We start from the raw sequence: 109,440 nt of genomic DNA on the forward strand, positions 1-109,440 counted from the left end.
CCGGGGCGTCGGTGCGGGGGGAACGGGTCAGACGACGCGCGGGTCGGACTCCTGGGTGTCGTCCTCGGGGATGTGGACGTCCTGGACGGTCACGTTGATCTCGGCGACCTCCATGCCGGCGATGTGCTGGATGGCGTCGGCGACGGCGGAGCGCACGTCCTCGGCGACCTTCTGCAGCGGCGCGGGGTACTCGGCGACGATGGTGATGTCGGCGGCGACCTGGCGCTCGCCGACCTCGACCTTGACGCCCTGGCCGCGGTCGTCGTTGCCGATCGCATTGCGGATGGCGCCGATCGCTCGGGCCGCTCCTCCGCCGAGGGCGTGGACGCCCGGGACCTCGCGCGCGGCGATGCCGGCGACCTTGGCGATGACGCCGTCCTCGATCACGGTGCGTCCGGATCCGGTGCTGGTCTGACGGGTGGTGGTCGCGGTGGTCTCGGCCATGGTCTCCTCTTTCGCTCGGGGCCCGATCGCTCGATCAGGCGGGGTATGCAGGTAGGACGCTCCGTCGACGCCGAACGTCACGGTCGGATCCGGCCCGCCCAGGCAACTGCCAGAGAGGCGGGCCGGGCCGGGCCGGTCCTCTCAGGAACGCGGTCGACGCCCGTCGATTCGCCCTCGGCCCGGTGCTGTGGTGGCATGGAGCCGTGACCGACTCGACCGCCCCGCAGGCGCCCCTTCCCGGTCGGACGGCCGAGCGCATGCGGCCGCGCGCCCTGCTCGTCCTGGCCCTGATCGGCGCGGTCGGCGGGACCCTGTCGGGCGCGTTCGGCGTCGGCGGCGGGATCGTGATGGTGCCGATGCTGATCGCCTGGGCCGGGATGGACCAGCGCCGCGCCTCCGCCACCTCGCTGCTCGCGATCGCTCCGACCTCGGTCGCCGGAGCGTTCGGCTACGCCCTCGCCGGCCAGGTCGCCTGGGTCCCGGCGGCGGTGATCGCGGCTGCGGCGATGCTCGGGGCGGTGGCCGGATCCTGGCTGCTCGCGCGGCTGCCTCTGGGCGTGCTGCGCTGGATGTTCGTGGCGCTGCTCGTGGCCGCGGCGGTGCGGATGGCCGTGTTCGGCTCGAACGACACCGGCGACGTCGCCGAGGGCTGGGGCGTATGGCCAGGATTCGCGGGGCTCGGCGTCGGGATGGGCGTCGCCTCCGGCCTCTTCGGCATCGGCGGCGGAGCGATCGCCGTGCCGGTCCTGGTCGGCGCCTTCGGGCTCGCGGACCTCCTGGCCAAGGGCACCTCGCTCGCCGCGATGATCCCCACGGCGGTCACCGGCTCGATCGCGAACGCCCGGCGCGGCCTGCTCGACGTGCGCGCGGGCCTCGTGGTCGGACTCACCGCCACGGCGTTCTCCTTCGCCGGAGTGGCGCTCTCCTTCCTCCTGCCGGCGCGCGTGTCCGGGATCCTCTTCGCGGTCCTCCTCCTGCTCGCGGCGGTGCAGCTCGCCCTCCGCGGGCGGCGCCGCTGAGCCCTGCACGACGCGGACCCCCGCCGTCAACGCCCTGTCCGATCCGTCGCAGACGCTCGTAGCGTCGTCGCGATCGGGCGCGGGCCCGGAGGGGCGGGAGCACGATGGAGCAGCAGCAGCGCGAGCAGCAGGGCCGGCAGCAGCGGCGAGGGGGCGGCGCGAGCCTGCACCGGGACGTCGCACCCGGGGTGCACCGGCTCGAGCACGCCTGGACGAACCTCTACCTGATCGAGGAGGCCGGCCGGCTGACCGTCGTCGACGCCGGACTCCCGAGGACGTGGCCGCACCTGGTCCGCGCGCTGGAGGTGCTCGGCCGCTCGCTCGGCGACATCGACGCCCTCGTGCTGACCCACGCGCACTTCGACCACCTCGGCGTCGCCCGCGGCCTCGTCCGGCGGGGCGTCCCCGTGCACCTGCACGCGGCCGACCAGCCGCTCGCCGCGCAGCCCTACTCCTACCGCCGCCAGCGCACGCCGTTCGTGTACCCGCTGCTGCACCCCTCCGCGATCCCGGTGCTCGGAGCGATGGCCCGTGCGGGCGCGCTCGCGGTGCCGCCCGTGCACGGGACCCTGCCGCTGACCGCCGGAGCGGTGCTCGACGTGCCCGGATCGCCCCGCGTGCTCGCGACTCCGGGGCACACCGACGGGCACGTCTCGCTGCACCTGCCCGAGCGCGACGCGGTGATCGGCGGAGACGCGCTGGTCACGCTCGACCCCTACTCCGCGCGCACCGGCCCGCACCTGGTCGCGCGCGCCGCGACCGCCGACACGGCGCAGTCCCTCGACTCGCTGCGGGTCCTCGCCGGGACCGGGGCGCGGACACTCCTGCCCGGCCACGGCGCGCCCTGGCGCCTGGGCGTCGCGGCGGCGGCCGAGCTCGCGGCGCGGACGCCGATCGCCTAGGGCAGGCTCCGCAGGCCGCTCGGACGCCGGTGGCCTGCCTCCCCGGCCGACCCGGTCCCGCAGCCGTGACACCATCGGAGGTGATGTCGATCTCCGGTCCCGCATGAGCGCGGTCAGCTACCAGGCCGCGTCGATCCCCCTCCGCCTGGCCGGCGCCGGCATGGTCGTCGCCCTCCCCGTCCTCGCCGTCGAGCGTCTCGGCGACGTCGCGCTCGGCGGCGCCCTGACCGGAGCGGCGCTCTTCCCCGCCGTGATCGCCGCGCCGCTCGTCGGCACGGTGCTCGACCGGGTCCGCCGCCCCCGCCGGCTCCTGGTCGGCGCCGCGCTCACGACCGCCGTCGCCTTCGCGGTCGCCGCCTTCCTCGGCGAGGTGCCGACGCCGCTCATCGTGGTGCTGCTGCTCCTCGCGGGGCTCGCGACGCCCGTCTACATGGGCGGCATGTCGAGCTTCGTCACGAGCGCCATCCCGGAGCCGCGCCGCGCCTACGCGCAGGACTCGCTCTCGTACACGGTCGCCTCGATCAGCGGGCCGGCGATCGTGGGCCTCGCGGTCGGAGTCGGGGGAGCGCGGACCGCGATGCTCGCCATGGCGGTCCTCGCCCTCATCGGCGTCGTCGGGTCGCTCGGCCTGGCGATGGAGGCCCGTCCGGCGCCGACCGTCGGCGTGCTGCGGACGATCGTCGCGGGCGTCACCCACCTCGTGCGGCACCGTCCGATCGCGGTGGTCACCTCGGCGGGCACGCTCAGCCAGGTCGCGGGCGGAGCGGCGGGAGTCGCGGCGATCAGCCTCTCGGTGGAGCGGCTGGGCAGCACCGACGCCGCCGCGTGGATCCTGACCGCCTTCGCCGTGGGCGGCCTGCTGGGCGCCCTCGCCGTGGCGGCCCGCCGCTGGACCCGCCGTCCGCCGGCGTGGACCATGGGCGCCGCCTACATCGCGACCGGCGCCGTCCTCCTGATCGCCGTCCCCGACCTGGGCGTCGTCGTGGCGATCGCCGCCTTCGCGGTCGCCGGCGTCTTCACGGCCCCCTCGAACGCCGCGATGCTGCTGCTGCGCGACCAGGAGAGCCCCGCCGCCGTCCGCTCGCAGGTGTTCACGATCGGCGCGGGGCTGCGCTCCGCCGCCGCGGCCGTCGGCGCCGTGCTGGCGGGAGCGGCGTCCGGCCTCGGAGCCTCCTGGCTCGTCGCGGGGATCGCCGTGGTCTGGATCGGCTCCGGCCTGCTCCTGCGCCTGTTCCCCGCGCGCGACCGCGACTGAGACCGGCCGCGCGCGGAGCGCTCGGCGGGACCGGCACCACCGCGCGCGGGGATCGCGATCAGGCCGCGACGCCCGCCAGCGTGCCCGTGCTCGGCCCGTTCGGGTCGGTGATCATGCAGTTGATCGTGCGGTCGCCCGTGCCCCAGCTCTCGGCGGTCGGGTAGTAGTAGCTGAAGTCGTACGCCGAGTCCTGGTAGCCGATCCCGGTGAACGACTCGAACGCCGTGACGCAGTCGGTCTCGGCCTGCTCCGTCGCGACGGACTCGCCCGGGTACTCGTCGGCATCGGCCATCGTCAGGTTCTGGAACACCTCGTAGACGTGCGGGTCGGTGCAGGGCACGGTCGGCACGTCGGTGACCTCGGTCGCCTCCTCGCTGAGCTCGCCGTTCAGGCAGTCGCCCACGCGCAGCTGGAAGACGTCGGTCGTCCCGCCCTCGGTGATCTCCCCGGTCTCGTCGTCGCGGGTCTCGCCTCCCATCAGGCCGTTCAGGCCCGAGCAGCCGGTCAGACCGAGGGTGAGGGCCGCGCCGGCGGCCAGGACGAGGGCGGTTCTGCGGCGGTTCATGACGACTCCCGGGATCTGCTGCACGGAGGTGTTCCTGTGACGGCTCCCAGGCTAGAGGTGCAGGGCATCCGTCCCGAGGGGGATGCACTCGATCCGGATCTCCACTTTCCGGAGTAGCGGACGCTCAGCCCCGTCCGGTCGAATGGGGTCATGGCTCAGAAGACGGTCGCAGACCAGCTCATCGCTCAGCTCATCGACGCCGGCGTCTCCCGCATCTACGGGATCGTCGGGGACTCGCTGAATCCGATCGTCGACGCGGTGCGCCGCAGCGGCGGCTCCGAGAAGGGAGGCATCGACTGGATCCACGTGCGCAACGAGGAGGCGGCCGCCTTCGCCGCCGGCGCGGAGGCGCAGCTCACCGGGCGCCTCGCCGTCTGCGCCGGCAGCTGCGGCCCCGGCAACCTGCACCTCATCAACGGCCTCTACGACGCGCACCGCTCCTCCGCCCCGGTGCTCGCCATCGCGAGCCACATCCCCAGCAACGAGATCGGCTCGTCCTACTTCCAGGAGACGCACCCGGACAGGCTCTTCGTCGAGTGCTCGAACTACCGCGAGCTGATCTCGACCGCCGCCCAGGCTCCGCGGGTCGTGAACGCCGCGATGCGCAGCGCGGTGGCGCTCCGCGGAGTCGCCGTGGTCACCCTCCCCGGCGACATCGCCGAGCTGGAGGCGGTCGACGGCTTCCCCGCGTTCGTGCTGCCGTCGACACCCGTCCTGGTCCCCGCCGACGCCGACGTCCGCGCCCTCGCGGCCGCGATCGACCAGGCGCGGACCGTCGCGATCTTCGCGGGCGCCGGAGTGCAGAACGCGCACGACGAGGTCGTCGCCTTCGCCGAGCTGGTGGGCGCGCCCGTCGGGCACAGCCTGCGCGGCAAGGAGTGGATCCAGTACGACAACCCCTACGACGTCGGCATGACGGGCCTCCTCGGCTACGGAGCGGCGCACGCCGGCATGCACGACGCCGACCTGCTCCTCCTCCTCGGCACCGACTTCCCCTACGAGCAGTTCCTCCCCGACGCCTCGAAGGTCGTGATCGCGCAGGTCGACAGCGACGCCTCGAAGCTCGGTCGCCGCGTCAGCGTCGCGCACCCCGTCCACGGCGACGTGGCGGCGACCCTCACCGCGCTGACCCCGCTCGTGCAGCGGAAGGACCACCGCTTCCTCGACAAGACGCTGAAGAAGCACGAGAAGCTGGTCACCGGAGTCGTCGGGAAGTACACCGAGGTCGGCACGCGCAGCCCGATCCACCCCGAGCTCGTCGCCTCCACGCTCGACGGCCTGCTCTCCGAGGACGCGATCGTCACCGCCGACACCGGCATGGGCAACGTCTGGCAGGCCCGCTACATCACCCCCAACGGGAAGCGGCGCCTGCTCGGCTCGTACATGCACGGCTCGATGGCGAACGCGCTGCCGCAGGCGGTCGGCGCGCAGCTCTCGCACCCCGGTCGCCAGGTCGTCTCGCTGAGCGGCGACGGCGGGCTCTCCATGCTGATGGGCGAGCTGGTCACGGTCGCCGCCTACCGGCTGCCCGTGACGATCGTCGTGTTCAACAACTCCACGCTCGGGCTGGTGAAGGTCGAGATGCTGGTCGACGGCTTCCCGGACTTCGCTGTCGACGTGCCGATGGTCGACTACGCGAAGGTGGCGGAGGCGATCGGCATCCGTGGCATCCGCATCGAGGACCCGCGCGACGTGGAGGAGGCCCTCCGCTCGGCTCTCGCCGACGGCGGCCCGGTCCTCGTCGACGTGGTGACGGATCCGCTCGCCCTCTCGCTCCCGCCCACGATCACGGGCGCGCAGGTGAAGGGCTTCGCGCTGGCGGTCTCGAAGATCGTGATGAACGGAGGAGCGGGCGAGGCCGTCGCGCTGGCCCGCACCAACATCAAGCACGCTCTCCGATGATCGACGCCCGAGCGCTCGCGAGCGGCACCTGGTTCGTCCGGGGCTCCTCGCTGCCGCTCTGGCGCTCGCGGTCGGGGGTGGCGATCACGTACGCGCCGCTCCCGACCGGCGGGATCGGCGACGTCGTCAGCTGGCGCGGCCGCACGCGCTCGCACTACGTGGTCGGCATCGACACCCCCGACCCGCACGATCCGTCCGGCTTCCGCTGGCGCGGCGTCGAGCCGCTGACCCTCCTCGCCCGCAGCCGCTGTTCGTTCGTGGCCGCCGACGAGGAGGCGGGCTGGGCGCTCACCCGCTTCGCCCGGACGCCGTTCACGCCCGCCGGCGTCGACGTGTACGTCCGCGAGCCGCACCCGGCCCGCGGCGTGCTCGCGGCGGCGCTCGCCGCCTGCGCCGCCGACCCGCGCACGTCCGCGCTGCGCCCGCGCCTCTTCGAGGTCGCGCCCTGACTCCTGAGCGCGCGCCCTCCCGTGAGGCGTCACGAACGGCCGTCATCCCGCTCGGATGACGACCGTTCGTGACGCCTCGGCGGGCCCCTGAAGCCCGCCGGGCGCGTCACTCGCCGAGCGTGATCGCCTGCGCCTCGACGAGCTCGGGCTCGGGCTCGTGGGCGTCGGCGCGGGCCAGGGTGCGGCGTCCGAGCATCACGATCATCGCGGCGACGGCGACGGCTCCGGCCGCGGCGTACATCGGGAAGGCCGGCGAGATCGCCGCGGCCAGGGCGGAGGCGGCGGGCGGGGCGATCGCGCCGCCGAGGAAGCGGACGCCGGAGTAGGCGGACGAGGCGACCGAGCGGGGCAGGTCGGTCGCCTCCATCACGCACTCGGTGAGCACCGTGTTGACGACTCCGAGCAGCAGGCCGCCGACGATGATGCAGACGATCAGGCCGACACGGGACGAGATCACGAGGCCGCCGGCGATCAGGTCGAGCGCGAGCAGCAGCAGCACCGAGCGCAGCACGACGGTGCGCGGGAGGCGCCGGGTGAGCAGCGGAGCGACGAACACGGAGGTGATCGCCACGCCCAGGCCCCAGCCGAAGAACGTGAAGCCGAGGCCCATCTCGTCCAGCCCGAGCGGGTAGGGCGTGTAGGCGAGCAGCACGAAGAAGCCGATGTTGTAGAACAGGGCGGCGCCCGCCAGCGTGCGGATGGCCGGGACCTTGAGGGCGGCGAAGGGCGCCGAGAGCGGAGTCGGAGCGGGCTTGGGGCCGTCCTCCCGCAGGAGCGTCGCGATGGCGATGAAGCCGACGGCCATCAGCACGGCGGTCCCGAAGAACGGGCCGCGCCACGAGACGCTGCCGAGGAGCCCGCCGAGCAGCGGGCCGATGGCGATGCCGATGCCCAGCGCGGCCTCGTAGAGCACGATCGCCGCGGAGGAGCCTCCGATCGCCGCGCCGACGATGGTCGACAGGGCGGTCGAGATGAACAGCGCGTTGCCGAAGCCCCAGCCCGCGCGGAAGCCGATGACGCCCTCGACGCTGCCCGCCGTGCCGGCGAGCGCGGCGAACACCACGATGAGCACCAGGCCGATCATGAGGGTCTTCTTGGCGCCGATGCGGCTGGAGAGCCAGCTGGTGAAGAACATCACGACGCCGGTGATGACGAGGTAGCTCGTGAAGAGCAGCGAGGTCTCGGTCGGAGTCGCCTGCAGGCTCTCGGCGATGGCCGGGAGGATCGGGTCGACCAGGCCGATCCCCATGAAGGCGATCACCGCGGCGAAGGCGACGGCCCAGACGGCCAGCGGCTGCTTCAGGATCGAGCCCTGGGCGGGCGAGTGGGGGGAGGTGGTCACGGCGTGGAGCCTTTCTCGGGGGAGGAGGGGACGGGAGTGCCGGCGATGCGGGCGACGCGGGCCTCGACGAGGGTCGCGGCGCGCTCGAGGGCGAGGCGGTCGTCCTCGTCGAGGTCCTCGAACAGCGGGGCCAGGGCGGCTTCGAGGCGGAGCCGGTGCTCGGCGAGGGCGTCGAAGCCGGCGGGAGTGCCCTCGATCAGCCAGGCGCGGCCGTCGCCGGCGTCGTGGACGCGGCGGATCCAGGCGGCCTCGTCGAGCCGGGCGATGATGCCGGTCATCGTCGGCTGGGTGACGCGGACCCGCTCGGCGAGCTCGCCGAGGCGGGAGGGGGAGGCGGTGCGCAGCTCGGCGAGCGTCGACCAGACGGCTCCGGACTGCGCACCGAGCCCGGTCGCGCCGCTCGCCCGGCCCGCGAACCGCGTGAGGGCGGTGGCGGCGGAGGCGAGACGCACGGGGGCACTGGGATCGGGCACGAGAAATAATATAGCACGCCTATATAGTTCGGTGGAGGGCACTCCGAGTCCACCCTCCATCGGGCGCACTCACTGACGTTCTCCTCCGCTTCTGTGACAGGATCGTCCGTATTCGCGCGTCCACTCCCGCGATCACCGACGGAAAGAGAAGTCATGTCCCCCAGCGAGCACGACGTCGTCGTGATCGGAGCCGGTGCCACCGGACTCACCGCGGCGCTCCGGCTGCAGCAGCACGGACTCGACGTCGTCGTCGTCGAGGCGCGAGAGCGCGTGGGCGGGCGGCTCGAGACCCGCGTGGTCGACGGGCAGCTCCTCGAGCTCGGCGGCCAGTGGGTCTCGCCGGACCAGACGGCGCTCCTCGAGACCCTCGACGAGCTCGGCCTCGGCACCTACTCCCGCTACCGCGAGGGCGAGAGCGTCTACATCGGCGCCGACGGCTCCGCTCGACGCTTCACCGGCGACATCTTCCCGGGGAGCGAACGCACCGAGTCTGAGATCTCCCGTCTGATCGAGGTGCTCGACCGCCTCGTCGCCGAGACGGACCCGGCGGCGCCGTGGACGCATCCGCTCGCCCGCGACTACGACCGCATCACCTTCGCCGCCTGGCTGGAGCAGCAGAGCGACGACGAGGAGGCGCGGGCCAACATCGCCCTCTTCCTCGCCGACGCCATGCTCACCAAGCCGGCGCACGCCTTCTCCCTCCTCCAGGCGCTCCTCATGGCCGCGAGCGCGGGGAGCTTCAGCAACCTGGTCGACGCCGACTTCATCCTCGACAAGCGCGTGATCGGCGGCCTCCAGCAGGTCCCGGAGCGGCTCGCCGAGCGCCTCGGCGCCGAGCGCGTCCTGCTCAGGCACCCGGTCCGCTCCGTCCGCTACGGCGACGACGGGGTCGAGGTGCGCGCCGACGGCGCCGTCCTCCGCGCCCGCCGCGCGATCGTCGCCGTGCCGCCGAACCTCGTCGGCCGCATCTCGTTCGACCCGCCGCTCCCGCGCCTGCGGCAGCAGGCCCTGCAGCACCAGTCGCTCGGCCTCGTGATCAAGGTGCACGCCACGTACGCCACGCCCTTCTGGCGCGCCGACGGCCTCTCCGGCACCGCGTTCAGCCCGCACTCGCTCGTCCACGAGGCCTACGACAACTCGAACCACGGGGAGGAGCGCGGCACCCTGGTCGGCTTCGTCTCGGACGAGAAGGCCGACCGCGTGCTCGCGCTCGACGAGGCGGAGCGGAAGGCCGCGATCCTCGACTCGCTCGCCGCCTACTTCGGCCCGGCCGCACTCGATCCGGTCGTCTACTACGAGAGCGACTGGGCGTCCGAGGAGTGGACGCAGGGCGCGTACGCCGCGAGCTTCGACCTGGGCGGGCTGACCCGGTACGGCGCGCTGCAGCTGGAGCCGGTGGGTCCGCTCCGCTTCGGCACGAGCGACCTCGCCGCCGAGGGCTACCAGCACGTCGACGGCGCCATCCGCGTCGGCAGGCGCCTGGCACAGGAGATCATCGACGAGGACGGCGCGACCGCACCGGCCCCCCACAGTGAAGGAGCACAGCCCGCATGAGCACCCACTACGCCGTGATCGACCCGGCCACGGGGGAGACCCTCCGCGAGTACCCGACCCTCGGCGACGCCGAGCTGACCGCGGCGATCGGCTCGGCGCAGGACGCGTACTCCTCGTGGTCGCGGACCGTGCCCGTCGCGACCCGCGCGGCGCTGATCGCCCGGGTGGCAGAGCTGCACGTCGAGCGCGCCGACGAGCTCGCGGCGATCATCGTCCGCGAGATGGGCAAGCCGCTCGACCAGGCGCAGGGCGAGGTCGGCTTCGCCGCCGACATCTACCGCTACTACGCCGAGAACGGCGAGGCCTTCCTCGCCGACGAGCCGATCGAGCTCGCCGAGGGCACCGGCTCCGCGCTGATCCGCCGTGCCGGGCTGGGCGTGCTGCTGGGCATCATGCCGTGGAACTTCCCCTACTACCAGGTGGCCCGCTTCGCCGGCCCGAACGTGGTCGCGGGCAACACGATCCTGCTCAAGCACGCGCCGCAGTGCCCGGAGTCGGCCGCCGCCATCGCCGACATGTTCCGCACCGCGGCCGAGGACCTGGGCGCGCCCGCCGGCGTCTACGTGAACCTCTACGCCACGAACGAGCAGGCCGCGACCGTCATCGCCGACCCCCGGGTCCAGGGCGTCTCCGTCACCGGCTCCGAGCGGGCCGGCGCGGCCGTCGCGGAGCTCGCGGGCCGACACCTGAAGAAGGTCGTGCTCGAGCTCGGCGGCTCCGACCCGTTCGTGCTCCTGTCGACCGACGACCTCGACAAGGCGGTCGAGGACGCGGTCGCCGCGCGCCTGGACAACAACGGCCAGTCCTGCAACGCCGCGAAGCGCTTCATCGTGATCGACGAGCTGTACGACGCGTTCGCCGAGAAGTTCACGGAGGCGTTCACCCGCGCCCAGCCGGCCGATCCGTTCGAGGAGGGCACCCTCCTCGGCCCGCTCTCCTCCTCCGCCGCGACGGAGCGCCTCGAGGCGCAGCTGGCGGCCGCGCGCGAGCAGGGGGCGACCGTCCGCGCCAGCGGCGAGGTGACCGGCAACTTCTTCCCGCCCGCCGTGCTCGAGGGCGTCACGCCCGAGATGGACGCCTACCGCGAGGAGTTCTTCGGCCCCGTCGCCGCGCTCTACCGCGTCCGCGACGAGGACGAGGCGATCGCCCTCGCGAACGACACCCCCTACGGCCTCGGCTCCTACCTCTACACGACCGACCAGGAGCAGGCGCTGCGCCTGGCGGACCGGATCGACGCGGGCATGGTCTGGATCAACCTCGTCCTCGGCGACGCGGCCGAGCTGCCCTTCGGCGGCGTGAAGCGCTCGGGTACCGGCCGCGAGATGGGCCGCCCCGCCCTCGAGGAGTTCGTGAACAAGAAGCTCATCCGCATCGCGTGAGACGGGTGCGGGCCGGGCCCCGGAGTGGATCCGGAGCCCGGCCCGCAGCCGCTCGGCCTGCGCCCGCTCACTTCTTCGTCAGCGACGACTCCTTGTGCGCGGCCTTCGCGTCGGTCTTGTCGCTCTGCACGATCCAGTAGGGCTCGTCGTCCGAGGCGTTGAACTTCTGCCCCTCGAACTGGAACTCCTTCGTCTTCTTCTCGACCAGCTCGCCGTGGGTCTCGCCCTGCGAGGTGTTCCAGCTGATCTTGTCGCCCTTCTTCACGAGGCGGCTCCTCTCTCTCGGTCGCGCCGGAGCGCGGTGGTCCCGTCGCGCGGGAGCGCGATGGTGGTGGTGACGTCGACGATCGCCGGAGCGGCGGGCGCCGACGAGAAGCCGAACCGCACGGGCGGCGAGAGCGGGCGCAGCGGGCCGAGGTCCTCCTCCGCCAGGACCGCGTGGACGCCCTCGACGCGGCGGATCGCCCGCACGCCGTAGTACTCGCGGCGTCCGTGCCCTGCCGACCCGGCCGTGCTCACTCCGCGGACGAGCAGGGAGGCGACCGGCGAGATCGCGGTCAGCCATGCCGGGTGCTCGGCGAGCGGTCGTGGAACGATCCGCAGCAGCCGGCCGAGCGGAGTGAGACCGCCGAGCTCCAGTCGCACCGCGAGCGGTCCGGCCGCGACGGACAGGCCGCCCGCGATCCTCCGCCACGACACCGGCGCGATCCGCACCTCGTCGAACGCGTACGTCGACCCGATGAAGTCCGCGACCTCGCGGGTCGGTGCGATCAGGAGGCGGTGGCCGTCGCCGTCCTCGACCATCGCGTCGGCGAACGGGCCGAAGGGGGTGTCCTCCCAGAGGCCCAGCACGATCCTCGTGCCCGAGGACGTGCCGAACCCCGCGATGCGCCCGCCGAAGCGGAGGAGCCGCGGGGTCCGGCCGGTCATCAGGAGGCCGAGCGCAGCAGCGTGAACGAGCCGTCGCGGACGATCAGCGTGGTGACCTCGCCCTCGACGACCTGCTCCGGGTCGCTCGAGGCGGCCAGCGTCCACTCGGCGCCGGGCGCCTCGGGAACGGTGAACTCGACGCCGTTCTCCGCCGCGTTCAGCAGCAGGGCGAAGCTCGCGCTGCCCTCGTGCTCGAACACGAAGGTGATCGAGCGGGCGTCGGGGTTGTCCCAGTCCTCGTCGGCGAAGCCCTGCGCGTCGGAGCGGAGGATGTCGACCGTGTCGGGGCCGCCGTCGCCGGGGGCGCGGCGGAACCACTTCGGGCGCAGCGCCGGCTCCGCGGCGCGGAGGGCGATCAGCTCGCGGGTGAAGGCGAGCAGCTCGCGGTCCGCGTTCTCCCAGTCGAACCACGAGATCTCGTCGTCCTGGCAGTAGGCGTTGTTGTTGCCGCCCTGCGTGCGGGCGATCTCGTCGCCGCCCAGGATCATCGGCACGCCGGCCGAGAGCAGCAGCGTCGCGAGGAAGTTGCGGCGCATGCGGTCGCGGCGCTCGTTGACCGCCTCGTTCTCGGTCGGGCCCTCGGCGCCGTTGTTGGAGGAGCGGTTGTCGCTCTCGCCGTCGTTGTTGTCCTCGCCGTTGGCCGCGTTGTGCTTGCGCGAGTACGCGGTGAGGTCGGCGAGGGTGAAGCCGTCGTGCGCGGTGACGAAGTTGATGCTGGAGACCGGCGAGCGGCGGTCGGCCTCGTACACGTCGGGGGAGCCGAGGACGCGCTGCGCGGTCGTGCCGAGCACCGAGTCGGCGCCGTTCCAGAAGTCGCGCACGTCGTCGCGGAACTTCCCGTTCCACTCCGACCAGTCCGCGGGGAAGCCGCCGACCTGGTAGCCGGCGGTGTCCCACGGCTCGGCGATCATCTTGACGGGCGCGAGCACCGGGTCCTGCGCGATCAGGTCGAGGAAGGCGCTGTGCACCTCGGCCTCGCCGGTCTGACGGGTGAGGGTGGTGGCGAGGTCGAAGCGGAAGCCGTCGATGTGCATCTCGGTCACCCAGTAGCGCAGGGAGTCCATGATCAGGCCGAGCGCGGCCGGGTGCGCGACGTTGAGGCTGTTGCCGGTGCCGGTGGTGTCGAAGTAGTTCGCGCGGTCCTCCTCCACCAGTCGGTAGTAGGAGCCGTTGTCGATGCCCTTGAACGAGAGGGTGGGGCCCTTGTCGTTGCCCTCGGCGGTGTGGTTGTAGACCACGTCGAGGATGACCTCGAGGCCGGCCTCGTGGAACGCCTTGACCATGGCCTTGAACTCGTCGACCTGCGAGCCGTCGTCCCCGGCGTGCGAGTACTCGTTGTGCGGCGCGAAGAAGCCGAGGGAGTTGTAGCCCCAGTAGTTGCGCAGGCCCTTCTCCTCGAGGTGCGAGTCCTGCACGAACTGGTGCACGGGGAGCAGCTCGACCGAGGTCACGCCCAGGTCGGTGAAGTGCTTGATCGCGGCGGGGTGCGCGAGGCCGCGGTAGGTGCCGCGGATGTCCTCGGGCACGTCGGGGTGCAGCTTCGTGAAGCCCTTCACGTGCACCTCGTAGACGACGGTCTCCTCGAGCGGGATGCGCGGCGCGGTGTCGCCGCTCCAGTCGAAGGAGTCGGGGTCGGTGACGACGCAGCGGGGGACCGCGTGCGCGGAGTCGGCGTCGTTGCGGGTGTCGGCGTCCTCGTAGAACTGGCCGAAGACGTCCTCGGACCAGGTGTACGAGCCCTCGATCGCGGTGGCGTGCGGGTCGAGGAGGAGCTTGGCGGCGTTGTGGCGGAGGCCGTTGGCGGGGTCCCAGGGGCCGTCGACGCGCAGTCCGTAGCGGGTGCCGATGCCCATCTCGGGGACGAGGCCGTGGAAGACGTGGCCGGTCCGCTCGGTGAGGGCGACGCGGGTCTCTGCTCCGGACTCGTCGAAGAGGCAGACCTCGACGCTGTCCGCGGTCTCGGAGTAGACGGCGACGTTGGCGCCGGCGTCGCCGCGGAGGGAGACGCCGAGGGGATACGGGAAGGAACGGGGGGATGCGGGCATGCGTCCATCCTGACCGGGCGGCTCCGGGAGCTTCGCGCCCTTGTCGCCGCGCCCGCCTCCCGCTAATCTTCCAGGCCCTCCCTTCGACACGGCGCCCTCCGCGGGCATATAGTCAGCTGGCTTACTAAATCGTCGGAGGAGAGCGTCGTGCGCAACCGCAAGTGGATCGGGCTGGTCGTCATCAGTCTCGGAGTGGCGACGATCATCGTCGACTCGACCATCGTCAACGTCGCCATCCCGTCGATCGTCGCCGATCTCGGGATCACCTCGACCCAGGTGCAGTGGGTGCAGGAGTCGTACACGCTCGTGTTCGCCGCGCTCCTGCTGGTCTTCGGCACCCTCGCCGACCGCTGGGGCCGGCGCCGCGTGCTGATCGTCGGCGTCTCGCTCTTCGCGCTCTCCTCCGTCGCGGCGGCCCTCGCTCCGACCGGCGACCTGCTGATCCTCTCCCGGGTCGTGCAGGGCGTCGGAGGAGCGATGGTGCTGCCGACGACCCTCTCGCTGATCAACGCCACCTTCCGCGGGCGCGAGCGCGCCATCGCCTTCGCCGTCTGGGGCTCGACCATCGGCGGCATGACCGCGGTCGGCCCGCTGCTCGGCGGCTGGCTCACCACCGACTTCTCCTGGCGCTGGGCGTTCGGCATCAACATCCCGCTCGGCGTGACCATCGTGGTCGGAGCGCTGCTGTTCGTCGACGAGTCGCGGCAGCCCGACGGGCGGAGGGTCGACCTCGTCGGCGCCGCGCTCTCGATCATCGCCTCCGCCTCCCTCGTGTTCGCCCTCATCGAGGGGCGCACCCTCGGCTGGTGGGGCGTCGACGAGCGGCTGAGCGTCGGCGGCTGGAGCTGGCCGCTCGGCCTCTCACCGGTCCCGATCGCGTTCGCCGTCGCGGTGCTCGCCGGGGTCGCCTTCGTCCTCTGGGCGCGGGCCCGTGAGCGCGCCGGGCGCTCGGCGATGCTCGCGATCGGGCTCTTCCGCCTCGCCTCGTTCCGCAACGGCAACCTCGCCGCGATGATCGTCTCGCTCGGCGAGTTCGGGATCATCCTGGCGCTGCCGATCTGGCTCCAGAGCGTCCTCGGCTACACGGCCGTGCAGACCGGCCTGGTGCTCCTCGCGCTCGCGCTCGGCTCCTTCGTCGCCTCGGGCTTCGCCGGCGCCTTCGGCAACAGGGTCGCGCCGGTGCTGATCGTGCGGGTGGGCCTCGCGGCCGAGATCGTCGGCGTCGCGGGCATCGGTCTGGTCGTCTCCGACTCCACCCCGTGGTGGGCCCTCGTCCCGTTCCTCGCCGTCTACGGCTTCGGCGTCGGCCTCGCGACAGCGCAGCTGACCGGGGTCGTGCTCCGAGACGTGCCCGTCGAGCTCAGCGGGCAGGGCTCGGGTACGCAGTCGACCGCGCGGCAGATCGGCTCCGCCCTCGGCATCGCCGTGCTCGGGACGATCCTCTACACCTCGACCGCGGGGGTCCTCACGACCTCCCTCGAGCAGCAGGGCCTCCCCGCGGAGCAGGTCGCGAGCACCGTCGACGCGGTGGTCGACTCCTCCGGCGCCGCGATCGCCGGGCTGGCCGCGTCGCCGGCCACCGCCGACGCGGCCCGGGCGGCGGGCGAGGCGTTCTCGGACGGCACGCGCTACGCGGCCTTCGCGGCCGCCGGGTTCCTCGCCGTCGGCTTCCTGGCCACGCTCTCGCTCGGCCGACCGGCCGAGGAGGAGGAGACGGTGGTCAGCTCAGCGGAGCCGAGTCGTCGGCGGTGAAGACGATCTTGCCGATCGTGCGGTCGGCGCCGGTCGCTCGGCGCGACAGCACGTCGACGACGTCGCCCAGCGGATGCACGGCGCCCGGCCGGGGCCGCAGCTCGCCGGAGGCGGCGAGCGAGACCGCGCGCCCGATCCGCTCCGCCGTCGCCACCACGATCATGTTGCGCACCCGCGGGCGGTCGCGGCGGACGAGGCCCGTCGCCTGCGAGACCAGCGCCGGACCGCTCGGCACCAGCGTCGCGATGCGCCCGCCCTCGGCCAGGAGGATCGCCGCGTCGTCGACCGGCAGGTGGCCGGAGACGTCGACGACCACGTCGAAGCGGCCGCCCAGCACCCCGAGGTCGAGCGCGCGGTAGTCGTGCGGCTCGGCGCCGAGCGAGCGGAGGAGGTCGGCGGAGGCGGCCGAGCCGGTGGCCGCGACCGTGCATCCCGCCCGCACCAGCAGCTGGATCGTCGGATCGCCGATGGCTCCCGAGCCGCCGCTGACGAGGACGTGCTCGCCGGCGCGCACGTGCAGTGCGTCCACCAGGCCCACCGCGGTGCCGCCCGACATCGCGAGCGTGACGGCCTCGACGAAGCCGAGGGAGTCGGGCATCGGGACGAGCGAGCGGCTGCGCGCGATGGACGCGTCGGCGAAGGCGTCGCCGTCGCGGGTCATCCCCACCACGCGGTCGCCGATCGCGACCGAGTGCGACCCCGGGCCGAGCGCCTCGACGGTGCCGGCGATGTCGAGCCCGAACCCGTAGGGACGGGAGCGGCCGACGGCCATGATCCGCGCGGAGCCGGACAGGATCTTCTCGTCGGTCGCGTTGATGCTCGCCGCGCGCGTGCGCACCAGGACCTCGCCGCGACCCGGCATGGGCACCGGCGCTTCCCGCCACGAGAGCAGGTCGGGCCCGCCGAACCTGTCGTACCCGAGTCGTCGCATGTCGCTCCCGTCGTCCGTGCCAGCCCCCCGAGCCTAGGGCGTGGCCGCTGAGCGGAGGCGTCGCGGGAGCCCGGCGGAACCCCCTCCGGTGCCCGCGGGCCCGGTGCTACCGTGGCGGCCATGAGCGCAGACGACAGCCCCGAGTTCGCAGGCTTCGAGGCCACCCCCTCCACCGATGCGGAGAAGGCCGACGACGTCCGTCCCGCCGACGCCGAGGTCGAGGAGAACACGACGGCCGACGAGAGCCGCGACCCGGACCACGGCTACGACCCGATGAGCGAGAGCGGCTCCGAGAACGCCCCCGAGGACGAGGTCGGCCCCCGCGAGGACGAGGAGGGCCTGCTTCCCCCCGGCAGCACCGCCGAGGGAGCCGGCACCGCGCTCGGCGCCGACGCGGTCGAGGGCGGCGAGCCCCTGGGCGAGAACGCGAGCGCCGGCACCCCCGGCCAGCTCGCCGACGAGCGCTGGCGCACCAACGGCATCAACCCGCTGGGTTGAGCCTCCTTCCGCGGCGGTCCCCGCCCGCCGCGGCGCAGTCGGCTACCCGGGATGGCCGGGCGGGTGGAGCGTCCTGCGTCCAGCTACGACGGAACGCTGACACGCGTTCCGCCGGTTCGCCTCGCGGACACAGCGGCGGTGGACGCCCGGCCGCGCGGGCCATCGACTCCTCCATCCACGGCCACGGCGGGGCGCCGTGAGGCGAACCGTCGAAACGCGCTCCAGCGTTTCGGCGTAGCCGGTCGCGACTCGCTCCACCTGCCCGGCCGTTTGCGGGAGCCGACCGCGCCGCGGCGGGCGGGGACCGCCGCGGGAGTGAACACCGCCTGAGGCGAACCGTCGAAACGCGTTCCAGCGTTTCGGCGTAGCCGGACGCGACCCGCTCCACCTGCCCGGCCACTCCTGGGAGCCGACCGCGCCGCGGCGGGCGGGGACCGCCGCGCAACAAACACAGCTGGCGTTCCGGTTGCTCGGAGGAGGAGCAGGGGTGGGCGCCGTAGCGTTCCGGGAGCGCGGCACGCCGGTCGCGCGGACGGGGAGTCCCATGTCGTTGTTCCTGAACCGCACTCGTGAGGTCCGATGGACCGAGGACGAGAGGCGGGCGCTGGCCGAGGCGGTGGCGGAGGACCGGGCCGACGCCTGGCGCGGAGTGGGTGCGCTGGATCGCACCGTCGTCGTCTCGACCGAGGACCCGGGCGTCCGCGGCGGCGCGCGCTGGCCCACCGATCACCGTGCGTTCCTGCGCGTGGACCGCGGCGCCTCCGTGGTGCTCGCGACCGACGGTCTGAGCGATCCCTTCGACCGGCTCGCGCATCCCGGCACCGGTCTCGGCCTCGAGCTGTGCCTCGAGACGTCCGCCGTCCGCGGCGTCCCCACCGCCGACCTCTGGAACCACTGGCACTTCCGCCTGCTGTACGAGGCCGCCCGACGGGCCGCCCTGCAGGGGGTGTGCTGCCGCAGCTCCCTCGACACGGCGCGGCTCGCGAACGTCGCGGCGCCGCCGGCCTGGACCGACGAGCAGGGCACCGTCGGTGTCCTCCTGGGCCTGCGCAGCCCCGGCCTGCCCGAGCGGCTCGACCTGGCGACCGGTCACGCCGACCTGGTCACCCTCACGCCGCTGCGGCCGCAGGAGCACGCCCGGGCGTCGGTCGACGCGGGCGCCCGTGCCGAGATCGCCGAGCGCCTCCGGGCCCTGCCGCACGAGGAGCTCGTGCACACGGCCCGGCCGCTCGTGGTCTGAGGAGCGTCGCGGGTCAGGAGCCCTCGGCCGGCTCCGGCACCACGGTCATCTCGCCGGTGTTGTTCGCGCTCGCGATGAACTGCTCGATCCACAGGCGGTTGAGCGACGGGCGCTTGCTGCCGTGGAACCGGAAGTGCAGCGGAGTCGTCGGGTGCACCCAGACGGAGCTGCGGCCGTAGCCGGACGACTCCGGCTCGCTCCAGGAGAGGCTGAACGACTCGTTCCGCCGCATCTTGGTGAACATCGCGACCTTGAGGTGCGCGAGGAGCCGGTCCTCGAAGTCGATCTCGAGTGATTGCGGTCCGTAGATCAGTCGTCCCATTGTCTCCGCCGTGAAGTCGTGCCGACGCGCCGGAGTCCCGGACGGCGTCGCGGGCTCCGTGAGCTCGGGAGCCGCCACGGAGAGGATACCGATCCTGCGACCCGGAGGGGTGACACGGCTTTCGCCTCCGCCGGCCGGGGGCGGGATCACCCCGTCAACGACGGACGCCCCGCCGACCGGATCCGGGGATCCTGGTCGACGGGGCGTCGGAAGTCGGAGATTACTCGCCGACGCCGCGGATGTTCGCGGCCTGCGGGCCCTTGCGGCCCTGCTCGACGTCGTACTCGACGTGCTGGTTCTCGACGAGCTCGCGGTAGCCCTGCTTCGCGATGGCGGAGAAGTGCGCGAAAACGTCGGCGCCTCCGTCGTCGGGAGCGATGAAGCCGAAGCCCTTTTCGGAGTTGAACCACTTAACGGTGCCAGTAGGCATTTCTTTTCCTTATGTGTTAATGACGCCGACCGAGGCCGGCGTCGTCAGAGTCCGCACGAGTGTGCGGTACCCGCTCGACTCGGCCTCCGCGGGTGAAACACGCGTCTGCCGGAGTCGTCCGGGTCGTCTAGGGGCTGAGCTCGCGCCTCCGGGGGAGGGCGGCTCTGCGGGGGAGAACGTCCCGCGGACCGGGCGAGCCGGTGGAGCGGGGGTCGAACGAGGAACGGCGCGGCTTCCGCGGCGTCCTGTGAAGGGCGGTACCCGCGTGCGAGGCGGGCGTTCGAACCGGACGACCGAGGACGATGCTCTCGGTCGGTGCGGTCTCTATCAGGGGCTGAGTCTCTTCGTCGTCGTGCGACTTCTCAGCCGTGGAATTCGGGCGATCGCCCAGGAGATGTCTCGACTCTACGGGATCACGGCCCCCGAGCGCGACCGCCCGCGTCATACGGCGCGCCGATCCGCGTGCGTGAGGCGGCCGGAACCGCTGTCCGGGCGGGTCGCGTTGTGCCACGATACGACTCGGATCGCGCCGTTCCCCGCCGCCGTTCCCCGCCACAGCCTCCCCGCCACAGCCTCCCCGCCACAGCCTCCCCGCCTCCGTCGCCCCGGAACGAGCCCGGAGCCCGTCCTCCCGAGGTCACCGTGCCCCTGCCTCCCCGGCCCGCCGACGCCGCGGTGCTGCTGCGCGAGCAGCGCGAGGTCGGCGTGCTCTGCGCCCGGCGGGCGGGCGGGGTGCTGACCGCCGCCTCCGCGCTGCACCTGCTCGCCCTGACGCCCGCGCAGCTGATCACGGTGCTGCCGAGCCTGGCGCTGCTGGTCGTCTCGGCGCTCGTGCAGCTCGCGCCCGGCCGATCGGTCGCGACCGGGACGAGGGCCGTGATCCTGGGATCCGCGCTGGACGTCGCGGCACTCGCCGCCTTCCTCTCGCCGGGCGTCGACGCCTCCCTCCGCGCCGTTCTGGGCGGGATCACGATGCTCGCCTCGATGGCGCTGCCGTGCGCGCTGCTCGCCGTCGGCTCCTGGCGGGGCATGCCGTGGGCCGCGGTCCTCGCGCTGCTCCCGGTCCTCGCCCTCGGCGCGGCGGCGACGGGCGCGTCCGGGCGCGCTCCCTTCGTCCTGATCTCGGTCGTCGTCTGCTGGGCGCTGCTGCTGACCGCCGCGCGGTGGCTCGCGGGCAGCGTCGCGCGTGCGCACGTCGGCACCGCCCGCCTCCGGACCGCCCACGACGCCGAGCGCCGCTCGAGCGAGAGCGAGTCCCGGCACCGCGCCGACGCGCGGCTGATGCACGACACGATCCTGGCGACGCTGACGCTGGTGGCGCACCGGGGGGAGGGCGTGCCCGCTCCCGTGCTGCGTGACCGGGCCGCCGCCGACCTGGCCCTCCTGCGCGGTCTGGAGACGGTGGAGGAGCCGGACCCGGACGGGGCGGCCGGGGTGCCGGAGGCGCTCCTCGCGCTCGGTCGGCGGTCGGCGGCGGTGGGCGTGGAGGTGCGCTGGCACGGCGGTGCGCAGCCGCGGATCCGACCGGAGGTGCTCGACGCCGTGGTGCGCGCGACCGGGGAGTGCCTCGAGAACGTGCGGCGCCACTCCGGAGCGGCCCTGGCCCACGTGAGCGTGGCGGAGGAGGCGGGCACGCTCCGCGTCGTCGTCTCGGACGAGGGGCGCGGTTTCGACCCGGCCGCGGTGGCGGCCGGACGCCTCGGCCTCGCGGAGTCGGTCGTCGGCCGGATCGAGGCGGTGGGCGGCGCGGTCCGGGTCTTCTCGGCGCCCGGGTCCGGCGCGACCGTGCTGCTGAGCGTGCCGCTGTGAGCGGGTCGCGGCAGGAGGAGGGGACGCTCCTGGAGCTGGTCCGGGCGGCGGACAGGAGCCCGGGCGCGCTGTGGAGCATCCGCGAGCGCCTCACCCGGCCGAACCGCCTGAGCGGGAGCTACCTCGGGCTGGGCTTCCTCACGATGGCGGTGCTGCTCGACATCCGCGGAGTGATCTCGTACCTCTGGTCCCTCGACGCGCGGTCCGCGACCTGGCTGAGCGGACTCTCCTGGCTGCTGGTCGTCGTCGCGAGCGCGGTGGGGGTCTCGATCGCCCTCCGCCGCCACGGCGAGCTGCCGCGCCGGGCCTTCGCGGGCGTCCTCGCTGTGGACGTGGCCGCGCTGCTGCTCGAGTTCGCCGACCACGCCCTGCCGACACCGGCTCCGATGTACTACCCGTCGGTCTGCGTGGGAGTGGGCGCGGGCGTGATCGCGCTGATCACCTTCCAGCCGCTCTCGCGCTCGTTCCTCGCTCTGGTGGTCCTGGTCGGGCTCACGGCGCTCGGCCTCGTCGGCCAGGCGCTCCTCGGCGACGGAGGCGCCGCCCTCGCGGTGAGCAACGTCCTCCTCGCCGTCGCGCCCGCGGCCGTGTGCGTCGTCGTGCTCACCTCGCTCGACCAGTACGTGCGGCGCACGCTCGACCGCAGCCTGGCCGACGGCACCGTCCACGCCGCGGACGACGAGTTCTCGCAGGTGGACGCCCGCATCGAGGAGCTCCTCGAGCGGGTCCGGACGCCGGTGCCGCTGGACGAGGAGCTGGGCGAGCGGGCGCGGGTGCTCGGAGACGAGCTCCGCGAGGCGCTCGCCCGCAGCCACGACCGCACCTGGCTGAGGATCGCGGTGGAGGAGTCGGCGCTGCTGTCCTCCGCTGTCGCGCTCGACGATCCGAGCGGGGCCGCGGCGCTGCTGGCCCCGCTCGACCGCTCGCGGCTGCTCTCGGTGCTCTGGCTGCTCACCGCCCCCGCGGGGAGGACTCCGCTCGCCGTCCGCCTGGAGCCGGGCCAGGGCGGCGGGGTGGAGCTCGCCCTGGTCGCCGCGGGCATCCGCACCCGCGACCTCGACCGCTCGGTCTGGGGCATCCTCAGCGAGCTCGGCGAGCACCGCACGACGACCGACCACGGCGCGACGAGGATCCTCGTCGCCCACCGGCCCCGGAGGAGGACGACGACATGAGCGACGAGCCCGCGATCACGCTGGCCATCCTCGACGACCACCCGATCCTGCTGGCGGCGCTGGCGGAGTGGATCCGCCGCTCGGGCACGGACATCCGCGTGGCGGCGACGGTCGGCACCTGGACCCACCTGCTCGCGCATCCCGCCTTCCCGACCGACGTGGTGCTGCTCGACATCGACCTCGGCGACGAGCTCGACCTCGCCATGAAGATCCGGATCATCGCGGCCGCCGGCGCCGCCACGATCATCATCAGCACGCACTCCGAGCCGGGGACGATCAGCCGGGCGCTCGAGGCCGGGGCGCACGGCTACGTGGTCAAGAGCGAGCGGACCGAGACGATCCTCGCGGCGATCCGAGCGGCGGCGCGCGACGAGCGCTTCCTGACGGCGCAGACGCGGGAGCTGCTCGGGGCCGACCGCCCGGGCACCCTGACGCACCGCGAGCGGGAGATCGTCCGCCTCTTCGTCGACGGGATGCCGCTGAAGCAGGTCGCCACGCTCCTCGGCATCACCCAGGACGCCGCACGGAGCTCGCTGCGCAGCGCCCGGGGCAAGTACCGGGCGGAGGGGCTGGCCGTCGGCACGAAGATCTCGCTCCGCCGGCAGGCGCTGCGCGACGGGATCGTCGAGCGCTAGGCCCGCGCTCGACGGTCCCGGGGGCCTAGACCGTCTCGGCGCGCTTCTGCCGCGCGGGCTCGGCGGGGTCGGAGGGCCCGTTCCAGATCGAGACGATGCCCCAGACGACGGCCGCGATCGGCACGGCCAGCACGGCGCCGACGATGCCGGCGAGGACGGTGCCGACGGTCAGGGCGATGAGGACGATCAGCGGGTGCAGCTTCAGCGAGCGCGCCATCACGACCGGCTGGAGGAAGTTGCCCTCGAGCTGGTTGACCCCGATGACGACCAGGATCACGATCAGCGCGGCGACCGGGCCGTTGGCGACCAGGGCGACGAGAGCGGCGAGGATGCCGGCGGCCGTGGCTCCGACGATCGGGATGAACGCGGTGAGGAAGACGATGACGGCCAGCGGGATCGCCAGGGGCACCTGGATGATCGCCAGCGCGACGCCGATGCCGATCGCGTCGACCGCCGCGACGGTCGCCGTTCCGCGGACGTAGCCGCCCAGCACGTCGACCGTCTTGTGCCCGACGCGCTTGGCGCGCTCGTAGCCCGAGCCGGTGAAGGGGCGCAGGAGGAACTCCCAGATCTTCGGGCCGTCCTTCATGAAGAAGAAGAGCACCACGATCATCAGCACGAGGCCGGTGATGAAGTTCGCCGCTGCGGAGACGCCCGCGAGCGCGCCGTTGCCGAACGAGCTGGAGGTGAGGAAGTCGACGACCGACTGGCGGGCGGACTCGATCTGCTCGTCGGTGATCTGGAACGGCAGGTGCTGCACGTAGTCCTGCAGCGAGGTGATGCCGTCGGAGGCGCTGCTGACCAGCTCGTCCCACTGGTTGCGGACCGCGACCGTGATCAGCCAGCCGACCGCGCCGAGGATCGCGAGCAGCCCGATCAGCGCCAGCCAGGTCGCGAGGATCGACGGCACGCCCTTGCGCCGCATCCACGCCAGGACCGGGTGGATCGCCGCGGCGAGGATGAGCGCGATCATCACGGGGATGAGCACCAGCGTGAGCTGCGTCATCGCGAAGACGAGCACCGAGGCCAGCAGGAGGACGATGACCACCTGGAGGCAGCGGGTGGCGAACCGGCCGAGGCCGTCGCTCCAGACCCGCCGCTGCGGATCAGGTGCGCTCGGCTGCGGCGCGGCGGCGCTGGTCGAGGAGTCGTTGCGGTCGAAGAAGCCCATGGAGGGACGGTATCGGCTCGGGCCGACCTGCCGTCCCTCCTTGACACCCCGGCCGCGCCGCGGCGATCCGGGGGTCAGAGACCGGCGGGCTTCTCCGGCGTGCGCAGCCAGGCGTCGAAGAAGTCCGCCAGGTCGGAGCCGGAGACGTTCTCGGCCAGGGCCTGGAAGTCGGCGGTCGTCGCGTTCGAGTAGCGGTTCTCGGAGGCCCAGCGCTTCAGCAGCACGCCGAACGCGTCCGCGCCGATCCGGTCGCGGAGGGCGACGAGGGTCAGGCCGCCGCGGGCGTAGACGGGCGCGTCGAAGAGGCCCGCGGCTCCGGGGTCGGCGACGGCGGTCGACCAGAACGGGTCGCCGGCGGGAGCGGCGGCGACCCGGGCGGCGGACTCGGTGACGCTCGCGCCGCCGGTGTGCTCCTCCCAGAGCCACTCGGCGTAGGTCGCGAAGCCCTCGTTCAGCCAGATGTCGGACCAGGTCTCCGGCGTGACGCTGTCGCCGTACCACTGGTGCGCGGTCTCGTGCGCGACGGTCGACTCGTCCGCGCCGCCGGAGTAGAACGAGCGGCCCTGGGTCTCGAGGGCGTAGCCGATCCGCTCGTCGTCGACCACGGCTCCGGCCGAGCGGAACGGGTACGGGCCGAAGACGGAGGAGAAGTAGTCGATGATCGCGCCCTGCTTCGCGAGGGCCGCCTCGGTGCGGGCGCGGGTGTCGCCGGTGATGTCCCGGTCGATCGCGTCGATGGTCGTCACGCCGCCCTGGGTGGAGCGGACCAGGTCGTAGTCGCCGATGTTCACCATGGCGAGGTAGCTCGCCATCGGGCTGGTCTCGACCCAGCGGGAGGTCGTCCACCCCTTCGACGTGGTGGGGGAGCCGACCGGCAGGCCGTTCGCGACCACCGTCCGACCCTCCGGGACCGTGATGCTGAAGGTGTAGCGCGCCTTGTCGGCGGGCGAGTCGTTGACGGGGTACCAGGTCGAGGCGCCGTCCGGCTCGCTGGCGACCAGGGCGCCGTCGTCCGTCGACCACCAGCCGAAGGGGACCCCGGTGCCGTCGACGGGGTTCCCGGTGGTCCCGGCGTAGTCGATGCTCACCAGCGCGGGCAGGCCCTTCCGGAGGGTCCGGGCGGGCGTGACGGTCAGCTCGTCCCCCGACTGGGAGAACCGGGCGCCCCCGGCGTTGACGGTGACCTTCGAGACGGTGAGGCCGGTCAGGTCGAAGGAGAGCGAGCGCAGGTCCTTCTGGGGCGCGAGGGTGACCACAGCCCTGCCGCTGAGGGCCCGGGTCGCCGGATCGTACTTCAGGACGAGGCTGTAGGTGAGGGCGTCGAAGCCGCTGCTGCCGAGGCCGGGGAAGTAGGGATCGCCGGCGCTGGTGCCCCCGTCGACGGCTCCCGCGCGGGCGGCGGGGGAGGCGATGGCGGCGGGTGCGAGGAGGAGGGAGGAGGCCACGAGCGCGCAGAGCGCGGCTGACGCACGGAATGTCATGTCCGCACGCTAGCGGGCGGGCGTTTCGTGCGCGTGTCGGCACCGTGCCGAGGAGAAGCCCCGCCGATCGACGGACGGGCGATCACGTTCCTGCCGGGGCGAGTCGGCTGCGGAATCCGTCGTGGCCGCGGGGCATCGCACGGTGGAATTACCCATTCGAGCCGCCGGGGCCGCGTGGATCGTTGCGGCGGCGACGGATTCCGCACTACAGTCGCCGTGTTCATGCAGGTGCATGGGGTGCGGTACCCGAAGCCGCACTGCACCGCCCTGCTCGGAGCAGACGCCTCCGCCGGGAGGGATGACGATCCTCTCTCCCGGCGGGAGGCGGACCGGGCGGATCCGCCCGGCCGCCGCCGGCGCTACGCCGGGACGCGCACCGTCAGCCCACCGGGCTCGATCCAGGTGCGGAACGCCGAGGTCGAGCCGAACGGGTCGCCGTCGAGCTCGATCTCCTGCGCGTGCTCGAGGCGGACCGTGAGGTCGCGGCCCTTCACGTACCGCAGGGCCGACACCTCCTTGGTCAGGCCCATCAGCTTCTTGCCGACGATGCCGCTGCGGCGGAGCACGCCGTTCTCCCACACCACCTTGAAGATGATCTGCACCCAGCCGAAGAAGCCCTCGGGGCGCAGCAGGACGATGTCGAACTCGCCGTCGTCGACGGCCGCGTCCGGCAGCAGGAGGATGTTCGCCGGCAGGGCGCCGCAGTTGCCCACGATGATCGTGTGCGCGCGCACCTTGCGGGTCTTCGAGCCGTCGAGGCGGTAGCGGAACTCGAGCTGGTTCTTGTCGAGCAGGGCCTTCCGCAGCGCGTCCACGTAGGCGAGCCAGCCGGCGCGCTTCTTGAGGTCGTCGTCGGTGTTGGCGAGCATCTTCGCGTCGATCCCGAGGCCCGCCATCACGACGTAGGCGTGGCGGTCGCGGCCCGTGGAGGTCTCGATGTCGATCATCCCGACGTCGATCGCCCGGTCCTGTCCGGAGAACGCGACGGTCAGGGAGTTGTCGATGTCGTCGAGCGTGAGGTTCAGGTTGCGGGCGAGCAGGTTGCCGGTGCCGGAGGGCAGCAGCGCGAGCGAGGCGTCGGAGCCTCGGAGGGCCTCCGCCACGACGCGGACCGTCCCGTCGCCGCCGGCCGCGATCACGACGTCGGCGCCCGCGGCGAGGGCCTCCTTCGTCTGACCGGCCCCGGGGTCCTCGACGGAGGTCTCGTACCAGAGCGTCTCCTCCCAGCCGGCGGCCTCCTCGGCGCGCTTCACCGCGGCCTTCACCAACTCCAGGTCGACCTTGACGGGGTTGTAGACGAGCGCGGCACGGCGGCGCTCAGGCATCGTCGCGGCTCTCGTCGAGCTCGTCGCCGTTCTCGTCGACACGGCCCGGTCGCACGGCGGCGTCCTCGCGGATGTCGATGCGGGTGTCGCCGGCCTCGGTGGTCGAGACCTCGATGCGGGGGGCCGCGTCGGCCTCCGTCGCCTTCGGGGCGCTGGTCAGCTGGTCGTGGCGGTCGTCCGCGCTCTGGTCGGTCATGCCTGGACGGTAGCAGCGGGCGATCCGCGCCCGCGCGGGCTTGCGTCAGCGGCTGCGTGCCGCCTGAAGACCCCAGAGCACGAGCGGGATCTGGAGCGGGAGGCGCAGCAGCGTGATCACCCGGGTCCGAGGCCGACGGGCGTCCCGCGCCATCTGCACGTTGCCGGGGAGGACGGCGGCCATCAGGGCGGCGGAGGCGAGACCGCCGGCCGCGCGGGTCCGCGGGTGCAGCGTCGCGGCCGCGCAGACCAGCTCCGCCGCTCCCGAGACGAGGACCCATCCGCGCGCCGAGCCGGGCATCCCTCGCGGGACCACCGCGTCGAAGGTCCGCGGGTGCACCAGGTGGACGACTCCCGAGACCGCCATCGCCGACACGAGCACGAGCGGGCCCGCGCCCAGGCCGCTCATCGGCCCTCCGCCCCGCGCTCGAGCGGAGCGACGTGGTCGAGGATCCGGCGCCACTCGCGCACGAGCGCCAGCCGGCCGGCTCCGTCGACCGTCACGGTGCGCGCCCGCGCGAGGCGGCCGCGGTACCAGCGGCCGTCCTCGGCGCTCGCCACCGGGTCCGCGTCGCCGTGGACCAGGAGCGTCTCGGCGGTCACCCGGTCGAGGTCGTCGGCCCAGGAGCCGTCGCGGAGCGCCGCGAGGTCGGTCGCGGCGCCGCTCGGGCCCTGCCGCCAGCCCTCGGAGAGCATCCGCTCCAGCCGGTTGCGCAGTCCGCCGTGGGTGGCGAGCACCGGGTCGTCGGAGTCGATCCCGAGCGCGTCCAGGCCCGGCTGCGTCTGCGGGAGGGCGGCGGCGATCGCGTCGGCGTCCTCCCCGCGGAGGGTCTCGCGCCGCTCCCACGCGCTGGTGGGGTGCACGATCACGCCGGCCTGCGGGGGCGCGGGGGTGCCGACCAGCGCGAGGCGGTCCACGAGGTCGGGGTGCCGGGCCGCGAGCGAGAGCGCGAACGCGCCGCCGGAGCCCCAGCCGACCACGCCGACGCTGCCGAAGCGGGCGCCCTCGACCATGCGGGCGGTGCGCTCGGAGCGGCGCAGGTACTCGGCGAGGTCGTCCGCGCGGTCCTCGACGCGGCCGTGAGCGGCGTCGACCGGGTCCGAGGCGCCGTAGCCGGGGCGGTCGAGGATCAGCAGGTGCAGGCCCCACGGGCCGGTGACGGTCGGGTCGGGGTCGAAGCCGCCCGCTCCGGGAGTGGGGTGGCAGAACACCACCAGCCGGTCGGCGACGGGATCGCCCGCCGCCGAGACGCCCATCCCGCGGCCGGACCGCAGCTCGAAACGGTGGTTCGCCATGTCGCCTCCCGGGTGCGCCGAGGGTCGGCGCGTCGCCCCCAGTCAAGCGGAGACGGAGGCCCGCGCGCTGGGCCTTGTGCCGGAGCGGGAGCAGTCGGACGCGTCCGGAGCGGGCGTGCTCGATGCGGCTGGTGCGACCGTCGTCAACCCCGGTGACGCGCCCTCCGCCGTCCGGTGGACTGGACGGTCCCTCGAGGAAGGACCACCCGTGATCCGCACAGCACTGCCCGCGACCGTCGACGACGTGGAGCTCGACCCGGTCGGCGACGACGGCTGGCGGGTCCGCGCCCGCACCGCGGACCCGCGGGAGCCGGAGGCCGTGCTCGGCTTCATCACGCCGGTCGAGGGCGGCTTCGAGGCGCACCGCCTCGGCCTGCCGCAGGAGGACGTGACCTGCCCGTCGCTCGAGGACGCGCTCTCGAGGTACGTCGCCGAGGAGCCGCTGCCCGCGTGGATCCGCACGGCCCGGAAGGATCCGCGGACCGGCTTCCTCGGCGAGCGGGAGGTCGTGGTCGGCACCCCCGAGGCCGAGGGGGCGGGCCTCCTGGTCGTGCACGTCGACGGCGAGCTCGCCGGGCACGTCGTCGCGACCACCCCGATCGCCTTCGTCGCCGAGCGCGGCGACCTCCCGCCCCTCGTCGTCGAGTCGATGGACGGGCTCCTCGCGCTCGTCTCGGGACTGCGCCGGTAACCCCTGACCCCCGCGGAGGTCGACCCCCGTGGCAGGCGGTCGGCCGCCGCCCAGCGTGCTGGGAGCGGGCCGGCACCGCCGCCGCCCCGTGCTGCCGCGGATGATCGAGCAGGGGCGGGGCAGCGTGATCACCACCTCCTCCGTCGCCGGGCTCGACGGCGCCCCGGGCCTCAGCCCCTCCGTCGCCTCGAAGCGCGGGGTCGCCGGGCTCACCAGGAGCGCGGCCCTCGAGGTCGCGGGCACCGGCGTCCGGGTCGACTCGGTCCACCCGTCGCCCGTGAACACCTGGATGATGCGCTCGATCGAGGCGGGAGCCGTCGACGCCGGCGCACCGTCCGTTCGCCCGATGTCCACGTGACGCCGCGGAGGAGGGGAGCGAGGATGGGGGCGTGTCCCGTCGCCTCCTCCTCCCCGTCGCCGGCGTCCTCGCCGCGGCCCTCGCCGCCGGCGGGCTGACGCTCCTCGTCTGGACGATCGACGAGACGCCGTTCGCACGGCCCGACGCCGGCTTCGACCGTCTGACGAGCGAGGTCGCCGCGGTGCCCGGAGTCTTCCTCGACGGCGCCGAGCGCTGGGTCGAGGCGCCGGCGTTCGGCCCGCCGACCTCGTGGGTCGGGGTCGCGGTCGAGGAGCCGGCGCTCGCCGACGCCCTCGCGACGGCCTGCGCGACCGAGTACGCGGATCCGGTGCTGTGGTCGTTCCGGGCGACGTCCGCCGGCGGGAACGCCCTCTCCTTCGCGGGCGCGGAGGAGCCGATCGGCGCGTGCCCCGCTCCCGCTGTCGACGCGTCGGGCCTGCTCGAGCGGATCGACGGCCTCGGCCGCGGCCTGGAGCTGCACGCGTCGCTCCGCGAGGGGGCCTTCGCCCTCGACTCCTTCGAGGACGTCTCCGGCGGGCTGCCCGCGCTGCTCCCGATCGTCCGGGCGGCGGAGGACCTGCGGGACGCTGCGGGCGCGGAGCGGGGCGCCCCGGTCGAGATCTCCGGCCCGTGGGCCGCGATCACCGTCGGTCCCGGCGAGCAGGAGCGGATTGCCGCGCTGCTCACGACCCTCGTCGGGGAGCACGGCGTCACCGCCTACTGGGCGACCGAGGACGGCCTGCGGATCGTCGCGCCCGACGGCGGGCACGCCGCGATCGAGGCCGCCGTGCGCGGCTCCGGGCTGCCGGTGGCCGACCGGCCCCTGCGGTTCGAGGCCGACGAGTCCTGACGCCGGGCGGCCGTCACGCGCGCCAGGCCGCCAGCTCCTCCGGGGTCGCCAGGACGCGGTGGGTCGGCGAGAGCTCGTGGACGCTCCCGGCCGAGTAGTCGATCCCGAGCGCGACCGGGTCGTACGGCTCGGAGGGGGCGCGGCGGCGCATCGCGCGCGGGTCCGCCGAGAGCACTGCGCGCAGCAGCGAGCGGGTGTAGGGGTGCACGGGCCCGGAGAAGATCTCGGCGGTCGTGCCCGTCTCGACCAGGTGGCCCTTGTGCATGACGCCGATCCGGTCGGAGATGTACTTCACCATCGCGAGGTCGTGGGCGATGAAGAGGTACGCGGTGCCGAGCTCCTCCTGGAGCGCGCGCATCAGGTTCACGACCTGCGCCTGGATCGAGACGTCGAGCGCCGAGACGCACTCGTCCGCGATCACGAGGTCGGGCTGCATCACGAGCGCTCGGGCGATGCCGATGCGCTGCCGCTGGCCGCCCGAGAACTGGTGCGGGTAGCGGTCGGCGTGCGAGCGGTCGAGGCCGACCTTCTCGAGGATCGCGTAGACCTTCTCGTCGCGCTCGGCCGCCGAGGAGTACCGGCGCTGGGTGGTGAGTCCCTGCGCGACGATGTCGAAGACGGTCTTGCGCGGATTGAGGCTCGACATCGGGTTCTGGAAGATCATCTGGATGCTGGAGCGCAGGTGGTCACGCTGGGCGGCGTCGAGCCGGCCGCTGATCGTGCGGCCCGCGAGCACGACCTGGCCGTCGGTCGGGTCGATCAGCCGGATGATCGAGCGGCCGATCGTGGACTTGCCGCTGCCGGACTCGCCGACCAGCCCGAAGGTCTCGCCGCGCCGGATCTCGAAGTCGACGCCGCCGATCGCGGTCACGTGGTGCCGCCGGCCCAGCCGGAACACCTGGGTGAGGCCGCGCACCGAGAGCAGGGCGGGCGCGGAGTCGGGCGTCGGAGCGAGTGCGGTCACGGGGTCGGTCCTTCACTGGGGGCGAGCATGGCGTCGATCTTGGCGCGCAGCGGCGCCGGCATCTCGACCGGGGGAGCGGAGGGGTGGCAGAGCCACGAGGCGACCCGGTGTCCGCCGCCCACGTCGAAGAGGGGCGGCTCCTCGACGAAGTCGATCTCGAGCGCGAACGGGTTCCTCGGAGCGAAGGGGTCGCCCGGCGCGCGGTTCACCAGGCTCGCCGGGCTGCCGGGGATGGCGAACAGCTCGGGGGAGTCGGTGGTCAGGTCCGGCATCGCGGAGAGCAGGCCCCAGGTGTAGGGGTGCCGCGGGTCGTAGAAGACCTGCTCGGCGGTGCCCTGCTCGATGATCCGTCCGGCGTACATCACGCTGACGTGGTCGGCGACGGTCGCGACGACGCCGAGGTCGTGGGTGATGAAGATCACCGAGAGCCCGCGGTCCGCCTGCAGGCGCTTCAGCAGCTCGAGGATCCGCAGCTGGATCGTCACGTCGAGCGCGGTCGTCGGCTCGTCGCAGATCAGCACGTCCGGGTTGCACGACAGCGCGATGGCGATGTTGACCCGCTGGCACATGCCTCCGGAGAGCTGGTGGGGGTACTGCTTGAACCGCCGCTCCGGATCGTCGATGCCGACCTCGCCGAGCAGCTCCACGGCACGGGCGCGCGCCTCGCGACGGCCGAGCCCGAAGTGCTCCTGGATCCCCTCCATCACCTGCTTGCCGACCGACATCGTCGGGTCGAGGCAGGTCAGGGCGTCCTGGAACACCATCGCGATGCGGCGCCCGCAGATCTCGCGGCGGATCGCCGACTCGGGCATCGCCGCGATGTCCTTCGTGGTCACCGTGCCGTCGTCGCTCCGGTGCGAGAACTCGATGCTGCCCGCGGTGATCCGCTGGTTGCGGGCCATCAGGCCGAGGATCGCGCGCGCCGTCACCGACTTGCCGCTGCCGGACTCGCCGACGATCGCGACCACCTCGCCCTCGTGCAGGTCGAAGCCCAGTCCGCGGATCGCCTCGACGCTGCCGCCCTCGTTGTCGAACGAGATCGCCAGATCGCGCACCGACAGGAGGACCCTGCCGCGCTCCGGTCCGGCCGTGTCCTGACGGGTCGTGCCCGTGCTTCTCTCGGTCATGTCAGTGGCCTCTCGAGTGGGACAGTCGCGGATCGGTGGCCTCTTTCAACCCGTCGGCGACGAGCGTGAACGCCACCATGAGCAGGCCCAGCACGACCACGGGGACGATCACGAGGAACGGATAGGAGAGGAACGACTTGTAGCCGACGCTGACGAGCGAGCCGAGCGAGGCCATCGGCGCCTGGACGCCCAGGCCCACGAACGACAGGTACGACTCGGTGAAGATCGCCGACGGGATCGAGAACATGCTCATCGTCACGATCGGGCCGATGATGTTCGGGAGGATCTCGACGAACACGATCCGGCTGTCCCGCGCTCCGAGGGTGCGCGAGGCGAGCACGTACTCCTCCGTCTTCTGGCGCAGCGCCTGCGCGCGGCTGACGCGGCTCATCGCGAGCCAGTTGCTCAGCAGGAGGCCGAAGACGATGGCGCCGATGCCCGGCCCGACGGCGACCACGAAGAGCGTCACGATCACCAGCTGCGGGATGCCGGAGAGCACCTCGACCACGCGCTGCATCGCCGAGTCGGTGCGACCGCCGAAGTAGCCCGAGACCAGGCCGTAGGTCATGCCGATGACCACGTCGATCGCGAAGGCGATCACGGCGATCAGGAGCGAGACGCGGGTGCCGCTCCAGACCCGTGACCACACGTCGCGGCCCAGCTCGTCGGTGCCGAAGAGGAAGTAGGTGCCGGGCGGCAGGCCCGCCGCGGCGTACGCGTCCTGGCCGTCGCGGGTGCCGTCGAGGATCCCGAGGCCCTCGAGCAGCGGCACGCGCGGCGGGAGGAAGCGCGAGCCGACGTCCGCTCCTCCTCCGGCTGCGGGGAAGAAGGGGACCGCCAGGCTCAGCACGACGATGATCACCAGCAGCACCAGGCCGACCATCGCCGGCCAGTTGCCGCGGAAGCGCCGGGCGATGTCGCGGCCGCCGCCGCGGATGATGCGGGTGGAGGTGGTCGGCGGCCCGGCGGGCCGATTGCCCGGCGAGACGAGGCGCAGGCCCTCGGGCGGGACGCCGGCGTCGAGGCCGGCCGTGGGGGAGACGCGGTCGCTCATGCTGCCTGTCCTGCCAGTCGGATGCGGGGGTCGATCAGTCCGTAGAGCACGTCGACGAGCAGCATCACGAGGATGTAGATGATGCTGTAGACGAGGCTGATCGCGATGACGATGTTGTAGTCGACGTTCTGGATCGCCGTGAGCAGCAGCTGGCCCAGGCCCGGCGCTCCGAAGATCTGCTCGATGACGACGGAGCCGGTGATCAGGCCGATCAGCAGCGGCGAGAGCACCGTGATGATCGAGACCAGGGTGTTGCGCAGAGCGTGCCGGCCGATCACCTTGGAGGGGCCGATGCCCTTCGCCTTCGCCAGGAGGATGTAGTCGCTCTCGAGGCAGTCGAGCATCTCGGAGCGGGCGTAGCGGGCGGTCACCGCCATCACGTAGGCGGCGAGCGAGATCGTCGGCAGCACGCTCGAGGTGAAGGGGTCCGACTCGGAGTACCGGATCGGCAGCAGCTTCCACTCGAAGCCGACGAAGTAGACCAGCAGCAGCGCGATGACGAACGACGGGACGCTGAAGGCGATCACCGAGACGAACGTCGAGAGGTTGTCGAACCAGCCGCGCGGGCGGATCGCCGAGACGATGCCGATCAGCAGGCCCAGCACCACGCCGAGGACGAGGGCCTGCAGGCCGATGCGGATCGTGACGGGCAGCCGGCTGCCGAGCATCTCCGAGACGGGGAAGTCCGGGATGAGGTTGTACGAGATGCCGAAGTCGCCGCGGGCGAGGTTCACCAGGTAGGTGCCCAGCCGCAGCAGCACCGGCTCGTCGAGCCCGTACTTCTGCGTGAGGAGCGCCTTCTGCACCGCGTCGAGCTTCTCGCTGTTGAAGGGCGAGCCGGGGAGCAGCTGCAGCAGCGCGAACATCACGATCGCGATCGCGACGATCGTGAAGACCGAGGTGAGCAGCCGGGTGGCGACGTACTTCGTCACCGGCTCGACCCCTCGGCGAGCACGGCGCGCTCGCCGTCCTCGGGGATGCCGGCCCAGGAGCGGGCGTGGAACTGGGTCAGCCCCACGCGCACCAGGGCGCGGCGGGCGAGGGAGTCGATGATCTCCTCCACCGAGGCGGGCCGCGTGTAGAAGGCGGGGACCGGCGGCGCGATGATGCCGCCCGAGCGGGCCACCGCGTCCATCGCGGCGAGGTGGCCGCGGTGCAGCGGCGACTCCCGCACCATCAGGAGCGTCGGCACGCCCTCCTTCAGGCAGACGTCGGCCGCCCGCGTGATCAGGTTGTCGGCGAGGCCGTAGGCGATGCCGCTCAGGGTCTTGATCGTGCAGGGCGCGATCACCATCGCCGTGGCGGGTGTGGACCCCGACGCGATGGAGGCGCCGATGTGCGCGGGCCGGTGGGCCGTGTCGGCGAGCGCCTCCACCTGCTTCTGGGTGAGGCCGCACTCCTGGTCGAGCGTCATCGCGCCCGCCTTCGAGACGATGACGTCGCTGCGCAGCCCCGGATCCATCCGCAGCAGCTCGAGGATGCGGACCCCGATCCCGACTCCGGAGGCGCCGGTGATGGCGACGATCACGCGGCCGGGGGGCTCCTGGCGGGTGCGGTTCATGCGAGGCCTTCCTTGTCGAGGGTGAGCACGGACTGCGCGAGCGCGTGCACGCCCACCGCGATGTCCGTGATCCCGGTGTACTCCTCCGGGCAGTGGCTGCGGCCGTCCTGCGAGGGGATGAAGATCATGCCGATGGGTCCCAGTCTCGCCATCTGCACCCCGTCGTGCCCGGCTCCGCTGTAGAGGCGGGCGGCGGGGTGGCCGAGGCGCTCGATGGAGCGGCCGATGCCGTCCGCGAGGCGGGGGTCGATGGCCGTCGGGCGCTCCCAGGGCAGCCAGGTCACCTCGTGGCCGAGGCCGCGCGCCGCCGCCTCGGAGGCCGCGGCCTCCGCGATCTGCTCGCGGGCGAGGGTGAACCAGCCGGGGTCGGGGCTGCGGAACTCCGCGGTGACCAGGGCGCTCTCGGTGACGACGCTGGTCGCCTCCGGGGTGAAGGTGACGGAGCCGACGGTGCCGACCGCCTCCGCGGCCCGGGAGGCGATGCGCTCGACCGCGAGGACCACTCCGGCCGCGGCGCAGCCGGCGTCGTGCCGCAGCGCCATCGGCATGGTGCCCGCGTGGTCGCGGCGGCCCGAGAAGAGGGTGCGGAACCGCGAGATGCCCGCGATCGAGGTGACGACTCCGAGCGGCAGCCCCTCGCGCTCGAGGACCGGGCCCTGCTCGATGTGGAGCTCGAGGAAGCCGAGCACCTCGTCGGGGCTCCAGCGGGTGCCCGAGAGCGGGTCGGACCAGCCGGCGGCTTCGAGGGCGGCGCCGAGGGTGCGCCCGGTGTCGTCGGTCGCCGAGAGGTGCTCGCCCGTGAGGGAGCCGGCCAGCGCGCGGCTGCCCAGGCAGGAGAGCTCGAAGCGGTTGGCCTCCTCGTTGTAGAAGTCGACGACGCGCAGGTCGTGGTGGAGCCGGATCCCCGACTCCTGCAGCAGGCGCGCCACCTCGATCGCGCCCAGCACGCCGACGACGCCGTCGTAGCGCCCGCCGCCGTCCACCGTGTCCGTGTGCGAGCCGATCACGATCGCGCGGCGGGCGGCTCCCGTGCCGGCGAGGGTGCCGATCACGTTGCCGATCCCGTCGATCCGGACCTCCAGGCCCGCGGAGCGCATCCGCTCGGCGACCCAGTGGCGGGAGTCGGTGTCGACCTCGGTCATCGCCACGCGGCTCCAGCCGGGGCGCGAGGAGTCGACGAGGCCGGCGATCTCGTCGAGGTCGAGGGCCAGCCGGCCGGCGTCGGGGAAGCGCACGTCGGGGGTCATCGCAGGTCCTCCCCGTCGTCGGCCAGGGAGCCGTGCACGACGACGGCGGGGCGGAGGGCGACTCCGTCGGCGACGAGGGCGTCGCGCACGCGGCGGAGGACGTCCCCGGGCGGGACGGCCAGCTCGGCGCCGAGGGCGCGGTCGCCCTTCTTGCGGGTCGCGTCCATCCCGACCTTCGTCACGGTGCCGCCGACCTGCATCGGCACGTTGCGGTCGGTGGCGACCCCGTCGACCAGCATCAGGTCGCGGTCCCACCGCATCCGGCTCGTCCGGGCCCAGTGCACGTGCTCCATGTCCCAGGCGTCCACGTCGGAGTCGACGACGGTGACCTGCTTGACCATGCTGACGGCCGCGAACGCGCCGAACATCACGCGCTTGGCGGTGCCCGGACGGCCGTTCGCGATCGCGACCACCACGTCGACCCGGCCGCCGCCGGAGTGCGTGACCGCCACGTCGACGATGTCGCAGCCGACGTTGCGCAGCGCGTGCCGGATGCCGGCGGCGATGGGCAGCGCCGCGATGTAGCTGTGCTCCGAGGACAGGCCGGGCAGGATCACCTGGACCTCGGGGGACTCGCGGCGGGTCACGGCGGTGACCTCGAGGGTGATCCCGTCGCCGTAGTCCTCGTACATGCCGTGGTACTCGTTCACGAGGCCCTCGTGCACCGGCCGGTCGGCGTGCAGGATCCCCTCGATCACGATCTCCGCGTCGGCGGGGACGAGCACGTCGCTCGTCGTGGCCCGCGCGACCCGCACCTCCTCGCCGAGCAGGTGCGCGGCGTGCTCCAGCTCGTCGTCGCCCAGGGCGAGGTAGCAGCAGGCGGCGAGCTGCACGGCCGGGTGCGCGCCGAGGACCACGGCGACGGGGAGCCCGCCGACTGCCGCGGCCGAGCGCGAGAGCGCGGTGAGGTGGTGGTTGGGCGCGATCCCGACGAAGCCGGTGGTCGCGTCGAGCGGCTTGATCCGCGCGTAGGAGGCGTTGCGGTGCCCGGTCACCGGGTCGAACGCCACGATGAGCCCGGCGGTGAGGTAGCCGCCGGAGTCCTTCTCGAACCAGACCGGAGCGACGACCTCCTCCCACACGGACGCGGCGGGCAGGCGCACGGCCTGCACCGGAGCGTCCTCGACCACGCGCACCGGGGTGCGGTCGGCGACCGCGGCGGTGAGCCGGTCGAGCAGCTCGTCGACCCGGCAGCCGACGGCGCGGGCGATCCGCTCGCGGCTGGAGAGCACGTTGCCGACGACCGGGTGGGCCGAGCCGGCGACCGAGGTCAGGCGCACGGCCGGGCCGCGGTCCAGCAGCGCGAGCACGCTCGCCAGCTCGAAGCGGGCGTCGACGGTGCGCTCGACGGTGACGAGCTCGTCGGCGGGCAGCGCGTCGACGAAGGCGCGGAGGGACTGCTCGCCCATCAGGCGGCCCTCGCGACGAAGCGTCCGTCGCCCGGCTCCGCGAGCAGGCCCTCGGCCCGGCTGAAGACGGGGGTGCCGCGGACGACGGTGGTCTCGAGGCGGCCGGGGAAGGACATCCCGGCGTAGGGGCTCCAGGTGGCGGTCGAGAGCATCGGGGTGTCGTCGATCACGGTCGTGCCGGACGGGTCGACGACGGCGAAGTCCGCGTCCAGGCCCGCCTCGATCGCGCCCTTGCGGTGCCCGAGGCCGAACGCGCGGGCGGGGTTCGTCGCGAGGACCTCGGCGGCGCGCAGCAGCGAGAGGCGGCCGCCGAGGTAGCCGGCGCCGATCACGATCGGCAGCAGGGTCTGCACGCCGGGCGCTCCGGAGGCGTTGTCGAAGATCACGTCGGCGCTCTTCTTCGCCAGCGGCCACGGCGCGTGGTCGGAGGTCACCAGGCCGATCCGGCCGTCGGCGAGCGCCTCCCACATCCCGCGGGCGTGCTCGGCGGTGCGCAGCGGCGGGTTGATCTTGCCGAGGGCGCCGAGCCGCTCCATGTCGTCCTCGGTGAGGACGAGGTAGTGCGGGCAGGTCTCCAGCGTCGCGTCGAGCCCGCGGGCGGCGCTCGCCGTCACGAGCTCGACGGTGCCGGGGAGGCTCGCGTGGAAGATGTGGAAGGGCACACCGGCCGCCGAGGCGAGCTCGAGCCCGAGCGCCACCGAGGAGGTCTCGGACACGGGCGGGCGGCTGCGGACGTGGTCGAGGGGGGCGGTGCGGCCCGCGGCCCTCGCCGCCGCGACGAGCGCGCCGATGATCTCGCCGTCCTCCGCGTGCACGCCGACGCGGACGCCGCGCTCAGCCATGATCGCGAAGGCCTCGAGCAGCTGGTCGGAGGGGATGCGGGGGAAGCGGATCGGGTCGGTCTCGAACAGCGAGACCTTGAATCCGCAGACGCCCTCGTCGATCATCCCGGCCACGTCCCGCGCGCCGTCCCCGGGGCGGACCGTGCCGTGCAGGGCGACGTCGACGACGGCCTCGCGCTCGAGGCGCTCGCGCTTGGCGACGACGGCGGCGGCCGTGTTCACCGGGCTGCCCGCGTCGTAGGGCATGTCGAGGATCGTGGTCACCCCGCCCGCGGCGGCGGCCGAGGTCGCGGCGGTGAACGTCTCGGCCGGCTCCGAGAAGGCGTGGACGTGCGCGTCGACCGCGCCGGGCAGGACGAGCATCCCCGCGCCGCCGATCACGACCGAGGCCTCCGCGAGGGCGCGCGCCGCTTCGCGTCCGCCGAGCACGGCGGCGATGCGGCCGTCCTCGACGACCACCGCCCCGTCCTCGATCACGGCGCCCGGCGTGACGACGCGGCCGTGGACGACCGTCCCGCCCGCGGTCACCGCACGGCTCCGATGCGCGCCTCGACGGCGGTGAGGACGGTGCCGAGCACGACCATCGCCTGCGCGTTGATCATCTGCTCCGACTGGTAGATGTCCTCGCGGGTCATCGGCACGATCGAGCGGACCGCCTCGTAGGCGGCCGTGCTGCCCTCGCCGAGTGCCCGGTCCTCCAGGTGCGGCGACGCGAGGTCGATGCCCTGGGTGGCGAGGATGAACTCCACTCCGAGGATCACCTGCGTGTTGTGGATGATGCTGCGCGCCTTCCGCGAGGAGAAGGTGCACATCGAGACGTGGTCCTCCTGGTTCGCCTTCGTCGGGATCGAGTCGACGACGGAGGGGAAGCACAGCACCTTGTTCTCGGAGGCGATGGCGGCCGCCGCGCAGTGCACGATCGAGAAGCCCGTGTTGAGGCCGAGCTGGCCGCCGACGAGGTTGAGCGGCAGGCCGTAGCTGAGGTTGGGGTCGGTGAGGCGGAACGAGCGGCGCTCCGAGATGGCGCCGATCTCGGCGACCGCGATCGCGATGAGGTCGGCCGCGACGCCGATCGGCTCGCCGTGGAAGTTGCCGCCGGAGAGGACGTCGTAGCCGCCCTCGCCGTCCGGGAGCACCAGCGGGTTGTCGGTCGCGGCGTTGGCCTCGCGCACCAGCAGCGTCTGCGCGAACAGGAGCGACTCGCGGGTCGTGCCGTGCACCTGCGGCGCGCAGCGCAGCGAGTAGGCGTCCTGCACGCGCGGCTTGTAGACGCCGCCGACGCGCTGCTCGTCCGGGAGGCGGAGGCGGCGCGCCTCCTCGACGGTGCGCTCGCTGCCCGCGGTGAGGGCGCGGACGTTCGCGGCCACGTCGACCTGGCCGGGGGCGTTGCGGGCGAGGTGGATGCGCTCGTCGAACGCGTCGAGCTCGCCGCGGATCGCCTCGAGCGAGAGCGAGAGGGCCACGTCCGCCTGGCGGGTGAGGCTCCACGCGTCGTGCAGGGCGAGGCAGGCGGTGGCGAGCGAGATGGTGGAGCCGTTGATCAGGGCGAGGACGTCCTTGGGCTTGAGCTCGAACTCGGTGGCGAGTCCGGCCGCAGTGAGGGCCTCGACGGCGGGCATCCGCACGCCGCGGTGGTAGGCCTCGGCCTTCTCGTGGCCGACCATCACGCTGACCATGTGCGCGAGGGGGGCGAGGTCGCCCGAGGCGCCGACCGAGCCCTGGCCCGGGATGACCGGGAGGACGTCGGCGTTGAGCATCGCGATCAGGCGGTCGATGCACTCGATCCGCACGCCCGACATGCCCTTGGCGATCGCGTTGGTGCGCAGCAGCAGCAGCGCGCGGGTCTCGTCGAGGGGGAGCGGCTCGCCGACTCCGGCGGAGTGGGAGTTGATGACCAGGCGCTGGAAGCGGGCCTGGTCCTCGGCGGGGACGCGGACGTCCATCAGCCGGCCGAGCCCGGTGTTGATGCCGTAGATGGCGGGGGCGTCGGGGGCGAGGAAGTGCTCGTCGACGTAGGCGCGGGCCTCGTTCGTGACCCGGCGGGCCTCGTCGCTGAGGACGACCTCGGGGAACGTGCCGTCCGAGAGCCCGCGGGCGACGAGCGCGATGTCCTCGATCGTGAGCGTGAAGCCGTCGATCTCGACGAAGTCGGGCTGAGAGGAGCCGATCGTGGCGGTTCCGCTCGTCTGTGCCAGTTCAGTCATGGGAGTGAGTCTCTTTCGTTGATCCGGCTTCGGAGCCTCGGTCGTTCGGTGGTAGTGGCTTAAGTCTGCATAGAACGTGGGCGAGCGGCAAGTCAGCCGAACAGAAGCGCCGATGCGACGCTGCTGCCGAAGCGGATTCGGCTGCGTGCGGCAGTGAGGGCTCTCGGCCGAACGATGTTCGGCGCCGCGCCCCTCGCGCCCCGCGCACGACGAAGGGCCGCCCGCCGCGCTCGAGGCGCGGGCGGACGGCCCTGCAGAGGTGCGGTCGCGCTCAGCCGGCCGGGGCCGCGTGCACGGTCCGAGGGTCGTTGAACGACTGGACGCGGCCCGAGAACTCCGACTCGAGGTCGAGCAGCTCCTGCGCGGCGAAGAACGCCATGCCGCTGTGGCCCGGGTACTCCTCCGGCATCAGCTCGTTCGAGTAGGTGTTGCCCATCTCGGCGAGGTTCGCCCGGCCGGCCTCGATCATCCCGGCCATGGACGCCTTCATCGTGAAGTGCATCGTGACCAGCTGGAAGCCCAGCTCCGCCAGCTGCGCGAACGACATCTGCTCGAGGCCGCGCTTGGCGTTGATGTCGGCGAACATCTTCAGCCCCGGCACCCGGCGGGCCACCTCGGCGGCGTCCGCGAGGGTCGTGACGTTGACCACGACCGTCGCGTGCGCTCCGAGGGCGACGCAGTCGATCATCCGCTGGATGCCCTCCTCCAGGTTCGCGCTGCCGTAGTTGCTGCGCGCGATCACCATGCAGTCGGTGCCCTCGACGGCGCGGACGGCGGCCCGCACCTTCGCGTAGTACTCCTCGCGGGGGATCATGTTGTCGGCCGAGACGTCCCGGGCGTAGCCGGGCTCGAACTCGTCCTCCATCAGCACCGCCATCGCGCCGGCCTTGGCCACCCGCCTGCAGGTCTCGTACACCTGCAGGGGACTCGCGCCGAAGCCGTCCTCGATGTCGACCGCGAGCGGCAGCGGCGACATGTCGACGATCCGCTCCACCGCCCAGAGGAGCTCCTCCAGCGAGAGCAGTCCGAGGTCGGGGATGCCCTTCATCGACATCGACACCTCCGATCCGCTCAGCAGCATCGCCTCGAAGCCGGCCAGCTCGACCGCTCGGGCGGAGGAGCAGTCGAAGACGCAGGGGGCCAGGACGCTCCCGGACTCCATCAGCTCGCGCAGGGTCCTCGTCGCGGTCATCGTGCCGTCTCCTCTCGGGGGGTGGTCCGCATCAGTCGTCCTTCGTGACGAGGCGGTAGTTCCAGGTCAGGCTCACGTTGCGGACCTCCATGCCCTGCACGGCGGGGTTGATCAGCATCGCGATGCCGTTCTGCACGGTCGGGATCACCGCCACGTCGCCCATCAGGATGTCCTCCGCGTCGTGCAGGCTCTGCCAGCGCGCCTCCGGCTGGGAGAGCATGTCGGCGGTGCGGGCCGCGGCGATGATCGAGTCGTACTCCGGGTTCGCATAGCCGCCGAAGTCGCGGGCGGAGGTGGAGGACAGCAGCTCCAGGAACGCCATCGGATCCTTGTAGTCGGGGCCCCAGCGGAAGAGGTAGAGGTCGAAGTCGCCGGCCGTGGCCTGCTCGTTCGCCGTCGCCTTGGGCTGGCTGGTGAGCTCGATGCTCAGGCCGGGCAGGTTCGCCTCCCACTGCGAGGCGACGTACTCGGCCTGCGCTATCGAGGCCTCGTCGTCCCAGTACGAGAGCGTGAGGCTCACGGAGTCGGTGCCCAGGGCGGCGAGGCCCTTCGTCCAGGCGGCCTGCGCCGCGTCGAGGTCGTAGGCGAGGTAGCTGCCGCCCGTGTCGCGGAACTGCTTCCCGTCGGGTCCGACCGCCAGGTTCTGACCGACGAAGTAGTCGGCCGGCTGGGCGCCGTTCTTCAGCACCTCGTCGGCGAGCGCCTCCTTGTCGAAGGAGGTGGCCAGCGCGGTGCGGATGTCCTCGTTCGCGAGCGCCGGGTTCTGGAGGTTGGGGTAGAAGTACCACATGTGCACCTCGAGCGCCGTGGTCAGCTCGGGGGAGTCGGTGTAGCGGTCGATCAGGCTTCCGGAGATCTCGGTGAAGTCGAGGTCGCCGCTCTCCTGGAGGAGCGCCGCGGTCTGCGAGTCCTTCACGACCTGCCACTTGATCGCGTCCAGGTCGATGCCGGAGGCGTTCCAGTAGTCGGCGTTCTTGGCGACCGAGAAGTTGTTCGCGAAGTCCCACGAGTCCCAGACGAAGGGCCCGTTGTAGATCGTCGTCTCGGGGGTCTGGCCGTAGGTGTCGCCCACGCTCTCCAGGTAGGCCTGGTTCACCGGGAGGAACGCCGGCCGCACCAGCAGCGCCTGGAAGTAGGGCACGTCTGCGGCGAGCTGCACCTGCAGGGTCTTGTCGTCGAGCGCCGTGACGCCGAGCTGGGTGTAGTCCATCCCCTCGTTGACGATCTCGTTCGCGTTCCTGATGCCGGCGGCGACCGCCTCGTTGCTGTTCGGGGCCGCGGTGGCCGGGTTCACCAGGCGCTTCCACGAGTACTCGAAGTCCTGCGCGGTGACCGGCGTCCCGTTGCTCCACGACGCGTCGCGGATCGTGAAGGTGTAGGTCAGGCCGTCGTCGGACTTCTCGACGCTCTCCGCCATCAGCGGGTCGATCTGGCCGTCGGCGTCGAGCGTGTAGAGGCCGTCGAAGACGGCGGTGAGCACCTCGTTCGACATGCCGTCGTTCACCTTGTGCGGATCGACGGCCTGCAGGGGGAGCAGCTTGCCGACGGTGAGGACGTGGGAGGACGTGCCGGCCTGACTCGACGACGTCGAGTCGGTGCCGCAGGCGGACAGCAGGCCGACGGCCGCGGTCATCGCGACCGCCGCCATCAGGAGCTTCGGGAGCCGTTTCATGGGAGGAGGTACCCCTTCGTGTGTGGTGCATCGGGAGACTCGGGGGAGTCGGGAGGGTGCGGCGTCATCGAGGGGACTGGCGCATGCGTTCGGTGATCTCGCAGAAAGTCTGCACGTCGATGCCCGTTGAGGCAAACGGTCTGTATCCTGTACAGCGATTCCTACTCTGGCCGCACAGAAGCGGCTCACCCACGCGAAAGGTGTCTCCCTTGCCGAACATAATTAGGCCGGTCCGGCTCGACGAGGTCGACCGCGCGATCATCAACGTCCTGGTGCAGGACGGGCGCATCCCGAACAAGGAGCTGGCCGACCGGATCGGCCTCGCGCCCTCCTCCTCGCTGGCCCGGGTGCGGGCGCTGATCGAGAGCGGAGTCATCTCGGGCTTCCACGCCGAGGTCGACGCGCGCCTGCTCGGCAAGGGCATCCGCGCGATCCTCCGCGTCCAGCTGCGCGAGCACTCCCGAGCCGAGAACGCCCGCTTCGCCGAGGCGATGTCGAAGCTGCCCCAGGTGGTGAACCTGTGGCTGGTCGCGGGCGAGGACGACTACCTGATCGAGGTGGTCGCCGCGAGCCCCGACGAGCTGAGCGACTTCGTCCTCGACTGCGTCACCTCCGATCCGGTGGTCGCCGACACCTACACGACCCTGGTGTTCTCCCGCTGGCGCGGCGTCGGGCCGATCCCCACCGACGACGACGCGTGAGCGCCGAGCGCCTCCGCCGGCTCCTCGAGGGCGAGGTGCTGCTCGACACGCACAACGACCTGCTCTGCGGGCTGCGGCGCTACGAGGGGTACCGCGTCGAGGGCTTCGACCGGCCCCGCCCGGAGTTCCACACCGATCTGCCGCGGCTGCGCGCGGGAGGCGTCTCGGCGCAGGTCTGGTCGGTCTTCGTCTCGGCGCTGCAGAGCGAGGGCGACGCGGTGGCCGCGACGCTGGAGCAGATCGACGCCGCGTACCGGTTCGCCGCCGCCCACCCGCGCGACCTGCGCGTCGTGACCACGGTGCGGGAGGCGGAGCAGGCGGTCGCCTCCGGCCGGATCGCCTCCTTCCTCGGGATCGAGGGCGGCCACTCCGTCGCCTCCTCCCTCGGCGTGCTGCGGATGCTCGCCCGGCTGGGCGTGCGGACGATGACGCTCACGCACAACAGCTCCCTCGACTGGGCGGAGGCCGCGACCGGCACCCCGGTCGAGGGCGGGCTCACGGCGGACGGGGTGGCCGTCGTGCGCGAGCTGAACCGGCTCGGCGTCGTCGTCGACCTCTCGCACACCTCCGAGCGCACCCAGCTCGCCGCGCTCGCCGCCACCTCCGCTCCCGTCCTCTACTCCCACTCCGGAGTCGCGGACGTCGCCGCGCACCCGCGCAACGTCTCCGCCCGGGCTCTCGCGGCGCTCGCCGCGAACGGAGGAGTGCTGCAGATCGCCTTCGTCGCGCAGTTCGTCTCGCGCGCCTTCGCGAACTGGTCGGCCGAGGCCGACGCCGCCCGCGCCGGGCTCGGGATCACCACGTCGATGCCCTGGCCCCGCGCCCCCCGCCCCGCCGAGGCGCCCGAGGACGCCGCGCGGGCGAACCGGGCCGCGTTCCCGGTGGCCGAGCCCGCCGCGCTCGCCGCCTTCGAGCAGTGGCGCCGCGCGCATCCGGCGCCGCTCGTCACCGTCGCGCAGGTCGCCGACCACGTCGACGCCGCCCGCGAGGCCGTCGGGTCCCGGCACGTGGGCCTCGGCAGCGACTTCGACGGCGTCGCCGACCTGCCCGAGGGGCTCGGCGACGTCTCGGGCTACCCGCGCCTGCTGGCCGAGCTGGCCGACCGCGGCTGGAGCGACGCGGAGCTGCTCGACCTCGCCGGACGCAACACCCTGCGCGTGCTCCGCGCGGCGGAGGAGGCCGCCGAGACCCCGGAGGACGCGCGCGCCTGAGCGCCTGCGAGGCCCGGATCCCGCCTCCTGGACCCGCGACCCAGGGAACGCTGGCAGGATGTACGGGACGGTCGGTGCGCGAGAGCGCGCCGCACGGACGGCACCGCCCGCTGAGAGCGGCCCCGCCCGGCCCCGTCCCGCACACCTCCACCCGCTCCCGACAGCGCTCACAGCGCCGGAGCGACACATCACCGCGGCCCGACCGGGCGCGCGGTCGGACCCTGCGCCGCGCGCCCGCGTCCAGCCACTCCCTCCCGGAAGAACCGCATGAGAAACGCCAGAACCGCCAAGCCCGCTCGCCACCACCTCGAGCTCCCCAAGCCCAAGCCCCTCGAGAAGGGCGCCATGCGGATCACCCCGCTCGGCGGCCTCGGCGAGATCGGCCGCAACATGACCGTCTTCGAGCACAAGGGCAAGCTGCTCATCGTCGACTGCGGCGTCCTCTTCCCCGAGGAGAACCAGCCCGGCATCGACGTGATCCTCCCCGACTTCGCCGCGATCCGCTCGCGCCTGAAGGACATCGAGGCCATCGTCCTCACCCACGGCCACGAGGACCACATCGGCGGCGTGCCGTACCTCCTCAAGGAGCGCGGCGACATCCCGATCATCGCCTCGACCTTCACCCTCGCGCTGATCAGCGCGAAGCTGCAGGAGCACCGCATCACGCCGCGCACGCGCCCGGTGAAGGAGGGCGACCGGATCGACGCCGGCGTCTTCGACCTCGAGTTCCTCGCCGTGAACCACTCCATCCCGGACGGGCTCGCCGTCGCGATCCGCACCGAGGCCGGCCTCGTGCTGCACACGGGCGACTTCAAGATGGACCAGTTCCCGCTCGACGGGCGCACCACCGACCTCCCCGGCTTCGCGCGCCTCGGCGACGAGGGAGTCGACCTGTTCCTGGTCGACTCCACGAACGCCGACGTCCCCGGCTTCGCGATCTCGGAGGGCGACCTCGCCCCCGCGATCGACCAGGTGTTCCGCACCGCGCCGCGCCGCATCGTCGTGTCCAGCTTCGCGAGCCACGTGCACCGCATCCAGCAGGTCCTCGACGCCGCGCAGCGCCACGGCCGCAAGGTCGCCTTCGTCGGCCGCTCGATGGTCCGCAACATGGGCATCGCCGCCGACCTGGGCTACCTCAAGATCCCGGCCGGCCTCGTCGTCGACATGAAGGTGCTCGAGAAGCTCCCCGCGACCGAGATCGTGATGATCTGCACCGGTTCGCAGGGCGAGCCGATGGCGGCGCTCTCGCGCATGGCCAACAAGGACCACATCATCGACATCGGCCCCGGCGACACCGTGCTGCTGGCCAGCTCGCTGATCCCCGGCAACGAGAACGCGATCTACCGGATCATCAACGCCTTCACCCGCTGGGGCGCCACCGTCGTGCACAAGGGCAACGCCAAGGTGCACGTCTCGGGTCACGCCAGCGCGGGCGAGCTCGCCTACTGCTACAACATCCTCCGCCCCACCGCGGTGCTCCCCGTGCACGGCGAGTGGCGCCACCTCACCGCGAACGCGGCGATCGCGACGCGCACCGGGATCGACGAGAAGGACGTCTTCGTCATCGAGGACGGCGTCTCGATCGACCTGGTGAAGGGCCGCTCGCGCATCAGCGGGCGCATCCCGGCCGACCAGATCCTGGTCGACGGCACCACGATGGGCGTCGCCACCGAGGACGCGATGAACGACCGCATCGTCCTCGCCGAGGAGGGGGCCATCACGGTCCTCGCCATCGCCGACCTCGACCGCGGCACGCTCGGCGAGCCGGTCGAGTTCTTCACCCGCGGCTTCGTCGAGGAGCCGGGCTGGAAGGCCAACGCGAGCAAGGCGATCGACGACGCCGTCCTGCAGGCCGCGGGCAAGCCGGTCGAGCTCGAGGCCATGGAGGCGCTGATCACGCGCACCCTCGGCCGCTGGCTGACCCGCCGCCACCGCCGCAACCCGGTCATCACCACGATCGTCGTCGAGGAGTAGGCGCCTTCCACGCCGGCCTCCGCCTCCGCTACCCCCTGCCCCGCGAGGCGCGGGCGGAGCAGAGTGGGAGCGTCGGCAGGTCGCCGACGCGAAGGGAGAGCGCCATGAGCACCGACCGCACCACGGGTGAGGACACCGAGAAGACCGAGGACCTCCCCGACGGCACCGGGACGGACACCTCCTCCGGTGGCGGCGACACCGACACCGTCTCCGGCGGCGAGCCGGACGAGCCCGCCGAGTAGGGCCATGAACGACGAAGGGCGGGACCGCGAGGTCCCGCCCTTCGTCGTTCCGCCGATCAGATCAGCGGGCCGTCGCTCTCACTCGAGCGGCGGGTGACCTGCTCGCCGCTGGCCGGGTCGACGGCCGAGCGCGTGGTCGAGACGGCCTGGCGGCGGCGCGTCAGCAGCACCAGCCCGAGGATCAGGCCGACCGCTCCGGCCGCCATGAGGATGTAGCCGACCAGCCTCAGGTCGATCCCGGACACCTGCACGTCCACCGCGAAGGCGAGGACCGCGCCGACGACGAGGAGGAAGATCCCTGCTCCGATGCTCATTGCGTGCTCCTTCTGACTGCCGCCGGAGCGCGCGCGGGAAGCGCGCAGGGGCACCGGCGATCGCCCCACGGTAGACCTCGGGCCCGGCGGCCCCCAGGCCTTCCGGCGGGAGCCTCCGGGGGTGTAGGGCAGTGCCGGGTCAGCGGTCGGAGACGCGGAGCATCACGCGGGTGCGGTCGGCGCGGGTGACCAGGCCCTCTATCAGGAGGAACACGCGGTACTCGAGCCGGTACTTCGCCAGGAACACGCGGCCCAGGCGATCGACCTCGCCGGGGTCGGCGTCGATCTCCGCGGCGGCCTCGACCGGCACCGCGTAGTCAGAGACGCGGCCGCGGCGGTCGCAGGGGACGAGGGTCACCCGCGCGTCGTTGCGGAGGCGCTTCACCTTGCCGCTGCGGCGGGGAGTGGTGACGATCAGCTCGTCGCCGTCGCGGGCGATCCAGACCGGGGTCGAGACGGCGTCCCCGGACTTCCGGAACGTGGTGAGCGAGACGAAGCGCTCGTCGGCGAGAGCGGTGAGGTCCTGGGAGAGGGGCATGTCCGAAGTAGAGCGGCCGGGAGCGGTCACCGCAAGCCTCCGTGGCACCTCGATCCGCCCCCGTAGGGTGGAGTGATGACCGACGCGACGCCTCTGATCGGCCCGACCGAGGCGCCCGATCTGCACGTGATGACCTACAACATCCGCCGGCGGATGCCGCGCCTCACCTCCCGCGCCGTCGACCAGTGGGACCGGCGTCGCCCGCTCGTCCAGCGGGTGCTGGAGCAGGAGCGCCCCTCGATCCTCGCCGTGCAGGAGGCGCTGCCGGACCAGTCGGCCGCCGTGCACGAGGCGCTGGGCTCCTCCTTCGAGGCGATGGGCTTCGGCCGGGACGCGGACCGCGGCGGCGAGCGCGTGATGCTCTTCGTCGACCGCAGCCGCTACGCCGTCCGGCACTGGACCCAGATCGCCCTCTCGGACACCCCGGACGTCGCCGGCTCGCGCAGCTGGGGCAACCGCATCCCGCGCACCGCCGTGATCGCGGAGCTGACCGATCACGCGACCAGCCGCGAGCTCACCGTGATCTCGACCCACTTCGACCACATCTCGCGGCGCTCGCGCCAGCGCTCCGCCGAGCTGATCGCCCGCCGCGTCCTCGAGCTCGGACGCCCCGCGATCGTGATGGGCGACACCAACACCGACGTCGACACCGTCCCCTACCGGACGATCCTCGACGAGGGCCGCCTCGCGGACGCGTGGGAGACGGCGGAGAAGCACCTCACCCACTCGTGGAGCACCTTCTCGAACTACCGCGCGCCGGCGCCGGGCAAGCGGATCGACTGGCTGCTCGTCAGCGAGGGCGCGTTCGAGGTGGTCTCCGCCGGGATCAACGCCGTCCGCTACGGGGGAGCGGCGCCCTCCGACCACGAGCCGGTCCAGGCCGTGCTGCGCTTCACGAACCCGTGAGCGGCTCCGCCCTCGTCGAGACCTTCCTCGAGCCCCCGCGCACCCGCGGGGAGTGGACGGCCGACGGCATCCGCGCGATCGGGGCGGCGAGCATCGTGGCGGCCGCCATCGGCTGGGACCTGGTCGACGTGGCGGTGCTCGCGCTCGCGGCGATCGGGCTGGTGCTGCCGCGCTTCCTCGGCATCCGTCCGGCGCTCGACGCCCTCTTCGGGCTCGCGCTGCTCGTGGCGTCCTGGAGCAGCGTCCTCGGCCTCTACGAGGCCTGGCCGCAGTGGGACCTGGTCGTGCACTGCGTGCTCAACGGGCTGATCGCCGCGGTGGCCTACATCGTCGCCGCGCGGGCCGGAGTCGTGCCGGCCGTCGCGGGCGATCGCGGGCCGCTGCTCCCGGCGGTCGTGCTCTGCGCCTGCTTCGGGACGACGGCGGGCGTCCTGTGGGAGTGGGGCGAGTGGGCGGGGCACCGCTTCATCGACTCCTCGATCTTCGTCGGCTACGAGGACACGCTCGGCGATCTCGCCGCCGGCGCGCTGGGCTCGATCCTCGCCGGCGCGCTGATGCGCTTCTGGTCCGCGAAGTCCCGGGTGGTCGGACCGGGCGCCTCGCGCGGCGTCGGAGGTGCGGCGTAGCCTGTCCCGCATGTGCGGCCGCTTCGCGATGGACTCCGAGACCGATGAGCTGATCCGCGAGTTCGTCGCCGCGGGCGGGCGCGCCGAGGACTGGGCGCCCGACTACAGCGTCGCTCCCACCGACGTCGCGCCGATCGTGCGCGAGCGGCTCCACGACGGCGAGCGGGAGCGCGAGCTGGAGCTCGCGTCCTGGGGCTTCACCCCGTCCTGGTCGAAGGGCAGGGGGCCCTCGCCGATCAACGCGCGCCTCGAGTCGGTCGCGACGAACGGCCTGTTCCGCGGGGCGTTCGCCAAGCAGCGCGCGATCGTGCCGATGCGCGGGTACTACGAGTGGGAGACCCGCGCCGACGGCAAGCAGCCCTGGTTCCTGCAGGGCGAGGAGCCGATCCTCGCCGCGGCCGGCCTCTACACGGCCCGCAAGGAGGGCGACGACTGGCGCGTCTCCTTCACGATCATCACCCGCGAGGCGCGCGACGCCTCCGGCGAGGTGCACGACCGGATGCCCGTGTTCCTCACGCCCGACGTGCGCGACGCCTGGCTCGACCCGGCTCCGCTCGCCTCCGCCGAGGAGATGCTCGCCACCCTCGACCGGGCGTCCGTCGCGATGGCCTCGACCGTCACGGCCCACCCGGTCGACCGCCGCGTGAACAACTCCCGCACCGTCGACCGCCGCGACCCGGGCCTGCTGACGCCGGTCGCCTGACGCCGCTCGCCTGACAGGCGCGGGACGATCCGCGCGGTCCGCGGAACCTCCGGGCGAGGGCGGACGACCGGTGGTGGGCGGACCGGAGAGCACGGGAGGGGCGGAGCCGCGGCCCCGCCCCTCCCGGGCGTCCTACTTCGTGCCGGCGTGACCCGGGAACGGCTTGCCGTTCAGCGAGACCTCGTCGGGGTCGACCTCGACGTCGCCCACGTCGTCCGGGCCGCCCGTGCCGGGCACGGCCTTCACCTCGGCCGAGCCGGAGACCTCGGTGCGGCTCTCCGCCGGGTCCGAGTCCTGCTTGGCCTCGGTCTCGCGCTCGCTGCCGGGCGACTCCGAGATGTCCTTCTCGATGGTCTCGCTCTCGGAGGAGGTGGCGGGCGCCGCCCCGTCCGGCTTGCCGATGGTCGAGCCCTGGTCGTCCTGCTCCGTGCGGTCCTGGTCCATGTCGTCGCCTTTCGTCGGGACCTCCGACGCTACGTCGGGGCGCGCGCGGGGGCACCCGCTTGACAGCCCGGCCGGGGGAGGGCGGCGTGCAGGGTCGACGTACTACCCTGGGTCGACGGTCGCACCGGGGGGCGCGGCACACCCGCCGCCGACCGCGAGGAGGACTTGTGGCATCCCACCGGACAGGCGACACCCGCATAGTCGGGACGACGGTCGACGGCCGGTACACGATCGAGGAGCTCATCGGCCGCGGCGGCATGGCCACGGTCTACCGGGCGCGAGACGGCGTCCTCGGCCGCTCCGTCGCGCTGAAGATGTTCGCCCCCGGCATCGACGACGCGCAGGACCTGCAGCGCAAGGCGTCCGAGATCCGGCTGCTCGCGGCCCTCAACCACCCCGCCCTCGTCACCCTCTACGACGCGCACGACGGCGGCGACGATACCAACGGCCAGGCCTACATGGTGATGGAGCTCGCCGAGGGCCCGAGCCTGTCCGAGCGGCTCGCCGAGGGCCCGGTCGCGCCGAACGACGTCGCCTCGATGGCGGGCGACCTCGGCGAGGCGCTGCACACGGTCCACGCGGCCGGCGTCGTGCACCGCGACGTGAAGCCGTCGAACGTGCTGCTCGTCCCGAGCCCGCTGACCAGCCGCGAGTTCCGCCCGAAGCTGGCCGACTTCGGCATCGCCTCCCTCATCGACGCGACGCGGATCACCGCGCCGGGCACCCTCATCGGCACCGCCGCCTACCTCAGCCCCGAGCAGGCGCACGGAGACCCGGTCACCTCGGCGAGCGACATCTACTCCCTCGGCCTGGTGCTCCTGGAGTCGCTGACCGGCCGCCGCCCGTTCACGGGCTCGGCGATCGAGGTCACGCTCGCCCGCCTGCTCCGCGACCCCGAGGTCTCGGAGTCGCTCGGCAGCGGCTGGACCTCGCTCCTGACCGCGATGACGCGGCGCGAGCCCGGCGAGCGTCCCGCCGCGCTGCAGGTGGCGGAGTCTGCGCGCCGCCTGATCGATCCGCGGCGCGACTCCCCGCCGGCGGCCATCGTCGTCCCCGACGTCCCCGCCACCCGGGTGATGTCGACGGAGCCGCTCGCCGAGACCGAGCCGATCACGCGGACGGAGGCGCTCGACCCGACCCGCCGGCTCGCGGCCGACGCCTACCCGGCCACGGAGGCGATCGCTCCGACGCAGCGCTTCACCGCGACCGAGCGGATCGCTCCGGCACCGCGGATCGCTCCAGCGCCGCAGACCGCTCCGGCGCCGCTCCGCCCCGCGGCCGCCCCTCCGCAGCGCCGCGGCCCGAGCCCGTGGCTGATCGTGCTGGTGCTCGCGCTGGTCGCGGTCGCCGTCGGGCTCGCGATCATCCTGATCGACGGTCCCCAGTCGCCTCTGCCGCAGGTGGACGGCGAGCTGGGCGACCACCTCCGTCAGCTGCGCGAGAGCATCCGCTCGTGAGGGGCCTCCGACTGCACGCCGCCGGCGCCGTGCTCGCCTCGGTCCTGCTGCTGAGCGGATGCTCCTCCGCGCCGCAGGGCATCGACGAGGGCACCGCCCAGACCCTCGACGACGCGGTGGTGGCCGTCGCCGAGAAGGCCTCGGCCGACGACTACCAGGGCGCTCTCACCGAGCTCGCCTCGCTGCAGTCGGCGCTCGACGCCGCGCTCGCCGAGGGCTCCGTCAGCTCCGACCGCGCAGCGACGGTGCAGGCGCAGGTCGACGTCGTCCGCGGCGACCTCGAGGCCCTGATCGCGGGAGCCCCGGAGCCGGCACCGGCCGAGACGACCGAACCGGCTCCCGAGGAGACGACCCCGATCGAGGAGGAGCCGGAGGACACGCCGGCCCCCGTCGAGACCGAGGACGACCCCGCCCCCTCGCCCGAGGAGTCGGAGCCGGAGGAGACGCCGACCGAGCCGGAGGAGCCCGCGGAGGAGACCCCGGCCGCTCCCGGCGACGACGCTCCGGGGAACAGCGGGGACGCTCCGGGGAACAGCGGTGGCGCACCCGGCAACAGCGGGAACGCTCCCGGCAACGGCAACGGCAACGGCAACGGCAACGGCAACGCGGGCGGCAACGGCAACGGCCCGGGCGCTCGCGGTGCGGCGACCGGCGTCGGCGCCCCCGCGGGCAGCGGTGCCGCACCCGGGGCCGCGAAGGGCCCCGGCGGCCGCTAGAGCGCTATTCCTGGGTCGAGAGCACGGCGAACGCGGCGTCGAGCTCGACGTCCACGTCCGTGCCGTCCTCGCGGGTGACCTCCACCTCGAAGGCGTGGTCGGCGTCGTCGCTGCGCTCGGCCTCGGTGACGGTCCCGGAGCCGACGGCGCCCAGCGCCGCCTCGCTCGCGCGGGCGAGGTCGTCGCCGGTGAGGTCGTCCGGGTCCACGGCGGCGGCGGTCGGGTCGCCGGCAGGCACGCCGTCGTCGTCGGAGCCGGCCTGGAGGGCGCGGTCGTCGGGGTCGACGGACACGACGGCGAAGGAGTCGTCGAGGCGCACCTCGTACTCGAGGCCGGCGCGGTCGGTCAGGTCCAGCTCGTAGCCGGTGGCGCCGTCGTCGTCGCGCTCGGCCGAGGTGACGGTCCCGCCGCCGATCTCGGCGAGCGCGGCCTCGCTCGCGCGGTCCAGGTCGCTGCCGGTGAGGGAGTCGGATCCCTCGAAGCCGTCGGTCGCGGCGTAGGCGATGCCCGTCCCGGCTCCGATCAGCACGACCGCTCCGGCGATCCCGGCGATGATCTTCGTCTTCTTCTGCACGATGGCTCCGTCCCGGCGCCGCTCGTCGACGCCTCCAGCACTCTCGCGGTCGGGCGCTGAAGGAGGCCTGAAGCGCCCGCTCAGCGGACGAGCGGCACCCGCACCTCGACCCGGGCGCCGCCCAGCGCCGAGTCGCCGACGACGACCCGGCCGCCGTGGGCCCGCGCGATCCCGGCGACGATCGCCAGGCCGAGGCCCGACCCTCCGGCGTCGCGCGTCCGGCCCTCGTCGAGGCGGACGAAGCGCTCGAGCACCCGCTCGCGCTCCGCCGCCGGGATCCCCGGCCCGTCGTCGTCCACCGCGAGCACCGCCTCCGCTCCGTCGATCCGGGTCGAGAGCGCCAGCTGCGAGGAACGGTGCCGCGCCGCGTTGTCGACAAGGTTCCGCAGCGCCCGCGAGAGCAGGGCCTCGTCGGCCACCGCCTGCACGGGCGAGATCCCGCTCGCGTCGACGCGGGCTCCGGAGTCGCGCAGGCGCCGCACCTCGCCGAGGGCGAGGTCGTCGAGGTCCACGGGAGCCGCCGCCACGGCCAGGCGCGCCTCGTCCGCCCGGGCGAGCAGCAGCAGGCCCTCGATCAGCCCGCCGAGCCGCACCGACTCCTCCGCGACCGTCCTCGCCAGCCGGTCGGAGTCGAGCCGGTCCGGGTGCGCGAGCGCCACCTCCGCGGTCTGACGCAGCGCCGCGACGGGGGAGCGCAGCTCGTGCGAGGCGTCCGAGACGAAGCGCCGCTGCCGCTCCTGCCCGCTCTGCAGCCGATCGAGCATCCGGTTGAGGGTGTGCGCCAGCCGGTCGACCTCGTCGCCGGAGCCGGGAGCGGCGATCCGGCGGTCCAGGGCGGAGGAGGTGACCGCCTCGGCCTCCTCGCGCATCCGCTCCACGGGGCGCAGCGCCCGGCCGACGACGACGGCGCACACCACCGCCACCAGCGCGATCAGCAGCGGGACGGCGACCGCGAGCAGCCCGATCGTCGTGGACACCGCCTCCTCGCGGCCCTCGTCGGGCACGCCGACCACGACGAGGGAGTCGTCGTCGAGCTCGCGGGCGGCGACCACCACCGCTCCCTCGTCCTCCACGTCGACCGTGACCGGGTCGTCGCTCTCGGCCAGCGCGAGCGGAGGGAGGTCCTCCGCGTCCTCGCCCGCGGCGGCGACCCGCCCGTCGACCACGAGCTGGACCAGTCCCTCCGAGCCGCGGACGGCCTCCGGGCCGCCCTGCTCGACCAGCACCGCGACCCGCTCCGCCTCGGCGTCGGCGGCGGAGGCGGCGCTCGAGGCGAGCACGGAGGAGAGGACCAGGACGAAGAGCACGCTCCCGAGGAGCGCGGCGGCGGCCACCACGGCGGTCGCGGCCGCGGTGATGCGGGTCCGCAGGCTCCGGCGGCTCACCCGGCCACCAGCGTGTAGCCCGCCCCGCGCCGGGTGCGGAGGGTGTCGCGGCCGAAGGGCCGGTCGATCTTGTTGCGCAGGGTGCGGACGTAGACCTCGACGATGTTCGGGTCGCCGTCGTAGTCGAAGTCCCAGACGGCTCCGAGGACGTCGCGTTTGGAGACGACCTCGCCCGCCCGCGAGACGAAGTACTCGAGGACGCTGAACTCGCGCGCGGTCAGCGGCACGGCGACTCCGCCCCGCTCGACGGTCCGGGAGGCCGGATCCAGCACGAGATCGCCGACGACGCGCACCGTGGGCCGCTCGGCGGCTCCGCGGCGGATGAGGGCCCGCAGCCGCGCGACGAGCACCGGGAACGAGAACGGCTTGGTGAGGTAGTCGTCGGCGCCGGTGTCGAGGGCCTCGACCTGGTCGAGGTCGCCGTCCTTCGCGGTGAGCATCAGGATCGGGGTCCAGTCCTCGGCGGCGCGCAGCCGCTCGCAGACGCGGAAGCCGCTGACGTCCGGGAGCATCAGGTCGAGGACGATGGCGGCGTAGTCGGCCTCCTGCGCGTACCAGAGGGCGTCGGTGCCGGTGGTCGCGGTGTCCACGGCGAAGCCCTCGGCCTCCAGGCCCGTCTCGAGGGCGCGGAGCAGGTTGATCTCGTCGTCGACGACCAGGATGCGGATGGCGGCCTCCCCGGGCTCGGCGCGCGGGGGTCCGCGCGAGCCCAGGCTAGCCGCGGCCCCGCTGAAGCCCGCCTGAAGCGCCGGCGGACCACCGCGTCCCGCCGAGGCGCCGGCTCCCCGCCGGGACACCGGCGGGAGCGCGGTGTCCCGGCGGGACGCGCGGCGCCCGGGCGCGGGTCACTCGTCGCGGTCGGTGTACTCGCCCTCGCCCTCGGCGGAGGTGCCCGCGGCGCTGGTGTCGACGTAGCTGCCCTTGTCGGCGGTGCTCTGCTCGTTCACCGAGGTGTCGACGTAGCTGCCCTCGGCCTCGCCGGCGGTGTGCGAGACGCCCTCCGTCGAGGTGTACTCGCCGCCCTCGGTGTCCTCGGTGCTCGTGCCCTCGGCGACGTGACGGCCGTGGCCGGCGGCGTGCTCGTCGTGACCCTCGTGGTGGTCGTGGTGCTCGTGACCCTCGTGGTGCTCGTTGTCGTGGTCGTGGTGGGCCATGGCGGCCTCCTCGCTTCGTCGCGTCGGTGCGCGGTCGGATCGGCCGCGCTCGCTCCGAGACTTCTGCATCGGGGGCGGGGGTGCAAGACGTGGCGGCTGCACATCCGTGCCGCGCAACTCCTACCGGCGCCGGATCCGCCCGCCTAGCCTCCGAGGATGAGCAGACCCCCTCGCACCCGCTGGAGCGTCATCGGCCAGCTCGGACCGGCCTTCGACGACGGCGGTCCGATGCTGCTGGTCGAGGCCCGATCGGCGTTCGGGCGCCGCCCGATGCACCGCGCCAAGGCGCAGCTGCTGCTGTCGGCGCTCCGCCACCGCGCCCGCGAGCTCGGGGACCGCGCCGAGTACGTCCGCTCCGAGACCTTCGGCGAGGCCCTCGCCGGGCGCGACGACCTCGAGGTGATCGACCCGCCCACCCGCGGCGGCCGCCGCCTCGCCCGCAGGCTCGGCATGAGCGTCCTGCCCAGCCGCGGCTTCATCACGGCCGAGGAGGACTTCCGCGAGTGGGCGCTCTCCCGCTCGGGCAAGCGCCTGCTGCTGGAGGACTTCTACCGGTGGAGCCGCGAGCGCACCGGCGTGCTGATGCGCGGCGACCAGCCCGAGGGCGGCCGCTGGAACTACGACCACGACAACCGCCAGCCTCCGCCCAAGGGCGCCTCCCGGCTCGGCCTCCCCGACCCGTGGTGGCCGGAGGAGGACGACATCGACGAGGAGGTGCGCGCCGACCTCGCGCGCTGGGAGGCCGAGGGGGCGGTCCGCCTGGTCGGCGCCGACGGTCCGCGCCGCTTCGCCGCGACGCCCGCCGAGGCCGAGGCGGCGCTCGCCGACTTCGTGTCGTCGCGCCTGGGCGACTTCGGGACCTACGAGGACGCGATGCTCTCGGGCGACTGGACGATGGCGCACTCGCTGCTCAGCGCCCCGATGAACCTCGGCGTGCTCGATCCGCGGACGGTCGTCGAGGCGGCCGAGGCGGAGTACGCCGCCGGGGGCGCGCCGATCGCGGCGACGGAGGGGTTCATCCGCCAGATCCTCGGCTGGCGCGACTACGTCTGGAACCTGTTCTGGCACCTCGGGCCGGAGTACCGGAACCGCAGCCGCGCGCTCGGCGCCTCCACGCCGCTGCCCGCCGAGCTGCTCGCTCTCGACCCGAGCAGCATCGAGGCGAACTGCCTGCACGAGACGCTCGACGACGTGCACCGGCACGGCTGGGCGCACCACATCCAGCGCCTGATGGTGCTCGGCAACTGGGGACTGCAGCGGGGGTGGGATCCGGCGGAGCTCAACGACTGGTTCGTGGACGTCTTCGTCGACGGCACGGAGTGGGTGATGCCCGCGAACGTGATCGGGATGTCCCAGCACGCCGACGGCGGCGTCGTCGCGACGAAGCCGTACGCCTCGGGCGGCGCCTACATCAACCGGATGTCCGACTACTGCGGCGGCTGCCGCTTCGACCCGAAGGTGCGCCTGGGCGAGAACGCCTGCCCGGTGACCGCCGGGTACTGGGCCTTCCTCGACCGGGCCGAGCCGGTCCTCCGCGGCAACCACCGGATGGCCCAGCCCCTCGCGGGCCTGCGCCGCCTCGCGGACCGCGAAGCGGTGGTCGACCAGGAGCGCCTGCGCGAGACGTACTGACGCGGGGCCGACGGCGCGCCCGCCGCTACTCCGCGCGCACGAAGCGCGACACGGTGACCGCGACCGTCACCGCGGTCGTCCCCTCCACCGCCGCGAGCCGCGCGTCCAGCGCCTCGGGATCCACGTGGTGGGCACTCGGCCCCATCAGCACCTCGGCGCGCAGCTCGTCGACGCTCATCAGCACCGTCGTGTCGAGCTCGATGCGCTCCTCGAGCGCGAACCCCGCCAGCTGCTCGTCGAGCCGCTCCGCCTTGCCGGCGTCGATGCCCAGCATCCCGAACCGCTCGCGGATCTCGTGCAGGTGCCTCTCGCGCGGAGTGACGACGACGGCGACGCCGCCCGGACGGAGCACCCGCCGCATCTCCGGGGCGTTCCGCGGCGCGAAGACGGTGAGCAGCGCGTCGGCGGAGGCGTCGGCCAGCGGGAGGGGCTGCCAGAGGTCCGCGGTCGCGATCGCCGCCCGGGGGTGCGCGCGGGCGGCGCGGCGGGCGGCCGGGGCCGAGAGGTCCAGGCCCAGCCCGTCCGCCGCCGGATGCGCCTCGAGCACGGCCGCGAGGTACGCCCCGGTGCCGCAGCCGAGGTCGACCACGAGCCGCGCGCCGGCGGGGACGGCCGCGGCGACCGCGTCCTGGATCACCCGGTAGTGGCCGGAGCCGAGAAGGTCGGCACGGGCCTGCACCATCGCCGCGGTGTCGCCCGAGGTCGCGTGCCTCCCGCGCAGCAGCGAGGCGTAGCCCTGACGCGCGAGGTCGGCGCTGTGCCCGAGGGTGCAGCGGAGCGAGGAGGGGCGGGGGAGCGCGTCGGGGGCGAGCGCGCCGCCGCAGACCGGGCAGGCGAGGGCGGGCAGCACCGTCGATCCGGGTCGGGCGGCCGGATCGAACGCGCTCACTCCGCTCCGGGCGCGCGCGCCCGCATGGCGGTGACCGCCGCGTTCAGCGTCGCGATGGTCGGCACCGCGAACAGCGCCCCGGCGAGCCCGGCCACGTCGAGCCCGGTCGCGACTCCGAGCACCACGGCGAGCGGATGCACCTTCACGGCGGTCCCGAGGATGAGCGGCTGCAGCACGTGCCCCTCGAGCAGGTGCACCAGGATCACGACGCCGACCATCACCAGCGCGGCGACGGGCCCGCTGAACAGCAGCGCGACCAGCGCGGCGAGCGCACCGGTCACGATCGCGCCGAGGATCGGGACGAACGAGCCGAGGAACACCACGATCGCGATCGGCACGACGAGCGGCAGCTGCAGCGCGAGCGCGCCGATGCCGATGCCGACGGCGTTGATCCCGGCGACGCCGAGCTGCGCGATCACGAACTGGCTGAGGGTCCGCCAGCCGGCGGCGCCGCCGCGCCCGCCCGGCGATGGAGCGCGGCGGGGGAGGAGGCGGAGGAACCAGTGCCAGATCCGGCGGCCGTCGAGGAGCAGGAAGATCAGCGAGAACAGGGTGAGGAGGGTTCCGGCGAAGACCTCGGCCAGCTGGGAGCCGACGGCGAGGGCCCCGGACGCGATCGTCGACGCCTGCGCGTCGGCCCAGTCGACCGCGCGCTGCGCCCAGTCCGAGAGCTGGACGTCCGAGAACGACAGCGGCGGGCTCCGCAGCCACGCCTCGACGCCGTCGACCGCGTCGAGAGCGCGCTGCCCCACTCCGCTGAAGCCGGAGCGCGACTGCACGATCACCAGCCCGACGAGGCCGGTCAGCAGGAGGAGCATCAGGACGATCGAGACCAGGACCGCGAGCGGGCGGGGGAGCCGCAGGCGCTCGAGCCGGTTCCGCAGCGGGGTGAGGAGCGCGGTGAGCAGCAGCGCGATCAGCACCGGCACGACGATCACGGGCAGCAGCGAGACGAGGCGCACGAGGAGGTAGAGGAGCCCGGCGACGGCGAGGAAGCGCCACGACCAGGCGGCCGCGATCCGCATCCCGGTCGAGACGTCGCCCGAGGCGTCGTCCGGCGAGTCCGAGGGGGCCGGAGCCGGGACCGCTGCCGGGGGAGCGGCGTCCGCAGGCGGGGTCGTCGCCGTGCCGTGCCGCTCGTCGCGCGCTCGCCGTCCCCGCATGACCCCTCCGATCCTCTCGCAGTGTACGGCGGAGCGGCCGTCCGGGACCGGGAGGGAGCCCGGGGGCGCCCGCCTGGCCGGATCGGGGCACCGGATGCGCCGGCAGCGGTTCGTCCGGCGGGCGGAACGCGCCGGATCGCGCCGTCTCCGCCCCGTTCCCCGCCTCGGCCGCGGGAGGCCGGTCCGCGCCGGTAGCGTCGCGCGGGTCGATGCCGAGCGAGGAGGGCGACGGATGCTGGAGGCGGTTCTCGCGATCGCCGCGTGGTGCGCGGGCGCGGTGCTCGTCGTCAGCGGCGCCCTGAAGCTCGGCCGCACGGAGCGGTTCCGGGCGAGCCTCGAGGCGCTCGGGGTCCCCCTCCTCCTCCGGCGCCGCGGCTGGTTCGCGGCCGCCTTCCCCGTCGCCGAGATCGCGCTGGGCGCCGCGGTGGTGCTGGCGCCCGCTCCGGCGCACCGTGCCGCCCTCGTGCCGGTGGCGCTCCTCGACGCCGTGTTCCTCGTCGTCGCCGTCCGCGCGGTCCGGGCGACGGAGGACGTCGACTGCGAGTGCTTCGGCGGGCTGGGCTCGGCGCGGATGACCGGACGCACCGTCGCGAGGAACGCGGTGCTGCTCGCGCTCGCGGTAGCCGGGGCGCTCGGCGGGCTCGCTCCGGCCGCGCTGCTCGGCGGCGGCGGTGCCTCGGCGGCGGCGTCCGGGCTCGCCGCCGCTCTCGCCGCGGTCTCGCTCGTGCTGGTGCGCGACCGCCGTGCGGCGTCGACGGCCGCTCGCGTCCGGGCGGCCGCCCGCCTGTCCGCAGCCGACAGGGAGTCCGCGCCGGGGCGCGCGCCCGAGGGCGACCTCTCGGCCGCCGACCTCGCGTTCGTCACGGTGGCCGGCGAGCTCCTGACGCTCGAGGAGCTGTCCCACCCGGCGACGCACCTCGTCTTCTTCTCGCCCTCGTGCGCCGCCTGCCACGAGCTCGTCGAGCGCTTCCGCTGGTGGCCCCACGGCCTGCGCCCGGGCGAGGAGCTGCTGCCCGTCCTTCTCGGCAGCCGCGAGGACTTCGCGGTGCACGCCGTCTACGGGCCGCTCGTCGACCACGCCCTCTACGATCCGGAGGGCCGCGTCGCCGCCGTCCTCGGCCGAGCCGGGACGCCGGGCCACGTGCTGCTCACGCCCGAGCGTCCGCTCGGCGACGGCTGGACCTCGGGAGCCGCGTCGATCGAGGCGCGCGTGCTCCGGCCCGGGTTCCTCGCCGAGCTGCAGGCGGGCGGCCCGGATCCGGCTCCGGCGGCGGGCGGCGCGGTACCGGCGGGGTGACGACGGCCGGAGGGCGGAGCAGGGCCGACGACGACCGACCGAGGGCGGCCGGGCTCAGCGGCGCTCGAACTCGCCGGACATCGAGCCGTGCACGGGGTGGGCGGGATCGTCCCCGACGGCGCGGGAGGGATCGTCGATCTCGACGGCGCGGGACGGGGCCTCCTCGTCGCTCGCGTCGAGGCCGAAGCCGTCCTCGAGCAGCTCCTGGGCGATGCGGCTCGAGAGGCCGCTCCTCTCGCCCGGTCCGGGGTCGCTCTCCGGGTCGACGGGGGCGGCGAACGCCTGCTCGAGTCCGGACTCCGGCATCCCGGCGTCGTCGATCGAGTCGGCTCGTCCGTCGGAGGGTCCTCGTGCAGGTCTCGGCATGCGCCCGAGCGTAGAGGACGGGCCCCCGGAGGTCGACGCTCCGTCGCGCACTGCCGGGCCGCCTGCGCGCCGGGTCAGTCGTGCAGCGACCAGGAGTGGGGAGCGACCTGGACGCCGCCGACGGTCGCCGTCTCGTCGCCGATGTTCAGCGCGAGCCGCGCGGTGCGTCCCTCCGGGCCCTCCGCCACGAGCATCACGGCGGTGTTGGAGAGGTCGACCGTGCGGGTGCTCGCGCCGACCAGCCACGGATTCCGTCGGCGGAACGCGACGACCTCCTGGTGGGCCCGGTAGGCCTCCCCGCCCGGCCACTCGGCGGGATCGGCCGGGAACTCCGGGCGGATCGCGTCGTCGCCGCCGATCCGCTCCTCCTTGACGCCGCGCAGGCCCCGCTCGTCGCCGGAGTAGATGCTCGGCACGCCGGCGACGAAGCCGAGGATCGCCGTGGCGTGGCCGTGGTGGCGCTCGTCGCTGACGGCGCTGGCGATCCGGGTCACGTCGTGGTTGCCGACGAAGGTCAGGGGCAGGAACTCGCGGACGAAGTCGTCGTGGCGCTTCAGGGACCAGGCCAGCTCGAAGAGGTTCGCCTCCTCGAGGGAGTTGCGGACGGCCTTCCAGAGCTCGTACTGCGTGACCGAGTCGAGCCCCGACTCCCGCACGTAGCCGGTGTAGTCGCCGTGGATGACCTCGCCGACGAACCACGCGTCGGGGAAGCGCTGCCGCACCGGGTCGATCGCCGCGTGCCAGGCCGCCGGCGCGACCGCGTACGCTGCGTCGAGCCGCCAGCCGTCGATGCCCCGCTCGAGCCAGTGCGCGAGCACGGAGGACACGTGCTCCGCGACCTCGGGGTTCCCGTTGTCGAGCTCGACCAGGGCGTCGTGCCCCTCGAACACGTCGACGCGGAGGCCGTCGACCTCCTGCGACCGCTCGCTGCGGGAGAAGCGCGCCGCCTCGGGGGAGCCCTCGCCGGCCGCGACCGCGGCACGCCACCAGGGGTGCTCCCGTCCCACGTGGTTGAAGACCCCGTCGAGCAGCACCCGGATCCCGCGCTCGCGGCACGCGGCGATCAGCGCGTCGAGGTCTGCCTCGTCGCCGAGGCGGGGATCGACCCGGAAGTGGTCGACCGTGTCGTAGCCGTGGGTGGAGGAGGCGAAGACCGGCCCGAGCAGCAGCCCGTTGCAGCCCAGCGCCAGCAGGTCGTCGAGCCAGGGGAGCAGGGCGCGGAGGCGGTGCTGCGGCTCGTCGTCCGGACCCGGACCCTCCGAGGCGCTCGCCTCGGCGCCCGTGAAGCCGAGCGGGTAGACGTGCCACCAGATCGCCGTCGAGATCCAACCGTCCGTCTGAGCCATCGTGGCCGTCCTCCCGGCCCGCTCGGGCGCGGGCCGCCGTCACTGTAGCGAGGCGGGCTGGACCGGAGCCGCGCCCGCTCACGGACCGGGCCGCAGGGCGGTGATCCAGGCCAGCACGGCGAGGCCCGCCCGCACGGAGGCGGGAGCCGTGACGGAGCAGACGAGCAGCGCGAGAGCCGCGCAGGCGAGCCCGGCCACCGCGCTCCTCCGCTCGCCCGCCCACCGCAGCGCCCGCACGGACGCGATCACCGCGGCGACCGCCACGGCGACGGCGGGGAGGGCCCAGAGCGGATGCACGGAGGACGCGAGCGCGAGCAGGCCCAGCGCGAGCGCGGCGAGGCCGGGCTCGTACGGCCGGTGGGCGGGAGGGTGCCGCCGGGGCGGCCGGGGGAGGGCCGCGTCGGCCGGAGCGGGTAGGGGGAGGAGTGCCGTCGTCGTCATGAGCCGATCCTCGTCAGGCGGCGGACTCTGCGGAGAGGCGATCGGCGGACCGGTGGACGAGAGGCGCCGAGCGCCTCCTGTGGAGGGACCGACCGGCGCGATCGGCGTCGTTCCGGGCGTCTCGAGGCCGGAATCGCCGGAGATCCGGGGCGGGGCTGGTAGGTTACCGACGGTCCGACCGGTTGAGGACGTCCGTCCCCGGCCGAGGACGATCCATCGAAACCAGCTGTTCCGACAGCGAGAACGTCCTGGGAGGACACTCCATGGCTGACAAGTCGCTCAACCGCACCGAGCTCGTCGCGAAGATCGCCGCCGACTCCGGCCAGAGCCAGGCCGCCGTCAACGGCGTCCTCGACTCGCTCTTCACCACCCTCGCCGACTCCGTGTCGAACGACGTGAAGGTCACCATCCCCGGCTGGATCGCCGTCGAGCGCACCTCCCGCGCCGCACGCACCGGCCGCAACCCGCAGACCGGCGAGACCATCCAGATCGCCGCCGGCCACTCGGTCAAGGTCTCCGCGGGCACCAAGCTCAAGGCCGCCGCGAAGTAGTCGCGCCCTCCGACACGGCCCCGGCACTGCGCCGGGGCCGTCGTCGTCCGCGGACGCGGCCGCCGATCGTCCGCGGACGCGGCTGCCGATCGTCCGCGGACGCGGCTGCCGATCAGCCGCGGAACGTAGGCTGGACCGGTGAATCGAACCGTCCGGATCGTCGGCCCTGCGCTCGTGCTCGTCGCCGCAGCGCTCGTCGCCCTCCTCGCGGCCCTGGCCTTCGGGGGGGGAGCCGCGGCTCCGCTGCTGAACGATCCCGGCCCCGTGGTCCGCTACGGCCTCCCGATCGCCAAGCTGGCTGTCAATCTGGGCGCCGCGGGCATGATCGGCTCGCTCGTGCTGACGCTGTTCGCGCTGAGCCCCCGCGCCGCCGCCGCCCGCGACGCCCGGTCCTCGTCCCGATCTTCGACCGCTCACGCCTCCTCGCGCGGCGGCCAGTCCTCGCGCGGCGGCCAGTCCTCCTCCCGCGCCGGATCGACGCGCACCGCGGTCGCCCCCGCGCGCCCCGCGCCCGCCGAGGCCGCGCCCGAGCCGCGCACCGAGTTCTCGATCGCCCTCGACGTCGCCGCCGCCAGCGCCGCCTTCTTCGCGGCGGCCAGCGCGGTGACCGGGTTCCTCACCTTCCTCAACGTCACGCAGACGCCTCTGAGCCTCGACCGCGACTTCGGCACCAAGCTCAGCTACTTCATCGGCAGCATCGAGGTCGGCCAGGCCTGGCTCATCACGACCCTGCTCGCGGCCGTCGTCACCGTCCTCTGCTTCGCCGTCCGCAACCAGACCGCGCTCGTCTTCGTCACGGGCCTGGCCCTGCTCACGCTGCTGCCGATGGCGCAGCAGGGGCACGCGGCGGGAGCGAGCGGGCACGACGCCGCCGTCACGGCGCTGGGCCTGCACCTCGTCTTCGCGGCGATCTGGCTGGGCGGCCTCATCACCGTCGTCGCCCTGCGGCCCCTGCTCGGCGGCTCCCGCCTGCTGCCCGTGATCGAGCGCTACTCCAGCCTCGCGCTCGTGAGCTTCGTCGTGGTCGCGGCGTCCGGCTACGTCAGCGCCGAGCTCCGGCTCGCCACTCTCGACAACCTGCTCACCGGCTACGGGATCCTCGTGCTGGTCAAGGTCGCGGCGCTGGTCGCGCTGGGCCTGTTCGGCGTGCTGCAGCGCCGCTACCTCATCGAGCGGATGCGGAAGGCCGGCGGCGTCGGCGGCCGCAGCTTCTGGTGGCTCGTCGGCGCCGAGATCGCCTTCATGGGTATCGCGTCCGGAGTCGCCGCGGCGCTCGCGCGCACCGCGACCCCGGTCGACCAGATCGCCGCGAGCCAGCTCACGGATCCGACCCCGGCCCAGCTGCTGACGGGCGAGCCCCTGCCGCCGCCCGCGAGCGCGATGAACTTCCTCACGCTCTGGAACATCGACCTGGTCTGGCTCCTGGTCTGCTCCTTCGCCATCGCGTTCTACGTCGCCGGAGTGGTGCGCCTGCACCGCCGCGGCGACCGCTGGCCCCTGCACCGCACGATCCTCTGGATCGCGGGCATGCTCCTCCTGGCCTACATCACGAACGGCGGGGTGAACGCGTACGAGAAGTACCTGTTCAGCGCCCACATGCTCTCGCACATGGTCCTCACCATGGCGGTGCCGCTGCTGCTCGTCCCGGCGGCACCGGTCACGCTCATCGCCCGCGCCGCCGCCCGCCGCACCGACGGCTCCCGGGGCGCCCGCGAGTGGGTGCTGCTCGCCGTGCACTCGCGCTTCGCCACCGCGATCTCGCACCCGATCGTCGCCGCGCTGCTGTTCGTCGGGTCGCTCTGGGGCTTCTACTACTCCCCGCTGTTCCGCTGGGCCACCACGGACCACATCGGCCACGAGTGGATGATCGTCCACTTCCTGATCACCGGGTACCTCTTCGTCAGCGTCCTGATCGGAGTGGACCCGAGCGTGCACCGCGTGCCCTACGCGATGCGCCTGCTGCTGCTGCTGGGCACCATGGCGTTCCACGCCTTCTTCGGCCTCGCACTGATGACGGGGGAGGGGCTGCTCCTCGCCGACTGGTACGGAGCGATGGGCTGGGGCACGTCCGCGCTCGCCGATCAGCAGGCGGCCGGCGGCATCGCGTGGAGCATCGGCGAAATCCCCACCCTCGCGCTCGCGATCGTCGTCGCGATGATGTGGAGCCGCTCCGACGCCCGCGAGACCAAGCGCCGCGACCGCCAGGCCGACCGCACCGGAGAGGCCGAGCTCACGGCCTACAACGACCGCCTGGCCGCCCTCCAGAAGCGCGGCTGATCCGCGCCCGGGCCCCGGGGTCCCGGCGGCCCGCGGGTACAGTGGAGCGGTGACTCAGCCGACCCTCTCCGACGAGCAGCAGCGGGTCTTCGACCTCATCGAGAACACGCGCGAGCACCTGTTCGTCACGGGTCGCGCGGGCACGGGCAAGTCCACCCTGCTCAACCACCTGAGCTGGAACACCGACAAGCAGATCGTCATCTGCGCCCCCACCGGCGTCGCGGCGCTGAACGTCGGCGGCCAGACCATCCACTCGCTCTTCCGACTGCCGATCGGCGTCATCGCCGACTCCGACCTCGACCAGCCGCCCGAGCTGCGCAAGCTCCTCAACACCATCGACACGCTCGTCATCGACGAGATCTCCATGGTCAACGCCGACCTGCTCGACGGGATCGACCGCAGCCTCCGGCAGGCGCGGCAGCGGCGCTCCGAGCCGTTCGGGGGCGTGCAGGTCGTCCTCTTCGGCGACCCGTTCCAGCTCGCACCCGTTCCCGGCGATCCGGAGGAGCGCGCCTACTTCGCCGACCGCTACCGCTCGCTGTGGTTCTTCGACGCCCTCGTCTGGCAGGAGGCGCCGCTGCGGATCGTCGAGCTCGGCCGGATCCACCGGCAGAGCGACGAGCGCTTCAAGTGGATGCTCAACGCGGTCCGCTTCGGCATGGTGACGAAGGAGATCGCCGACGTGCTGAACGCCGCGGGCGCGCGGACGCCTCCGGCGGACGATGCGATCACGCTCGCGACCCGCAACGACACGGTCAACCGCATCAACCAGGCGGCGCTCGCGCGGCTGAAGGGCCCGCTGAAGACCGCGTCGGCCGAGATCAGCGGCGACTTCGGCGGGCGCGCCTATCCGGCGGACCAGAACCTCGAGCTCAAGATCGGCGCGCACGTGATGTTCCTGCGCAACGACTCCGAGCAGCGCTGGGTGAACGGCACGATCGGCCGCGTGACGAAGGTCGCGGGGACGGTGTGGGTCGAGGTGGACGGCGAGGTCCACGAGGTCGAGCCCGCGACCTGGGAGCGCTACCGCTACTCCTACTCCGCCGCGACGAAGAAGCTCACCCGCGAGATCGTCGCCGAGTTCGCGCAGTTCCCGCTCCGCCTGGCGTGGGCGGTCACGATCCACAAGTCGCAGGGCAAGACCTACGACTCCGCGGTGGTCGACCTCGGGCAGCGCGCCTTCGCCCCCGGGCAGACCTACGTGGCGCTCAGCCGCATCACGAGCCTCGAGGGGCTCTACCTGACGCGGCCGCTCCGGCCGAGCGACATCATCGTCGACAAGGACGTGCTGCGCTTCATGTCCGAGCGGCGAGCCGAGCCGGCCGCCGTCGCGGAGGCGTCCGCGGACTGACGCCCCGCGGAGGACGTCGGAGCAGGGGCCTCAGGCCGCCGCGCAGGTCCGGGCGAGATCGCGGAACAGCTCCGTCGTCAGCCGGTACGCCTCCGCGACCTCCGCGATGACCCGCTCGCGCTCCTCCTCGTCCCAGCCCGCGGCATCGAGCTGCTCGCGGTAGGTGGCGCGGAAGGCCGACGGTGCGGCGATCTCGCCGAAGAGGAAGAAGCCGACGCCGTTGGTCTCGAAGCCGAACCGCCGCTGCAGCAGCCCGCGGACGATCGCGCAGCCGGAGAGGTCGCCGAGGTAGCGCGTGTAGTGGTGGGCGACGAAGCCGCCGCTCCAGCCCGAGGCCACGGTGCGGATCCGGTCGACGTAGGCGCTGGTCGAGGGCAGCGGGCGGATGCGCTCGCGCCAGTCCTCGCCGACGAGGAAGCGCAGGTCCTCCGCGATCGCGGGGAGGCGGGTGAGCTTGGCCGAGAGGAACGGCTCCGCGACCGGATCGCCGGCCATGTCCTCCGCCACGGCCTCGAGGGCCTCGTAGACGAAGTAGTGCTGCGAGATGAGCGCGATGTAGTCGTCGCGGCTGCCGGAGCCGGTCATCAGCGAGGTCATGAAGGCGGCGCCCTCGTCGTCCGCGCCGGACTGCCCGATGCGCAGGCGCAGGGCCTCGGAGAACGGGATGACGTTCGACACGGTGGCCTCCCTCGACGACTTAGGTCTGCCTTACCTTAGCCGAGCGGGGCCGCCGGGACCAGAGGCCGTCAGTGCCCGTGTCCGCCGTCGACGACGGAGTGCATCATCCCGCCCATGTCGCCCGAGCCGCCCGAGGAGGCGGCCATGGCGGGGGTGGCGAGGGCGGAGACGGTGAGCGCGCCGGCCAGGAGTCCGACGAGAGCTCGCGACGGCGAGACGGCCTTCTCCTCGACGCGCGGAGAGCGGAGCGAGACGGCCACCACGGCGACCGCGATCAGCTGGAGGACCGCGGCCGCCAGCGCGGGGAGGGGCTCGGCGAGTGCGCCGAGGGCCAGAGCGAGGGCGAACGCCGCCAGGGAGGCGACCGCGACGACCAGCGCGGAGCGCGGCACGATGATCCGGCCGCGCGCCAGGACGAGGACCGCCCAGAGGATCTCGACGGCACCGAGCACCCCGATCACCGGGGCCTGCACGCCCTCGCCGCCGGCGGCGAGCGAGAGGTGGACGAGCCCGGCGCCGAGTCCGGCGAAAGCGGCGTTGCAGCGGGCCACGGTGGTCATGGCGGCTCCTTCGCTGGATCGGGGAAGAAGAGGAGGCCCCGGATCGACACACCGCATCGTGTCGTCCGGGGCCGTTCAGTCCGTCCGCCGCGGAAAACGGCGGGCCCACGGCGGACGGAGTAGAGGGGGGCGGCGGGTGCCGCCCGGGTCAGGCGGTCGCGGCGGTGCGCGTCCTCGCCGTCTTCTCGGTGCCGAGTCCGACTCCCAGGAGCACCAGCGCGCTGGCCAGGTGCAGGAAGTGGTCGGCGGTGTTCAGCGCCAGCACGTTCAGGGCGGTGTCGACCAGGAAGAAGCCGACGATGCCGAGCAGCAGGTACACCGCTCCGACGGTCACGTTGACGGTCTTCGCCGCGGCGACGGTCGACAGGCCCGCGATCAGCAGCGCGCCTCCGATGAGCAGGTGGGCGATGTTGTGCAGCGGGTTCACCTCGAAGACGCCGAGCAGGAGCCCGCCTTCGGTCGAGAGGAACTGCACGCCTCCGGTCACGACGAAGCCGAGGAGCCCGACGACGACGTAGACGGCTCCGAAGAGAGTCGCCAGCAGTCGATTGGGGGATCTGCGCATGGTCTCTTACCTCCTTCGAGCAGCGCCTCTGCGCTGTACTCCCTCTCTTCGTAACCCGGCGCCTGCCGGTTTGGGAACGGGGTGGACTCCGCCGGTCACGGTCAGGACACGAATCGCGATCGCGCGCTCAGCGGCCCTCTCCGGCCCGACGGAGCCCCCGTACAGTGGTGCCGTTCGCAGACGACGGGGGAGTCGCACGGCATGGGATCTCGCAGACGGACGCGGACGGGGCTGCTCGTCGTCCCGGTCCTCGTGCTCGCACTGGCCGGCTGCACGCCCGCTGCCGCCTCGCGCGTGGCGGAGGCGCCCGCGCAGGCGGCGTCGGAGGAGCTCGCCTCCGCCCTGTCGGGGTTCCTCGACGAGACGGTCGGCGTCGCCGGCGCGACCGGAGCGGTCGCCGGCGTCTGGTCGCCGTGGGGCGGCAGCTGGGAGGGCGCGGTCGGCTGGGAGTCGGACGAGCGCACCACCGCCCTCACCACCGACGCGCACCTGCGGCTCGGCACCGGCGGCACCGAGGCGATGACCTGCGACGTGGTCCTCGCCCTCGCCGACTCCGGCCGGGTCGACCTCGACGCCGACGTCGGCGAGACGCTGCGCTCCCTGCCCGGCATCGACGGGCTCACCCTGCGCGAGCTCTGCGCGCACACCTCCGGCCTGGCCGACTTCCGCTCGGCGCTCTGGCCGACCGTGCTCCAGAACCCCCCGCGGCAGTGGCCGACGCTCGAGCTGCTGGCCGCGGCCCAGGTGCGCGGCGCCTCGGCCGAGCCCGGAGCGGCGTGGTCCGACTCCGCCACCGGTCCGCTGCTCGCCGGCATCGTCGCCGCGCAGGTGACCGGTCGGAGCATCGGGGAGCTCTACGACCAGTACGTGGTGCCGCGGTACGGGCTGCGGAGCACGGAGCTGCCCGGCGCCTCCGAGGTCGACCTGCCCGCTCCGTCCCCCCGCGGCTACGCGGTCGCGCTGGACCCGGCGACCGGGGAGAAGCGCTGCGACGTGCGCCTCGACGTCACCGCCGCGTCCCCGTCCGCCCTCGGCGCCGCCGGCGGAGCGCTGACCGATCTGGAGGACCTCCGGCGGCTGGCGACGGGTCTCGCGGCCGATCCCGCGGGCGACGCCATGTGGCAGGACCCGGTCGTCCAGGGCCAGGGCCGCGCCGACTACCTCCGCGCCGCGCTCGGCGGGCACGAGGCGGGACCCCTCCGCGGCTTCTCGGGCCTCGCGCCCGGCTTCGTCACCGCGGCCTACTCCGACCCGGTCTCGGGCCTGACCGTGGCCGTCTCGATCAACAGCTCGACGCCCGGCGGCGACTTCGCCGCGACGGTCGCCCGCACGCTGGCCGCCATCGCGGTCGAGCAGGGAGCCGCGGCGGGAGCCGAGGGCCTGCCCCGGCTCCCGTGGACGGCCGACGGCGAGCGCGGCGCCGTGCAGGGGACCCCGACGCGCTGCTGATCCGGCGGCGCCCTACTCTGGTGCCATGCCGATCACTCCCGACACCAAGGACTGGACCTGGGTCCTCGAGCGCCCCTGCCTCGAGTGCGGTTTCGACGCCTCGCTCGTCGACGCCGACGAGGTCGCCGAGCTCATCCGCGAGAACGCCGCCGCCTGGCCCTACGTGCTCGACCGCGACGACGCGGCGGGCCGGCCCGACGACGAGACCTGGTCGCCGCTCGAGTACGCCGCGCACGTGCGCGACGTGCACCGCATCTACCGCACCCGTGTGCAGCTGATGCTCGCCGGCGACGACCCGCTCTACCCCAACTGGGACCAGGACGTCACCGCCGTGGAGGAGCGCTACGACCAGCAGGACCCCGCGACGGTCGGCCGCGAGCTGGTCGAGGCGGCCGAGCGCATCGCCGAGGTGTTCGACTCCGTCGCCGGCGCCCAGTGGCAGCGCCGAGGCCGCCGCAGCGACGGCGCGGCGTTCACGGTCGACATGATCGCCCGCTACTACCTGCACGACGTCCAGCACCACCTGCACGACGTGCAGGGCTGAGCTCAGGTGTCGATGAGCTGCGGATTGAGGAACGAGAGCGTCCGCGCGTAGGCGAGCGCCGCGGAGGCGGGGCTGACCGCGTCGCGCAGGTTGCCGTTCGCGAAGTGCCGCTGCGTGTCCGGGTAGGTGTGCGCCGTGACCGGCGTCCCCGACTCCTTCAGCCGTCCGACGAAGGACTCCGGGTCGTCGCCCGCAGGCCACTCGTCGCTCTGCGCGTAGTGCAGGAGGGTGGGGCACGGGACCAGCACGTGCTCCTCCGCACCGAGGGTGGCGTAGTACGCGACCACCGCGTCCACGAGCCCGGTGCCCGCGGCGAGCAGCCCGAGGCGGCCGCCGAAGCCGAAGCCGATGACGGCGCTGCGCGGCGCCCCGGCCGCGACTCCGGTGCCGACCGCCTCGGCGACGGCGGCGAGGGTGCGGTCCTGCGCGGCCATCGCGGCGAGGTCGCGCGCGTCCTCCGGGGCGAGCGTGGCCCAGCCGTCGTAGAGGTCGGGCACGAGCACGTGGTAGCCGTGCTTCGCCACGGCCTCGGCGAACGGCTCCAGCCACGGCAGGCGCCCGAAGACGTCGTGCAGCACGACCACCACGGGCCGGCCGGGGTGCCCGTACTCGAGGGCGACGCCCGGCGACGGGATCTGGACGAGCTCTGTCACCCCTCCACCCTGCCCTCTGCGTCCCGCGATCCCGCGCGCTGCCACTGATCCGCCCGGCGTGTCGCGTCGGAACGCCGCTCGGGCGCCTCACCGCTCCGCGCGGCCGTGCGGCTCCAGCGGCAGGACGACCTGCTCGCGCAGGTGCTCGTAGACGACCGAGGTGCGCACGTCGGCGACCTCGCGGCGCTGCGTCAGCTCGTCGATGACGAAGGCGTAGAGGTCCTGGTTGTCGCGGACGGCGACGTGGATGATGAAGTCCTCCGAGCCGGAGGTGACGAACACGCCGACCGTCTCGTCGAGGCCGGCGACCCAGTCGCGGAAGGCCTCGATGATCTCGCGCGACGGCGGACGGATGCGGACCGCGATCAGCGCCTGCACGCCGCGCCCGAGGGCCGCGAAGTCGAGAGTGAGCGTCGCGCCGGTGATGACGCCGCGGCGCCGGAGGCTCCTCGTGCGGTCGAGGGCGGTGGTGGGCGAGACGTGCACGGCGGCTGCGAGGTCCCGGTTCGTGATCCGTGCATCCGACTGCAGGACCTGCAGGATCCGGACGTCGAGTTCGTCGAGTGCCGCTCCTGGGCCGTTCTGCTGGTCGTTCATACGGAGATCCTGCCGCAGGGGACCCCTCCTGCCTACTCTTCGTGACGTCACTTCGCACGAACCGAGGAGCAGCATGACCATCCCCGCCCCCGACGCCGTCGGCTTCCACCCCGACGAGATCGACACCGCCGCGCCCACCCGCTCGGCCCGCCTCAAGTGGGTGGTCGTCGTCGACGAGTCCCTCCCCGCCGGTCGCGCCGTGAACGCCGCGATCTGCGTGGGCGCCGCGACGGCCGCGCACGTCGCGGGACTGCTCGGACCGAGCCCCGCCGACGCGTCCGGATCGCTGCATCCCGGTCTGCCGTGGGCCGGCTGCACGGTCCTCGCCGCCGACGCGGCCACCCTGCTCGCGATCCGCGCGAAGGCCGAGGCGCACGAGGGGACGTTCGTCGCCGACATGCCCGCGTCCGCGCAGGCCACCCGGGTGTACGACGAGTACCGGGAGGCGGTGGCGGCGAGCGGCTCCGACGAGCTGCAGTACCTCGCGGTCAGCCTGGTGGGGCCGAGGAGCCGGATCGACAGGATCGTCGGGCGGCTGCCGCTGCTGGGCTGACGGATACCGCGGGGCTGCCGGACGCCGCTGCAGCGCCGGAGGAGGAGCCGCTCGCGTCGGGCCGGAGGACCGGCCGCAGACGAGGGGGGGGGAGGAGGAGAGCGAGTGACGGGAATCGAACCCGCGCCATCTGCTTGGGAAGCAGAAGTTCTACCATTGAACTACACTCGCGCGGCGCCGCTCGGGCGCACCAGGACATCGTAGCAAGGCCCGGAGCCGGCCCACGCCCCGGGGTCGCGCCACGCCCTAGGATCGCAGCGTGCTCCTCTCCGACCGCGACATCTCGCTCGAACTCGCCTCCGGCCGCGTGGGGCTCGCCCCGCACGATCCGTCGATGCTGCAGCCGTCGTCCGTCGATGTGCGCCTCGACCGCTTCTTCCGGTTGTTCGACAACCACCGCTACCCGTACATCGATCCGGCCGAGGACCAGCCCGAGCTGACCCGCCTGGTCGAGACGCCGCAGGGCGAGCCGTTCATCCTCCACCCGGGAGAGTTCGTGCTCGGCTCGACCTACGAGGAGGTGTCGCTGCCGGACGACATCGCGGCGCGCCTCGAGGGCAAGAGCTCTCTCGGACGGCTCGGGCTGCTGACCCACTCGACCGCCGGGTTCATCGATCCGGGCTTCACCGGCCACGTCACCCTCGAGCTCAGCAACGTCGCGACGCTCCCCATCACGCTCTGGCCGGGGATGAAGATCGGCCAGATGTGCTTCTTCCGCCTCAGCTCGCCCGCCGAGAAGCCCTACGGCTCGGCGGAGTACAGCTCGCGGTACCAGGGCCAGCGCGGTCCGACCGCGTCGCGGTCGGCGCTCAACTTCCACCGCACGGACGTCTACACCGACTGACGCCGGCGAAGGGATCAGGGCGTAGGGGTCAGCCCAGCAGGCGGGGGAGCTGCAGCACGAGCCAGGGGGAGAACGCCCAGGGGGTCGAGCGGACGGCGGCGAGCGTCGCCTCGGCGTCGACCCACTCGTAGTCCATGACCTCGTCGAGGCGCGGATCGAGGGCGTCGCGGCTCGACAGCGTCGCCGTGTAGACGGGGCAGATCTCGTTCTCGACGACGCCGGACGCGTCGACCGCGCGGTAGCGGAAGTCCGGCAGGGCGACCTCCAGCGTGGCCAGCCGGGCGCCGAGCTCGCGCTCGGCCCGGCGGACGACGGCGTCCTCGATCCGCTCGCCCGGGGCGGGGTGCCCGCAGAAGGAGTTGGTCCAGACGCCCGGCCAGGTGCGCTTCTCCAGCGCGCGGCGGGTCACCAGCAGCGCGCCGTCCGGGGAGAAGACGTGGCAGGAGAACGCGAGGTGCAGGGGGGTGGCCGTGTCATGCACGGTCGCCTTGTCGGCGACCCCCACGGCGTTCCCGGCCTCGTCGAGGAGGACCACCTGCTCGATCCGGTCCGTCTGCACAGTGGCGGCTGGCGAAGTCATACCCGCAAGTCAAGCACGCCGCAACACATCAGCCGGCTTATCGTCCTGGTTCTCCCCTTTGTTAGCCTTCCCACGTGGATACGCGCGACCCCGTGGTTCTGTCCCGGTTGAGGCAGGAGCACGTCGATGCCGTCCTGGACAGGTTCTTCTCGTTGGCGAGGTCCCGGGCGGTGCGTCTCGGACCCCGCTACCTGACCCTCTGGCAGACGCTGGAGGCCAACACCCGCGGCGGCAAGCGCTTCCGCCCGCTGATGGTGATCTCCGCGTACGAGGCCCACGGCGGCCAGGATCCGGAGGCCGCCGCCCATCTCGGCGCGGCGTTCGAGCTGCTGCACACTGCGCTGATCGTGCACGACGACGTGATCGACCGCGACTTCGTGCGCCGCGGCGGCCCGAACGTCTCGGGCAGCTACCGCGACGAGGCGACGACCGCGGGCCTCTCCATCCCGATCGCCGAGCACCGCGGGACCTCGGTGGCCGTGATCGCCGGGGACCTCGCCCTCACCGGCGCCCACCGCCTCGTCGAGGGCGTCGGCGCCTCCGACGGCGTGCGGGCCCGCCTGCTCACCCTGCTCGACGAGGCCGTCTTCGCCTCCGCCGCGGGCGAGCTGGCCGATGTGGACTTCTCCCTCATGCCGGGCATGCCCTCGGTCGACGAGGTGCTCGAGATGGAGCGCCTCAAGACGGCCGTCTACTCCTTCGAGGCGCCGCTGCAGGCCGGAGCGATCCTCGCCGGGGCCTCGGACGCCGCGGTGGACGCGCTCGGCGAGTTCGGCCGCTGGATCGGCATCGCCTACCAGATCGTCGACGACCTGCTCGGCGTCTTCGGCTCGGAGGGGCAGACCGGCAAGACCACGCTGGGCGACCTCCGCGAGGGCAAGCGCACCGTCCTCATCGCCCACGCGGCCGGCACGGACTGCTGGCCCGACATCGAGGCGCTGATCGGCGACGAGCACCTCGCGCCCGAGACCGCGGAGAAGGTGCGCGGCATCCTCGAGGAGTGCGGCGCCCGCAGCTACGCCGAGGGGCTCGCGAACCAGTTCGCCGATCGCGCCTGGGCGGCTCTGGAGACGCCCGCGGTGTCGGAGGCGTTCCGCAACGAGGTCCGTCCGCTCGTGGCCAGCGTGGTCGGGCGCACCCGATGAGCGCTGTCCGCCACGCGCGGATGCGCGCGACGATGCGCTCCGCCCGGCCGAGCCCCCGTACGGTGGCACGATGAGCCGCCAGAGCGAACTGTACGACCGCGTCGCGCACGAGTCGTCCGCGCAGGTGATCCGCCGCTACTCCACCTCCTTCGGGCTGGCCACTCGCCTGCTCGCCCCGGGCGTCCGCGAGCGGGTGGAGGACGTCTACGCCCTCGTGCGCGTCGCCGACGAGATCGTCGACGGCGTCGCCGCGGAGGCCCGTCTCGACCGGGCCGCGGTGGAGGAGTCCCTCGACGCCTTCGAGGCCGAGACCGAGCGCGCGCTCGCCTCCGGCTACAGCTCCAACCTCGTGATCCACGCCTTCGCGCGGACCGCGCGGGCGACCGGATTCGGCACCGAGCTCACCCGGCCGTTCTTCGCGTCGATGCGCGCCGACCTCCGCGAGACCGAGCACACCCCCGAGTCCTTCGAGGCCTACGTCTACGGCTCCGCCGAGGTCGTCGGGCTGATGTGCCTGCACGTGTTCCTCGCGGCGCCGGACGCGGGGCTCGTCTCCGAGGCCGCCCGCGCGCGGCTCGTGGCCGGAGCGCGCCGCCTGGGCGCCGCGTTCCAGAAGGTCAACTTCCTCCGCGATCTCGCCGCCGACGTCGACGGCCTCGGCCGCAGCTACTTCCCCGGAGTCGACCCGCGGGCGTTCTCCGAGCGCGACAAGGCCTCGCTGCTCGCCGACCTCGACGACGACCTCGCCGAGGCCGCCGCCATCGTGCCCGAGCTCCCGCGCTCCAGCCGGCGCGCGGTCCTGCTGGCCCACTCCCTCTTCGCCGCCCTGGCCGACCGGATCCGCGCGACGCCCGCCGAGGAGCTCCTCCGCGCCCGCGTCAGCGTGCCCACGGCCGCCAAGGCGGCGCTCGCGGCGAAGGCGGCCGTGTCGACGCTGGGCCCGCGCCTGGGCCCCGGCCCCGTCCGCGCGACCCGCTCGAGGACCGGCCCGCACCGCGCCGTCGTCATCGGCGGCGGGATCGGCGGGCTCGCCTCCGCCGCGCTGCTCGCGCGCGACGGCTACGACGTGACCCTCCTGGAGGCGCGCGAGGCCGTCGGCGGCCGCGCCGGCTCGTGGGAGCACGAGGGCTTCCGCTTCGACACCGGTCCCTCCTGGTACCTGATGCCCGAGGTGTTCGACCACTTCTTCCGCCTGATGGGCACCAGCGCCGAGGAGCGCCTCGACCTCGTCACGCTCGACCCCGGCTACCGGGTCTACAGCGAGGGCGTCGACGAGCCGATCGACGTGCTCGCCGACCTCGAGTCGAACCTCGCGCTCTTCGAGAGCATCGAGTCCGGAGCGGGCGAGCGGATGCGCGCGTACCTCGACTCCGCGCGCGACACCTACGAGATGGCCAAGCGCCGCTTCCTCTACACGAGCTTCTCGTCCTTCCTCCCGCTGCTGCGCCGCGACGTGCTCAGCCGGACCGGGAGGCTCGGCCGCCTGCTGCTCACTCCGCTCGACACGTTCGCGGCGACGGCGGTCACCGACAACCGGCTGCGCCAGATCCTCGGCTACCCGGCCGTCTTCCTCGGCTCCTCGCCGTTCGCCGCGCCGAGCATGTACCACCTGATGAGCCACCTCGACCTCGCCGACGGCGTGCTCTACCCGATGGGCGGATTCACGAAGCTGATCGAGGCGGTCGCCGACGTCGCCGAGGAGGCCGGCGTCACCGTCCGCACGTCCTCGCCCGCGACGCGGATCCTCACCACCCGCTCGCCCCGCGGCCGACGCCGCGGCGCCGAGGTCGTCGGAGTCGAGTTCACGGGCCCCGACGGCACGGAGCGGATCCCCGCCGACCTGGTCGTCAACGCCTCCGACCTCTTCACCACCGAGCAGTCGCTCCTCCCCGAGGAGCTGCGGACCTACCCGCCCGCCTACTGGGAGAAGCGCGAGCCCGGCCCGAGCGCCGTCCTCGTCCTCCTGGGCGTGCGCGGGGAGCTGCCCGAGCTCGAGCACCACACCCTGCTCTTCACGAAGGACTGGCGCGACAACTTCGACAAGATCTTCGGCGAGCACCCGACCGTGCCCGACCCCGCGTCGATCTACGTCTGCCGCCCGAGCGCGACCGACGCGAGCACGGCTCCGGAGGGGCACGAGAACCTGTTCGTGCTCGTGCCGATCCCGGCCGACACCTCGATCGGCCACGGCGGAGTCGACGGCGCGGGCGGCGCGCGCGTCGAGGCCATCGCCGACCAGGCCATCGCGCAGATCGCGTCCTGGACCGGCGCGACCGACCTGGCCGAGCGGATCGTCGTCCGCCGCACCATCGGCCCGGCCGACTTCGAGAGCGACCTCGGCGCCTGGCGCGGCTCGATGCTCGGACCGGCCCACGTCCTCTCGCAGAGCGCCTTCTTCCGCGCCGGGAACGTCAGCCGGCACGTCGACGGCCTGCTCTTCGCCGGCAGCTCCACGATCCCCGGCATCGGCCTGCCGATGTGCATCATCAGCGCCGAGGTCATGCTCAAGCGCGTGCGCGGCGACGTGTCGACCGAGCCGCTGCCCGTGCGGGAGGCGCCGTCCGCTCCGGTCGCGCCCGTCGCCGTGGGGGAGTAGGCGTGGGGATCCTCTACCTGCTCGCGCTCCTCGTCTCGATCACCGGGATGATCGTGCTCGACCGCCGCTTCCGGCTGTTCTTCTGGGCGGACGCGCGACGCGCGGCGATCGTGCTGCCCGTGGGAGTCGCGTTCTTCCTGGTCTGGGACCTCGTGGGGATCGGCCTGGGCGTCTTCTTCCGCGGAGAGACCTCCTACATGACCGGCCTGCAGATCGCGCCGGAGCTCCCGGTCGAGGAGGTCCTCTTCCTCACCCTGCTCTGCTACCTGACGATGGACGTGCACGGCTTCCTCTCGCAGCGGGTCGTCCGGCGGGCGGAGGCGCGCGCGTGACCTACCTCCTCCTCAACGCCGTGTTCCTCGCGGTGGTGCTGGTGCTGCTGCTGCTCGCGCTGCGCCGACGCGTCCTGCGCCTGCCCGCCGTCCTCGGCACCCTCGCCGTGCTGCTGGTGATGACCGCCGTGTTCGACAACATCATGATCGGAGTGGGCCTGCTGGTCGCCTACGACGACGACCTGATCTCGGGCATCCGGATCGGCGTCGCTCCGATCGAGGACTTCGCCTACGCGATCGCCGCGGCCCTCGCCCTCCCGGCGCTCTGGGTGCTCCTGCCCTCGCGTCGTCGGAGCGAGCCGTGAACCGGCTGCGCGCGCTGTTCGTCTCGAGCCGCCCGCTGAGCTGGGTCAACACCGCCTACCCGTTCGCGGCGGCGTACCTGCTGACCACCCGCGAGATCGACCTCGCCTTCGTGCTCGGCACGATCTACTTCCTCATCCCCTACAACCTCGCGATGTACGGGATCAACGACGTCTTCGACTACGAGTCCGACCTGCGGAACCCCCGCAAGGGCGGCGTCGAGGGCGCCGTGCTCGACCGGAGCGAGCACCGCGCGACGCTGATCGCGGCGGTGGCCACGAACGTGCCGTTCCTGGTGGCGCTCGTGCTGCTCGGGTCACCGGTCTCGTGGCTGGTCCTCGCGATCAGCGTCTTCGCCGTGATCGCCTACAGTGCGCCGGGGCTCCGCTTCAAGGAGCGCCCGTTCGTCGACTCGCTGACCTCGGCGACCCACTTCGTCAGCCCGGCCGTCTACGGGATCGCCCTCGCGGGCACCGTGGTCACCGGACCTCTGGTGGCGCTGCTCGTGGCGTTCTTCCTCTGGGGGATCGCGAGCCACGCCTTCGGCGCGGTGCAGGACATCCTGGCCGACCGCGCGGGCGGCATCGGCTCGATCGCGACCGTGATCGGAGCGAAGGCGACCACGCGCTTCGCCATCGCCGCCTACGTCGCGAGCGGCCTGCTCCTGCTCCTGCTGCCCTGGCCGGGGACCCTCGCGGCGATCCTCGCGGTGCCGTACGCGGTGAGCATCTGGCCGTACCGGTCGCTCGAGGACGCCGAGGCGGAGCGGGCGAATGCGGGCTGGAAGCGCTTCCTCGCGCTGAACTTCCTGACCGGCTTCCTCGTCACGCTCCTGCTGATCGTGTTCTGGATCGCCACGGTCTGATCCTCGGCCATGGCGCGCGGGGAGGGGCCTTGCCAGCGTCTCCGCGGGCCGGGCCCCGTCAGTCCCGGCGGGCGGGCGGCGCGAGCCGCGGCTCCGGCACGACGGGGGCGGTGGCCGGCGGGCGGCGCACCGGCAGGAGCAGCACCAGTCCGACGGCGAGGACGAGGACGAGCCCGAGGATGCCCCAGTACTGCACGTTCGCCTCGCCGCTGCCCGAGACGGCCGCGGCGATCGAGACGGCGGCTGCGAAGGCGGCGGGCGCGAGGAACGAGGCCGCCCGCCCGGTGGTCGCGTAGAGGCCGAAGATCTCGCCCTCGCGTCCCTCCGGGATGAGGCGGGCCAGGTAGCTGCGGCTCGCCGACTGCGCCGGGCCGACGAACAGGCACAGCAGCAGGCCGAAGATCCAGAACACCGTGCTCCCCCCGTCGTGCAGGACGAAGACGGCGGTGCCGCAGACGACCAGGCCGATGAGCGAGGCGACGATCACGGCCTTGGGGCCGAGGCGGTCGTCGAGCGCGCCGACCGAGATGGTCGCCACTCCGGCCACGACGTTCGCGGCGATGGCGAAGAGGATCACCTCGCCGGCGTCGAAGCCGAAGGTGCCCTGCGCCAGCACGCCGCCGAAGGTGAAGACCCCGGTGAGCCCGTCGCGGAACACCGCGCTGGCGATGAGGAAGGCCACGGTGCTGCGGCTCTCGCGCCAGAGGGCGGCGACCTGCGCGAAGAGCGCGCGGTAGGAGGCGATCACGCCGACGCGCTCCGCCCGGCTCGCGCGCGCCGGCGTCTCCGGCACCGCGACCAGCACAGGGAGGGCGAAGACGGCGAACCACACGCCGGCGACCAGGATCGAGACGCGCACGTCGAGGCCGTCGTCCCCCGTCACTCCGAAGAGCCCGACCTCGGGCGAGATGAAGCCGAAGTAGACGATCAGCAGCAGGACGATCCCGCCGACGTAGCCCATGCCCCACCCGAAGCCGGAGACGCGGCCGATGGTCGCCCGGGTCGAGACCTGGAGGAGCATCGCGTTGTAGTTGACGCTCGCGAACTCGAAGAAGACCGTGCCGACCGCGAGCAGTCCGAGTCCCAGCCAGAGGAGGGCCGGGTCGGGGCGCACGAGGAACATCAGCAGGATGCAGAGGACGACGACGGCGGAGTGGATCCCCAGCCAGAGCCGGCGGCGCCCGCCGAGGTCGGCCCGGCGGCCGGTGATCGGCGCGATCACGGCGACGACCACGCCGGCGGCGGCGAGGGACCAGCCGAGCGCGGCCGAGACTCCGCTCGAGGTGCCGAAGAGCCCGTCGGTGGTCAGGTAGACGGTGAAGACGAAGGTGGTCACCACCGCGTTGAAGGCCGATCCGCCCCAGTCCCACAGGCCCCAGGCGAGGACGGGCCAGCGGCCGGTGCGCGTCGTCATGGGCCCACCGTAGGGGGAGGAGGTGAACGGCCGGAAGCGGCGGGACCCGCGAGTCTGAGAGTTGAGCCGATGCGACTCAACTTCTCGCGTCCGGACTTGACGCGAGACGACGGATGCGTAAACTTGAGCGTGCGGGGCTCAACTCCCGCAGAGGATTCCGCACCACCCGTCAACTGACCGGCAGCCGCCCGCGCGACGCCGATCGCGAAGGAGAACAACGCATATGTCCCGTGCCGTAGGCATCGACCTGGGAACCACCAACTCTGTCGTGGCCGTCCTCGAGGGAGGCGAGCCCACCGTCATCGCCAACGCCGAGGGCTTCCGCACGACGCCGTCCGTCGTGGCGTTCACCAAGGACGGGGAGGTGCTCGTCGGCGAGACCGCGAAGCGCCAGGCCGTCACCAACGTCGACCGCACCATCGCGTCGGTCAAGCGCCACATGGGCACCGACTGGACCTTCGGCGTCGAGGACAAGAAGTACACCCCGCAGGAGATCTCGGCCCGCATCCTGGGCAAGCTCAAGCGCGACGCGGAGCAGTACCTGGGCGACAAGGTGACCGACGCGGTCATCACCGTCCCGGCCTACTTCAACGACGCCGAGCGCCAGGCGACCAAGGACGCCGGCGAGATCGCCGGCCTCAACGTCCTGCGCATCATCAACGAGCCCACCGCGGCCGCGCTGGCCTACGGCCTCGACAAGGGCAAGGAGGACGAGCTCATCCTCGTCTTCGACCTCGGCGGCGGAACGTTCGACGTCTCCCTCCTCGAGGTGGGCAAGGACGACGACTTCTCGACCATCCAGGTCCGCGCGACCTCGGGCGACAACCGCCTCGGCGGCGACGACTGGGACCAGCGCGTCGTCGACCACCTGGTCAAGCGCTTCAAGGACTCGACCGGCGTCGACGTCTCGAAGGACAAGATCGCTCGCCAGCGCCTCAAGGAGGCCGCGGAGCAGGCGAAGAAGGAGCTCTCCTCGAGCACCTCGACCAGCATCCAGCTGCCCTACCTCTCGCTCACCGAGAACGGCCCGGCGAACCTCGACGAGACGCTCACCCGCGCCAAGTTCGAGGAGCTCACCAGCGACCTGATCGAGCGCACCCGCAAGCCCTTCACCGACGTCATCGCCGAGGCGGGCGTCAAGGTCGAGGACATCGCTCACGTGGTCCTCGTCGGCGGCTCGACCCGCATGCCGGCCGTCGCCGAGCTCGTCAAGAAGCTCACCGGCGGCAAGGAGCCCAACAAGGGCGTCAACCCGGACGAGGTCGTCGCCGTCGGCGCCGCGCTGCAGGCCGGCGTCCTCAAGGGCGAGCGCAAGGACGTCCTCCTGATCGACGTGACCCCGCTCTCGCTGGGCATCGAGACCAAGGGCGGGATCATGACGAAGCTCATCGAGCGCAACACCGCGATCCCGACCAAGAGGTCCGAGACCTTCACCACGGCCGACGACAACCAGCCGTCCGTCGCGATCCAGGTCTTCCAGGGCGAGCGCGAGTTCACCCGCGACAACAAGAACCTGGGCACGTTCGAGCTGACCGGCATCGCGCCGGCCCCTCGCGGCATCCCGCAGGTCGAGGTCACCTTCGACATCGACGCCAACGGCATCGTCCACGTGTCCGCGAAGGACAAGGGCACCGGCAAGGAGCAGTCGATGACGATCACGGGCGGCTCGTCGCTGCCCAAGGACGACATCGACCGCATGGTCCGCGAGGCCGAGGAGCACGCCGCCGAGGACAAGGCCCGCCGCGAGGCGGCCGAGATCCGCAACAACGCCGAGACCCTGGCGTACTCGATCGACAAGCTGATCAAGGACAACGAGGACAAGCTGCCCGAGGACGTCAAGTCCGAGGTGCAGGGAGACGTCGACGCGCTGAAGACCGCGCTCGCCGGCGACGACGACGCGGCCGTCAAGACCGCGTTCGACGCCCTCAACGCCTCGCAGACCAAGATCGGCCAGGCGATCTACTCCCAGGACCAGGCCGCGCAGAGCGCCCCCGCGGACGCTCCGGCCGACGGTGACAAGAAGGACGACGAGGACATCGTCGACGCCGAGGTCATCGACGAGGACGAGCCGAAGGACACGAAGTAGCCATGGCAGCCGATAACGAGCCCCAGGACCTCCCCGAGGAGCAGCCGGCCACCGGCGGCGAGGCGGGAGCCGAGGCGGCGCAGGACGCCCAGGACCAGGAGGGCCTCATCGAGGCCGAGGGGCCCGACGTCGAGACCAGCCTCTCGGACGCCGACCTCTCGTTCCTCTCGGGACAGTCCAGCGCCGAGACGCTCGCGGCCGAGCACCTCGCCGATCTCCAGCGGGTGACCGCGGAGTACGCGAACTACCGCAAGCGCACCGAGGCCAACCGCCAGGTCGACAAGGAGCGGGCGATCGGCGACGCGGTGAAGGTCATCCTCCCCGTGCTCGACGACCTCGACCGCGCCGAGAAGCACGGCGACCTCGCCGAGGGCGGGCCCTTCACGGCCATCGCGCAGAAGCTGCGCGGCGGAGTGGAGAAGCTCGGCCTGGTGAAGACCGGCGCCGTGGGCGACCTGTTCGACCCGAACATCCACGAGGCGATCTTCCAGCAGCCCACCCCCGGCGCCGAGACCTCCACGGTCGCGGACGTCGTCGAGGCGGGCTACTACCTCGGAGGCTCGCTGCTGCGGGCCGCCAAGGTGGTCGTGGCAGTCCCCGCCGACTGACCCCGCCACCGGCACCACCACCGCGGAGGACCTCGCCCCGCTCGGCAGCACGCTGCCGGACCGGGGCGGGGTCCCTCGCCGCATTCGACACAGGAAGAGGCACATGGCCAGCCAGGATTGGTTCGACAAGGACTTCTACAAGGTCCTCGGCGTGTCCAAGGACGTCTCCGCCGCGGACCTGAAGAAGACCTATCGCAAGCTCGCCCGCCAGTTCCACCCCGACTCCAACCCGGGGGACGCGAAGGCCGAGGCGCGCTTCAAGGAGATCAGCGAGGCGTACACCGTGCTCTCGGACGCCGAGCAGCGCAAGGAGTACGACCAGATCCGCGCCATGGGCGGCGGAGCGCGCTTCACCGCGGGAGGCCAGCCCGGAGGGTTCGACGACGTCTTCGGCGGCATGTTCGGCCAGGGCGGGCGCACCTCCTACAGCACCCAGCAGGGCCCGCCGCCCGGCTTCGAGGACATCCTCGGCGGCATGTTCGGCGGCGGAGGCAGCCGCTTCGGCCAGCCCAGCGGCGGCTACCGCGGCTTCGGCGGCCCGCAGAAGGGCGCCGACGTCACCGCCAGCACCACCATCGACTTCCGCACCGCGACCCGGGGCGACACCGTCCAGCTGCAGACCGGCGACGGGCGCACCCTCTCGGTGCGCATCCCGGCCGGCGTGGCCGACGACCAGAAGATCCGCGTCCGCGGCAAGGGCCGCCCCAGCCCGGACGGCGGCGATCCCGGCGACCTGGTGCTCACCGTCTCGGTCCGCAAGCATCCGGTGTTCGAGCGCGACGGGCTGAACCTGCGCGTGACGGTCCCCGTGACCTTCGTCGAGGCGGTCTTCGGCGCGACGATCGAGGTGCCGACCCTCGGCGGCGAGCCCGTCAAGCTCCGGGTCGCCGCAGGCACCCCGAGCGGCCGCGTCCTGCGCGTCAAGGGCCGCGGCGTCACGACTCCCAAGGGCACGGGCGACCTGCTCGCCGTCCTGCAGGTCGCCGTCCCGAGCCACCTGTCCGCCGCCGCCCGTGAGGCCCTCGAGGCCTACGCCGCCGCCGAGCCGGACGAGGACCCGCGCGAGGACATCCTGGAGAAGGCCCGCTACTAGCACCGGATCGGCGCGACCGGTCGGAGGAGGAGACATGGACGAGAACACGCCCGTCTTCGCGATCGCCGTCGCCGCCGAGCTGGCGGGGATGCACCCGCAGACGCTCCGGCAGTACGACCGGCTCGGGCTCGTGAGCCCGACCCGCACCGCGGGCAAGTCGCGCCGCTACTCGATGCGCGACGTGGTGCAGCTGCGCGAGGTCGCCCGGCTCTCCTCCGAGGGCGTCTCTCTCGAGGGCATCGCGCGCATCCTGCAGCTCGAGAACCAGGTGCAGTCGCTCTCGCAGCGGGTGCGCGAGCTGGAGTCGGCCCTCGCCGACGAGCTCCTGAACCGGCCGGGCCGCCGCGTGTTCGCCGCCGGACTCGAGGGGGACGTGGTCACTCTGCGCCACGGCACGCGCGCGCAGCGCCGGACCGAGCTGGTCGTCTGGCGCCCCGCGCCACGATCAGGGGCCGCCGACGACGCCACACCCTGAACGAGGGGTAGCCTGACCGGGCGCCGCCCCGTCATCGCGGCGCCCGTCCCTCCGCTCGGGGCGGAGAGCAGGAGGACCGCCGTGGACCACGACAGCAGCACCCCGCGCGACGAGCGCGACGCCCGCCGGGAGCAGGCCGCCCAGGAGCAGGCCCCCCAGGAGCAGGCGTCGGACGCCTCGCGACAGGAGCAGGCCCCGGACGCCACGCGCGCGTCCCGCAGGACGCCCGTCGTCCCCGACAACGGGTTCTCCCGCGAGTCCTACGCGATCCACGCCGCCCGCAGCGACCTCCCCCTCTTCTCGGACGCGCTGAACGTCGGCCGCGACGACTCCGGCTGGCTGTCGTCGCTCTCGAGCACCCTCGCCGGACCCACCGGGCCGGTCGGCTCCCCGGACTCGGCCGCCGAGACGGCGCAGGCCGCGCTCGACCGCCGCACCCGCCGTCGGAGCGACGAGTCCGACTCCTGAGCCGCGGCCCCGGCTAGTCGCGCAGGCGCGTCGCGGCCATCCGGGCGTCGACCAGGCGGCCGCCGCTGAGGCGGGCGAGGATCACGGAGCCGAACGGCAGCGCGCGCACGAGGGGCAGGCCCTCGACCCGCTCCTCGTCCGTGTAGCCGAGGAGGACGTACATCCCGACCACGGCGATCGCGGCGATCGTCGCGACCCGCGCCGGGATCTGGTCCATCGTGCCGCCTCCGCCGTCGATCGGCTCGGCGAGCGTGACGCACATGAGGAAGATCGACGCGTAGACCGCCAGGTGCACGTGGGAGCGGCTCCACGGGCGCGCGAGCGCGGCGATCGGCAGGATCCAGAGGGCGTACCAGGGGTGGATGGCGGTCGACGCCGTCACGAACGCGAGCAGCGCACCGGACAGGCGGGCGAGCGGATCGATGGAGCGCCGCGACAGCATGAGGCGCGCAGCGATCAGGCCGGCGAGCCCGAGCGCGAGGATCTTGACCACGGCGATCGCCGCGGCGGGGTCGTGACCGGTGAACTCGACGGCGCGGGAGACCGAGACCGTGACGAACGACATCGGCGCGTACCAGTGCAGGATCGAGCCGGGCACGACCATCGCCGCGACCCAGCCGACCCCGACGCCCGCGAGCAGCCCGACGGCGACCACGAGGCCGAGCGCTCCGGCGCCCGTCCAGAGCCAGCCGCGGGCGCGCTCGCGCCACGTCGCGTCGTGGCGCAGCCACAGCAGCGCGAGCACGGGGAGCGCGATCACGGCGATCGGCTTGATCGCGATCGCTCCGGCCATCAGCACGACGGCGGCGATGCGCCGGTCGGTCTGGGCGTAGTAGAGCGACGCGAGGATGAGCGCCAGCATCACGGAGTCGTTGTGGCCGGCGACGACGAAGAGCACGAGGGTCAGCGGGTTGGCGACGATCGTCCAGGCTGTGAGCGGGACCGAGAGGCCGCGCAGGCGCGCCAGGCGGAGCGCGTAGACGGCCATGACGGCCACGCCCGCGACCGACACGGCGCGGAGCATCGCGATCGAGAGCTCCGGTGCGCCGTAGCCCGCGAACTGCACGGCGGTGCGCTCGATCAGGAGGTAGAGGGGCCCGTAGGGCGTGGGCGTGTCGGCCCAGAGCGGGTCGACGCCGAGGTCGAACCAGCCCGGGAGCGTCGCGACGCCGTGGGTGTAGGGGTCGATGCCCTGGGTCATCAGGCGACCCTGCGCCACGTAGGAGAACATGTCGTGGCTGAACAGCGGCACCGTCACGAGGAGCGGAGCGGTCCAGGCGAGGGCCGCCACCACGATGGTGCGGACGGAGCCGGGGCCCGCCGCGAGCGCGACCGTGCGCAGGCGGAGCCACGCGATCAGCAGCAGCATCCCGCCGCCCACGACGAGGGCGCCGCTGGACTCGGTGAGCCAGCCCGTGGCGCGGATCGAGGCGACGAGAGGCCAGTCGCGGATGGGCGAGCCGGCGGGCAGGTAGCCCACGCCGAGCGAGCCGAGGAGGATCGCGATCGAGCCCAGCATGCCCGTCGCCAGCGGTGCAGCCTCCATGAAGCGGAGCCGCGGCCGGCGCTGCCGTCCCGTTGCCCGGGCCGTGACCGGCCGCTCGATCGTCCCCCGTGAAGCCATCGGAGCCACGCTAAAGGATGGGACTCCGAAGTGCATGGACGGCCGGTGAACGGTTGATCAGTCGGCGCTCAGGTTGTACAAGCACTCGCACGCGCACCGATCAGGGCAGGCGCGGCACCGGAGCCGGCTCCGCGAAGCGCAGCTGGTTGCCGAACGGATCGATCACGTCGAGCGCGAAGCCGAACGGCGTGCGGGTGATCCGCGGGTTGAGGTAGGGGTACGCCTTCGCGTCGAGCTCGGCGTGCAGCTCGCGGACACCGCGGAGGGCGACGTGCACGGCGGCGCCGGGACTGCCGTCGCGGTGGTGCTCGCTGAGGTGCAGGCGGAGCCCCGAGCGCGACACCTGCAGGTAGAGGGGGGCGTCGAGCGCGGCGCGGTGCTCCCAGTCCACCTCGAAGCCGAGGTAGTCGACGTAGAACTCGCCCGCCTTGGCGACCGAGAAGATCCGCAGGATGGGCACGGCCGCCTCCAGCCGCACCGGCTCGAGCCGGTCCGGCTCCTCCGCGCTCGACCGGTCCCGTGCACGCCGTCTCGTCTCCACGCCACGAGGCTAGCCGCCCCACGGTCGGCCCGGCGCCGGAGGGTCAGTCGACGAGATCGAGACCGCGCAGCAGCCGGAGGGTCTCGACCCCGGCGGGCGGGCAGCGGCCCGCATCGGAGCCGTCGACCCAGTGCAGAGAGTCGATCTCGCCGCTCGGGCGCGCCTCGCGGTCGAGCTCGGCGGCGAAGACGCTCATGTGGACCTCCCGCCCCTCCGGCTCGCCGTGCGCCTGGGTGCGGACGGTGAACAGGGGCTCGAGGCCGAGCGCGACGGCGCCGAGCTCCTCGCGGGCCTCCCGGGCCGCCGCCTCGATCCCGCTCTCGCCCTCGTCGACCTTGCCGCCGGGGAGGTAGAGGACGTCGCGGCCCCGCGCCGTGACCATCAGGACGTGCCGGTCGCGGAGGACGGCGACGGCGGACACGACGATCGGCGGGAGGGTGCTCATCCGCTCATCATGCCCGCCGCGGGCGGACCGTCGCGGCGCCCCCGCGGCTACCATGGGGGCACACCAGAAGGACGCGCGCAGCCGGCGCGCGCCGGGGCCCCGTGCGCCCGAACAGCTGAGGAGCAACCCGTGGCAGAACCCACCACCCTCGACAAAGTCATCACCCTCGCGCAGCACAGGGGATTCGTCTTCCCCTCGGGTGAGATCTACGGGGGCACCCGCTCCGCGTGGGACTACGGGCCGCTCGGCGTGGAGTTCAAGGAGAACATCAAGCGCCAGTGGTGGAAGACCTTCGTGCAGGGCCGGGGCGACGTCGTCGGCCTGGACTCCGCGGTCATCCTGCCCACGGCGATCTGGCACGCCTCGGGACACGTCGGCGTCTTCTCGGACCCGCTGACCGAGTCGCTGATCACCCACAAGCGCTACCGCGCCGACCACCTCTTCGAGAAGTACGAGGAGGTCAACGGCCACCCGCCCGTGAACGGCCTCGCCGACATCTCCGACCCGGAGCACCCCGACAAGGTCGGCCAGTGGACCGAGATCAAGCAGTTCTCGGGCCTGATGAAGACCTACCTCGGCGTCGTCGACGACGAGTCGGGTCTGCACTACCTGCGTCCCGAGACCGCCCAGGGCATCTTCACCAACTTCGCGAACGTGCTGCAGAGCGCCCGTCGCAAGCCGCCCTTCGGCATCGGCCAGATCGGCAAGGCGTTCCGCAACGAGATCACCCCCGGCAACTTCATCTTCCGCACCCGCGAGTTCGAGCAGATGGAGCTCGAGTTCTTCGTCGAGCCCGGCACGGACGAGGAGTGGCAGGAGACCTGGATGCAGCTCGCCTGGGACTGGTTCGTCGGGCTCGGGATGAACCCCGAGAACATCCGGCAGTACGAGCACCCGAAGGACAAGCTCTCCCACTACTCGAAGCGCACCGTCGACATCGAGTACCGCTTCAGCTTCGCCTCGGGCGAGTGGGGCGAGCTGATGGGAGTCGCGAACCGCACCGACTACGACCTCAAGACGCACATCGAGCACTCGGGCAAGGACCTCTCGTTCTTCGACCAGAACAAGAACGAGCGCTACGTGCCGTTCGTGATCGAGCCGTCGTTCGGCCTCACCCGCGCGCTCATGGCGTTCCTCGTCGACGCCTACGAGGAGCAGGAGCTGCCGCCGAACGCCAAGGGCAAGGTCGAGACGCGGACCGTGCTGCACCTCGACCCGCGCCTGGCGCCGGTGAAGGTGGCCGTGCTGCCGCTCTCGCGCAACGAGGCGCTCTCCCCTCTCGCGCGCCGCGTCGCCGACCAGCTGCGCCAGCTCTGGAACGTCGACTTCGACGACTCCGGAGCGATCGGCCGCCGCTACCGCCGCCAGGACGAGATCGGCACCCCGTACTGCGTGACCGTCGACTTCGACTCGCTCGAGGACGACGCCGTGACCGTCCGCGACCGCGACACGATGAAGCAGGAGCGCATCCCGCTCGAGCAGCTCGAGTCGTACCTCTTCACCGGGCTCCGCGGGGCCTGACACTCCTCCCGGGACGCCGCCGACCGGACGGGCCGGCGGCGTCCCGCCGGGCGCGGACCAGCGGGCCCTGCGGTCAGCGCTCGCGGGCGAGCAGGGCGAAGACGAGGGTCGAGGTCCACTCGCCCTTGCAGAACTCGTCCTCCCGGTGGTGCGCCTCGAGGCGCATCCCGAGGCGCTCGCAGAGGCGGGCGGAGGCGGTGTTCCGAGCGTCGAGCTGCGCGATCACGCGGTGCGCGCCGAGGGTGTCGAACGCGAGGTCGAGCAGCGCCCGGGCGGCCTCGGTCGCGTAGCCGCGCCCCTGCGCCTCCGGGTGCAGCACCCAGCCGATCTCGACCGCCTCCTGCTCGACGGACGTCGCGATGAGCGTGAGGTCGCCGATCATCCGCCCGGCGAGGACGCCCTCCCGGGGGACGATCGCCAGCACGGCCACGTCGCCGTCGGCGGCGAGCCGTGTCGAGGGGAGGCGGCGCTGCAGGTGCGCCCGCGACTCCTCGGGGGTGCGCACCGGCCAGCGGAGGAACCGGACGGCATCGGCGTCGCCCTGGTAGCGCGCGTGGTCCTCGGCGTCCTCCGGTCCGAGGGGACGCAGGAGCAGGCGCTCGGTGAGCAGCGGCGCGGAGCGCAGCGGCTCCGCATCGAAGGGGAGCCGGAGGCTCACGCGGTGGCGGCGTCCGCGTCGGGGCGCGCGGCGGCGGCGGGCTCGGCCGGGACCTCGATGCCGAAGAGCGCCTCGAGCCCGGTGAGGTAGGCCTCCTGGGCTCCGGCGCGCGCGTAGTCGCGGGCGCGGACGCTCGGGGTGTGCAGCAGGACGCCGGCGAGGTGGCGGAGCGCCTGCTCGGTGCGGCCGTCCTCGTCGCCGCGCGAGCGGGCCCGCTCGATCTCGGCGTCGAGCGCGTCGAACACGTGGGCGCGCAGGGCGACGACGGCCGGAGTGAGGCTCTTCTCGTCGGCGACGTCCGAGAACTTCCGGGCCGCCTTGTCGACGAGCGCGCGCGCCTGCTGCGACGCGTCGAGCACATCGAGAGGCGCGTGCAGGCTGATCGTCTCGAGGTCGAGGAGCTCGACGCCGGCGACCGAGGTGACGTCGGAGGCGACGTTGCGCGGCAGGCCCAGGTCGATCACGAGCTGGCGCTCGCGGGAGAAGCCCTGGAGGCGCCCGGCGGCGAGCAGGGCGGCGTCGAGCACCGGCTCCTGGGTCGTGGTGCAGGTGATGACGATGTCGGCCGAGACCGCCTCGAGCGCGAGATCGGAGGCGGCGATGGGCCGGAGCGAGCGGCGGGCGGCGAAGCCCTCGGCGCGGCCGGAGGGGGAGTGCACGGCGATGTCGACCACTCCGCGGTCGCGCAGGGCCGCGACGGTCGCCCGCGCGTAGCTGCCGGTGCCGACGAGGAGGACGCGGGCGGCCCGCCAGTCGGTGACGCGGCTCGCGGCCAGGTCGAGCGCGAGGCGCACGATCGAGCGGCCGGCGCTGCCGAGGCCGGTGCGGTTCTTGATGCCGCGCGAGGTCTGCGAGGCGCGCTGGAACAGCCGCTCGAGCTCGGAGGAGGTGGTGCCGAGGCGGCGCGCCTCCTCGAGGGAGCGGCGGACCTGGCCCGCGATCTCGCCCTCACCGACCACGACGGACTCGAGCCCGCTGGAGACGGCGAAGAGGTGCTCGGCCACCCGGTCGCCCGAGACGACGTCGACGCTCCCGCGCAGCTCGTCCTGCTCGACGCCGGTCGCGGCGCTGACGGCGGCGGTGGCGGCCTCGACGGCGACGGCCTGCGCGGCGGTCAGCGGCTCCTCGATGTCGAGGTAGGCCTCGAAGCGGTTGCAGGTCGCGACGACGACGGCTCCGGAGACGAAGTCGATCCCCTCGGAGAGGGCCGCGGTCACGGCGGAGGAGTCGACGGAGAGCTTCTCGAGGAGATCGAAGCTGGCGTTCTTGTGCGACGCCGTCAGACACAGAAGCACCACGTCAGTCTACCCGCGCTCTGCGGGGCGGGGTCCCCGGACTGGGGAGGAATGCACGGATGCGCCTGGAATAATGCCGCGGTGACCTCCCCCACCGACGGCCTGCTCGATCCGCTGCACCCCCTCTCCGCCGGCCGCACGGCCGACTCGCTGCTCCTGCGCGCCTACCGCTCCGAGCGGGGCGAGAGGACGCCCGTCTGGTTCATGCGCCAGGCCGGCCGCAGCCTCCCGGAGTACCGGGCCCTGCGCACCGACACGAAGATGCTCGACGCCTGCCTCGACCCGGCGCTGGCGAGCGAGATCACCCTGCAGCCGGTGCGGCGCCACGGAGTGGACGCGGCCATCTTCTTCAGCGACATCGTGATCCCGCTGCGGCTCGCGGGCGTCGGCGTCGACATCGTCCCCGGGCGCGGTCCGGTGCTCGAGAAGCCGGTGCGCACGGCCGCCGACGTCGCCGAGCTCGCCTCGATCGACCCGTCCGTGCTCGACGAGACGCTCGAGCCCATCCGCGAGGGCGTGCGCCGCACCGTCGCGGGCCTCGGCGACACTCCGCTCATCGGCTTCGCCGGCGCTCCCTTCACCCTGGCCGCCTACCTGGTGGAGGGCGGCCCGTCCAAGGACCACCTGCGCGCGCGGACGATGATGCACGCCGACCCCGCCGCCTGGGCCCAGCTGATGGAGTGGACCGCCGAGGTCACCGGCCGCTTCCTCCGCGCGCAGGTGCTCGCCGGGGCCAGCGCCGCGCAGCTCTTCGACTCCTGGGCCGGGGCGCTCTCGCTCTCGGACTACACGACCCACGTCGCTCCCGCCTCCGCGCGCGCCCTCGTCCACGTGCGCGACCTGGCGTTCGACCACGGGGAGACGCGCCGCAACGTCCCGATCGTGCACTTCGGCGTCGGCACCGGCGAGCTGCTCGGAGCGATGCACGGCATCGGCGCCGACGTGGTGGGCGTCGACTACCGGATCCCGCTCGACGAGGCCAACCACCGGCTCGGCGGCTTCGTGCCGGTGCAGGGCAACGTCGACCCGGCGCTGCTGACCGCGCCGTGGGAGGTCCTCGAGGCCCACGTCGACGACGTGCTCCGCCGCGGCCTGAGCGCCCCCGCGCACGTGCTCAACCTCGGCCACGGCGTGCCGCCCGAGACCGACCCCGACGTGCTCACGCGCCTCGTCGCGTTCGTGCACGCCTGGCGGCCGTGAGCGAGGAGCGCCCCCGCGACGCGGCGTCGTACGACGTCGCGATCGTCGGCGGCGGAGTGGCGGGGCTCGCCGCCGCCGCGGAGTGCCTGCGCATCGGCCTGCGCGTCGTGGTGCTCGAGGCGGGGGAGCGGGTCGGGGGCTCGGTCTCCCCGCTCGCGCTGGCCGGCGCTTTGCTCGACGCGGGCGCCGAGAGCTTCGCCACCCGGGGCGGCCACGTCGAGCGGGCGCTCGCCGCGCTGACCCTCGACGGCGTCCCGCTCGCCGAGTCGATCGTCGAGCCGCGGACGCACGGCTCGTGGCTGCACCTCTCGGGCGGCCGCTCCGTGCCGTCGCCCCGGGCCGGCGTCCTCGGCATCCCCGGCACGCCGCTCGCCCCCGACGTCGTGCGGGCGATCGGCCGCCGCGGCGCCTGGCGCGCCTGGCTCGACACCCTGATGCCGGTGCTGCGCATCGGCCGCGCGCACTCCCTCGCCGAGCTGGTGCGCACCCGGATGGGCGAGCGCGTGCTCGAGGACCTGGTCGCGCCGGTCGTCTCCGGCGTCTACTCGAGCCGGCCGGACGACATCGACGTCGACCTGGCCGCACCCGGACTGAACGGCGCGCTCACCCGCGCGGGCTCCCTCGCCCGGGCCGTGGCCGCCCTCCGCGCGAACCTCCCGGCCGGAGTCGCGGTCCGCGGGCTCGAGGGCGGGATGCACCGCCTGGTCGCCGCGCTGGTCCAGCGGATCGACTACCTCTCCGGCGAGATCCGCACCGGCGCCTCCGTGCAGCGGCTCGAGGGCTCCGACGGGGACTTCGTCCTGACCCTCGCCGACGGCGCTCTGAGCGCCCGAGCGGTGATCGTCTCGACCCCGGAGCGTGACGCCCGGGCGCTGCTCGCCGGCCTCGCTCCCGCCGTCGCGGAGCGCGCCGACGAGGCGCCCCACGACTCCGTCGAGCTGGTGACCCTGGTCCTCGACGACGCCCGCCTGGACGCAGCCCCCCGCGGCTCCGGCGTGCTCGTGGCGCCCACCGCCACCGACGTCACGGCCAAGGCGATCACGCACGCGACCGCGAAGTGGGACTGGCTGGCCGCCTCCCTCCCACCCGGCCGCCACGTGCTGCGCCTCTCCTACGGGCGCCCGGGCGAGCGCCCGCCGCTCGAGGGGCGCACCGATGCCGAGGCGGCCGCGATCGCCCTGCTCGACGCCTCGACGCTGCTCGGACTCGCCCTCGATCCGGCGTCGCTCGTCGACTCCGCCCGGGTGCGCTGGGCCAACGTCCGGCCCGCCGCGGCGCTGGGCCGCCGCGCGCACCTGGAGGCGTTCCGCGAGGCGCTCCTCCCGATCGAGGGAGTCGCTGTGACCGGCACCTGGATCGCGGGCACGGGCCTCGCCTCGGTGCTCCCGCACGCCGCCGAGACGGCCGCCCTTATCCGGCGCCGACTGGTGCGTCAAGGAGTCGGGCTGCCGAGCGACGCCCGCGACGCCGACGGCTACTCTTAGGCCCAGGCATCCGCGCGAGCGCGCGGCGTGCCCCGGCACGAGTGGTCACCGACCGCGTGGACGATCGCGAGAGCGACCCAGGACGAGGAGTAGGCGTGAAGGGCAAGATTCTTTTCGTGGCAGGAGCCGCAGCCGGGTACGTGCTGGGAGCACGCGCCGGCCGCAAGCGGTACGAGCAGATCGCCTCGGCGGCAGGCCGCTTCTGGCGGACCCAGCCGGTGCAGGACGTCGCGGGCGCCGTCGGCGGTGCCGCGAAGACCCAGCTGAGCAGCGTCTCGGACAAGGCGTACGAGGTCGTGCGCTCGGTGGTCGTCAAGGCCGTGTCCGGCGGCAGGAAGGCCCAGGGGGCGAGCGACGCGGAGGCGTCGGCGGCCGCCCGCAAGGCGGCCTCGAAGGTCGACGAGGCCGCGGCGTCGGCCGGCTCCGGCGGGTCGACGACGTCCACCTCCACCAGCAGGGCCTAGTGCTCATCCCTCCGGCCGTGCCAGGCGCGCGCCGGCCGGCACGTCCCACCCTCGAGGAGCTCCCGTGGTGAACGAACGCAATCCCAAGAACGCCCGATCACTGGGAGATCTGGTCAGCGACCTGCCCGGCCTCGTGATCGAGCTGGTCAAGGCCGAGGTCGCCTCGCTGAAGAACGAGCTGGCGGGCAAGGCGAAGAGCGCGGGTCTGGCCGTCGGCCTGTTCGCGGTCGCGGCCTTCCTCCTCCTGACCGCGTGGGCGACGCTGGTCGCCTTCGCGATCATCGGCATCGCCTCCTGGCTTCCGGCCTGGCTGTCGGCGCTGATCGTGACGGTCTTCTTCCTCCTGGTGGCCGTGATCCTCGCCCTCGTCGGCGTGCGCACCATCAAGAAGGCCGTGCCGCCGGTGCCGCAGGACTCGATCGACAGCATCAAGAAGGACGTCCAGGCGTTCAAGGGAGTGGGCAGCTATGACAACTGAGCGATCCGTCAGCAGCACCACGCCCCGCTTCGTCGACCCGGCGGAGCTGAAGCCCGGCCAGCTGAAGGCCGACATCGAGCGCGCTCGCTCCGAGCTCGCCGCGACCCTCGACGCGATCGAGTACAAGGTCAACGTGCCGCGCAAGGTGCGTACCGCCCAGCGGACGATCGAGCGCAAGCTCCAGGTGGTGCGCCGCCAGAACCCCTCCGCGCTGATCGCCGGAGCGGTCGGCGCCGCCGCCGCCGTGGGCCTCGTCGTCTGGGGCGTCGCGAAGCAGATCATCGAGGACTGAGTGCCGGAGGGCCCGGGGCGCTAGCGTCCCGGGCCCTCCGGCGCCAGAGCCCCCGCCGCTTTTGTGCATCGGCACGAGCGGAGGGATGATGGATCAATGACCGATCAGACCGCCGGCACGGCGGGTCCCGTTCAGTCCGCCCCCGACACGAGCGCCGCCGCTCCGGCGCCGCAGCCCCCCGCCGATCAGGATCACTCCGATCAGGCCCTGGGATACACGCTCTGGGCGGTTCTCCGCAGGGATCCCGCACGTCCGTTCACCCTCTCCAGCGACGCCGTGGATCCCGCGGTGAAGCAGTACGAGCACCTCGTCGCCCAGCTCGAGGGCGAGGGCGTGACCGTCCGCGGCACCTACGACGTCTCGGCCCTGCGCGCCGACGCCGACATCATGCTGTGGCTCACGGGCCCGGCGCCCGAGGAGCTGCAGCGGGCCTACCGCGAGCTGCGGCGCACGGAGCTGCTGGTCGGCCTCCTGCCGACGTGGAACGCGATGGGCGTGCACCGCGACGCCGAGTTCAGCTCGAACCACCTCCCCGCCTACATGCGCGGGAAGGCGCCGGCCCGCTGGCTCACGGTCTACCCCTTCGTCCGCTCCTACGAGTGGTACATCCTCCCCGAGGAGGAGCGCCGCGCGATGCTCGCCCAGCACGGGCGCCAGGGCTCGCGGTTCCGCTCCGTCCTGACCAACACGGTCGCCTCGTTCTCGCTCGGCGACTACGAGTGGATCCTCGCCCTCGAGGACGAGGAGCTCGTCAACCTCGTCGACCTCATGCGCGACCTGCGCGCCACGGAGGCCCGCCGCCACGTGCGCGAGGAAGTCCCCTTCTACACAGGACGGCGCATCGACGCCGACCAGATCGCCGAGGTGCTCCGATGAGCGACACGACCAGCGAGCCGATCCTCGTCCGCGGGGCCACCCCTGCGGCGGCGTCCGGCCCCGAGCACGTCGAGGTCCCCGTGGCCTACGACGCGATCCTCCTCGCCGGCTTCGGCGGGCCCGAGGGTCAGGACGACGTCATCCCGTTCCTCCGCAACGTCACCCGCGGCCGCGGCATCCCGGAGGAGCGCCTCGAGGAGGTCGCCCACCACTACCGCCACTTCGGCGGCGTCAGCCCGATCAACGCGCAGAACCGCGCGTTGAAGAAGGCGCTCGAGGCCGAGCTGGCGAACCGCGGCATCGACCTCCCCGTGCTCTGGGGCAACCGCAACTGGGCGCCCTACATGAGCGAGGCCGTCGCCGAGGCGAAGGAGCGCGGGTTCACCAACCTGCTCGCCATCGCCACCAGCGCGTACTCCTCCTTCTCGTCCTGCAGGCAGTACCGCGAGGACTACGCGGCGGCGCTCGACGCGACCGGCCTCGAGGGCGAGCTGCGGATCGACAAGGTGCGCCAGTTCTTCGACCACCCCGGCTTCGTCATGCCGTTCGTCAAGGCCGTCCACGACGGGCTCGACGAGCTGCGCGAGCGGATGCCCGACCTCGATGTCACGTCCGAGGTGGAGGTGCTGTTCTCGACGCACTCGATCCCCATGGCCGACGCCGAGCGCAGCGGACCCCACGAGCGCCACGACGACGGCACCGTCGTCGACGTGCACGAGTTCGGACCGGGCGGCGCCTACGAGGCGCAGCACCTCGCCGTCGCCGAGGTCGTCATGGCCGCCGCCACGGACGAGGACGTGCCCTGGCAGCTGGTCTACCAGTCGCGCTCCGGCCCGCCCACCCAGCCCTGGCTCGAGCCGGACATCAACGACGCCATCGCGGAGCTGCCGGCCCGCGGCCGCCGCGCGCTGCTGATCGTCCCGCTCGGCTTCGTGTCCGACCACATGGAGGTCATGTGGGACCTCGACAACGAGGCCCTCGAGACCTCGGAGGAGCACGGACTCGTCGCGCTCCGCGTCGCGACCCCCGGCACGGACCCGGTCTACGTCTCCGGCCTGGTCGACCTGGTCCTCGAGCGCGTCAACGGCGTGCCGACCGAGGACCGGCCCTCGATGACGGCGCTCGGCCCCTGGTACGACGTCTGCCGCCCCGGCTGCTGCGAGAACGTGCGAGCGGGGTTCAAGCCCGCCCTGGCGGGAATCGCACCGTGATGAGGAGTCGTCTGTCGTGAGCATCAGAGTCGGCACCCGCGCGAGCGCGCTCGCGGTGGCGCAGACCCGGATGACGGCCGATCTGATGTCGGCCGCCGCGGGGGTCCCCGTGGAGCTGGTGCGCATCGAGTCGGACGGCGACCGCATGCGCGGCTCGCTCGCCTCCCTCGGCGGCACCGGCGTCTTCGTCAGCGCCCTGCGCGACGCGCTGCTCGCCGGGCGCTGCGATGCGATCGTGCACTCGCTGAAGGACCTGCCCACCGCTGCGGTGGAGGGCCTGCTGCTCGGAGCGGTCCCCGAGCGGGAGGACCCGCGCGACGCGCTCTGCGCCCGCGACGGGCTCACCCTGGCGACCCTGCCGGTCGGAGCCCGCGTGGGCACGGGCTCGCCCCGCCGGCGCGCGGCGCTGCTGGCCGCCCGTCCGGACCTCGAGATCGTGGACATCCGCGGCAACATCGACACCAGGCTCCGGAGGGTGCTGCCCGGCAGCGACTCGCCTCTGGACGCGATCGTGCTCGCCCTGTCCGGCCTGCGCCGCCTCGGCCGGGTCGACGCGATCACCGAGGTGCTCGGCTTCGACGTCTCCCCGCACGCCCCCGGTCAGGGAGCGCTGGCCATCGAGGTGCGCGACGAGGAGCCGTCGGAGGAGCTGCGTGCCGCTCTCGCGGCGGTCGAGCACGTGCCGACCCGCGCGGCGATCACGGCCGAGCGGTCGCTCCTCGCCTCCCTCGAGGCCGGGTGCGCCGCTCCGATCGGAGCCTCCGCGGTCGTCGAGGAGGACCGCGTGGTCCTGCACGGCGTGGTCTTCGCCGTCGACGGCACGGCGTCCCTCGCACGGGAGGTCGCGGAGCCGGTCGATAACGGTTCGGTCGGCGGTGGTCGACACCGGGCGGATCCGCAGTATGGTGGTCGCGAACTGCCCGTCGTCGAAGCCGCGTTCCGTTGCGGCTCTCTGCTCGCTGACGCGCTTCTCGGTGCGGGTGCCGCCGAACTCGCACCCCTGGGAGCCCCTTCGTGATCGTCCCCGCCGCCTACTCCCAGTGGGAGAAGCCGTTGCAGGGGTGGCGCATCCTCGTCCCCCGCGGAGGCCCGTGGGGGGACGGTGTCGCCGCCGCTCTCCGAGCCAAGGGAGCCTCGCCCGTCGTCGCTCCGATGATCAACTTCGCGCCGACCGACGACTTCCCCGCGCTCGAGCAGGCCCTCGCCGACCTCGAATCCGGCGCCTTCGACTGGATGACCGTCACGAGCGCCACCACGGTCGACGTCCTCTCCCTCCTGCGCACCACCGTGCCCGCGAGCACCAAGGTGGCGGCGGTCGGCGAGACCACGGCGGCCGCGCTCGTCGCCGCCGGCTACTCCGTCGACCTCGTCCCCTCCGAGGACAACTCCGCCCGCGGCCTCCTGGCCGAGTGGGAGGAGGCCACCGGCGGCCGGCACCCCCTGCGCGTGCTGACGCTGCGGTCCGAGATCGCCAAGCCGCTGCTCACCGAGGGCCTCACCCGCATCGGGCACGACGTGCGCTCCGTGGTCGCCTACCGCACGGTCGGCGTCCCGGTGGAGGAGCGCGTCGTGGCGGATGTCGCCGGCGGAGCCGTGCACGCGATCCTCGTCACCTCGGGCAGCGTGGCGGAGCAGGTCCAGAAGCAGCTCGGCCCGGTGCCCGAGTCGATCCTCGTCGCCGCGATCGGCCCGCAGACCGCGAAGGACGCCCGCGCCTTCGGCCTGCGCGTCGACGTCGTCGCCGATGAGCGCTCGGCCTCCTCCCTCATCGACGCGGTCGCCGCCGTCGCCACGGAGCGCGCTCCCCGCTGAGCCGCCTCTCCGGCGCGACGTCGACCGGGAGGGGCGGGCCTCGCCCCGCAGCGCAGCGACCCGCCTCTCGGCAGATGTGGTGCGTCCGGAGCACCTCCACCGGGTGGGGCGTCCGCGCTCCCGGGAGGTGCTCGGCGGGGCGGGATTACGCTGGAGGACATGACTGCCATCCGCCCGCGCCGCCTCCGCACGACCCCCGCACTCCGCCGTCTCGTCCAGGAGACGCGCATCCACCCGGCGCAGCTGATCCTGCCCCTCTTCGTGGCCGAGGGGATCACCGAGGCCCGGCCGATCGGGTCGATGCCGGGGGTGATGCACCACTCGCTGGACAGCGTCCGCGGAGCGGTGACGGAGGCGGCCGAGGCGGGGATCGGCGGTGTGATGCTGTTCGGCGTGCCCACCACGCGCGACGCGGTCGGCTCCGGTGCGACCGACCCCGACGGCGTGCTCAACGCCGCGACGCGGGTCGTCGTGGAGGAGGTCGGCGACGCGCTGGTCGTGCAGACCGACCTGTGCCTGGACGAGTTCACCGACCACGGCCACTGCGGCGTGCTCGACGACCGCGGGCGCGTCGACAACGACGCCACGCTCCTCCGCTACGAGGAGATGGCGCTCGCCCAGGCCGAGGCCGGCTCCCACCTGCTCGGGCTCTCGGGGATGATGGACGGCCAGGTCGGAGCGATCCGCGCCGCTCTCGACGGCGCCGGGCACCTGGACACCGCGATCCTCGCGTACTCGGCGAAGTACGCCTCCAGCTTCTACGGTCCGTTCCGCGAGGCCGTGCAGTCCACGCTCGAGGGCGATCGCCGCACCTACCAGCAGGACCCGGCGAACCGCCGCGAGGGCCTGCTCGAGGCGACCCTCGACCTCGCCGAGGGCGCCGACGTGGTGATGGTGAAGCCGGCCATGAGCTACCTCGACGTGCTCTCGGACGTCGCCTCCGTCTCGGACGTGCCGGTCTGGGCGTATCAGGTGTCGGGGGAGTACGCGATGATCGAGGCCGCCGCCGCGAACGGCTGGATCTCGCGCGAGCCGGCGATACTGGAGTCGGTCACGGGGATCCTCCGCGCGGGGGCCGACGCGGTTCTCACGTATTGGGCCGTCGAGATCGCCCGCGACCTGCTGAAGTAGCCGCTCCTCCTCCTGGGAGCGAGCCTCGGCGTCTCGTCCGAAAGCGCTCCTCCGGCGCGAGGGCGCCGGGCGGCGCGCGTACCCTGGAGGGGTGACCACCTCGGCGAACGACACCCTGTACGAGCGTGCCCGGCACGCGATCCCCGGAGGCGTCAACTCGCCCGTCAGAGCGTTCCGCTCGGTCGGCGGGACCCCGCGCTTCATGGTCTCGGCCGCCGGCCCGTACATCACGGACGCGGACGGGCGCGAGTACGTCGACCTCGTCTGCTCCTGGGGCCCTGCCGTCCTCGGGCACGCGCACCCCGAGGTCGTCGCAGCCGTGCAGGAGGCGGCCGCCCGCGGTCTCTCGTTCGGCGCGTCCACTCCCGCCGAGACGGATCTCGCCGAGCTGGTCGAGGCGCGGATCACGGCCGGGGGAGTCTCGCCGATCGAGAAGCTCCGCCTGGTCTCCACCGGCACCGAGGCGACGATGACGGCGATCCGCCTCGCCCGCGGCGTCACCGGCCGCGACCTGCTGATCAAGTTCTCCGGCCACTACCACGGCCACTCCGACGGGCTGCTCGCCGATGCCGGCTCCGGTCTCGCGACCCTCTCGCTGCCCGCCTCCGCCGGCGTCACGGCCGCGACCGCGGCCCAGACGATCGTGCTGCCGTACAACGACCTCGAGGCGGTGCGCGCGGTCCTGGCCGAGCGCGGCGCCGACATCGCGGCGGTCATCACCGAGGCCGCGGCCGCCAACATGGGCGTCGTCGCTCCGGACCCGGGCTTCAACGCGGCCCTCGCCGAGCTCGTGCACGCGAACGGATCGCTGCTGATCATGGACGAGGTGCTGACCGGCTTCCGGGTGAGCGCCGGCGGCTGGTGGGGGCTCGAGAACCGCGGCGCCGAGGCTCCGTACCGGGCCGACCTCTACACCTTCGGCAAGGTCATCGGCGGAGGGATGCCGGTCGCGGCTCTCGGCGGCCGTGCGGACGTCATGGACCACCTGGCACCGCTCGGGCCGGTGTACCAGGCGGGCACCCTCTCCGGGAACCCGGTCGCGGTGGCCGCGGGCATCCGGACGCTGCAGCTGGCCGACGACGCGGTCTACGCCTCGCTGGACGCCACGGCGCTGACCCTCCAGCGCGAGGTGTCGGCGGCGCTGACGGCCGAGGGCGTCGCGCACACGGTGCAGACGGCCGGGAGCCTCTTCAGCTTCATGTTCACGGACCTGGGCCGGCCGGTGCGCGACTACGCCGAGGTCCAGGCGCAGGAGTCGTTCCGCTACCCGGCGTTCTTCCACGCGATGCTCGACGCGGGCGTCTCGCTGCCGCCGTCGGTGTACGAGGCCTGGTTCGTCTCGGCCGCGCACGACGACGCGGCGATCGGGCGCATCGTGGACGCGCTGCCGGCGGCGGCGAAGGCCGCGGCGGCCGCTCGGGCGTAGGCTCCGGGGCCACCCGCGGATCAGGCGGGAGGCGCCCGCCGCACCGGAGCGGCGGACGTCCCGCGCGCCCGGCCGCCGGCGTGCGGCGACCGGGCAGGGGCCCTCAGCCCCGGCGCGAGACCGACTTCGGCAGCACGAACACCAGCGCGAAGGCGGCGACCGCCATCAGGGTGCTGAGGAGCATCGCGGGAGCCGCGGCGTCGAGGAAGCCCGAGGCGACCGTGTCCGGACCCGTGATGACGAGGCTCCCGAACAGCACGCTGCCGATGACCGCGATGCCCACGGCCGAGCCGATGCGCTGGATCGCCGAGATCACGCCGCTCGCCGCGCCCGCGTCCTGCGGGTCGACGGTCGAGACGATGAACTGCACGTTCGGGGCGATGAAGAAGCCGTTGCCGAGGCCCGCGATCAGCAGCGGCGGCAGGAGCTGCCAGTTGCTGATCGAGTCCGGGGTCGCGGTCAGCAGCACCAGCCAGACCCAGCCGAGCCCGATGGCGAGGAGCCCGCTGCCCATCACCAGGACGTTGCGCCCCAGGCGCGCAGTCATCCGGTTGCTCTGCGAGGAGCTGATGATGCTGCCGATCGCGAAGGGGATCGACACCAGGCCCGACTCGAGCGCGGTGTGGCCGAGGCCCGACTGCCACAGCAGCGAGATGGTGAAGAAGATGCTCGTGAAGGCCGCGAAGTAGACCAGCGCGAGGATCACGCCTCCGGTGAAGGCCGGGTGGCGGAACAGCGACGGCGGCACCAGGGGAGCGCGGCCGCGGCGGACGTGGAGGACCTCCCAGGCGCCGAACGCGGCGAGGAGCAGGACTCCGCCGGCGATCGAGAGGAAGGTCCACAGCGGCCAGCCCTCGTCCTCGCCCTGGATGAGCGGAACGAGCAGGGCGACCAGGCCGCCGGAGACGAGCACGAGGCCGAGCCAGTCGACGCCTCCGCTCGGGGCGCGGTCGCCGGCCTCGAGGTCGCGGCGGGCGGGGAGGAGGACCGCGGCGGCGATCAGGGTCGCGACGCCGATGGGCAGGTTCACCCAGAAGACCAGGCGCCAGCCGTTCTCGTCGCCGAAGGCCTGGATGATCAGGCCGCCGATGATCGGGCCGAGCGCCGACGAGACGCCGAGGACCGCGCCCATGACCGCGAACGCCTTGCCGCGCGAGGGGCCGCGGAAGAGGAGCTGGATGTAGGCGTTGACCGCCGGGACGAAGACGCCGCCCGCCAGGCCCTGCACGATGCGGGCGATGACGAGCTGGGTGTCGTCCGCGGCCAGTCCGCACGCGAAGCTGGCGACGGTGAAGAGGGCGATGCCGCTGACGAAGACCCACTTGTGCCCGAAGCGGTCGCCGAGGCGGCCGGCAGGGATCAGGGCGAGGCCGAACGCGAGGGCGTAGCCGGAGATGATCCAGGAGAGCGTCGACTCGGAGGCGTCGAGCGTGGTGCGGATGGTGGGCAGCGCCACGTTCACGATGGTCGTGTCGAGCAGGGCGATGAACATGCCCGCGAGCAGGACGATCAGCGAGCGCCAGGCGCGCTTGTCGGGGGCGGGAGGGGCGCCGGTCGATCGGGCGGTCGACGTCTCGGTCATCGCAGGAGTGCCTTTCGAGCAGGGGGGGGGGAGGGGGTGGTCCGTCAGACCTGTTCGAGGGACGCGACCGGGTGTGAATGCTCGCAGGAGAAACCGGGTTTCCGCACGCCGGGATCTGTGGGGGCCTTCAGGCGGAGGGCATGCCGCAGGCTCGCCTCGCGGGGCGTCAGCGGATACGCGACTCCGCTAGCCGGGCGCAGTCGATGCAGAGCTCGGCCGTGGGCCGGGCGGCGAGGCGGGCGGCTCCGATCGGGCGGCCGCACGAGGCGCAGTCCCCGTAGCCGCCGGTGCCGAGGCGGGTGCGAGCGGCGTCGAGCTCGCGCGCCGTGCGGGCGAGAGCGTCGCGGACTCCGGCCATCCGCGACCACTCGGCCGACAGCGGCGTGCCCTCCGGGTCGTGCTCGTCATCGGCGGTGCCGTCGGCACGGTCGCGCAGGAGCTCGGCCAGCGAGGCCTCGAGCCGGGCCGCCTCGTCGCGCGTCTCGGCCTGCCGTTCGGCCAGCAGCGCGTCGAGGAGGCGCGCCTCGTCCGGATCCATCGGCATCCGACCATGCTGCCACCCACGCGGGCGGCGGGGCATCGTTGTGCGATCCGGCGCTGACCCGGCGGCGGGCGGCGGGGCAGACTAGAGGCATGCCCGTCGTGACCGTGCTCCCCGACCGCCTCGAACTCCGCCTCACCGCGGCCGAGCGACTGCTCGCGTTCCACCGCAGCGACGTCGTCGTCGACCGGTCGAGCATCCGCTCGGCGACGGTCACCGAGGACCCCTGGATCTGGGTGCGGGGCATCCGCGCCCCGGGCACCGCGGTGCCGCTCACGCTCGCGGCCGGCACGTGGAAGTTCCACGGCGGCAAGGACTTCCTGCTGATCAAGCGCACCGCCTCGGCCGTCGTGATCGACCTGGTCGACGAGGACTACTCCCGCCTGATCGTGAGCACCAAGCACGCTCCCGAGCTGATCGCGGCCCTCCAGCTGGGGACGACGACCGCGGCGATCCCCGTGATCGAGACCGACGACCTCGTGATCGTCCCCGAGGTCGCCGAGCAGGCGGAGCGGGCCCAGGCGGCCGCCGCGGAGAAGCGCGCGAAGAAGAAGGCGAAGGCGGCGGAGGCCGCGGCCGTGGCCGCGGAGGCGGCGGGTCCGGCGACGGTGGTCGAGGGCCGGGAGGCTGCGAGCGGCGGGAGCGCGGCGACCGCGACTCCGGAGGCGGACGGCGCCGCGGAGGACGTCGCGGCGCCGACGGAGTCAGCAGCGGGGGCCGCTCCGAAGAGCCCGAAGGCCACGCCGAAGGCCGCTCCGAAGACGAGTGCTCGGACCGCCGCGAGCACGCCGGCCGGGTCCGGGGGGTCCGCGCCCGTGGACGTCATCGGCTCCGAGCCGATCGACTCCGCAGCTCCGGTGAAGCCCGCGGAGCCGAAGCCCGCCGAGCCGAAGCCCGCCGAGCCGAAGCCCGCGGAGCCGAAGCCCGCGGGATCGGAGCCCGCCGAGCCCGCCCCCGCGAAGCCGGCTCCGGCCGCGAAGCCCGCGCCGAAGCCCCGCACGCCGGCGAAGCCCCGCTCCGCGCGCCCCGACTCCTCCGTCGGTCACGCGTCGGCCGAGCCGAGCGGCGCCACCGAGGCTGCGGAGTAGCGCACCGCCGCACGAGCAGCAGCCACGCAGCGCCGGCCGAGGCGCCCCCCTCCACGCTCGAGGCGGGCGGACGCCCTCCGCCGACGCCGTGCCCTCAGGCGCGGACGTCCACCAGCGTCCGACCGTGCGAGCGGCCGGCGAGCACGTCCTCGGCCGCGTCGACCGCCCCGCCGAGCGGCACCGTCGTCGTCAGCTCGTCGAGCAGCTCCAGGTCGAGGTCGTGGGCGAGGCGGCGCCAGGCCTCCTCGCGGAGCTTGCGCGGCGCCTCCACCGAGTTGATGCCGGCCAGCGTCACTCCGCGCAGGATGAACGGCATCACGCTCACCGGCAGGTCCGGGCCCTGCGCGAGACCGCACGCCGCCACGGTGCCGCCCCACCGCGTCTGCGCGAGGGCGTTCGCGAGCGTGTGCGAGCCGGCGGAGTCCACCGCTCCCGCCCAGCGCTCGGACTGCAGCGGCTTCCCGCCCTCCTGCAGCTCGGCGCGGTCGATGACGTCGGAGGCGCCGAGGCGCTGGAGCAGAGCACCGTGCTCGCCGAGTCGGCCGGTCGAGGCGACGACCTCGTGGCCCAGGCGCGCCAGGAGCGCGACGGCGAGCGACCCCACGCCTCCCGAGGCCCCCGTCACCAGGACGGGACCGCTGCCCGGCCGCACGCCGTGCCGCTCGAGCGCCAGCACGGCCAGCATCGCCGTGAAGCCCGCGGTGCCGATCGCTCCGGCCCGTGCCGCCGAGATCGCGCCGGGAAGCCGGAGCAGCGACGCGGAGTCGACACGCGCCCGCTCGGCGAGCCCGCCGTCGTGGCGCTCGCCGAGGCCGGCGCCGTTGAGCACCACCCGGTCGCCGGAGTCGAAGCGCTCGCCCGCCTCGCCGTCCGCGTACTCCACGGTGCCGACCAGGTCGATGCCGGCGACGAGCGGGGTGCGGCGCACGATCCCGGGCCGCCCCGCCAGCGCCAGGGCGTCCTTGTAGTTGACGCTCGAGTACTCGACGGCGATCGACACGTCGCCGTGCGAGCGGTCGGGGTCGTCGCGCTCGAGGAGGCGGGCTCGGTTGGGGGTGTCGGTGTCGGAGTCGGAGTGCCGCTCGACGACGATGGCTCGGTACATGGGCCCACGCTACGCCCGCGGGCCCGCGGCCGGGCGGTCAGTTCAGGGGCCGGGTGCCCTCGGGGAGCGATCCGCCGGAGTAGAGGGCGGAGGCCGCGTCCTGGAGCGCCGTCAGGGCGACGCGCTGCGTCCACGGACCGTAGGAGACGCGGGCCAGCCCGAGCTCCTCGAAGCGGGCGGGGGACTGCGATCCGGGGACGCCGATGACGCTGACGCGCTGCCGCCCGAGGGCGGCGACGAGGGACTCCAGCTCGGCGTCCTGGAGCAGCCCGGGGACGAAGAAGCAGGTGGCGCCGGCGTCGAGGTAGGCGCGGCCGCGCTCGATGGCGTCGGCCAGGACCTCGCCGCGGTCGCGGTCGCCGGCGCGGAGGAGCACGTCCGTGCGGGCGTTGAGCGCGAAGGGCACCGCCTCCTCCTCGGCCGCGGCGACGGCCTTCTCGACCGCTCGCAGCGCCTCCGGGAGCGGCTTCGCCTGGTCCTCCAGGTTCGCGCCCACGACGCCGATCCCGATCGCGCGGCGGACCGTCTCGCCCGCGTCGCCGTAGCCCGCCTCGAGGTCGGCCGAGACCGGGACCTCGACGGCGGCGACGATGCGCTCGATCATGCCCAGGTGCAGCTCCAGCGGGATCCGCTCGCCGTCCTCGTAGCCGAACGCCGCCGCGATGGAGTGGCTGGCGGTCGCGAGCGCCCGGGTCTCCGGGAGTGCGGCGATCGTGGTCGCGCTGATCACGTCCCAGACGTTCACCACCTGCAGCAGCTCGGGGGCGGTGTGGAGGTCGACGAGGGTGCGTCCGCGCGCTTCGATGCTCATGGCACGAGCGTAGGGCCCGCGTGCGCGGCGCAGGCCGCCGCATCGCAGTCCGCGCACACCACGAGCTGGGCGCGGCAGGAGAGGTCGGTGCAGTTGCGCATCCGGCTGGTCGGCGCGGCGCACGAGGTGCAGCGGCCGAGCACCTCGGCGTCGGGGGAGAAGGAGACGGAGCCGCGGCCGTCGAAGACGTACAGGGCCCCCTTCCACAGCCCGCGGTCGCGCCGCGCCTCGGCGTAGCGGACGACGCCGCCGTCGAGCTGGTACACCTCGCCGAAGCCGCGCGCCGTCATCAGGCTCGACAGCACCTCGCAGCGGATGCCGCCGGTGCAGTACGTGACGACGGGCCGGCCCTTGAGGTGGTCGTAGACGCCGGCGTCGAGCTGCTCGACGAACTCGCGGGTGCTGGAGACCCCCGGCACGATCGCCCCCTCGAACCTGCCGATCTCGGCTTCGAAGGCGTTGCGGCCGTCGAAGAGCACCACGTCGTCGCGCTCGGCGACCAGGGCGTCCAGCTGGTCCGGGTCGAGCCGCGGCGCCGTCCCGACGACCCCGTCGGCGTCGACCCGCAGCTCGTCGGGCGCGCCGAACGAGACGATCTCGTCGCGCACCTTCACCGAGAGACCGGGGAAGTCGAGGCTGCGGCCGTCGTCGTCGAGGCCGGAGCCGTCGCTCCACTTCACCTCGAGCCCGCGGAAGGCCGAGTGCTCTCGGGTGCGGCGGACGTAGCGCTTCAGGGCGTCCATCCCGCCGCCCAGCGTGCCGTTCACCCCGTGCTCCGAGATCAGCAGGCGCCCGCGCAGGCCCAGCGACTCGCACAGCTCGCGCTGCCACAGCCGCACGGACTCGGGGTCGGCCAGCGGCACGAAGCGGTAGAACAGCAGGATCTTCGGCAGCACCGGCACATCCTACGAGGACGTCCGGACCGGGGCGCGGCGTGTGGCAGCATCGTCGGGTGCCCGACGCCTCCGCCCCCGTGCCGCACTCCCGCCTCGAGGACGTCTTCGGTCTCGTCACCGGTGCGTTCGTCGTGTCGCTCGGCCTCTACCTGCTGCGCGCGAGCCAGGCGGTCACGGGCGGCACCGCGGGTCTCGCGCTGCTGCTGGGGTACCCGCTCGACGTCCCGTTCGGCGTGATCCTCGTCACGGTCAACGTGCCGTTCCTCGCCCTCTCGCTGTGGAAGAAGGGCTGGCGGTTCACGCTGCGGACCATGTTCTCGATCGTGCTGGTCTCGGTCCTGGCGGGGCTGCACCCGCTGGCGTTCGGCGAGCTGCGGATCGAGCCCGTCTACGGCGTCCTCACGGGCGACGTGCTCGCGGGGATCGGCCTCCTGATCCTCTTCCGGCACGGGTCGAGCCTGGGCGGATTCAGCATCGTCGCCCTGATCGCGCAGGAGCGGCTCGGCTGGCGGGCGGGCTACGTGATGATGGCGCTCGACGCGTGCGTGGTCGCGGCCGCGCTGCTGGTGGTGCCTCCGCTGAACGTGCTGATCTCGGCGGCGGGAG

The 109,440-nt window shown here is 73.3% G+C and carries 114 protein-coding genes and 1 tRNA gene (1 of these 115 only partly in view); 58 read left to right on the plus strand and 57 right to left on the minus strand.

From position 1 onward, the window contains the following. Window positions 1-27: 27 nt before the first annotated feature. Entirely contained in the window at window positions 28-444 is a 417-nt protein-coding gene (locus C5D50_RS06565) for an Asp23/Gls24 family envelope stress response protein (protein WP_104283097.1), read from the minus strand. 203 nt (window positions 445-647) lie between these two features. Here C5D50_RS06565 and C5D50_RS06570 point away from each other — a divergent pair, with 203 nt between their 5' ends. The 3 genes from C5D50_RS06570 (at window position 648) to C5D50_RS06580 (ending at window position 3,620) form a co-directional block, all read left to right on the plus strand. Beyond that, window positions 648-1,463: a sulfite exporter TauE/SafE family protein gene (locus C5D50_RS06570; RefSeq protein ID WP_104283098.1), complete on the plus strand. Its 816-nt coding sequence runs from the start codon at window positions 648-650 to the stop codon at window positions 1,461-1,463. A 104-nt stretch (window positions 1,464-1,567) separates the two neighbouring features. Next, window positions 1,568-2,365: an MBL fold metallo-hydrolase gene (locus tag C5D50_RS06575; protein WP_104283099.1), complete on the plus strand. Its 798-nt coding sequence runs from the start codon at window positions 1,568-1,570 to the stop codon at window positions 2,363-2,365. Window positions 2,366-2,468: 103 nt separating this feature from the next. Next, window positions 2,469-3,620, plus strand: a complete 1,152-nt coding sequence (locus C5D50_RS06580; RefSeq protein ID WP_104283100.1) for an MFS transporter — start codon at window positions 2,469-2,471, stop codon at window positions 3,618-3,620. Between the two features lie 58 nt (window positions 3,621-3,678). Here C5D50_RS06580 and C5D50_RS06585 read toward each other — a convergent pair whose 3' ends face one another. Further along, window positions 3,679-4,209: a septum formation family protein gene (locus C5D50_RS06585; protein ID WP_244230582.1), complete on the minus strand. Its 531-nt coding sequence runs from the start codon at window positions 4,207-4,209 to the stop codon at window positions 3,679-3,681. 126 nt (window positions 4,210-4,335) lie between these two features. Here C5D50_RS06585 and C5D50_RS06590 point away from each other — a divergent pair, with 126 nt between their 5' ends. Both C5D50_RS06590 and C5D50_RS06595 read left to right on the plus strand, forming a co-directional pair. Continuing rightward, the gene (locus C5D50_RS06590; protein ID WP_104283101.1) at window positions 4,336-6,087 is read left to right on the plus strand and encodes a pyruvate dehydrogenase; all 1,752 of its coding nucleotides are present in this window, start codon (window positions 4,336-4,338) and stop codon (window positions 6,085-6,087) included. Next, complete coding sequence (locus C5D50_RS06595) at window positions 6,084-6,536, plus strand: hypothetical protein (protein ID WP_104283102.1); 453 nt, start codon at window positions 6,084-6,086, stop codon at window positions 6,534-6,536. Before C5D50_RS06590 ends, C5D50_RS06595 begins: the two co-directional genes overlap by 4 nt. Before the next feature lie 106 nt (window positions 6,537-6,642). Here the strand turns inward: C5D50_RS06595 and C5D50_RS06600 are convergent, their stop codons facing one another. After that, entirely contained in the window at window positions 6,643-7,878 is a 1,236-nt protein-coding gene (locus tag C5D50_RS06600; protein WP_104288967.1) for an MFS transporter, read from the minus strand. Then, window positions 7,875-8,351 (minus strand): MarR family winged helix-turn-helix transcriptional regulator, encoded by a 477-nt coding sequence (locus tag C5D50_RS06605; RefSeq protein WP_181137317.1) that lies wholly within the window; start codon window positions 8,349-8,351, stop codon window positions 7,875-7,877. Before C5D50_RS06605 ends, C5D50_RS06600 begins: the two co-directional genes overlap by 4 nt. Before the next feature lie 153 nt (window positions 8,352-8,504). Here C5D50_RS06605 and C5D50_RS06610 point away from each other — a divergent pair, with 153 nt between their 5' ends. Both C5D50_RS06610 and C5D50_RS06615 read left to right on the plus strand, forming a co-directional pair. Next, entirely contained in the window at window positions 8,505-9,905 is a 1,401-nt protein-coding gene (locus C5D50_RS06610) for an NAD(P)/FAD-dependent oxidoreductase (protein ID WP_104283105.1), read from the plus strand. Continuing rightward, complete coding sequence (locus C5D50_RS06615; protein WP_104283106.1) at window positions 9,902-11,284, plus strand: NAD-dependent succinate-semialdehyde dehydrogenase; 1,383 nt, start codon at window positions 9,902-9,904, stop codon at window positions 11,282-11,284. Before C5D50_RS06610 ends, C5D50_RS06615 begins: the two co-directional genes overlap by 4 nt. A 67-nt stretch (window positions 11,285-11,351) precedes the next feature. On the opposite strand, the gene C5D50_RS06620 is transcribed toward C5D50_RS06615, so the two are convergent. From C5D50_RS06620 to glgX, 3 genes are read right to left on the minus strand one after another with little or no spacing between them, the layout of a single operon-like run. Then, a complete protein-coding gene (locus tag C5D50_RS06620; protein WP_056866275.1) occupies window positions 11,352-11,549 on the minus strand; it encodes a DUF2945 domain-containing protein in 198 nt (65 codons plus the stop codon). Then, window positions 11,546-12,214 (minus strand): hypothetical protein, encoded by a 669-nt coding sequence (locus C5D50_RS06625; RefSeq protein WP_104262783.1) that lies wholly within the window; start codon window positions 12,212-12,214, stop codon window positions 11,546-11,548. Before C5D50_RS06625 ends, C5D50_RS06620 begins: the two co-directional genes overlap by 4 nt. After that, a complete protein-coding gene (gene glgX / locus C5D50_RS06630) occupies window positions 12,214-14,259 on the minus strand; it encodes a glycogen debranching protein GlgX (protein ID WP_104283107.1) in 2,046 nt (681 codons plus the stop codon). Before glgX ends, C5D50_RS06625 begins: the two co-directional genes overlap by 1 nt. 147 nt (window positions 14,260-14,406) lie before the next feature. Between glgX and C5D50_RS06635 the strand changes: the two genes are divergently transcribed. Beyond that, a complete protein-coding gene (locus C5D50_RS06635; RefSeq protein WP_104283108.1) occupies window positions 14,407-16,011 on the plus strand; it encodes a DHA2 family efflux MFS transporter permease subunit in 1,605 nt (534 codons plus the stop codon). Here the strand turns inward: C5D50_RS06635 and C5D50_RS06640 are convergent. Further along, window positions 15,980-16,942 carry an NADP-dependent oxidoreductase gene (locus C5D50_RS06640; protein ID WP_104283109.1) on the minus strand — a complete coding sequence of 321 codons (963 nt, stop codon included), beginning with the start codon at window positions 16,940-16,942 and terminating at the stop codon, window positions 15,980-15,982. The genes C5D50_RS06635 and C5D50_RS06640 overlap by 32 nt on opposite strands. Window positions 16,943-17,062: 120 nt before the next feature. Between C5D50_RS06640 and C5D50_RS06645 the strand changes: the two genes are divergently transcribed. Together C5D50_RS06645 and C5D50_RS06650 are read left to right on the plus strand one after the other, a co-directional pair. Continuing rightward, window positions 17,063-17,440: a hypothetical protein gene (locus C5D50_RS06645; RefSeq protein WP_104314845.1), complete on the plus strand. Its 378-nt coding sequence runs from the start codon at window positions 17,063-17,065 to the stop codon at window positions 17,438-17,440. A 544-nt stretch (window positions 17,441-17,984) separates the two neighbouring features. Further along, window positions 17,985-18,680 carry a hypothetical protein gene (locus C5D50_RS06650; RefSeq protein ID WP_104283110.1) on the plus strand — a complete coding sequence of 232 codons (696 nt, stop codon included), beginning with the start codon at window positions 17,985-17,987 and terminating at the stop codon, window positions 18,678-18,680. Between the two features lie 13 nt (window positions 18,681-18,693). Here the strand turns inward: C5D50_RS06650 and C5D50_RS06655 are convergent, their stop codons facing one another. Both C5D50_RS06655 and C5D50_RS06660 read right to left on the minus strand, forming a co-directional pair. Next, the gene (locus tag C5D50_RS06655) at window positions 18,694-19,002 is read right to left on the minus strand and encodes a hypothetical protein (RefSeq protein WP_104226101.1); all 309 of its coding nucleotides are present in this window, start codon (window positions 19,000-19,002) and stop codon (window positions 18,694-18,696) included. Window positions 19,003-19,222: 220 nt separating this feature from the next. Beyond that, a complete protein-coding gene (locus tag C5D50_RS06660; protein ID WP_055786246.1) occupies window positions 19,223-19,432 on the minus strand; it encodes a cold-shock protein in 210 nt (69 codons plus the stop codon). Between the two features lie 642 nt (window positions 19,433-20,074). Here C5D50_RS06660 and C5D50_RS06665 point away from each other — a divergent pair. Genes C5D50_RS06665 through C5D50_RS06675 form a run of 3 tightly spaced genes read left to right on the plus strand, consistent with a single transcriptional unit; the run spans window position 20,075 to window position 23,048 of the window. After that, complete coding sequence (locus tag C5D50_RS06665; protein ID WP_104288969.1) at window positions 20,075-21,241, plus strand: sensor histidine kinase; 1,167 nt, start codon at window positions 20,075-20,077, stop codon at window positions 21,239-21,241. After that, window positions 21,238-22,413 (plus strand): hypothetical protein, encoded by a 1,176-nt coding sequence (locus tag C5D50_RS06670; RefSeq protein ID WP_104283112.1) that lies wholly within the window; start codon window positions 21,238-21,240, stop codon window positions 22,411-22,413. The genes C5D50_RS06665 and C5D50_RS06670 overlap by 4 nt, the downstream gene beginning before the upstream one ends. Continuing rightward, window positions 22,410-23,048 carry a response regulator gene (locus C5D50_RS06675; protein ID WP_104283113.1) on the plus strand — a complete coding sequence of 213 codons (639 nt, stop codon included), beginning with the start codon at window positions 22,410-22,412 and terminating at the stop codon, window positions 23,046-23,048. The genes C5D50_RS06670 and C5D50_RS06675 overlap by 4 nt, the downstream gene beginning before the upstream one ends. A gap of 25 nt (window positions 23,049-23,073) precedes the next feature. Here C5D50_RS06675 and C5D50_RS06680 read toward each other — a convergent pair whose 3' ends face one another. The 6 genes from C5D50_RS06680 to C5D50_RS06705 form a co-directional block, all read right to left on the minus strand. Beyond that, the gene (locus C5D50_RS06680) at window positions 23,074-24,219 is read right to left on the minus strand and encodes an AI-2E family transporter (protein ID WP_104226105.1); all 1,146 of its coding nucleotides are present in this window, start codon (window positions 24,217-24,219) and stop codon (window positions 23,074-23,076) included. 74 nt (window positions 24,220-24,293) lie between these two features. Further along, window positions 24,294-25,700, minus strand: coding sequence for a M1 family metallopeptidase (locus C5D50_RS16335; protein WP_146086897.1), 1,407 nt, complete (start codon window positions 25,698-25,700; stop codon window positions 24,294-24,296). Window positions 25,701-26,059: 359 nt separating this feature from the next. Next, window positions 26,060-27,025 carry a diacylglycerol kinase family protein gene (locus tag C5D50_RS06690; protein WP_104283114.1) on the minus strand — a complete coding sequence of 322 codons (966 nt, stop codon included), beginning with the start codon at window positions 27,023-27,025 and terminating at the stop codon, window positions 26,060-26,062. Then, a complete protein-coding gene (locus tag C5D50_RS06695; protein WP_104222930.1) occupies window positions 27,018-27,221 on the minus strand; it encodes a multidrug transporter in 204 nt (67 codons plus the stop codon). Before C5D50_RS06695 ends, C5D50_RS06690 begins: the two co-directional genes overlap by 8 nt. A gap of 45 nt (window positions 27,222-27,266) precedes the next feature. After that, a complete protein-coding gene (locus tag C5D50_RS06700) occupies window positions 27,267-27,629 on the minus strand; it encodes a hypothetical protein (protein ID WP_181068405.1) in 363 nt (120 codons plus the stop codon). Then, on the minus strand, window positions 27,626-28,516 hold the full coding sequence (locus C5D50_RS06705) for an alpha/beta fold hydrolase (RefSeq protein WP_104261538.1): 891 nt from the start codon (window positions 28,514-28,516) through the stop codon (window positions 27,626-27,628). Before C5D50_RS06705 ends, C5D50_RS06700 begins: the two co-directional genes overlap by 4 nt. 208 nt (window positions 28,517-28,724) lie before the next feature. Here C5D50_RS06705 and C5D50_RS06710 point away from each other — a divergent pair, with 208 nt between their 5' ends. The 3 genes from C5D50_RS06710 to C5D50_RS06720 are packed head-to-tail and all read left to right on the plus strand — an operon-like array spanning window position 28,725 to window position 30,415. Beyond that, on the plus strand, window positions 28,725-29,207 hold the full coding sequence (locus C5D50_RS06710) for a hypothetical protein (RefSeq protein ID WP_104283116.1): 483 nt from the start codon (window positions 28,725-28,727) through the stop codon (window positions 29,205-29,207). Between the two features lie 28 nt (window positions 29,208-29,235). Next, the gene (locus C5D50_RS06715; RefSeq protein ID WP_219814702.1) at window positions 29,236-29,565 is read left to right on the plus strand and encodes an SDR family NAD(P)-dependent oxidoreductase; all 330 of its coding nucleotides are present in this window, start codon (window positions 29,236-29,238) and stop codon (window positions 29,563-29,565) included. 31 nt (window positions 29,566-29,596) lie between these two features. Beyond that, on the plus strand, window positions 29,597-30,415 hold the full coding sequence (locus C5D50_RS06720; RefSeq protein ID WP_104283117.1) for a hypothetical protein: 819 nt from the start codon (window positions 29,597-29,599) through the stop codon (window positions 30,413-30,415). A gap of 13 nt (window positions 30,416-30,428) precedes the next feature. Here the strand turns inward: C5D50_RS06720 and C5D50_RS06725 are convergent, their stop codons facing one another. The 11 genes from C5D50_RS06725 to C5D50_RS06775 form a co-directional block, all read right to left on the minus strand. Next, on the minus strand, window positions 30,429-31,379 hold the full coding sequence (locus C5D50_RS06725) for an ABC transporter ATP-binding protein (RefSeq protein ID WP_104249941.1): 951 nt from the start codon (window positions 31,377-31,379) through the stop codon (window positions 30,429-30,431). Then, window positions 31,376-32,506 carry an ABC transporter ATP-binding protein gene (locus C5D50_RS06730; RefSeq protein WP_104283118.1) on the minus strand — a complete coding sequence of 377 codons (1,131 nt, stop codon included), beginning with the start codon at window positions 32,504-32,506 and terminating at the stop codon, window positions 31,376-31,378. The genes C5D50_RS06725 and C5D50_RS06730 overlap by 4 nt, the downstream gene beginning before the upstream one ends. Before the next feature lies 1 nt (window position 32,507). Next, window positions 32,508-33,560 carry an ABC transporter permease gene (locus C5D50_RS06735; protein ID WP_104283119.1) on the minus strand — a complete coding sequence of 351 codons (1,053 nt, stop codon included), beginning with the start codon at window positions 33,558-33,560 and terminating at the stop codon, window positions 32,508-32,510. Further along, on the minus strand, window positions 33,557-34,492 hold the full coding sequence (locus C5D50_RS06740) for an ABC transporter permease (RefSeq protein ID WP_104238808.1): 936 nt from the start codon (window positions 34,490-34,492) through the stop codon (window positions 33,557-33,559). The genes C5D50_RS06735 and C5D50_RS06740 overlap by 4 nt, the downstream gene beginning before the upstream one ends. Then, on the minus strand, window positions 34,489-35,121 hold the full coding sequence (locus C5D50_RS06745) for a UbiX family flavin prenyltransferase (RefSeq protein WP_104238809.1): 633 nt from the start codon (window positions 35,119-35,121) through the stop codon (window positions 34,489-34,491). The genes C5D50_RS06740 and C5D50_RS06745 overlap by 4 nt, the downstream gene beginning before the upstream one ends. Beyond that, a complete protein-coding gene (locus tag C5D50_RS06750; protein ID WP_104288970.1) occupies window positions 35,118-36,368 on the minus strand; it encodes a M20 family metallo-hydrolase in 1,251 nt (416 codons plus the stop codon). The genes C5D50_RS06745 and C5D50_RS06750 overlap by 4 nt, the downstream gene beginning before the upstream one ends. Beyond that, window positions 36,365-37,777, minus strand: a complete 1,413-nt coding sequence (locus C5D50_RS06755; protein WP_104284023.1) for a UbiD family decarboxylase — start codon at window positions 37,775-37,777, stop codon at window positions 36,365-36,367. Before C5D50_RS06755 ends, C5D50_RS06750 begins: the two co-directional genes overlap by 4 nt. After that, window positions 37,777-39,147, minus strand: coding sequence for a dihydroorotase family protein (locus C5D50_RS06760; protein WP_104284022.1), 1,371 nt, complete (start codon window positions 39,145-39,147; stop codon window positions 37,777-37,779). Before C5D50_RS06760 ends, C5D50_RS06755 begins: the two co-directional genes overlap by 1 nt. Beyond that, the gene (gene hutH / locus C5D50_RS06765) at window positions 39,144-40,823 is read right to left on the minus strand and encodes a histidine ammonia-lyase (RefSeq protein WP_104238813.1); all 1,680 of its coding nucleotides are present in this window, start codon (window positions 40,821-40,823) and stop codon (window positions 39,144-39,146) included. The genes C5D50_RS06760 and hutH overlap by 4 nt, the downstream gene beginning before the upstream one ends. A gap of 271 nt (window positions 40,824-41,094) precedes the next feature. Continuing rightward, window positions 41,095-42,015, minus strand: coding sequence for an oxaloacetate decarboxylase (locus C5D50_RS06770; protein WP_104284021.1), 921 nt, complete (start codon window positions 42,013-42,015; stop codon window positions 41,095-41,097). 31 nt (window positions 42,016-42,046) lie between these two features. Then, window positions 42,047-43,687 carry a peptide ABC transporter substrate-binding protein gene (locus C5D50_RS06775; protein ID WP_104284020.1) on the minus strand — a complete coding sequence of 547 codons (1,641 nt, stop codon included), beginning with the start codon at window positions 43,685-43,687 and terminating at the stop codon, window positions 42,047-42,049. A 200-nt stretch (window positions 43,688-43,887) separates the two neighbouring features. Here C5D50_RS06775 and C5D50_RS06780 point away from each other — a divergent pair, with 200 nt between their 5' ends. From C5D50_RS06780 to C5D50_RS16560, 4 genes are all read left to right on the plus strand, one after another. Further along, window positions 43,888-44,388 (plus strand): Lrp/AsnC family transcriptional regulator, encoded by a 501-nt coding sequence (locus tag C5D50_RS06780; RefSeq protein WP_104238816.1) that lies wholly within the window; start codon window positions 43,888-43,890, stop codon window positions 44,386-44,388. Next, on the plus strand, window positions 44,385-45,599 hold the full coding sequence (locus C5D50_RS06785) for a dipeptidase (protein WP_104288971.1): 1,215 nt from the start codon (window positions 44,385-44,387) through the stop codon (window positions 45,597-45,599). The genes C5D50_RS06780 and C5D50_RS06785 overlap by 4 nt, the downstream gene beginning before the upstream one ends. 267 nt (window positions 45,600-45,866) lie before the next feature. Next, window positions 45,867-47,573, plus strand: a complete 1,707-nt coding sequence (locus C5D50_RS06790; protein WP_104222925.1) for a ribonuclease J — start codon at window positions 45,867-45,869, stop codon at window positions 47,571-47,573. A gap of 104 nt (window positions 47,574-47,677) precedes the next feature. Beyond that, window positions 47,678-47,815, plus strand: coding sequence for a hypothetical protein (locus C5D50_RS16560; protein ID WP_159940924.1), 138 nt, complete (start codon window positions 47,678-47,680; stop codon window positions 47,813-47,815). 56 nt (window positions 47,816-47,871) lie between these two features. Here the strand turns inward: C5D50_RS16560 and C5D50_RS06795 are convergent, their stop codons facing one another. Then, on the minus strand, window positions 47,872-48,129 hold the full coding sequence (locus C5D50_RS06795; protein WP_104262774.1) for a DUF6458 family protein: 258 nt from the start codon (window positions 48,127-48,129) through the stop codon (window positions 47,872-47,874). Window positions 48,130-48,268: 139 nt separating this feature from the next. Continuing rightward, window positions 48,269-48,667: a PPOX class F420-dependent oxidoreductase gene (locus tag C5D50_RS06800; protein WP_104222923.1), complete on the minus strand. Its 399-nt coding sequence runs from the start codon at window positions 48,665-48,667 to the stop codon at window positions 48,269-48,271. Between the two features lie 75 nt (window positions 48,668-48,742). On the opposite strand from C5D50_RS06800, the gene C5D50_RS06805 reads away from it, so the two are divergent. Genes C5D50_RS06805 through C5D50_RS06815 form a run of 3 tightly spaced genes read left to right on the plus strand, consistent with a single transcriptional unit; the run spans window position 48,743 to window position 50,902 of the window. Next, window positions 48,743-49,573, plus strand: a complete 831-nt coding sequence (locus tag C5D50_RS06805; RefSeq protein ID WP_104283121.1) for an endonuclease/exonuclease/phosphatase family protein — start codon at window positions 48,743-48,745, stop codon at window positions 49,571-49,573. Continuing rightward, entirely contained in the window at window positions 49,570-50,199 is a 630-nt protein-coding gene (locus C5D50_RS06810; RefSeq protein WP_104226114.1) for a hypothetical protein, read from the plus strand. Before C5D50_RS06805 ends, C5D50_RS06810 begins: the two co-directional genes overlap by 4 nt. Before the next feature lie 10 nt (window positions 50,200-50,209). After that, window positions 50,210-50,902, plus strand: coding sequence for an SOS response-associated peptidase (locus C5D50_RS06815; RefSeq protein WP_104226115.1), 693 nt, complete (start codon window positions 50,210-50,212; stop codon window positions 50,900-50,902). Between the two features lie 132 nt (window positions 50,903-51,034). On the opposite strand, the gene C5D50_RS06820 is transcribed toward C5D50_RS06815, so the two are convergent. Further along, on the minus strand, window positions 51,035-51,346 hold the full coding sequence (locus tag C5D50_RS06820) for a hypothetical protein (RefSeq protein ID WP_104222919.1): 312 nt from the start codon (window positions 51,344-51,346) through the stop codon (window positions 51,035-51,037). Between the two features lie 167 nt (window positions 51,347-51,513). On the opposite strand from C5D50_RS06820, the gene C5D50_RS06825 reads away from it, so the two are divergent. Both C5D50_RS06825 and C5D50_RS06830 read left to right on the plus strand, forming a co-directional pair. Beyond that, complete coding sequence (locus tag C5D50_RS06825) at window positions 51,514-52,803, plus strand: serine/threonine-protein kinase (RefSeq protein WP_104283122.1); 1,290 nt, start codon at window positions 51,514-51,516, stop codon at window positions 52,801-52,803. Then, window positions 52,800-53,519, plus strand: coding sequence for a hypothetical protein (locus tag C5D50_RS06830; protein ID WP_104283123.1), 720 nt, complete (start codon window positions 52,800-52,802; stop codon window positions 53,517-53,519). Before C5D50_RS06825 ends, C5D50_RS06830 begins: the two co-directional genes overlap by 4 nt. 4 nt (window positions 53,520-53,523) lie before the next feature. On the opposite strand, the gene C5D50_RS06835 is transcribed toward C5D50_RS06830, so the two are convergent. The 4 genes from C5D50_RS06835 to C5D50_RS16690 all read right to left on the minus strand — a co-directional run bounded on the left by C5D50_RS06835 (window position 53,524) and on the right by C5D50_RS16690 (window position 56,632). Then, window positions 53,524-54,093, minus strand: a complete 570-nt coding sequence (locus tag C5D50_RS06835; protein WP_104283124.1) for a PepSY domain-containing protein — start codon at window positions 54,091-54,093, stop codon at window positions 53,524-53,526. Window positions 54,094-54,173: 80 nt separating this feature from the next. Beyond that, window positions 54,174-55,478, minus strand: a complete 1,305-nt coding sequence (locus tag C5D50_RS06840) for an ATP-binding protein (RefSeq protein WP_104283125.1) — start codon at window positions 55,476-55,478, stop codon at window positions 54,174-54,176. Further along, window positions 55,475-56,146: a response regulator transcription factor gene (locus C5D50_RS06845; RefSeq protein ID WP_104249963.1), complete on the minus strand. Its 672-nt coding sequence runs from the start codon at window positions 56,144-56,146 to the stop codon at window positions 55,475-55,477. The genes C5D50_RS06840 and C5D50_RS06845 overlap by 4 nt, the downstream gene beginning before the upstream one ends. A gap of 177 nt (window positions 56,147-56,323) precedes the next feature. Continuing rightward, window positions 56,324-56,632, minus strand: coding sequence for a hypothetical protein (locus C5D50_RS16690; protein WP_208543601.1), 309 nt, complete (start codon window positions 56,630-56,632; stop codon window positions 56,324-56,326). A gap of 156 nt (window positions 56,633-56,788) precedes the next feature. Between C5D50_RS16690 and C5D50_RS06855 the strand changes: the two genes are divergently transcribed. Further along, the gene (locus tag C5D50_RS06855) at window positions 56,789-58,264 is read left to right on the plus strand and encodes a cryptochrome/photolyase family protein (RefSeq protein ID WP_104283126.1); all 1,476 of its coding nucleotides are present in this window, start codon (window positions 56,789-56,791) and stop codon (window positions 58,262-58,264) included. A 25-nt stretch (window positions 58,265-58,289) separates the two neighbouring features. On the opposite strand, the gene C5D50_RS06860 is transcribed toward C5D50_RS06855, so the two are convergent. Together C5D50_RS06860 and C5D50_RS06865 are read right to left on the minus strand one after the other, a co-directional pair. Then, window positions 58,290-59,153 carry a methyltransferase domain-containing protein gene (locus tag C5D50_RS06860; RefSeq protein ID WP_104283127.1) on the minus strand — a complete coding sequence of 288 codons (864 nt, stop codon included), beginning with the start codon at window positions 59,151-59,153 and terminating at the stop codon, window positions 58,290-58,292. Further along, window positions 59,150-60,316 (minus strand): AI-2E family transporter, encoded by a 1,167-nt coding sequence (locus C5D50_RS06865; RefSeq protein ID WP_104288972.1) that lies wholly within the window; start codon window positions 60,314-60,316, stop codon window positions 59,150-59,152. The genes C5D50_RS06860 and C5D50_RS06865 overlap by 4 nt, the downstream gene beginning before the upstream one ends. A 232-nt stretch (window positions 60,317-60,548) precedes the next feature. Between C5D50_RS06865 and C5D50_RS06870 the strand changes: the two genes are divergently transcribed. Next, window positions 60,549-61,613, plus strand: coding sequence for a MauE/DoxX family redox-associated membrane protein (locus C5D50_RS06870; RefSeq protein WP_104283128.1), 1,065 nt, complete (start codon window positions 60,549-60,551; stop codon window positions 61,611-61,613). A gap of 54 nt (window positions 61,614-61,667) precedes the next feature. Here C5D50_RS06870 and C5D50_RS06875 read toward each other — a convergent pair whose 3' ends face one another. The 3 genes from C5D50_RS06875 to C5D50_RS06885 all read right to left on the minus strand — a co-directional run bounded on the left by C5D50_RS06875 (window position 61,668) and on the right by C5D50_RS06885 (window position 63,766). After that, a complete protein-coding gene (locus tag C5D50_RS06875) occupies window positions 61,668-61,979 on the minus strand; it encodes a hypothetical protein (RefSeq protein WP_146086901.1) in 312 nt (103 codons plus the stop codon). Window positions 61,980-62,053: 74 nt separating this feature from the next. Beyond that, entirely contained in the window at window positions 62,054-63,325 is a 1,272-nt protein-coding gene (locus C5D50_RS06880) for an alpha-amylase family glycosyl hydrolase (RefSeq protein ID WP_104283130.1), read from the minus strand. A 78-nt stretch (window positions 63,326-63,403) separates the two neighbouring features. After that, window positions 63,404-63,766, minus strand: coding sequence for a hypothetical protein (locus C5D50_RS06885; RefSeq protein WP_104288973.1), 363 nt, complete (start codon window positions 63,764-63,766; stop codon window positions 63,404-63,406). A gap of 263 nt (window positions 63,767-64,029) precedes the next feature. Here C5D50_RS06885 and C5D50_RS06890 point away from each other — a divergent pair, with 263 nt between their 5' ends. From C5D50_RS06890 to C5D50_RS06900, 3 genes are all read left to right on the plus strand, one after another. Further along, the gene (locus C5D50_RS06890) at window positions 64,030-64,317 is read left to right on the plus strand and encodes an HU family DNA-binding protein (RefSeq protein WP_056037903.1); all 288 of its coding nucleotides are present in this window, start codon (window positions 64,030-64,032) and stop codon (window positions 64,315-64,317) included. A 138-nt stretch (window positions 64,318-64,455) separates the two neighbouring features. Next, window positions 64,456-66,594, plus strand: a complete 2,139-nt coding sequence (locus C5D50_RS06895; protein WP_258069575.1) for a bifunctional copper resistance protein CopD/cytochrome c oxidase assembly protein — start codon at window positions 64,456-64,458, stop codon at window positions 66,592-66,594. Between the two features lie 49 nt (window positions 66,595-66,643). Continuing rightward, window positions 66,644-67,945 carry an ATP-dependent RecD-like DNA helicase gene (locus C5D50_RS06900; protein ID WP_104222908.1) on the plus strand — a complete coding sequence of 434 codons (1,302 nt, stop codon included), beginning with the start codon at window positions 66,644-66,646 and terminating at the stop codon, window positions 67,943-67,945. Between the two features lie 30 nt (window positions 67,946-67,975). On the opposite strand, the gene C5D50_RS06905 is transcribed toward C5D50_RS06900, so the two are convergent. The 3 genes from C5D50_RS06905 to C5D50_RS06915 form a co-directional block, all read right to left on the minus strand. Continuing rightward, on the minus strand, window positions 67,976-68,623 hold the full coding sequence (locus C5D50_RS06905) for a heme oxygenase (biliverdin-producing) (RefSeq protein WP_104226125.1): 648 nt from the start codon (window positions 68,621-68,623) through the stop codon (window positions 67,976-67,978). Between the two features lie 68 nt (window positions 68,624-68,691). Next, window positions 68,692-69,183 (minus strand): hypothetical protein, encoded by a 492-nt coding sequence (locus C5D50_RS06910; protein ID WP_104283131.1) that lies wholly within the window; start codon window positions 69,181-69,183, stop codon window positions 68,692-68,694. 148 nt (window positions 69,184-69,331) lie between these two features. Then, entirely contained in the window at window positions 69,332-69,748 is a 417-nt protein-coding gene (locus C5D50_RS06915) for a DUF4383 domain-containing protein (RefSeq protein ID WP_104222905.1), read from the minus strand. Window positions 69,749-69,949: 201 nt separating this feature from the next. On the opposite strand from C5D50_RS06915, the gene C5D50_RS06920 reads away from it, so the two are divergent. After that, the gene (locus C5D50_RS06920; protein WP_104283132.1) at window positions 69,950-71,197 is read left to right on the plus strand and encodes a serine hydrolase; all 1,248 of its coding nucleotides are present in this window, start codon (window positions 69,950-69,952) and stop codon (window positions 71,195-71,197) included. A 25-nt stretch (window positions 71,198-71,222) separates the two neighbouring features. Continuing rightward, window positions 71,223-71,741, plus strand: a complete 519-nt coding sequence (locus C5D50_RS06925; RefSeq protein ID WP_104283133.1) for a DinB family protein — start codon at window positions 71,223-71,225, stop codon at window positions 71,739-71,741. A 2-nt stretch (window positions 71,742-71,743) separates the two neighbouring features. On the opposite strand, the gene C5D50_RS06930 is transcribed toward C5D50_RS06925, so the two are convergent. Continuing rightward, window positions 71,744-72,394, minus strand: coding sequence for a dienelactone hydrolase family protein (locus tag C5D50_RS06930; RefSeq protein ID WP_104237610.1), 651 nt, complete (start codon window positions 72,392-72,394; stop codon window positions 71,744-71,746). Window positions 72,395-72,481: 87 nt separating this feature from the next. Continuing rightward, window positions 72,482-72,991 (minus strand): Lrp/AsnC family transcriptional regulator, encoded by a 510-nt coding sequence (locus C5D50_RS06935; protein ID WP_104255349.1) that lies wholly within the window; start codon window positions 72,989-72,991, stop codon window positions 72,482-72,484. A gap of 73 nt (window positions 72,992-73,064) precedes the next feature. Here C5D50_RS06935 and C5D50_RS06940 point away from each other — a divergent pair, with 73 nt between their 5' ends. Continuing rightward, complete coding sequence (locus tag C5D50_RS06940; RefSeq protein WP_104283134.1) at window positions 73,065-73,544, plus strand: DUF2000 domain-containing protein; 480 nt, start codon at window positions 73,065-73,067, stop codon at window positions 73,542-73,544. A gap of 100 nt (window positions 73,545-73,644) precedes the next feature. On the opposite strand, the gene C5D50_RS06945 is transcribed toward C5D50_RS06940, so the two are convergent. Then, window positions 73,645-73,715: transfer RNA gene (locus tag C5D50_RS06945), tRNA-Gly, on the minus strand. Between the two features lie 88 nt (window positions 73,716-73,803). Between C5D50_RS06945 and dcd the strand changes: the two genes are divergently transcribed. Beyond that, on the plus strand, window positions 73,804-74,388 hold the full coding sequence (gene dcd / locus C5D50_RS06950; RefSeq protein ID WP_104222898.1) for a dCTP deaminase: 585 nt from the start codon (window positions 73,804-73,806) through the stop codon (window positions 74,386-74,388). A gap of 28 nt (window positions 74,389-74,416) precedes the next feature. Here dcd and idi read toward each other — a convergent pair whose 3' ends face one another. After that, a complete protein-coding gene (idi, locus tag C5D50_RS06955) occupies window positions 74,417-74,968 on the minus strand; it encodes an isopentenyl-diphosphate Delta-isomerase (RefSeq protein WP_104222897.1) in 552 nt (183 codons plus the stop codon). Between the two features lie 170 nt (window positions 74,969-75,138). Between idi and C5D50_RS06960 the strand changes: the two genes are divergently transcribed. The 5 genes from C5D50_RS06960 (at window position 75,139) to C5D50_RS06980 (ending at window position 80,209) form a co-directional block, all read left to right on the plus strand. After that, complete coding sequence (locus C5D50_RS06960) at window positions 75,139-76,113, plus strand: polyprenyl synthetase family protein (protein WP_244229492.1); 975 nt, start codon at window positions 75,139-75,141, stop codon at window positions 76,111-76,113. A gap of 70 nt (window positions 76,114-76,183) precedes the next feature. After that, complete coding sequence (gene crtI / locus C5D50_RS06965; RefSeq protein WP_104283135.1) at window positions 76,184-78,709, plus strand: phytoene desaturase family protein; 2,526 nt, start codon at window positions 76,184-76,186, stop codon at window positions 78,707-78,709. Window positions 78,710-78,711: 2 nt separating this feature from the next. Next, window positions 78,712-79,041, plus strand: a complete 330-nt coding sequence (locus C5D50_RS06970) for a lycopene cyclase domain-containing protein (protein ID WP_104283136.1) — start codon at window positions 78,712-78,714, stop codon at window positions 79,039-79,041. Beyond that, entirely contained in the window at window positions 79,038-79,346 is a 309-nt protein-coding gene (locus C5D50_RS06975) for a lycopene cyclase domain-containing protein (RefSeq protein WP_104222893.1), read from the plus strand. The genes C5D50_RS06970 and C5D50_RS06975 overlap by 4 nt, the downstream gene beginning before the upstream one ends. Further along, window positions 79,343-80,209 carry a prenyltransferase gene (locus C5D50_RS06980; RefSeq protein WP_104222892.1) on the plus strand — a complete coding sequence of 289 codons (867 nt, stop codon included), beginning with the start codon at window positions 79,343-79,345 and terminating at the stop codon, window positions 80,207-80,209. Before C5D50_RS06975 ends, C5D50_RS06980 begins: the two co-directional genes overlap by 4 nt. A gap of 58 nt (window positions 80,210-80,267) precedes the next feature. On the opposite strand, the gene C5D50_RS06985 is transcribed toward C5D50_RS06980, so the two are convergent. Continuing rightward, the gene (locus tag C5D50_RS06985) at window positions 80,268-81,623 is read right to left on the minus strand and encodes an MFS transporter (protein WP_104283137.1); all 1,356 of its coding nucleotides are present in this window, start codon (window positions 81,621-81,623) and stop codon (window positions 80,268-80,270) included. A 223-nt stretch (window positions 81,624-81,846) separates the two neighbouring features. Between C5D50_RS06985 and dnaK the strand changes: the two genes are divergently transcribed. From dnaK to C5D50_RS07010, 5 genes are all read left to right on the plus strand, one after another. Continuing rightward, window positions 81,847-83,709 carry a molecular chaperone DnaK gene (gene dnaK / locus C5D50_RS06990; protein ID WP_104222890.1) on the plus strand — a complete coding sequence of 621 codons (1,863 nt, stop codon included), beginning with the start codon at window positions 81,847-81,849 and terminating at the stop codon, window positions 83,707-83,709. A 2-nt stretch (window positions 83,710-83,711) separates the two neighbouring features. Beyond that, a complete protein-coding gene (locus C5D50_RS06995) occupies window positions 83,712-84,317 on the plus strand; it encodes a nucleotide exchange factor GrpE (RefSeq protein WP_104283138.1) in 606 nt (201 codons plus the stop codon). Between the two features lie 103 nt (window positions 84,318-84,420). Next, window positions 84,421-85,410 (plus strand): DnaJ C-terminal domain-containing protein, encoded by a 990-nt coding sequence (locus tag C5D50_RS07000; protein WP_104222888.1) that lies wholly within the window; start codon window positions 84,421-84,423, stop codon window positions 85,408-85,410. 34 nt (window positions 85,411-85,444) lie between these two features. After that, window positions 85,445-85,885 (plus strand): heat shock protein transcriptional repressor HspR, encoded by a 441-nt coding sequence (locus C5D50_RS07005; RefSeq protein ID WP_104226135.1) that lies wholly within the window; start codon window positions 85,445-85,447, stop codon window positions 85,883-85,885. Window positions 85,886-85,966: 81 nt separating this feature from the next. Further along, a complete protein-coding gene (locus C5D50_RS07010; protein WP_104283139.1) occupies window positions 85,967-86,353 on the plus strand; it encodes a hypothetical protein in 387 nt (128 codons plus the stop codon). 13 nt (window positions 86,354-86,366) lie between these two features. Here C5D50_RS07010 and mptB read toward each other — a convergent pair whose 3' ends face one another. From mptB to C5D50_RS07025, 3 genes are all read right to left on the minus strand, one after another. Continuing rightward, a complete protein-coding gene (gene mptB / locus C5D50_RS07015) occupies window positions 86,367-87,977 on the minus strand; it encodes a polyprenol phosphomannose-dependent alpha 1,6 mannosyltransferase MptB (protein WP_146082113.1) in 1,611 nt (536 codons plus the stop codon). A 100-nt stretch (window positions 87,978-88,077) separates the two neighbouring features. Next, window positions 88,078-88,518 (minus strand): glyoxalase superfamily protein, encoded by a 441-nt coding sequence (locus C5D50_RS07020; protein WP_208543318.1) that lies wholly within the window; start codon window positions 88,516-88,518, stop codon window positions 88,078-88,080. A gap of 43 nt (window positions 88,519-88,561) precedes the next feature. Next, the gene (locus tag C5D50_RS07025; protein WP_104237622.1) at window positions 88,562-88,963 is read right to left on the minus strand and encodes an NUDIX domain-containing protein; all 402 of its coding nucleotides are present in this window, start codon (window positions 88,961-88,963) and stop codon (window positions 88,562-88,564) included. 129 nt (window positions 88,964-89,092) lie between these two features. Between C5D50_RS07025 and C5D50_RS07030 the strand changes: the two genes are divergently transcribed. After that, window positions 89,093-90,484 carry a glycine--tRNA ligase gene (locus C5D50_RS07030; RefSeq protein ID WP_104283141.1) on the plus strand — a complete coding sequence of 464 codons (1,392 nt, stop codon included), beginning with the start codon at window positions 89,093-89,095 and terminating at the stop codon, window positions 90,482-90,484. Between the two features lie 73 nt (window positions 90,485-90,557). Here C5D50_RS07030 and C5D50_RS07035 read toward each other — a convergent pair whose 3' ends face one another. Further along, window positions 90,558-91,142 (minus strand): GNAT family N-acetyltransferase, encoded by a 585-nt coding sequence (locus C5D50_RS07035; RefSeq protein WP_258059379.1) that lies wholly within the window; start codon window positions 91,140-91,142, stop codon window positions 90,558-90,560. Then, window positions 91,139-92,437 (minus strand): glutamyl-tRNA reductase, encoded by a 1,299-nt coding sequence (locus C5D50_RS07040; RefSeq protein ID WP_104283145.1) that lies wholly within the window; start codon window positions 92,435-92,437, stop codon window positions 91,139-91,141. The genes C5D50_RS07035 and C5D50_RS07040 overlap by 4 nt, the downstream gene beginning before the upstream one ends. Window positions 92,438-92,488: 51 nt before the next feature. Here C5D50_RS07040 and hemE point away from each other — a divergent pair, with 51 nt between their 5' ends. From hemE to hemL, 11 genes are all read left to right on the plus strand, one after another. Next, entirely contained in the window at window positions 92,489-93,637 is a 1,149-nt protein-coding gene (hemE, locus tag C5D50_RS07045; protein ID WP_104255341.1) for a uroporphyrinogen decarboxylase, read from the plus strand. Beyond that, window positions 93,634-95,121 (plus strand): NAD(P)/FAD-dependent oxidoreductase, encoded by a 1,488-nt coding sequence (locus C5D50_RS07050; RefSeq protein WP_258069576.1) that lies wholly within the window; start codon window positions 93,634-93,636, stop codon window positions 95,119-95,121. The genes hemE and C5D50_RS07050 overlap by 4 nt, the downstream gene beginning before the upstream one ends. 116 nt (window positions 95,122-95,237) lie before the next feature. Next, window positions 95,238-95,585 carry a YtxH domain-containing protein gene (locus C5D50_RS07055; RefSeq protein WP_146076886.1) on the plus strand — a complete coding sequence of 116 codons (348 nt, stop codon included), beginning with the start codon at window positions 95,238-95,240 and terminating at the stop codon, window positions 95,583-95,585. Window positions 95,586-95,652: 67 nt separating this feature from the next. Beyond that, window positions 95,653-96,063: a phage holin family protein gene (locus C5D50_RS07060; RefSeq protein WP_258069577.1), complete on the plus strand. Its 411-nt coding sequence runs from the start codon at window positions 95,653-95,655 to the stop codon at window positions 96,061-96,063. Next, the gene (locus C5D50_RS07065; protein WP_104222879.1) at window positions 96,053-96,355 is read left to right on the plus strand and encodes a DUF3618 domain-containing protein; all 303 of its coding nucleotides are present in this window, start codon (window positions 96,053-96,055) and stop codon (window positions 96,353-96,355) included. The genes C5D50_RS07060 and C5D50_RS07065 overlap by 11 nt, the downstream gene beginning before the upstream one ends. Before the next feature lie 96 nt (window positions 96,356-96,451). Beyond that, entirely contained in the window at window positions 96,452-97,231 is a 780-nt protein-coding gene (hemQ, locus tag C5D50_RS07070; RefSeq protein ID WP_104233087.1) for a hydrogen peroxide-dependent heme synthase, read from the plus strand. Then, window positions 97,228-98,442, plus strand: a complete 1,215-nt coding sequence (locus tag C5D50_RS07075) for a ferrochelatase (RefSeq protein WP_104288974.1) — start codon at window positions 97,228-97,230, stop codon at window positions 98,440-98,442. Before hemQ ends, C5D50_RS07075 begins: the two co-directional genes overlap by 4 nt. 16 nt (window positions 98,443-98,458) lie before the next feature. Further along, window positions 98,459-99,460, plus strand: a complete 1,002-nt coding sequence (gene hemC / locus C5D50_RS07080; RefSeq protein ID WP_104283147.1) for a hydroxymethylbilane synthase — start codon at window positions 98,459-98,461, stop codon at window positions 99,458-99,460. Beyond that, the gene (locus tag C5D50_RS07085) at window positions 99,460-100,254 is read left to right on the plus strand and encodes a uroporphyrinogen-III synthase (protein WP_104283165.1); all 795 of its coding nucleotides are present in this window, start codon (window positions 99,460-99,462) and stop codon (window positions 100,252-100,254) included. The genes hemC and C5D50_RS07085 overlap by 1 nt, the downstream gene beginning before the upstream one ends. Before the next feature lie 159 nt (window positions 100,255-100,413). Next, a complete protein-coding gene (gene hemB, locus C5D50_RS07090) occupies window positions 100,414-101,385 on the plus strand; it encodes a porphobilinogen synthase (protein ID WP_104283148.1) in 972 nt (323 codons plus the stop codon). 91 nt (window positions 101,386-101,476) lie between these two features. After that, window positions 101,477-102,811 carry a glutamate-1-semialdehyde 2,1-aminomutase gene (hemL, locus tag C5D50_RS07095; RefSeq protein ID WP_104246920.1) on the plus strand — a complete coding sequence of 445 codons (1,335 nt, stop codon included), beginning with the start codon at window positions 101,477-101,479 and terminating at the stop codon, window positions 102,809-102,811. Between the two features lie 103 nt (window positions 102,812-102,914). On the opposite strand, the gene C5D50_RS07100 is transcribed toward hemL, so the two are convergent. Together C5D50_RS07100 and C5D50_RS07105 are read right to left on the minus strand one after the other, a co-directional pair. Continuing rightward, window positions 102,915-104,393: an MFS transporter gene (locus C5D50_RS07100; RefSeq protein WP_104233092.1), complete on the minus strand. Its 1,479-nt coding sequence runs from the start codon at window positions 104,391-104,393 to the stop codon at window positions 102,915-102,917. Between the two features lie 166 nt (window positions 104,394-104,559). Next, window positions 104,560-104,937, minus strand: coding sequence for a TraR/DksA family transcriptional regulator (locus C5D50_RS07105; protein WP_258059381.1), 378 nt, complete (start codon window positions 104,935-104,937; stop codon window positions 104,560-104,562). 89 nt (window positions 104,938-105,026) lie between these two features. On the opposite strand from C5D50_RS07105, the gene C5D50_RS16845 reads away from it, so the two are divergent. After that, window positions 105,027-106,022 (plus strand): hypothetical protein, encoded by a 996-nt coding sequence (locus C5D50_RS16845; protein ID WP_258069578.1) that lies wholly within the window; start codon window positions 105,027-105,029, stop codon window positions 106,020-106,022. 94 nt (window positions 106,023-106,116) lie between these two features. Here C5D50_RS16845 and C5D50_RS07115 read toward each other — a convergent pair whose 3' ends face one another. From C5D50_RS07115 to C5D50_RS07125, 3 genes are read right to left on the minus strand one after another with little or no spacing between them, the layout of a single operon-like run. Further along, window positions 106,117-107,127, minus strand: a complete 1,011-nt coding sequence (locus C5D50_RS07115) for an MDR family oxidoreductase (protein WP_104249899.1) — start codon at window positions 107,125-107,127, stop codon at window positions 106,117-106,119. A gap of 37 nt (window positions 107,128-107,164) precedes the next feature. After that, window positions 107,165-107,938 carry an isocitrate lyase/phosphoenolpyruvate mutase family protein gene (locus C5D50_RS07120; protein ID WP_104283149.1) on the minus strand — a complete coding sequence of 258 codons (774 nt, stop codon included), beginning with the start codon at window positions 107,936-107,938 and terminating at the stop codon, window positions 107,165-107,167. Next, a complete protein-coding gene (locus tag C5D50_RS07125; protein WP_104283150.1) occupies window positions 107,935-108,834 on the minus strand; it encodes a rhodanese-related sulfurtransferase in 900 nt (299 codons plus the stop codon). The genes C5D50_RS07120 and C5D50_RS07125 overlap by 4 nt, the downstream gene beginning before the upstream one ends. 56 nt (window positions 108,835-108,890) lie before the next feature. Between C5D50_RS07125 and C5D50_RS07130 the strand changes: the two genes are divergently transcribed. Further along, window positions 108,891-109,440: the 5' portion of a YitT family protein gene (locus C5D50_RS07130; protein ID WP_258069579.1), read on the plus strand. The gene runs 62 nt beyond the window's last position; the window shows 550 of its 612 coding nt (coding positions 1-550); it begins with the start codon at window positions 108,891-108,893; the stop codon falls past the right edge of the window.

The sequence above is a fragment of the Rathayibacter sp. RFBD1 genome (assembly GCF_002932915.1).
In the GTDB taxonomy this organism is placed as follows: Bacteria; Actinomycetota; Actinomycetes; order Actinomycetales; family Microbacteriaceae; genus Rathayibacter.

Bases quoted from the DNA above. Each gene is read 5' to 3' on its own strand.
- C5D50_RS06565 (WP_104283097.1), bottom strand. From the start codon at position 444: ATGGCCGAGACCACCGCGACCACCACCCGTCAGACCAGCACCGGATCC.
- C5D50_RS06575 (WP_104283099.1), top strand. From the start codon at position 1,568: ATGGAGCAGCAGCAGCGCGAGCAGCAGGGCCGGCAGCAGCGGCGAGGG.
- C5D50_RS06580 (WP_104283100.1), top strand. From the start codon at position 2,469: ATGAGCGCGGTCAGCTACCAGGCCGCGTCGATCCCCCTCCGCCTGGCC.
- C5D50_RS06590 (WP_104283101.1), top strand. From the start codon at position 4,336: ATGGCTCAGAAGACGGTCGCAGACCAGCTCATCGCTCAGCTCATCGAC.
- C5D50_RS06595 (WP_104283102.1), top strand. From the start codon at position 6,084: ATGATCGACGCCCGAGCGCTCGCGAGCGGCACCTGGTTCGTCCGGGGC.
- C5D50_RS06610 (WP_104283105.1), top strand. From the start codon at position 8,505: ATGTCCCCCAGCGAGCACGACGTCGTCGTGATCGGAGCCGGTGCCACC.
- C5D50_RS06615 (WP_104283106.1), top strand. From the start codon at position 9,902: ATGAGCACCCACTACGCCGTGATCGACCCGGCCACGGGGGAGACCCTC.
- C5D50_RS06625 (WP_104262783.1), bottom strand. From the start codon at position 12,214: ATGACCGGCCGGACCCCGCGGCTCCTCCGCTTCGGCGGGCGCATCGCG.
- glgX (WP_104283107.1), bottom strand. From the start codon at position 14,259: ATGCCCGCATCCCCCCGTTCCTTCCCGTATCCCCTCGGCGTCTCCCTC.
- C5D50_RS06640 (WP_104283109.1), bottom strand. From the start codon at position 16,942: ATGCGACGACTCGGGTACGACAGGTTCGGCGGGCCCGACCTGCTCTCG.
- C5D50_RS06645 (WP_104314845.1), top strand. From the start codon at position 17,063: ATGAGCGCAGACGACAGCCCCGAGTTCGCAGGCTTCGAGGCCACCCCC.
- C5D50_RS06650 (WP_104283110.1), top strand. From the start codon at position 17,985: ATGTCGTTGTTCCTGAACCGCACTCGTGAGGTCCGATGGACCGAGGAC.
- C5D50_RS06655 (WP_104226101.1), bottom strand. From the start codon at position 19,002: ATGGGACGACTGATCTACGGACCGCAATCACTCGAGATCGACTTCGAG.
- C5D50_RS06660 (WP_055786246.1), bottom strand. From the start codon at position 19,432: ATGCCTACTGGCACCGTTAAGTGGTTCAACTCCGAAAAGGGCTTCGGC.
- C5D50_RS06675 (WP_104283113.1), top strand. From the start codon at position 22,410: ATGAGCGACGAGCCCGCGATCACGCTGGCCATCCTCGACGACCACCCG.
- C5D50_RS06680 (WP_104226105.1), bottom strand. From the start codon at position 24,219: ATGGGCTTCTTCGACCGCAACGACTCCTCGACCAGCGCCGCCGCGCCG.
- C5D50_RS16335 (WP_146086897.1), bottom strand. From the start codon at position 25,700: ATGACATTCCGTGCGTCAGCCGCGCTCTGCGCGCTCGTGGCCTCCTCC.
- C5D50_RS06690 (WP_104283114.1), bottom strand. From the start codon at position 27,025: ATGCCTGAGCGCCGCCGTGCCGCGCTCGTCTACAACCCCGTCAAGGTC.
- C5D50_RS06695 (WP_104222930.1), bottom strand. From the start codon at position 27,221: ATGACCGACCAGAGCGCGGACGACCGCCACGACCAGCTGACCAGCGCC.
- C5D50_RS06700 (WP_181068405.1), bottom strand. From the start codon at position 27,629: ATGAGCGGCCTGGGCGCGGGCCCGCTCGTGCTCGTGTCGGCGATGGCG.
- C5D50_RS06705 (WP_104261538.1), bottom strand. From the start codon at position 28,516: ATGGCGAACCACCGTTTCGAGCTGCGGTCCGGCCGCGGGATGGGCGTC.
- C5D50_RS06730 (WP_104283118.1), bottom strand. From the start codon at position 32,506: ATGACCGAGAGAAGCACGGGCACGACCCGTCAGGACACGGCCGGACCG.
- C5D50_RS06735 (WP_104283119.1), bottom strand. From the start codon at position 33,560: ATGAGCGACCGCGTCTCCCCCACGGCCGGCCTCGACGCCGGCGTCCCG.
- C5D50_RS06745 (WP_104238809.1), bottom strand. From the start codon at position 35,121: ATGAACCGCACCCGCCAGGAGCCCCCCGGCCGCGTGATCGTCGCCATC.
- C5D50_RS06750 (WP_104288970.1), bottom strand. From the start codon at position 36,368: ATGACCCCCGACGTGCGCTTCCCCGACGCCGGCCGGCTGGCCCTCGAC.
- C5D50_RS06755 (WP_104284023.1), bottom strand. From the start codon at position 37,777: ATGGGCGAGCAGTCCCTCCGCGCCTTCGTCGACGCGCTGCCCGCCGAC.
- hutH (WP_104238813.1), bottom strand. From the start codon at position 40,823: ATGACTGAACTGGCACAGACGAGCGGAACCGCCACGATCGGCTCCTCT.
- C5D50_RS06770 (WP_104284021.1), bottom strand. From the start codon at position 42,015: ATGACCGCGACGAGGACCCTGCGCGAGCTGATGGAGTCCGGGAGCGTC.
- C5D50_RS06775 (WP_104284020.1), bottom strand. From the start codon at position 43,687: ATGAAACGGCTCCCGAAGCTCCTGATGGCGGCGGTCGCGATGACCGCG.
- C5D50_RS06790 (WP_104222925.1), top strand. From the start codon at position 45,867: ATGAGAAACGCCAGAACCGCCAAGCCCGCTCGCCACCACCTCGAGCTC.
- C5D50_RS16560 (WP_159940924.1), top strand. From the start codon at position 47,678: ATGAGCACCGACCGCACCACGGGTGAGGACACCGAGAAGACCGAGGAC.
- C5D50_RS06795 (WP_104262774.1), bottom strand. From the start codon at position 48,129: ATGAGCATCGGAGCAGGGATCTTCCTCCTCGTCGTCGGCGCGGTCCTC.
- C5D50_RS06800 (WP_104222923.1), bottom strand. From the start codon at position 48,667: ATGCCCCTCTCCCAGGACCTCACCGCTCTCGCCGACGAGCGCTTCGTC.
- C5D50_RS06805 (WP_104283121.1), top strand. From the start codon at position 48,743: ATGACCGACGCGACGCCTCTGATCGGCCCGACCGAGGCGCCCGATCTG.
- C5D50_RS06815 (WP_104226115.1), top strand. From the start codon at position 50,210: ATGTGCGGCCGCTTCGCGATGGACTCCGAGACCGATGAGCTGATCCGC.
- C5D50_RS06820 (WP_104222919.1), bottom strand. From the start codon at position 51,346: ATGGACCAGGACCGCACGGAGCAGGACGACCAGGGCTCGACCATCGGC.
- C5D50_RS16690 (WP_208543601.1), bottom strand. From the start codon at position 56,632: ATGGCCCACCACGACCACGACAACGAGCACCACGAGGGTCACGAGCAC.
- C5D50_RS06855 (WP_104283126.1), top strand. From the start codon at position 56,789: ATGAGCAGACCCCCTCGCACCCGCTGGAGCGTCATCGGCCAGCTCGGA.
- C5D50_RS06865 (WP_104288972.1), bottom strand. From the start codon at position 60,316: ATGCGGGGACGGCGAGCGCGCGACGAGCGGCACGGCACGGCGACGACC.
- C5D50_RS06870 (WP_104283128.1), top strand. From the start codon at position 60,549: ATGCTGGAGGCGGTTCTCGCGATCGCCGCGTGGTGCGCGGGCGCGGTG.
- C5D50_RS06875 (WP_146086901.1), bottom strand. From the start codon at position 61,979: ATGCCGAGACCTGCACGAGGACCCTCCGACGGACGAGCCGACTCGATC.
- C5D50_RS06880 (WP_104283130.1), bottom strand. From the start codon at position 63,325: ATGGCTCAGACGGACGGTTGGATCTCGACGGCGATCTGGTGGCACGTC.
- C5D50_RS06885 (WP_104288973.1), bottom strand. From the start codon at position 63,766: ATGACGACGACGGCACTCCTCCCCCTACCCGCTCCGGCCGACGCGGCC.
- C5D50_RS06890 (WP_056037903.1), top strand. From the start codon at position 64,030: ATGGCTGACAAGTCGCTCAACCGCACCGAGCTCGTCGCGAAGATCGCC.
- C5D50_RS06910 (WP_104283131.1), bottom strand. From the start codon at position 69,183: ATGACCACCGTGGCCCGCTGCAACGCCGCTTTCGCCGGACTCGGCGCC.
- C5D50_RS06915 (WP_104222905.1), bottom strand. From the start codon at position 69,748: ATGCGCAGATCCCCCAATCGACTGCTGGCGACTCTCTTCGGAGCCGTC.
- C5D50_RS06920 (WP_104283132.1), top strand. From the start codon at position 69,950: ATGGGATCTCGCAGACGGACGCGGACGGGGCTGCTCGTCGTCCCGGTC.
- C5D50_RS06925 (WP_104283133.1), top strand. From the start codon at position 71,223: ATGCCGATCACTCCCGACACCAAGGACTGGACCTGGGTCCTCGAGCGC.
- C5D50_RS06935 (WP_104255349.1), bottom strand. From the start codon at position 72,991: ATGAACGACCAGCAGAACGGCCCAGGAGCGGCACTCGACGAACTCGAC.
- C5D50_RS06940 (WP_104283134.1), top strand. From the start codon at position 73,065: ATGACCATCCCCGCCCCCGACGCCGTCGGCTTCCACCCCGACGAGATC.
- idi (WP_104222897.1), bottom strand. From the start codon at position 74,968: ATGACTTCGCCAGCCGCCACTGTGCAGACGGACCGGATCGAGCAGGTG.
- crtI (WP_104283135.1), top strand. From the start codon at position 76,184: ATGAGCCGCCAGAGCGAACTGTACGACCGCGTCGCGCACGAGTCGTCC.
- C5D50_RS06985 (WP_104283137.1), bottom strand. From the start codon at position 81,623: ATGACGACGCGCACCGGCCGCTGGCCCGTCCTCGCCTGGGGCCTGTGG.
- dnaK (WP_104222890.1), top strand. From the start codon at position 81,847: ATGTCCCGTGCCGTAGGCATCGACCTGGGAACCACCAACTCTGTCGTG.
- C5D50_RS06995 (WP_104283138.1), top strand. From the start codon at position 83,712: ATGGCAGCCGATAACGAGCCCCAGGACCTCCCCGAGGAGCAGCCGGCC.
- C5D50_RS07000 (WP_104222888.1), top strand. From the start codon at position 84,421: ATGGCCAGCCAGGATTGGTTCGACAAGGACTTCTACAAGGTCCTCGGC.
- C5D50_RS07005 (WP_104226135.1), top strand. From the start codon at position 85,445: ATGGACGAGAACACGCCCGTCTTCGCGATCGCCGTCGCCGCCGAGCTG.
- mptB (WP_146082113.1), bottom strand. From the start codon at position 87,977: ATGGCTTCACGGGGGACGATCGAGCGGCCGGTCACGGCCCGGGCAACG.
- C5D50_RS07025 (WP_104237622.1), bottom strand. From the start codon at position 88,963: ATGAGCACCCTCCCGCCGATCGTCGTGTCCGCCGTCGCCGTCCTCCGC.
- hemE (WP_104255341.1), top strand. From the start codon at position 92,489: ATGCACGGATGCGCCTGGAATAATGCCGCGGTGACCTCCCCCACCGAC.
- C5D50_RS07065 (WP_104222879.1), top strand. From the start codon at position 96,053: ATGACAACTGAGCGATCCGTCAGCAGCACCACGCCCCGCTTCGTCGAC.
- hemQ (WP_104233087.1), top strand. From the start codon at position 96,452: ATGACCGATCAGACCGCCGGCACGGCGGGTCCCGTTCAGTCCGCCCCC.
- C5D50_RS07075 (WP_104288974.1), top strand. From the start codon at position 97,228: ATGAGCGACACGACCAGCGAGCCGATCCTCGTCCGCGGGGCCACCCCT.
- hemB (WP_104283148.1), top strand. From the start codon at position 100,414: ATGACTGCCATCCGCCCGCGCCGCCTCCGCACGACCCCCGCACTCCGC.
- C5D50_RS07100 (WP_104233092.1), bottom strand. From the start codon at position 104,393: ATGACCGAGACGTCGACCGCCCGATCGACCGGCGCCCCTCCCGCCCCC.
- C5D50_RS07105 (WP_258059381.1), bottom strand. From the start codon at position 104,937: ATGCCGATGGATCCGGACGAGGCGCGCCTCCTCGACGCGCTGCTGGCC.
- C5D50_RS16845 (WP_258069578.1), top strand. From the start codon at position 105,027: ATGCCCGTCGTGACCGTGCTCCCCGACCGCCTCGAACTCCGCCTCACC.
- C5D50_RS07115 (WP_104249899.1), bottom strand. From the start codon at position 107,127: ATGTACCGAGCCATCGTCGTCGAGCGGCACTCCGACTCCGACACCGAC.
- C5D50_RS07120 (WP_104283149.1), bottom strand. From the start codon at position 107,938: ATGAGCATCGAAGCGCGCGGACGCACCCTCGTCGACCTCCACACCGCC.